At 66.5% G+C, this 111,179-nt stretch carries 109 protein-coding genes (2 of these 109 only partly in view); 53 read left to right on the top strand and 56 right to left on the bottom strand.

Annotated features, from left to right (window positions below; translation table 11 throughout):
• On the bottom strand, positions 1-537 hold the 5' portion of the coding sequence (locus tag AC1MH0_RS11115) for a Crp/Fnr family transcriptional regulator (RefSeq protein ID WP_056488277.1). Its footprint begins 147 nt before the window's first position; the window shows 537 of its 684 coding nt (coding positions 1-537); it begins with the start codon at positions 535-537; the stop codon falls past the left edge of the window.
• A 251-nt stretch (positions 538-788) separates the two neighbouring features.
• Here AC1MH0_RS11115 and murA point away from each other — a divergent pair, with 251 nt between their 5' ends.
• Positions 789-2,072, top strand: coding sequence for a UDP-N-acetylglucosamine 1-carboxyvinyltransferase (murA, locus tag AC1MH0_RS11110; RefSeq protein ID WP_093398375.1), 1,284 nt, complete (start codon positions 789-791; stop codon positions 2,070-2,072).
• Between the two features lie 372 nt (positions 2,073-2,444).
• Here murA and phbB read toward each other — a convergent pair whose 3' ends face one another.
• The 4 genes from phbB to AC1MH0_RS11090 form a co-directional block, all read right to left on the bottom strand.
• Positions 2,445-3,167 carry an acetoacetyl-CoA reductase gene (phbB, locus tag AC1MH0_RS11105; RefSeq protein ID WP_056066403.1) on the bottom strand — a complete coding sequence of 241 codons (723 nt, stop codon included), beginning with the start codon at positions 3,165-3,167 and terminating at the stop codon, positions 2,445-2,447.
• 30 nt (positions 3,168-3,197) lie between these two features.
• Positions 3,198-4,205, bottom strand: coding sequence for a ferrochelatase (gene hemH, locus AC1MH0_RS11100; protein ID WP_480962828.1), 1,008 nt, complete (start codon positions 4,203-4,205; stop codon positions 3,198-3,200).
• Positions 4,202-6,388, bottom strand: a complete 2,187-nt coding sequence (locus AC1MH0_RS11095; RefSeq protein WP_480962827.1) for a xanthine dehydrogenase family protein molybdopterin-binding subunit — start codon at positions 6,386-6,388, stop codon at positions 4,202-4,204. The genes hemH and AC1MH0_RS11095 overlap by 4 nt, the downstream gene beginning before the upstream one ends.
• A 157-nt stretch (positions 6,389-6,545) precedes the next feature.
• Entirely contained in the window at positions 6,546-8,234 is a 1,689-nt protein-coding gene (locus AC1MH0_RS11090) for a class I adenylate-forming enzyme family protein (RefSeq protein ID WP_480962826.1), read from the bottom strand.
• A gap of 53 nt (positions 8,235-8,287) precedes the next feature.
• Here AC1MH0_RS11090 and lgt point away from each other — a divergent pair, with 53 nt between their 5' ends.
• From lgt to AC1MH0_RS11060, 6 genes are all read left to right on the top strand, one after another.
• Complete coding sequence (gene lgt, locus AC1MH0_RS11085) at positions 8,288-9,223, top strand: prolipoprotein diacylglyceryl transferase (RefSeq protein ID WP_480955193.1); 936 nt, start codon at positions 8,288-8,290, stop codon at positions 9,221-9,223.
• Between the two features lie 139 nt (positions 9,224-9,362).
• Positions 9,363-10,436 carry a class I SAM-dependent methyltransferase gene (locus tag AC1MH0_RS11080; protein WP_480965730.1) on the top strand — a complete coding sequence of 358 codons (1,074 nt, stop codon included), beginning with the start codon at positions 9,363-9,365 and terminating at the stop codon, positions 10,434-10,436.
• Complete coding sequence (locus AC1MH0_RS11075) at positions 10,433-10,945, top strand: N-acetyltransferase family protein (RefSeq protein ID WP_480962825.1); 513 nt, start codon at positions 10,433-10,435, stop codon at positions 10,943-10,945. The genes AC1MH0_RS11080 and AC1MH0_RS11075 overlap by 4 nt, the downstream gene beginning before the upstream one ends.
• A gap of 169 nt (positions 10,946-11,114) precedes the next feature.
• Positions 11,115-11,888: a peptidoglycan editing factor PgeF gene (gene pgeF, locus AC1MH0_RS11070; protein ID WP_480962824.1), complete on the top strand. Its 774-nt coding sequence runs from the start codon at positions 11,115-11,117 to the stop codon at positions 11,886-11,888.
• A gap of 77 nt (positions 11,889-11,965) precedes the next feature.
• Positions 11,966-13,312: a cystathionine gamma-synthase family protein gene (locus tag AC1MH0_RS11065; RefSeq protein WP_056487393.1), complete on the top strand. Its 1,347-nt coding sequence runs from the start codon at positions 11,966-11,968 to the stop codon at positions 13,310-13,312.
• 140 nt (positions 13,313-13,452) lie between these two features.
• Entirely contained in the window at positions 13,453-13,971 is a 519-nt protein-coding gene (locus AC1MH0_RS11060) for a phosphoribosyltransferase (protein ID WP_480962823.1), read from the top strand.
• A gap of 381 nt (positions 13,972-14,352) precedes the next feature.
• Here AC1MH0_RS11060 and AC1MH0_RS11055 read toward each other — a convergent pair whose 3' ends face one another.
• Positions 14,353-14,748 (bottom strand): glycine zipper 2TM domain-containing protein, encoded by a 396-nt coding sequence (locus AC1MH0_RS11055; protein WP_093399026.1) that lies wholly within the window; start codon positions 14,746-14,748, stop codon positions 14,353-14,355.
• Positions 14,749-14,904: 156 nt separating this feature from the next.
• On the opposite strand from AC1MH0_RS11055, the gene AC1MH0_RS11050 reads away from it, so the two are divergent.
• Complete coding sequence (locus tag AC1MH0_RS11050; protein WP_480962822.1) at positions 14,905-15,918, top strand: esterase-like activity of phytase family protein; 1,014 nt, start codon at positions 14,905-14,907, stop codon at positions 15,916-15,918.
• 71 nt (positions 15,919-15,989) lie between these two features.
• Here AC1MH0_RS11050 and rpmB read toward each other — a convergent pair whose 3' ends face one another.
• Positions 15,990-16,289, bottom strand: a complete 300-nt coding sequence (gene rpmB / locus AC1MH0_RS11045; protein ID WP_056053386.1) for a 50S ribosomal protein L28 — start codon at positions 16,287-16,289, stop codon at positions 15,990-15,992.
• 183 nt (positions 16,290-16,472) lie between these two features.
• Between rpmB and AC1MH0_RS11040 the strand changes: the two genes are divergently transcribed.
• Both AC1MH0_RS11040 and AC1MH0_RS11035 read left to right on the top strand, forming a co-directional pair.
• Complete coding sequence (locus AC1MH0_RS11040) at positions 16,473-16,691, top strand: hypothetical protein (RefSeq protein WP_480962821.1); 219 nt, start codon at positions 16,473-16,475, stop codon at positions 16,689-16,691.
• A gap of 39 nt (positions 16,692-16,730) precedes the next feature.
• Positions 16,731-17,180: a nucleoside deaminase gene (locus AC1MH0_RS11035; protein ID WP_480962820.1), complete on the top strand. Its 450-nt coding sequence runs from the start codon at positions 16,731-16,733 to the stop codon at positions 17,178-17,180.
• Positions 17,181-17,332: 152 nt separating this feature from the next.
• Here AC1MH0_RS11035 and pepN read toward each other — a convergent pair whose 3' ends face one another.
• Positions 17,333-19,921 carry an aminopeptidase N gene (gene pepN / locus AC1MH0_RS11030; protein ID WP_480962819.1) on the bottom strand — a complete coding sequence of 863 codons (2,589 nt, stop codon included), beginning with the start codon at positions 19,919-19,921 and terminating at the stop codon, positions 17,333-17,335.
• Between the two features lie 106 nt (positions 19,922-20,027).
• Between pepN and AC1MH0_RS11025 the strand changes: the two genes are divergently transcribed.
• Entirely contained in the window at positions 20,028-21,734 is a 1,707-nt protein-coding gene (locus AC1MH0_RS11025) for a M28 family metallopeptidase (protein ID WP_480962818.1), read from the top strand.
• Positions 21,731-22,567: a Rossmann-fold NAD(P)-binding domain-containing protein gene (locus AC1MH0_RS11020; protein WP_480962817.1), complete on the top strand. Its 837-nt coding sequence runs from the start codon at positions 21,731-21,733 to the stop codon at positions 22,565-22,567. Before AC1MH0_RS11025 ends, AC1MH0_RS11020 begins: the two co-directional genes overlap by 4 nt.
• Here AC1MH0_RS11020 and AC1MH0_RS11015 read toward each other — a convergent pair.
• The 3 genes from AC1MH0_RS11015 to AC1MH0_RS11005 form a co-directional block, all read right to left on the bottom strand.
• Complete coding sequence (locus AC1MH0_RS11015) at positions 22,480-23,400, bottom strand: DMT family transporter (protein ID WP_480962816.1); 921 nt, start codon at positions 23,398-23,400, stop codon at positions 22,480-22,482. The genes AC1MH0_RS11020 and AC1MH0_RS11015 overlap by 88 nt on opposite strands.
• A complete protein-coding gene (locus AC1MH0_RS11010) occupies positions 23,397-24,398 on the bottom strand; it encodes a threonine aldolase family protein (RefSeq protein WP_480962815.1) in 1,002 nt (333 codons plus the stop codon). Before AC1MH0_RS11010 ends, AC1MH0_RS11015 begins: the two co-directional genes overlap by 4 nt.
• A 264-nt stretch (positions 24,399-24,662) precedes the next feature.
• Positions 24,663-26,816, bottom strand: a complete 2,154-nt coding sequence (locus AC1MH0_RS11005; RefSeq protein WP_480962814.1) for a transglycosylase domain-containing protein — start codon at positions 26,814-26,816, stop codon at positions 24,663-24,665.
• 207 nt (positions 26,817-27,023) lie between these two features.
• Here AC1MH0_RS11005 and AC1MH0_RS11000 point away from each other — a divergent pair, with 207 nt between their 5' ends.
• Positions 27,024-27,632: an NADPH-dependent FMN reductase gene (locus tag AC1MH0_RS11000; protein WP_480962813.1), complete on the top strand. Its 609-nt coding sequence runs from the start codon at positions 27,024-27,026 to the stop codon at positions 27,630-27,632.
• A gap of 95 nt (positions 27,633-27,727) precedes the next feature.
• On the opposite strand, the gene AC1MH0_RS10995 is transcribed toward AC1MH0_RS11000, so the two are convergent.
• The 3 genes from AC1MH0_RS10995 to AC1MH0_RS10985 are packed head-to-tail and all read right to left on the bottom strand — an operon-like array spanning position 27,728 to position 33,762.
• Positions 27,728-29,320, bottom strand: a complete 1,593-nt coding sequence (locus AC1MH0_RS10995) for an efflux transporter outer membrane subunit (RefSeq protein ID WP_480962812.1) — start codon at positions 29,318-29,320, stop codon at positions 27,728-27,730.
• A 5-nt stretch (positions 29,321-29,325) separates the two neighbouring features.
• Positions 29,326-32,538, bottom strand: a complete 3,213-nt coding sequence (locus AC1MH0_RS10990) for an efflux RND transporter permease subunit (protein WP_480962811.1) — start codon at positions 32,536-32,538, stop codon at positions 29,326-29,328.
• A gap of 6 nt (positions 32,539-32,544) precedes the next feature.
• Positions 32,545-33,762 carry an efflux RND transporter periplasmic adaptor subunit gene (locus AC1MH0_RS10985; protein WP_480962810.1) on the bottom strand — a complete coding sequence of 406 codons (1,218 nt, stop codon included), beginning with the start codon at positions 33,760-33,762 and terminating at the stop codon, positions 32,545-32,547.
• 213 nt (positions 33,763-33,975) lie between these two features.
• On the opposite strand from AC1MH0_RS10985, the gene AC1MH0_RS10980 reads away from it, so the two are divergent.
• Complete coding sequence (locus AC1MH0_RS10980) at positions 33,976-34,467, top strand: TetR family transcriptional regulator (RefSeq protein ID WP_243650215.1); 492 nt, start codon at positions 33,976-33,978, stop codon at positions 34,465-34,467.
• Between the two features lie 137 nt (positions 34,468-34,604).
• On the opposite strand, the gene AC1MH0_RS10975 is transcribed toward AC1MH0_RS10980, so the two are convergent.
• From AC1MH0_RS10975 to AC1MH0_RS10940, 8 genes are all read right to left on the bottom strand, one after another.
• Entirely contained in the window at positions 34,605-35,636 is a 1,032-nt protein-coding gene (locus tag AC1MH0_RS10975) for a sensor histidine kinase (protein ID WP_480962809.1), read from the bottom strand.
• On the bottom strand, positions 35,633-36,073 hold the full coding sequence (locus AC1MH0_RS10970) for a response regulator (protein WP_480962808.1): 441 nt from the start codon (positions 36,071-36,073) through the stop codon (positions 35,633-35,635). Before AC1MH0_RS10970 ends, AC1MH0_RS10975 begins: the two co-directional genes overlap by 4 nt.
• Positions 36,070-37,509, bottom strand: coding sequence for a sensor histidine kinase (locus AC1MH0_RS10965; protein ID WP_480962807.1), 1,440 nt, complete (start codon positions 37,507-37,509; stop codon positions 36,070-36,072). The genes AC1MH0_RS10970 and AC1MH0_RS10965 overlap by 4 nt, the downstream gene beginning before the upstream one ends.
• Before the next feature lie 140 nt (positions 37,510-37,649).
• Entirely contained in the window at positions 37,650-38,429 is a 780-nt protein-coding gene (locus tag AC1MH0_RS10960; RefSeq protein WP_480962806.1) for an exonuclease domain-containing protein, read from the bottom strand.
• A gap of 47 nt (positions 38,430-38,476) precedes the next feature.
• Complete coding sequence (locus AC1MH0_RS10955) at positions 38,477-38,926, bottom strand: PH domain-containing protein (protein WP_480962805.1); 450 nt, start codon at positions 38,924-38,926, stop codon at positions 38,477-38,479.
• Between the two features lie 383 nt (positions 38,927-39,309).
• On the bottom strand, positions 39,310-40,683 hold the full coding sequence (gene pgmG, locus AC1MH0_RS10950; RefSeq protein WP_480962804.1) for a phosphoglucomutase/phosphomannomutase PgmG: 1,374 nt from the start codon (positions 40,681-40,683) through the stop codon (positions 39,310-39,312).
• Positions 40,684-40,802: 119 nt separating this feature from the next.
• On the bottom strand, positions 40,803-41,069 hold the full coding sequence (locus AC1MH0_RS10945; RefSeq protein ID WP_480962803.1) for a J domain-containing protein: 267 nt from the start codon (positions 41,067-41,069) through the stop codon (positions 40,803-40,805).
• Positions 41,066-41,881, bottom strand: coding sequence for a division plane positioning ATPase MipZ (locus AC1MH0_RS10940; protein WP_480962802.1), 816 nt, complete (start codon positions 41,879-41,881; stop codon positions 41,066-41,068). Before AC1MH0_RS10940 ends, AC1MH0_RS10945 begins: the two co-directional genes overlap by 4 nt.
• 75 nt (positions 41,882-41,956) lie before the next feature.
• On the opposite strand from AC1MH0_RS10940, the gene panC reads away from it, so the two are divergent.
• Positions 41,957-42,808 (top strand): pantoate--beta-alanine ligase, encoded by an 852-nt coding sequence (panC, locus tag AC1MH0_RS10935; RefSeq protein WP_480962801.1) that lies wholly within the window; start codon positions 41,957-41,959, stop codon positions 42,806-42,808.
• 78 nt (positions 42,809-42,886) lie between these two features.
• A complete protein-coding gene (locus AC1MH0_RS10930; protein WP_107964213.1) occupies positions 42,887-43,183 on the top strand; it encodes an SEL1-like repeat protein in 297 nt (98 codons plus the stop codon).
• A 162-nt stretch (positions 43,184-43,345) separates the two neighbouring features.
• On the opposite strand, the gene topA is transcribed toward AC1MH0_RS10930, so the two are convergent.
• A complete protein-coding gene (topA, locus tag AC1MH0_RS10925) occupies positions 43,346-45,964 on the bottom strand; it encodes a type I DNA topoisomerase (protein WP_480962800.1) in 2,619 nt (872 codons plus the stop codon).
• 354 nt (positions 45,965-46,318) lie between these two features.
• On the opposite strand from topA, the gene AC1MH0_RS10920 reads away from it, so the two are divergent.
• Positions 46,319-46,717, top strand: coding sequence for a VOC family protein (locus AC1MH0_RS10920; protein ID WP_480962799.1), 399 nt, complete (start codon positions 46,319-46,321; stop codon positions 46,715-46,717).
• A gap of 73 nt (positions 46,718-46,790) precedes the next feature.
• On the opposite strand, the gene dprA is transcribed toward AC1MH0_RS10920, so the two are convergent.
• Positions 46,791-47,885, bottom strand: a complete 1,095-nt coding sequence (gene dprA / locus AC1MH0_RS10915) for a DNA-processing protein DprA (RefSeq protein ID WP_480962798.1) — start codon at positions 47,883-47,885, stop codon at positions 46,791-46,793.
• Entirely contained in the window at positions 47,878-48,492 is a 615-nt protein-coding gene (gene plsY, locus AC1MH0_RS10910) for a glycerol-3-phosphate 1-O-acyltransferase PlsY (RefSeq protein WP_480962797.1), read from the bottom strand. The genes dprA and plsY overlap by 8 nt, the downstream gene beginning before the upstream one ends.
• A 251-nt stretch (positions 48,493-48,743) precedes the next feature.
• Here plsY and murI point away from each other — a divergent pair, with 251 nt between their 5' ends.
• The gene (murI, locus tag AC1MH0_RS10905) at positions 48,744-49,532 is read left to right on the top strand and encodes a glutamate racemase (RefSeq protein ID WP_480962796.1); all 789 of its coding nucleotides are present in this window, start codon (positions 48,744-48,746) and stop codon (positions 49,530-49,532) included.
• Positions 49,533-49,668: 136 nt separating this feature from the next.
• Positions 49,669-50,931 (top strand): 5-aminolevulinate synthase, encoded by a 1,263-nt coding sequence (gene hemA, locus AC1MH0_RS10900; RefSeq protein WP_480965729.1) that lies wholly within the window; start codon positions 49,669-49,671, stop codon positions 50,929-50,931.
• Between the two features lie 32 nt (positions 50,932-50,963).
• Here the strand turns inward: hemA and AC1MH0_RS10895 are convergent, their stop codons facing one another.
• The 5 genes from AC1MH0_RS10895 to AC1MH0_RS10875 are packed head-to-tail and all read right to left on the bottom strand — an operon-like array spanning position 50,964 to position 53,757.
• A complete protein-coding gene (locus AC1MH0_RS10895) occupies positions 50,964-51,521 on the bottom strand; it encodes a Uma2 family endonuclease (RefSeq protein WP_480962795.1) in 558 nt (185 codons plus the stop codon).
• A gap of 51 nt (positions 51,522-51,572) precedes the next feature.
• Entirely contained in the window at positions 51,573-52,037 is a 465-nt protein-coding gene (locus AC1MH0_RS10890; protein ID WP_480962794.1) for a DUF3429 domain-containing protein, read from the bottom strand.
• Positions 52,037-52,747, bottom strand: coding sequence for an anti-sigma factor (locus tag AC1MH0_RS10885; RefSeq protein WP_480962793.1), 711 nt, complete (start codon positions 52,745-52,747; stop codon positions 52,037-52,039). Before AC1MH0_RS10885 ends, AC1MH0_RS10890 begins: the two co-directional genes overlap by 1 nt.
• Positions 52,740-53,303, bottom strand: coding sequence for a sigma-70 family RNA polymerase sigma factor (locus tag AC1MH0_RS10880; RefSeq protein WP_480965728.1), 564 nt, complete (start codon positions 53,301-53,303; stop codon positions 52,740-52,742). The genes AC1MH0_RS10885 and AC1MH0_RS10880 overlap by 8 nt, the downstream gene beginning before the upstream one ends.
• A gap of 16 nt (positions 53,304-53,319) precedes the next feature.
• On the bottom strand, positions 53,320-53,757 hold the full coding sequence (locus AC1MH0_RS10875; RefSeq protein ID WP_480962792.1) for a hypothetical protein: 438 nt from the start codon (positions 53,755-53,757) through the stop codon (positions 53,320-53,322).
• A gap of 215 nt (positions 53,758-53,972) precedes the next feature.
• Here AC1MH0_RS10875 and rpiB point away from each other — a divergent pair, with 215 nt between their 5' ends.
• The 6 genes from rpiB to AC1MH0_RS10845 all read left to right on the top strand — a co-directional run bounded on the left by rpiB (position 53,973) and on the right by AC1MH0_RS10845 (position 57,782).
• Positions 53,973-54,413 (top strand): ribose 5-phosphate isomerase B, encoded by a 441-nt coding sequence (rpiB, locus tag AC1MH0_RS10870; protein ID WP_480962791.1) that lies wholly within the window; start codon positions 53,973-53,975, stop codon positions 54,411-54,413.
• Entirely contained in the window at positions 54,410-55,732 is a 1,323-nt protein-coding gene (glyA, locus tag AC1MH0_RS10865) for a serine hydroxymethyltransferase (protein ID WP_480962790.1), read from the top strand. Before rpiB ends, glyA begins: the two co-directional genes overlap by 4 nt.
• Before the next feature lie 5 nt (positions 55,733-55,737).
• The gene (locus AC1MH0_RS10860) at positions 55,738-55,917 is read left to right on the top strand and encodes a hypothetical protein (protein ID WP_056066278.1); all 180 of its coding nucleotides are present in this window, start codon (positions 55,738-55,740) and stop codon (positions 55,915-55,917) included.
• A complete protein-coding gene (nrdR, locus tag AC1MH0_RS10855) occupies positions 55,918-56,382 on the top strand; it encodes a transcriptional regulator NrdR (RefSeq protein WP_056487307.1) in 465 nt (154 codons plus the stop codon). It abuts the gene before it with no gap.
• A 168-nt stretch (positions 56,383-56,550) separates the two neighbouring features.
• A complete protein-coding gene (locus tag AC1MH0_RS10850; protein WP_480962789.1) occupies positions 56,551-56,973 on the top strand; it encodes a GIY-YIG nuclease family protein in 423 nt (140 codons plus the stop codon).
• A 65-nt stretch (positions 56,974-57,038) separates the two neighbouring features.
• Positions 57,039-57,782 (top strand): RNA methyltransferase, encoded by a 744-nt coding sequence (locus AC1MH0_RS10845; RefSeq protein WP_480965727.1) that lies wholly within the window; start codon positions 57,039-57,041, stop codon positions 57,780-57,782.
• Positions 57,783-57,942: 160 nt separating this feature from the next.
• On the opposite strand, the gene AC1MH0_RS10840 is transcribed toward AC1MH0_RS10845, so the two are convergent.
• Complete coding sequence (locus AC1MH0_RS10840) at positions 57,943-58,209, bottom strand: chorismate mutase (RefSeq protein ID WP_480962788.1); 267 nt, start codon at positions 58,207-58,209, stop codon at positions 57,943-57,945.
• 279 nt (positions 58,210-58,488) lie between these two features.
• Between AC1MH0_RS10840 and rpsD the strand changes: the two genes are divergently transcribed.
• From rpsD to AC1MH0_RS10825, 3 genes are all read left to right on the top strand, one after another.
• Positions 58,489-59,103: a 30S ribosomal protein S4 gene (gene rpsD, locus AC1MH0_RS10835; RefSeq protein ID WP_055882130.1), complete on the top strand. Its 615-nt coding sequence runs from the start codon at positions 58,489-58,491 to the stop codon at positions 59,101-59,103.
• 185 nt (positions 59,104-59,288) lie between these two features.
• Positions 59,289-60,935, top strand: a complete 1,647-nt coding sequence (locus AC1MH0_RS10830; RefSeq protein WP_480962787.1) for a M28 family peptidase — start codon at positions 59,289-59,291, stop codon at positions 60,933-60,935.
• On the top strand, positions 60,936-61,907 hold the full coding sequence (locus AC1MH0_RS10825) for an agmatine deiminase family protein (RefSeq protein ID WP_480962786.1): 972 nt from the start codon (positions 60,936-60,938) through the stop codon (positions 61,905-61,907).
• Positions 61,908-62,030: 123 nt separating this feature from the next.
• Here AC1MH0_RS10825 and AC1MH0_RS10820 read toward each other — a convergent pair whose 3' ends face one another.
• The 11 genes from AC1MH0_RS10820 to coxB all read right to left on the bottom strand — a co-directional run bounded on the left by AC1MH0_RS10820 (position 62,031) and on the right by coxB (position 73,342).
• Positions 62,031-62,900, bottom strand: a complete 870-nt coding sequence (locus tag AC1MH0_RS10820; RefSeq protein WP_480962785.1) for a class I SAM-dependent methyltransferase — start codon at positions 62,898-62,900, stop codon at positions 62,031-62,033.
• A complete protein-coding gene (gene thrC, locus AC1MH0_RS10815) occupies positions 62,897-64,297 on the bottom strand; it encodes a threonine synthase (RefSeq protein ID WP_480962784.1) in 1,401 nt (466 codons plus the stop codon). Before thrC ends, AC1MH0_RS10820 begins: the two co-directional genes overlap by 4 nt.
• A 129-nt stretch (positions 64,298-64,426) precedes the next feature.
• Positions 64,427-65,038 carry an SURF1 family cytochrome oxidase biogenesis protein gene (locus AC1MH0_RS10810; protein WP_480962783.1) on the bottom strand — a complete coding sequence of 204 codons (612 nt, stop codon included), beginning with the start codon at positions 65,036-65,038 and terminating at the stop codon, positions 64,427-64,429.
• The gene (locus tag AC1MH0_RS10805; protein WP_480962782.1) at positions 65,035-65,418 is read right to left on the bottom strand and encodes a DUF983 domain-containing protein; all 384 of its coding nucleotides are present in this window, start codon (positions 65,416-65,418) and stop codon (positions 65,035-65,037) included. Before AC1MH0_RS10805 ends, AC1MH0_RS10810 begins: the two co-directional genes overlap by 4 nt.
• Before the next feature lie 258 nt (positions 65,419-65,676).
• Positions 65,677-66,603 (bottom strand): cytochrome c oxidase subunit 3, encoded by a 927-nt coding sequence (locus AC1MH0_RS10800; RefSeq protein WP_480962781.1) that lies wholly within the window; start codon positions 66,601-66,603, stop codon positions 65,677-65,679.
• Positions 66,604-66,634: 31 nt separating this feature from the next.
• Positions 66,635-67,186, bottom strand: a complete 552-nt coding sequence (locus AC1MH0_RS10795) for a cytochrome c oxidase assembly protein (RefSeq protein WP_480962780.1) — start codon at positions 67,184-67,186, stop codon at positions 66,635-66,637.
• Positions 67,186-67,335 carry a hypothetical protein gene (locus tag AC1MH0_RS10790; RefSeq protein ID WP_480962779.1) on the bottom strand — a complete coding sequence of 50 codons (150 nt, stop codon included), beginning with the start codon at positions 67,333-67,335 and terminating at the stop codon, positions 67,186-67,188. Before AC1MH0_RS10790 ends, AC1MH0_RS10795 begins: the two co-directional genes overlap by 1 nt.
• On the bottom strand, positions 67,332-68,231 hold the full coding sequence (locus AC1MH0_RS10785; protein WP_480962778.1) for a heme o synthase: 900 nt from the start codon (positions 68,229-68,231) through the stop codon (positions 67,332-67,334). Before AC1MH0_RS10785 ends, AC1MH0_RS10790 begins: the two co-directional genes overlap by 4 nt.
• Before the next feature lie 59 nt (positions 68,232-68,290).
• A complete protein-coding gene (locus tag AC1MH0_RS10780) occupies positions 68,291-69,760 on the bottom strand; it encodes a hypothetical protein (RefSeq protein ID WP_480962777.1) in 1,470 nt (489 codons plus the stop codon).
• 752 nt (positions 69,761-70,512) lie between these two features.
• The gene (ctaD, locus tag AC1MH0_RS10775) at positions 70,513-72,174 is read right to left on the bottom strand and encodes a cytochrome c oxidase subunit I (protein ID WP_480962776.1); all 1,662 of its coding nucleotides are present in this window, start codon (positions 72,172-72,174) and stop codon (positions 70,513-70,515) included.
• A gap of 1 nt (position 72,175) precedes the next feature.
• Positions 72,176-73,342, bottom strand: coding sequence for a cytochrome c oxidase subunit II (coxB, locus tag AC1MH0_RS10770; protein ID WP_480962775.1), 1,167 nt, complete (start codon positions 73,340-73,342; stop codon positions 72,176-72,178).
• Positions 73,343-73,573: 231 nt separating this feature from the next.
• On the opposite strand from coxB, the gene pyrE reads away from it, so the two are divergent.
• The 5 genes from pyrE (at position 73,574) to AC1MH0_RS10745 (ending at position 77,538) form a co-directional block, all read left to right on the top strand.
• Complete coding sequence (gene pyrE / locus AC1MH0_RS10765) at positions 73,574-74,158, top strand: orotate phosphoribosyltransferase (RefSeq protein WP_480962774.1); 585 nt, start codon at positions 73,574-73,576, stop codon at positions 74,156-74,158.
• Positions 74,155-74,883: a pyridoxine 5'-phosphate synthase gene (locus tag AC1MH0_RS10760; protein WP_480962773.1), complete on the top strand. Its 729-nt coding sequence runs from the start codon at positions 74,155-74,157 to the stop codon at positions 74,881-74,883. Before pyrE ends, AC1MH0_RS10760 begins: the two co-directional genes overlap by 4 nt.
• A 168-nt stretch (positions 74,884-75,051) precedes the next feature.
• Positions 75,052-75,486: a holo-ACP synthase gene (gene acpS, locus AC1MH0_RS10755; RefSeq protein WP_480962772.1), complete on the top strand. Its 435-nt coding sequence runs from the start codon at positions 75,052-75,054 to the stop codon at positions 75,484-75,486.
• On the top strand, positions 75,483-76,460 hold the full coding sequence (gene lepB / locus AC1MH0_RS10750) for a signal peptidase I (protein ID WP_480962771.1): 978 nt from the start codon (positions 75,483-75,485) through the stop codon (positions 76,458-76,460). Before acpS ends, lepB begins: the two co-directional genes overlap by 4 nt.
• Before the next feature lies 1 nt (position 76,461).
• Positions 76,462-77,538, top strand: coding sequence for an AI-2E family transporter (locus AC1MH0_RS10745; protein ID WP_480962770.1), 1,077 nt, complete (start codon positions 76,462-76,464; stop codon positions 77,536-77,538).
• 168 nt (positions 77,539-77,706) lie between these two features.
• On the opposite strand, the gene AC1MH0_RS10740 is transcribed toward AC1MH0_RS10745, so the two are convergent.
• Positions 77,707-78,771 (bottom strand): glycosyltransferase, encoded by a 1,065-nt coding sequence (locus AC1MH0_RS10740; RefSeq protein ID WP_480962769.1) that lies wholly within the window; start codon positions 78,769-78,771, stop codon positions 77,707-77,709.
• A gap of 150 nt (positions 78,772-78,921) precedes the next feature.
• On the opposite strand from AC1MH0_RS10740, the gene AC1MH0_RS10735 reads away from it, so the two are divergent.
• The 3 genes from AC1MH0_RS10735 to AC1MH0_RS10725 are packed head-to-tail and all read left to right on the top strand — an operon-like array spanning position 78,922 to position 81,547.
• Positions 78,922-79,854, top strand: coding sequence for a hypothetical protein (locus AC1MH0_RS10735; RefSeq protein WP_480962768.1), 933 nt, complete (start codon positions 78,922-78,924; stop codon positions 79,852-79,854).
• Entirely contained in the window at positions 79,851-80,366 is a 516-nt protein-coding gene (locus AC1MH0_RS10730) for a DUF2141 domain-containing protein (protein ID WP_480962767.1), read from the top strand. The genes AC1MH0_RS10735 and AC1MH0_RS10730 overlap by 4 nt, the downstream gene beginning before the upstream one ends.
• Positions 80,363-81,547: a glycosyltransferase gene (locus AC1MH0_RS10725; RefSeq protein WP_480962766.1), complete on the top strand. Its 1,185-nt coding sequence runs from the start codon at positions 80,363-80,365 to the stop codon at positions 81,545-81,547. Before AC1MH0_RS10730 ends, AC1MH0_RS10725 begins: the two co-directional genes overlap by 4 nt.
• On the opposite strand, the gene AC1MH0_RS10720 is transcribed toward AC1MH0_RS10725, so the two are convergent.
• Together AC1MH0_RS10720 and ubiG are read right to left on the bottom strand one after the other, a co-directional pair.
• Entirely contained in the window at positions 81,489-82,913 is a 1,425-nt protein-coding gene (locus tag AC1MH0_RS10720; RefSeq protein WP_480962765.1) for a DUF2029 domain-containing protein, read from the bottom strand. The genes AC1MH0_RS10725 and AC1MH0_RS10720 overlap by 59 nt on opposite strands.
• 226 nt (positions 82,914-83,139) lie before the next feature.
• Positions 83,140-83,880, bottom strand: coding sequence for a bifunctional 2-polyprenyl-6-hydroxyphenol methylase/3-demethylubiquinol 3-O-methyltransferase UbiG (ubiG, locus tag AC1MH0_RS10715; protein ID WP_480962764.1), 741 nt, complete (start codon positions 83,878-83,880; stop codon positions 83,140-83,142).
• Positions 83,881-83,932: 52 nt separating this feature from the next.
• Here ubiG and AC1MH0_RS10710 point away from each other — a divergent pair, with 52 nt between their 5' ends.
• The 3 genes from AC1MH0_RS10710 (at position 83,933) to AC1MH0_RS10700 (ending at position 87,537) form a co-directional block, all read left to right on the top strand.
• Complete coding sequence (locus AC1MH0_RS10710; RefSeq protein WP_426282929.1) at positions 83,933-85,201, top strand: aspartate kinase; 1,269 nt, start codon at positions 83,933-83,935, stop codon at positions 85,199-85,201.
• Positions 85,202-85,256: 55 nt separating this feature from the next.
• The gene (locus tag AC1MH0_RS10705; protein WP_235529769.1) at positions 85,257-86,276 is read left to right on the top strand and encodes an NAD(P)H-dependent flavin oxidoreductase; all 1,020 of its coding nucleotides are present in this window, start codon (positions 85,257-85,259) and stop codon (positions 86,274-86,276) included.
• 502 nt (positions 86,277-86,778) lie between these two features.
• Positions 86,779-87,537 (top strand): hypothetical protein, encoded by a 759-nt coding sequence (locus tag AC1MH0_RS10700; protein WP_480962763.1) that lies wholly within the window; start codon positions 86,779-86,781, stop codon positions 87,535-87,537.
• 5 nt (positions 87,538-87,542) lie between these two features.
• On the opposite strand, the gene AC1MH0_RS10695 is transcribed toward AC1MH0_RS10700, so the two are convergent.
• Positions 87,543-87,947, bottom strand: coding sequence for a VOC family protein (locus AC1MH0_RS10695; RefSeq protein WP_480962762.1), 405 nt, complete (start codon positions 87,945-87,947; stop codon positions 87,543-87,545).
• A gap of 117 nt (positions 87,948-88,064) precedes the next feature.
• Between AC1MH0_RS10695 and AC1MH0_RS10690 the strand changes: the two genes are divergently transcribed.
• The 6 genes from AC1MH0_RS10690 to pal all read left to right on the top strand — a co-directional run bounded on the left by AC1MH0_RS10690 (position 88,065) and on the right by pal (position 93,005).
• Positions 88,065-88,523: a YbgC/FadM family acyl-CoA thioesterase gene (locus tag AC1MH0_RS10690; protein ID WP_480962761.1), complete on the top strand. Its 459-nt coding sequence runs from the start codon at positions 88,065-88,067 to the stop codon at positions 88,521-88,523.
• The gene (tolQ, locus tag AC1MH0_RS10685; protein WP_056053223.1) at positions 88,520-89,212 is read left to right on the top strand and encodes a protein TolQ; all 693 of its coding nucleotides are present in this window, start codon (positions 88,520-88,522) and stop codon (positions 89,210-89,212) included. The genes AC1MH0_RS10690 and tolQ overlap by 4 nt, the downstream gene beginning before the upstream one ends.
• Positions 89,213-89,335: 123 nt before the next feature.
• Positions 89,336-89,773: a protein TolR gene (tolR, locus tag AC1MH0_RS10680; protein WP_056053220.1), complete on the top strand. Its 438-nt coding sequence runs from the start codon at positions 89,336-89,338 to the stop codon at positions 89,771-89,773.
• 10 nt (positions 89,774-89,783) lie between these two features.
• Positions 89,784-90,821, top strand: a complete 1,038-nt coding sequence (locus AC1MH0_RS10675; RefSeq protein ID WP_480962760.1) for a cell envelope biogenesis protein TolA — start codon at positions 89,784-89,786, stop codon at positions 90,819-90,821.
• Between the two features lie 227 nt (positions 90,822-91,048).
• Complete coding sequence (tolB, locus tag AC1MH0_RS10670; RefSeq protein WP_480962759.1) at positions 91,049-92,425, top strand: Tol-Pal system beta propeller repeat protein TolB; 1,377 nt, start codon at positions 91,049-91,051, stop codon at positions 92,423-92,425.
• Positions 92,426-92,477: 52 nt separating this feature from the next.
• Positions 92,478-93,005, top strand: coding sequence for a peptidoglycan-associated lipoprotein Pal (gene pal / locus AC1MH0_RS10665; RefSeq protein ID WP_480962758.1), 528 nt, complete (start codon positions 92,478-92,480; stop codon positions 93,003-93,005).
• 169 nt (positions 93,006-93,174) lie between these two features.
• On the opposite strand, the gene AC1MH0_RS10660 is transcribed toward pal, so the two are convergent.
• From AC1MH0_RS10660 to AC1MH0_RS10645, 4 genes are all read right to left on the bottom strand, one after another.
• Positions 93,175-94,026, bottom strand: a complete 852-nt coding sequence (locus AC1MH0_RS10660; RefSeq protein ID WP_480962757.1) for a S1/P1 nuclease — start codon at positions 94,024-94,026, stop codon at positions 93,175-93,177.
• Positions 94,023-94,943: an isoaspartyl peptidase/L-asparaginase family protein gene (locus tag AC1MH0_RS10655; RefSeq protein WP_480962756.1), complete on the bottom strand. Its 921-nt coding sequence runs from the start codon at positions 94,941-94,943 to the stop codon at positions 94,023-94,025. The genes AC1MH0_RS10660 and AC1MH0_RS10655 overlap by 4 nt, the downstream gene beginning before the upstream one ends.
• On the bottom strand, positions 94,940-96,079 hold the full coding sequence (locus AC1MH0_RS10650) for an acyltransferase family protein (protein ID WP_480962755.1): 1,140 nt from the start codon (positions 96,077-96,079) through the stop codon (positions 94,940-94,942). Before AC1MH0_RS10650 ends, AC1MH0_RS10655 begins: the two co-directional genes overlap by 4 nt.
• 350 nt (positions 96,080-96,429) lie before the next feature.
• A complete protein-coding gene (locus AC1MH0_RS10645; protein WP_480962754.1) occupies positions 96,430-96,951 on the bottom strand; it encodes a DUF1993 domain-containing protein in 522 nt (173 codons plus the stop codon).
• A 115-nt stretch (positions 96,952-97,066) separates the two neighbouring features.
• Here AC1MH0_RS10645 and ispG point away from each other — a divergent pair, with 115 nt between their 5' ends.
• The 3 genes from ispG (at position 97,067) to AC1MH0_RS10630 (ending at position 99,887) form a co-directional block, all read left to right on the top strand.
• Positions 97,067-98,206, top strand: a complete 1,140-nt coding sequence (ispG, locus tag AC1MH0_RS10640) for a flavodoxin-dependent (E)-4-hydroxy-3-methylbut-2-enyl-diphosphate synthase (RefSeq protein ID WP_136189002.1) — start codon at positions 97,067-97,069, stop codon at positions 98,204-98,206.
• A gap of 293 nt (positions 98,207-98,499) precedes the next feature.
• Positions 98,500-99,414 (top strand): DMT family transporter, encoded by a 915-nt coding sequence (locus AC1MH0_RS10635; RefSeq protein ID WP_480962753.1) that lies wholly within the window; start codon positions 98,500-98,502, stop codon positions 99,412-99,414.
• On the top strand, positions 99,411-99,887 hold the full coding sequence (locus AC1MH0_RS10630) for an N-acetyltransferase family protein (RefSeq protein WP_480962752.1): 477 nt from the start codon (positions 99,411-99,413) through the stop codon (positions 99,885-99,887). The genes AC1MH0_RS10635 and AC1MH0_RS10630 overlap by 4 nt, the downstream gene beginning before the upstream one ends.
• A gap of 162 nt (positions 99,888-100,049) precedes the next feature.
• On the opposite strand, the gene AC1MH0_RS10625 is transcribed toward AC1MH0_RS10630, so the two are convergent.
• The 4 genes from AC1MH0_RS10625 to AC1MH0_RS10610 all read right to left on the bottom strand — a co-directional run bounded on the left by AC1MH0_RS10625 (position 100,050) and on the right by AC1MH0_RS10610 (position 104,016).
• A complete protein-coding gene (locus AC1MH0_RS10625; RefSeq protein WP_480962751.1) occupies positions 100,050-100,712 on the bottom strand; it encodes a TIGR02466 family protein in 663 nt (220 codons plus the stop codon).
• Between the two features lie 4 nt (positions 100,713-100,716).
• A complete protein-coding gene (ppa, locus tag AC1MH0_RS10620; RefSeq protein WP_480962750.1) occupies positions 100,717-101,292 on the bottom strand; it encodes an inorganic diphosphatase in 576 nt (191 codons plus the stop codon).
• Positions 101,293-101,366: 74 nt separating this feature from the next.
• Entirely contained in the window at positions 101,367-103,280 is a 1,914-nt protein-coding gene (locus AC1MH0_RS10615; RefSeq protein ID WP_480962749.1) for a M61 family metallopeptidase, read from the bottom strand.
• An 82-nt stretch (positions 103,281-103,362) separates the two neighbouring features.
• Positions 103,363-104,016 (bottom strand): DUF1345 domain-containing protein, encoded by a 654-nt coding sequence (locus AC1MH0_RS10610; protein ID WP_480962748.1) that lies wholly within the window; start codon positions 104,014-104,016, stop codon positions 103,363-103,365.
• Between the two features lie 49 nt (positions 104,017-104,065).
• Between AC1MH0_RS10610 and hisS the strand changes: the two genes are divergently transcribed.
• From hisS to AC1MH0_RS10590, 4 genes are all read left to right on the top strand, one after another.
• Positions 104,066-105,316, top strand: coding sequence for a histidine--tRNA ligase (hisS, locus tag AC1MH0_RS10605; RefSeq protein WP_480962747.1), 1,251 nt, complete (start codon positions 104,066-104,068; stop codon positions 105,314-105,316).
• A complete protein-coding gene (gene prfA, locus AC1MH0_RS10600) occupies positions 105,313-106,386 on the top strand; it encodes a peptide chain release factor 1 (protein ID WP_480962746.1) in 1,074 nt (357 codons plus the stop codon). The genes hisS and prfA overlap by 4 nt, the downstream gene beginning before the upstream one ends.
• A 117-nt stretch (positions 106,387-106,503) precedes the next feature.
• Complete coding sequence (prmC, locus tag AC1MH0_RS10595; protein WP_480965726.1) at positions 106,504-107,370, top strand: peptide chain release factor N(5)-glutamine methyltransferase; 867 nt, start codon at positions 106,504-106,506, stop codon at positions 107,368-107,370.
• Between the two features lie 257 nt (positions 107,371-107,627).
• Positions 107,628-108,914, top strand: coding sequence for a DUF4167 domain-containing protein (locus AC1MH0_RS10590; RefSeq protein ID WP_480962745.1), 1,287 nt, complete (start codon positions 107,628-107,630; stop codon positions 108,912-108,914).
• Between the two features lie 108 nt (positions 108,915-109,022).
• On the opposite strand, the gene AC1MH0_RS10585 is transcribed toward AC1MH0_RS10590, so the two are convergent.
• A complete protein-coding gene (locus AC1MH0_RS10585) occupies positions 109,023-109,313 on the bottom strand; it encodes a hypothetical protein (protein WP_480962744.1) in 291 nt (96 codons plus the stop codon).
• A 71-nt stretch (positions 109,314-109,384) separates the two neighbouring features.
• Here AC1MH0_RS10585 and AC1MH0_RS10580 point away from each other — a divergent pair, with 71 nt between their 5' ends.
• Entirely contained in the window at positions 109,385-109,810 is a 426-nt protein-coding gene (locus AC1MH0_RS10580; RefSeq protein WP_480962743.1) for a CBS domain-containing protein, read from the top strand.
• Positions 109,811-109,825: 15 nt separating this feature from the next.
• On the opposite strand, the gene AC1MH0_RS10575 is transcribed toward AC1MH0_RS10580, so the two are convergent.
• Positions 109,826-111,179, bottom strand: partial view of a lipopolysaccharide biosynthesis protein gene (locus tag AC1MH0_RS10575; protein WP_480965725.1) — the 3' portion only. 146 nt of this gene lie beyond the right edge of the window; 1,354 of the gene's 1,500 nt are visible here — the last part of the coding sequence; the start codon falls outside the window, past its right edge — the gene reads right to left on this strand; the stop codon is at positions 109,826-109,828.

The raw sequence follows: 111,179 nt of genomic DNA, 5'->3' as shown, positions 1-111,179 counted from the left end.
GCGGTTGACGTGGACCGCGGTGAGCCCGGTAGCGTCGCCGATCTCTTCCTGTGTCAGACCGAGCGTGAAGCTGTTGCCCATAGCACGGTCGCGCATCCGCAGTCGGTTGCGCATCTCGAGCAGCAACGCCGCGATCCGCGCCTTGGCCGAGGTCCGGCCAAGCGCGGCGAGCCGGTCGGTCAGCGCGACCTTCTCCATCTGGTTCATGACCATGATGAGCGCCGACAGCCGGGGATGATCGGTGACGAGCCCGGTCATCGCCGAGCGATCGAACGAGCACACCGTGCAGTCGGTCAGCGCGACCACCGTCTCGGGCGAATCGCGGTACACGAGCGCCGAAACCGCCAGCATGTCGCCGGCGTATAGGAAGCGCAAAATCTGGCGGCTGCCGTCGTCGAGCAGCACATAGCTCATCGCCATGCCGCGCTGCAGGATGAAGAGTTCGGCCTGCGGATCATTCTCGCGCACGAGGACGGCACCGCGACGCAAGTCTCGCGGGCGCTCCTCCAACCGCGCTAACGCAGCCTTCTCGTTCATCGACAGGTCGATGAGATCGCCGACGCGGTCGGCGAAGCAGCTGTCCGGCACTCTGTAATGGTCCCCAATGTTCGAGAACCACAGAGCAAAGCTAGGATTTCCGCGCATTAAAGTCGATCAAGCGGGGTGTGTTAGCGCTTCGGAAGGCGCGCCCGGTCCCGACGCGGGACTCGACCCGCGGCCAGCATCCGCCCGTCGCCCGAACGGTGCGCGGGCCTTGCGTAGAACGCCAACCGCGATAGACACCCGGGATGGACCGTATTCTCATTCGCGGCGGCAATCGCCTGTCCGGGCGCCTGCCCATCTCCGGCGCGAAGAACGCCGCGCTCACGCTGATGCCGTGCGCGCTGCTGACCGAAGAGCCGCTGACGCTGCGCAATCTGCCGCGACTGGCGGACGTCGACGGCTTTGGCCATCTGCTCAACCAGCTTGGCGCGTCGACCGCGATCCAGGGCACGCGGCCCGAGGATTTCGGCCGGGTGATGACGATCCGCGCGGGTAACCTGACCTCGACCGAGGCGCCCTACGACATCGTGCGGAAGATGCGCGCGTCGATCCTGGTGCTCGGGCCGCTGCTCGGGCGTGGCGGCGAGGCGACGGTGTCGCTGCCGGGCGGCTGTGCGATCGGCAACCGCCCGATCGATCTCCACCTGCGCGCTTTGGAGGCGATCGGTGCGGAGCTGGAGATGGCGGCGGGCTATGTGAAGGCGATCGCGCCGGGCGGGCGCCTGCCCGGCGGACGCTTCCGCTTCCCGATCGTGTCTGTGGGTGCGACCGAGAACGTCGTGATGGCGGCGGTGCTCGCCAAGGGTACCTCGGTGATCGAGAACGCCGCGCGCGAGCCGGAGATCGTCGACCTGTGCAACTGCCTCGTCGCGATGGGCGCGTCGATCGACGGGATCGGCACCGAGACGCTGACGATCGAAGGCCGCGATCGGCTGCACGGCGCGACCTATGCGGTGATGCCCGACCGGATCGAGGCGGGCAGCTATGCATGCGCGGCGGCGATCACCGGTGGCGACCTGGAGCTGGTCGGCGTGGCGATCCCGGACATGGGCGCGACGATCGATGCGCTGGTCGAGGCGGGCGTGTCGGTGACGCCGACCAAGGACGGCGTGCGTGTCGCGTCGGATGGCGTGCTGAAGCCGCTGACGCTGTCGACCGCGCCGTACCCGGGTTTCGCGACCGACATGCAGGCGCAGTTCATGGCGATGCTGTGCAAGGCGGATGGTGCCAGCGTGCTGACCGAGACGATCTTCGAGAATCGCTACATGCACGTGCCGGAACTGGCGCGAATGGGGGCGGATATCCAGGTGCGCGGGCGAACCGCGGTGGTGCGCGGCGTGGACAAGCTGGTCGGCGCGCAGGTTATGGCGACCGATCTGCGGGCTTCGATGAGCTTGATTTTGGCGGGGCTTGCGGCGGACGGCGAGACGTCGGTTGGGCGGGTGTATCACCTTGACCGTGGGTATGAGCGGTTGGAGGAGAAGCTGAGCGCGGTTGGGGCAGATATCGAGCGTGCTAGCGACGGGTGATTATGGCTGGGTAGCCCTCTCCCCTCCGGGGAGAGGGTTGGGTGAGGGGCAGCCAAGCAATGCTGCGCCTGGAACTGCCCCTCACCCCGATCCTCTCCCCGGAGGGGAGAGGGAGTAGGATGCCAAGCTTTTGCGGTGGCATCCTTGTTCGCCGCGGACGCTGTGGGGTTCGGTCCAGGCGGCGCTACCTTCCTCGTTCCCCCGCGAAGGCGGGGGCCCAGGATCAAGCAAGACCGTCCTTGGTAATCCGGGAGACATCTACTCAGCGCCGCCGTCGGACGGTTCGGCCTAGCCGACCCGCCGACCGTGCCGGGCGCTGCCTGCTCGCTTCGCTTGCTGGCATCGGCGCGGACGTTGCCGCGCCTGCGCCCGTCAGTACATGTGCTGCCCGCCATTGATGCTTAACGTCGAGCCGGTGACGAACCCACCCTCCTCCGAGCACAGGAACGCCACCCCGCGAGCGATCTCGGTCGCCTGGCCCAGCCGCCCGACTGGGATCTTCGCGACGATCTTCTCCAGCACGTCGGCCGGCACCGCCGCGACCATGTCCGTATCGATATACCCCGGTGCGATCGCGTTGACCGTCACGCCGGCACGCGCGCCTTCCTGGGCCAAGGCCTTCGTAAAGCCGTGGATGCCTGACTTGGCCGCAGCATAGTTCACCTGGCCGTATTGCCCGGCCTGCCCGTTGATCGAGCCGATGTTGACGATCCGCCCCCATTTGCGCGTGCGCATGCCAGGGAAGACGGCCTTGGCCATGTTGAAACAGCCGCCGAGATTGGTGTCCATCACCTCTTTCCAATCCTGGTAGGTCATCTTCAGGATCGTGCCGTCGCGGGTGATACCGGCGTTGTTCACGACGATGTCGACATCGCCCAGATCGGCGGCGACCTGCGCGCAGCCGGCCTGACACGCATCATAGTCGGCGACGTCCCACTTGTACGCCTTGATCCCGGTGCGCTCGGTGAACTCGCGGGCGCGGTCGTCGTTGCCGGCATAGGTGGCAGCGACCGTCAGGCCCATGTCCTGCAATGCGAGACTGATCGCTTCGCCGATACCGCGCGTACCACCGGTTACAATTGCGACGCGTGCCATCAGTCTCTCTCCTCAGTGTTTTGCCGAAGGCTAGCCAGCCCGCACCCATCCTTCAAGCTCGCGCGCCAAAATGCTGCGCAACATTTCTACGCCGACCGGGCTGTCGTTTAGGCACGGCAGATACCCGAAGTGCGTCCCGCCAGCCTCTTCGAAGCTCTCGCGGCCGCGGATCGACAGTTCCTCCAGCGTTTCCAGGCAATCGGCGGAGAAGCCCGGCGCGAAGATCGCCACCTTGGTCTTCCCCGCCTTGGCGAGCGCGACGAGCGTCTCGTCGGTCGCCGGCCCCAGCCACTTCTGCGGTCCGAATCGCGACTGGAACGCGATCGTCAGCTCGCGCCCCATGCGCTCGCCGAGCAACCGCGCGGTTTTCTGGCAGTGGCAGTGATACGGATCGCCCTGCTGCAACGTCCGCTTCGGCATCCCGTGGAAGCTGGCGACGATCGCATCGGGGGTGAAGTCGAGCGCCGAAAGCCCCTCTTCGAGCGAGTCCTTCAGCGCGTCGATATAGAGCGTGTCGTCATAGTAAGGCGGCAGCGTGCGGATCGCCGGCTGCCAGCGCAGACCGGCGAGATGCTTGAACGCCTTGTCGTTCGCCGTCGCGGTCGTTGCTGCGCAATATTGCGGGTAGAGCGGCGCGAGCAGGATGCGCTCGCAGCCCGCCGCCTTCATCGCCGTCAGCCGGTCCGCGATCGACGGATTGCCGTAGCGCATCGCCCAGTCGACCAGCACTTCCGGTCCGAACGCATCCTTCAGCGCAACTGCCTGCAACCGCGTGATCGCGGCAAGCGGCGAGCCATCCTCGCGCCAGACTTGCGAATAGGCATGCGCGGACTTTTTCGGGCGCGTGTTGAGGATGATGCCGCGGAGGATCGGCTGCCACGCGATCTGCGGGATCTCGACGACGCGCGAATCGGACAGGAACTCGCCGAGATAGCGCTTCACCGATTTCGCATCGGGGCCATCGGGGGTGCCGAGGTTCATCAGCAGCACGCCGATCTTAGGTTTCGGAATCGGGGGGTGATCGGGGGGCAGGGTCATGGCGCTGGTCTTAAAGGCAAATTGCGGATGCGGAAGCCCGTTGACGCATAGAGCGCGTTGGCGATCGCCGGTGCGACCGCGGGGACGCCGAGTTCGCCGACGCCGCCAGGCGCTTCGTCGCTGCGGATGACCTCTACCGTGATATCGGGCGTGTCGGCGAGACGGGGCAGAGCGATCGTGTCGAACCCGCGCGCGTCGGCGAGGCCGCGGGTGAAACCGGTCGAAGCGCCGAGCGCGGCGGCCATGCCGAAGATCAGCCCACCCTCGATCTGTTGGCGAACGATGTCGGGATTGATCTGCGCACCGCAATCGACCGCGGCGACGAGGCGGTCGACCACCGGGCGCTGGTCGGGGCCGATGTGCGCCTCCGCCATGACGGCGATGTAGCTGCCGCGGAAGGCGTGGGCGGCGATCCCCTGGCCGCTGCCGACGACGCCGCCGTCCCAGCCGCCGAGCGCCGCGGCGGTCGAGAGGCAGCGTGCGAGTCGCGGTTCGCCGCCGAGCATGGCGATGCGGAACGACATCGGTTCGGACTGCGCGGTGCGCGCGAGTTCGTCGAGGAAGCATTCGGTGAAGAATGCGGTGTAGCCATGCGCGCCGCCGCGGAGGTGGCCGGTCGGGATGCCGATCTCGGCGGGGTGGTGTTTAATCGCATAGGCGGGGATGCGATAGATGGGCGTCGCGCCCGCGACGGCGTAGCGATCGCCTTTGACGCCGATCAGCGCGGCATCGGTCGCGAGGCCCGGCATCATCCGACGCGCCATCTCGGCGCCGGTCGAGGGGGCTGCGATGTTGGCCGACCAGCCCATGATCGCGCCGTTGGGGGCGAGCCGCGCGGCCATCTTCGCGACGGCGGGCGGGCGGTAGTGATCGTGGAGCGAATCTTCCCCGCGCGACCAGACGAGGCTGACCGGGCGTCTTAGCTTTACCGCCAGCACCGCCGCTTGTTCGGCGACGTCGTGTTCGAGGGCTGCGCCGAACGATCCGCCGATCAGCATCGGATGGACGACGACGGCATCCTCGCTGAGGTCCGCCGCGCGGGCCGCTGCCGACCGTGCGAGCCCCGGCGCTTGCGTTGCCAGCCAGAGTTCGAGGCGGCCGTTGGAGAAGGAGGCGGTCGCGCTGCGGGTTTCGATCGCCGCGTGCAGGCCGAGGCCGGCGCGATAGGTTGCGGTGACGAGCTTGGCACCCTGGAACGTTGCGGCGACGTCGCCTGCGGAAGCCATCTGCGTGCCGGGACGGGCTAGCGCGGCGTTGAGTGCTGCGTCGATCGACCTGGTATCGGGGAGGGGGGCGTCGTTCTCGAATCGCGGCGCGAGCGCGTCGAGCGCCTTTTGCGCGGCCCACCCTGTCGTAGCCACGGCCGCCACCCAGCGCGGGTTCTCGACCACCGACAGCACGCCGCGGATACGATCGGCGGCGGCGCGGTCGACCTTGGTCAGGCGACCGCCGACCGGGCTCTGGCGGATCGCAGCGTGGACCATGTCGGCGAGACGGACGTCGCCGGCGAAGTTCGCCGAGCCGTCGACTTTCGACGGGGTGTCGAGGCGGGGGACGGATTTGCCGACCAGCTTGCCCGCGCCCTGGATGCCGAGCGGGAGGGGATCGGGAAGGGTGAACTTCGCGGCCTCCTCGGCGAGTTCGGCGAAGCGGATGCGCTTGGTTTGGTAGGTGCAGAAGCCGGCGTCGACATTGACCTGCGTCCAGTCGGCGTCCCAGCGTTTGGCCGCCGCCATGCAGAGCAGCGCGCGGGCGCCCGCACCGGCCTCGCGACAGGCTTGCTCGAACATCCGGATCGAGCTTGATCCGGCGGTGAGCATCGGGGGTTGCGGGGTGCCAGCTGGGAGGCGGTCGAACAGGCCTTCGAACAGGTCGTGCGTGCCGATCGGGTTGGCGTAGAGCGGGTTGAGGGGGGCGGGCTCGACGCCGACGGTGCGCCAGTCCGCGCCGAGTTCGTCCGCGACGATCTGGGGGAGGGTGGTGTAGACGCCCTGGCCGTGCTCGACCTGCGGGATGGCGACGGTGACGTGGCCGTCGGTGCCGATCTTGAGCCACGCGCCGAACGGGGTTTCGCCGGGGTTGGCGACGAGGTTTGGGGCGTAGGTTCGCGGCCATAGACCCCAGGCTACGACAAGGCCGATCCCTGTGCCGCCGCCTATGAGTATGCTGCGCCTGTTGATCATCGGTGCGCTCTAATCCTTCTCCCCCACGGGGAGAAGGTGGCGCGGAGCGTCGGATGAGGGGGAGTGGGTCTCCGGGACTGCGCCGGGAGTCTCATGCCCCTCTCCCTTCCGTCGCCAAGCGGCTCCTCCCTCCCTCTCCCCGTAGGGGCGAGGGACTTTACGCCATCGCTCGATACGTGGCCTTGAGCGAGACCTTGTCGATCTTCTCCGTCCCCAGTCTTGGCAGCGGCTCTTCCGAAATCCAGATTCGCTGCGGTATCTTGAACGCGGCGATGTGCTGGTGGAGGAACGCGGTCAGGTCGTCGGAGGTCAGCGTCTCGCCGTCCTGCGGCACGACCACCGCACCGGGGACCTCGCCGAAGCGCTCGTCGGCGAGGCCGAACACCGCGGCTTCCGCGACCGAAGGATGTTCGTACAGTGCGGCCTCGACCTCCTGGCACGAGATGTTCTCGCCGCCGCGGATGATGATGTCCTTCTTGCGGTCGACGATGAACAGATAGCCGTCCTCGTCGAGATAGCCGATGTCGCCGGTGCGGAAATAGCCGTCCGCGGTGAACGCCGCGGCGGTCGCATCCGGGCGGTTCCAATATTCCTTGAAGTTGCAGATCGAGCGGATGCAGACTTCGCCGCGCTGGCCTTGGTCGACCGGGTGGCCGGTATCGTCGAGGATGGCCAGATCGACCAACGGTGCGCCGGGGCGGCCGGCGGAGTTGGGCTTGGCTAGATAATTGCCGCGCGAGTTGCCGGTGCCGACCGCGTTCGTCTCGGTGAGGCCGTAGCCGATCAACGGTGCGCTGCCGCCCATCTCCTCGTCGATGCGGCGGACGTGGTCGACCGGGCGCGGCGCGCCACCCGCGGCGAAATCGGTTACGGTCGAGAGATCGTAGTTCGTGCGATCGGGATGGTTGAGGATTTCGAAGCTCATCAGGGGCACGCCGACGAAATAGGTGACGCCCTCCGCCTCGATCAGCCGCATCGCCTCGCCCGCATCCCATTTCGGCATCAGCACGAGTTTCCGGCCCATTGCGAAGCTCTGGAGGAACACCGGCACCTCCCCGGTGATGTGAAACAGCGGGATCGTTAGCAGCGTGACCGGCTGGCCGACCGGCGGATTACCTTGCGCGGTGGCGATCCCGACCATCATCATCGCCTGGCCGAGATAGTTGAAGATCCCCTGCACGACCGCGCGGTGTTCGGAGAGCGCGCCCTTCGACTGGCCGGTCGATCCGCTCGTGAACAGGATCGTCGCATGATCCTCGGGCCCGAGCAGCGGCAGGTCGGCGGTGTGGTCGTCCTTTGCCAACACGGCGCCGAGCGCAGCGTTGAGCGGTCGCGAATCGTCGATCTCGACGACTGGCGCGCGCAGAGCCGCAATCTGCGCGAGGCGCTTCACGCGGGGCGGATCGGCGAACACGAGCGCGCAGTCGACCTCGCCGATCGCGGTCTCCAGCTCCTCCGACTGCCACCAGCCGTTGAGCAGCGTCGCGACGCCGCCGGCCATGACGATGCCCATGTAGAGCACGATCCACGATGGCGAATTGCGCATCGCGATGCCGACGCGGTCGCCCTTGGCGATCCCGTACCCGTCGACCAGCGCCCGCGCGGTGCGCTCGGCGGCGGCGTAGACCTCGCCGAACGTCAGGCGTTCATCGCCGGAGACGAGGAAGACGGCGTCGCGATGCTCGTTGGCATAATGCGTGAAATAATAGCTGAGCGCGGGCGGGGCGGCGGCGATCGTCGGCAGCGTGACACCGAACCGCTCGACCGATCCGAGCGCGAGCATCCCGTCGGGCGCGGTCAGCGCGGCCATCGTCGAATCCATAGCTAGGTCTAGCTCGGTCCGCATATCGCTCTCCTACTGTGGGCTTATCGCCCTTGGTCTTATCAAGTCCGGCCTTTATGCAGGGGCGAACGCGTGGGGAAAAGCCTTTGATCCTGTCGACCATCACCGCCGCTGCGGGCGCCGTAGCGCCTGCCGTCGGCAGTCACATCCGCTTCGAGGATCTCGGGCTGCATCCCGACGTCTTCTCGATCGGGTTCTTCACGCTGCGTTGGTACAGCCTTGCCTATATCGGCGGGATCCTGCTCGGCTGGTGGTATCTGCTGAAGCTGCTCGCCCAGCCCGGCGCACCGATGGCGCGGCGGCATGCCGACGACCTGGTGTTCTACGCGACGCTCGGGATCATCCTCGGCGGGCGGCTCGGCTATGTGATCTTCTACGCGCCCGAAATGTTCCTGCATCCGCTGCGGATCTTCCGGCTCTGGGACGGCGGCATGTCGTTCCACGGCGGGGTGATCGGCACGTCGATCGGGCTAATCCTGTTCGCGCGGAAGCACCAGCTCAACTGGTTGCGCGTACACGATTATATCGCGTGCTGCGTGCCGTTCGGGCTGTTCTTCGGGCGGCTGGCGAACTTCGTGAATGGCGAGCTGTGGGGCAAGCCGACCGATGTTGCGTGGGGGATCATCTTCGAGCGCACGGTGCCGTTCGGCATGGTCGAGCCGGCGCGGCATCCGAGCCAGCTGTACGAAGCGGGGCTGGAGGGCGTGCTGCTGTTTGCGTTGCTCTGGTTCGCGTTCTGGAAGACCAAGGCGCGCTATGATCCTGGCAAGCTCGTCGGGTTGTTCGTGCTTGGGTATGGCCTCGCGCGGTTCACCGTCGAATTCTTCCGGGAGCCGGATTCGCAGCTGCGGGCGTTTGCGGAGCATACCGGGCTGCACATGGGGCAGTGGCTGTGCGTGCCGATGATCGTCGGGGGGGCGTATCTGGTGGCGACGTCGGCCAAGCGCCGCGTGCGGGTGGAGTCGATCGCGGGGACGGCTAGCGTCGCCTGACCCTTCCTTCGAATAGAAGCACCACCCCGGCGGAGGCCGGGGCCCAGTTGGGAAGGTTGAGGTGACGACGCGCAACGCACGTCACTACGGACGTTCCGACTGGGCCCCGGCCTTCGCCGGGGTGGTAGAGATTTTTGAGATGGTCGACATGCCCGACACCCCCGTGACTGACACCGCCCTTCCCGAACGCCTCGCCCGAGCGATTGCGCTCGCGGGTCCGATCCCCGTGGCGCAGTATATGGCGGCGGCGAACGCGCACTATTATGCGACGCGCGATCCGCTTGGGGCGGGGGGCGACTTCACCACCGCGCCCGAGATCAGCCAGATGTTCGGCGAGCTTGTCGGGCTTTGGTGTGCCGATCTTTGGGACCGCGCGGGCCGGCCGGATGTGGCGTGGGTCGAGCTCGGGCCGGGCCGCGGGACGCTTGCTGCCGACGCCGCGCGCGCGATGGCGAAGGCTGGACTGGAGCCGCCGGTACATTTCGTCGAAACCAGTCCTGTGCTGCGTAAAGCTCAAGCCGAGCGCGTGCCCGCCGCGACGTGGCACGACGCGGTCGACACGCTGCCGACCGATCGTCCGCTGATCGTCGTCGCCAACGAGTTCTTCGATGCGCTGCCGATCCGGCAACTCGTCAAGCGCGAGCAGTGGCACGAACGCCTCGTCGCGGCACAGGACCTGCTGTTCTTGCCGATCGCCGGTAAGCCGCTCCCGGATGCCGTCATCCCCGAGCCGTTTCGCGACGCCCCCGCAGGCTCGATCCTCGAAACCTCGCCTGCTGCCGTGACGATCATTCGCGGTCTCGCCAAGCGGATCGCCGCGCAGGGCGGTGCGCTGATCGCGGTCGACTATGGCTATGAGGGGCCGGCGCTCGGCGACACGTTGCAGGCGGTGCGCGGGCATGCGTTCGCCAATCCGTTCGAGGCGCCCGGCGAGCATGACCTGACCGCGCATGTCGACTTCACCACGCTCGCTGCGGCCGCCCAAACGGAGGGCGCGGTCGCGTGGGGGCCGGTGACGCAGCGCGACCTGCTCGGTGCGCTCGGCATTGATTCGCGGACGTCGGCACTCGCCAAGGCGTCGCCTGCGCGGGCGGAAGCATTGGCAGCGGATCGGAGGAGGTTGATGGACGATATGGGTACGCTTTTCAAAGCGCTGGCGATCACCGCGCCGACTTGGCCGACCCCGGCGGCTTTTGCGGGCTTTGGTGCATGATCGCCTATCGCAATGCGGTGCCCGCCGACGGTGCAGAACTCGCTGCGATGGCGAAGCGGTCGTTTACCGACACGTTCGGTACGCTGTATCGGCCTGAAGACCTTGCCGCCTTCTTGGAACAGACGTTCGGTGAGACGGGGTTGCCGGCGCAACTGTCCGATCCTGCCTTCACGGTGCGGGTCGCGGTGGACGAGGCGGGTGAGATCGTAGGGTTTGCGAAGATCGGCCCGGTGGCGTTTCCGGGCGACTGGCCGGCGACGGCAATCGAACTTCACCAGCTTTATGTGCGCGGAGACCAGCATGGTGCGGGTGTCGGCCCTGCGTTGATGGACTGGGCGATCGATGTTGCGCGCGCCGATGGGCGGACGGAAATGATCCTGAGCGTGTATGTGGATAACCACCGGGCTCACCGGTTCTACCAGCGGTACGGCTTCGTCGAGATCGGGCGGTATGTGTTCATGGTCGGCGAGCAGCCTGATGATGATCGGATCATGCGGCTTGTGCTGTGATGCTTGATGCCTCCAGAGATATCGTAGCGAAAGGCCACCACCCCGGCGGAGGCCGGGGCCCAGTTGGAAAGGTCTTGGTAACGGCGCGATGCCTGCTGTTAGGAACGTCACCCAACTGGGCCCCGGCCTCCGCCGGGGTGGGGATGTGCTTGATGTTGGGTGACCTAAAATGACCATCGACCTCATCCGTGCGAAGGCGCTTGGCGACATTCCGCATGGCTTTCTCGGTCGGCGTGGCGGCGTCTCGACCGGCGCGTATGCGAGCCTCAATGTCGGCATCGGGTCCGACGACGACCCCGCCGCCATCGCCGAGAACCGTCGTCGCGCGACCGAAGCCGTTCTACCCGGTGCGAAACTCGTCAGTCTGTATCAGGTCCATTCCGCCGACGCGGTGACCGTGATCGAGCCGTTCGACGACGCGATCCGTCCGCATGCCGATGCGCTGGTCACTAACCGTCCCGGCCTAGCGCTCGGTATCCTGACCGCGGACTGTGCGCCGGTGCTGTTCGCCGACCGCGAGGCCGGCGTCGTTGCGGCAGCCCATGCCGGCTGGAAGGGCGCGCTCGGCGGCGTCACCGACTCCACGATCCTCGCGATGGAGGCGATCGGTGCGCACCGCGACCGGATCGTCGCCGCGGTCGGGCCGTGCATCGCGCGCGCCAGCTATGAGGTCGACGACGCCTTCATCCGGCGGTTCTGCGAGGCGGATCCGGAGAACGAGCGCTTCTTCGCGGACGGTCGCGCCGTCGAGAACAGGGGCGATCATTACCAGTTCGACCTGGAGGCCTATGTCGTCAGCCGTCTCGCGGTCGCCGGTATCGGCCGGATCGAGGCACTCGGGCTCGACACCTATACGGATGACGATCGCTTCTTCAGCTATCGGCGCGCGACCCATCGCGGCGAGCCCTCCTATGGGCGTCAGATCAGCATCATCGGCCTCTAACGGCTCCCAAAGCCCTCGCCGGTCGTTTAGGCTCCGCACATCGGCTCGCATAAGACGGGCCACGCAGGAGCATATTGATGTCCGATACCCCCGAAAACGCCGGCGCAGTCCCCGCCGAAACCGAAGCGGACCTGACCGGCGTCGCCGCGCGCGTCGCACCAAAGCCCGAGGTCGAGAAGATCGGCGGGCGGAAACTGAAGCCGTCGACGCTGATGATGGGCCACGGTTACGATCCCGCGCTATCGGAAGGCTCGCTGAAGCCGCCGATCTTCCTCACTTCGACGTTCGTGTTCCCCAATGCGGCGGCGGGCAAGCGCCACTTCGAAGGCGTTACCGGCAAGCGTCCGGGCGGGGCCGAGGGCCTCGTCTATTCGCGCTTCAACGGGCCGAACCAGGAGATCCTCGAAGATCGCCTCGGCGTCTGGGAAGAGGCGGAGGACGCGCTCGCCTTCTCGTCGGGCATGTCGGCGATTGCGACGCTGTTCCTGGCGATGGTCAAGCCGGGCGACACGATCGTCCATTCGGGGCCGTTGTACGCGGCGACCGAGACGCTGATCGGCCGCGTGCTCGGTAAGTTCGGCGTGAAGTGGCTCGACTTTCCGGCGGGTGCGACTCGTGAAGAGATCGATGCGGTGATGACCGAGGCGGCGACCGGCAACGTCGCGCTGATCTATCTCGAAAGCCCGGCGAACCCGACCAACGCGCTGGTCGACGTCGAGGCGGTCGCGGCCAGCCGTGACGCCATCTTCAAGGGTGAAAAGCCGCCGATCGCGATCGACAACACCTTCCTCGGGCCGCTGTGGTTCCAGCCGCTCAAGCATGGCGCGGACATCGTCGTGTATTCGCTGACGAAGTATGTCGGCGGGCATTCGGATCTGGTCGCGGGCGGCGTGCTCGGGTCGAAGGAGCATATCAACACGATCCGGACGATGCGGAACACGATCGGGACGATCACCGATCCGAATACCGCGTGGATGCTGCTGCGGTCGCTGGAAACTCTGGAACTGCGGATGAGCCGTGCGGGCGAGAATGCGGCGAAGGTCTGCGCTTTTCTCCGTCACCATCCGAAGGTCGAGCGGGTCGCGTATCTCGGCTTTCTCGAGGACGAGCCGGGTATGGAGCGGCAGGCGGATATCTATCGTCGCCATTGCACCGGTGGGGGCTCGACCTTCTCGCTGTACCTGAAGGGCGGTGAGCGCGAGAGCTTCGCGTTCCTCGATGCGCTCAAGATCGCCAAGCTGGCGGTGTCGCTGGGGGGGACCGAGACATTGGCTAGCCATCCTGCGGGGATGACGCATCTGTCGGTGCCGGATGCGCGCAAGCAAGCGCTGGGGATCACGGATAATCTCGTCCGAATCTCGATCGGGGTGGAGGATCCGGACGATCTGATCGCCGATTTCGAGCAGGCGCTGGATACGATCTAAATCTGAAAGGGCGTCTGCTACCTCTTGTTCTCCCGCGAAGGCGGGAGCCCAGTCTGGGTCCCCGCCTTCGCGGGAGAACAAGATAGCGATGCAGCGGGTTTAGGGTGAAGTCTTCGCCCTGACCCGCTAGCATCCAGCCAATGCCGATCTTTACCCCCATCCCGCAGCACGAGTTCGTCGCTGCGATCCACATCCTCGCCGCCAAGCTGGTCGAGGACGTTGACTGGAAACCCGATTATATCATCGGGATCGGCCGCGGTGGGCTCGTGCCGGCGGTATTCCTCAGCCATGCGATCGGGTTGCCGACGCTGTCGGTCGATTATTCGAGCCAGGTGAAGGACTTTGCCGACGAACCGCTGGTGAAGCTGGCCGCGCGGACGCGAGGGGGCGAGCGGCTGCTGTTTGTCGACGACATCAATGATTCCGGGCGGACGATCACGCACCTGCGCGGGGCGCTGGCGGCGGCTGGGGCGGTCGAGGGCGCGGTGCGGTTTGCGATGTTGATCGATAACGTCAGTTCGGCGGAGCGGATCGAGTATTGTGCGCGGACGATCGACCGGGCTGTGACGAAGGACTGGTTCGTGTTTCCGTGGGAAGCGGTGGCGCCCGATGCGGCGATTGCGCAGGATGCGGCCGAGGTCCCGGACCGGATCGCCTGACCGAGCCCACCACCGTGACCATGACGACCGACCGTCATCCTGACGTCCCACCGTCATCCTGACGAAAGTCAGGACCCAGAGCCAAGATCGACGGTGGTCAGTTACCCTGGGTCCTGACTTTCGTCAGGATGACGGCGTAGGGCGTGCTCCGGCACCATCGATGCGGAGAATGCTCTCGTGCAGACGAACAAAGGGCCGGCTCCCGTACGGGAAGCCGGCCCTCGCCCTCGATACGCTACGCGAGGGAACTGTTAAACTGGTGTGGCCTAAACGGGGCGCGACGTCGGCGAAGCCGTCGTCGGTCGGGTCAGGCTTGGCCTGCCCGCCGTCCGTGCCGGCGGTTGCTCGCTTTAGCGAGCACCGGCCCGGGCTTTGCCGGGCTTACCGCCGGCAATACCCGGGGTTATCCGACTTATCGATCGCGTTGCCGGCAAGGCCACCACCGGCTGCACCGAGAACCGCGCCGAGCGTCCGGTCACCACGACCGGCGATGGTGTGACCGAGCAGGCCGCCGGCGAGTGCGCCGATGATCGTGCCGCCGGTGTTGTCGCACCCGCGACGGCTGCGCGCGTTGTAGCGGCGGTCGTTGCCGCGATATTCGCGGTAGTCGCCGCGATAGCCACGATCGTAGCCACCGTCGCGATAGCCGCCACCCTGGTAGCCATCGTAGCCACGCTCGTAGCGCGAGCCCCAGCGCTGCGCATCGGCGGCGGCGGGAACGAGGGCGGTCGCACCCAATGCGAGGGCACTGGCGGCGAGTGTAAAAGTCTTGAACATCGTGCGTCTCCCGTTGGGGATTTCGGCGGCGGCGGGGGCCGTGCTTCCATCCTCGATGAGACGCTTATGGGTGATTCGCATTTAGCTAAGCCTGAATGCCTCCGTTATCCGCTGTTCATGCTTCCGCGGATCGCCGGACCCCCTATGAGAGACGCGATGCGGCGCCTGATCACTGTCCTGTTCGTCGCTGTGAGCGTCTGTGCGATCGTGCCGACCTGGTCGGGCGAGGCGCGGCTCGACCTGCTCGGCAGTCGTGCGCAGCTGACCGCGACGCGCGTGATGCTCGACCGCACCAACCCGCGGCATGTGCGCGTCGGCGGGCTCACCTATCTTGGCGGGGTGGCGCTCGACAGTCGCGATCCGGCGTTCGGGGGTTTCTCGTCGCTCGACGTTGCGCGAGACCGCTTCACGCTGTTGAGCGACGGCGGCAATATCGTCCAGTTCGACATGGGGCCGGACTGGCGGCCGCACCGCATCGCCTTCACCAACCTGCCCGCCGGGCCCGGCATCGGCTGGGAAAAGCGCGACCGCGACAGCGAATCGATGACGATCGATCCCGTCACCGGGCAGATCTGGGTGGGGTTCGAGGACCGCAATGCGATCTGGCGCTATGCGCCGGGATTCGCCCGATACGAAGCCCGCGTCACGCCAAAGGCGATGCACGACTGGCCGGCCAATGGCGGTCCCGAATCGATGACGCGACTCCCCGACGGCCGATTCGTCGCGATCAGCGAGGAAGCGCATGTCCGTCGACAGGATTGGGCCGGGACGCAGCAAGGCCGACTCCATACCCGGCAGGGGCTGATCTTTGCCGGCGATCCGACTCGGGCCGGGGCGCCGACGCGCTTCGCCTACGAACCCTATGGCCGCTACGATCCCGCCGACATCGCCGCGCTGCCGAATGGCGACCTGCTCGTGCTCGATCGAGGGTTTCGCCTGCCGTTCCGGTGGTCGAACCGGATATCGCGGATCGACCGGCGCGATATCGCGCAGGACCGAATCGCGCGTGGCCACCTGATCGCGACGATCGACGCGCCGCTGATTCACGATAATTTCGAGGGGATCGACACGACGGTCGAGAACGGCGCGACAATCGTGTGGATCGTGTCGGACGACAACCAGATGTTTCTCCAGCGCACGCTGCTGCTGAAGTTCCGGCTGGATCGCTAGCCTTACAAACGCCGACGGCCCGCCCTGCGAGGTGCAGGGCGGGCCGCGGTGATCGCACTACGACGTCGCTGTTAGGCGGCGACTGCCGAGGCTGCGATCTTCTTGACGACTTCGCGCTTCAGGCGACGAACGCGAAGCGACAGCTTGTCGTCCGAGACCTTCACCAGCCAGTTGTCGAGGCCACCGTTATGCTCGACGGTACGCAGGCCGTGCGTCGAAACGCGCAGCTTGACGCCCTTCTCGAGCGAATCGGAGAGAAGCGTGACGTTCTGCAGGTTCGGCAGGAACGTGCGCTTGGTCTTGTTGTTGGCGTGGGAGACGTTGTTCCCGACCATCCGGCCCTTGCCGGTCAGTTCGCAGATGCGCGACATGTGATTACCTATTCAAGTGTCGGGAGGAACCCCGGAAAGGCGCGCGGATAGCTGGCACGCCGGCTTTCGTCAACCGATTCACGTCAAAACGTGCCCTCGGTCGTCCGCAATGGGCATTGTGCAACCCACGGCGATCGACGACGTTGTTACGCTATCGAACTGTTCAATAAAAGGGGATGTCCCATGCGTACGCTCTTGTCTCTTGTCGCAATCGTCGTGCTGGTCGTGGTCGGCCTGATGTATTTCGGGATCATCAACATCGACCAGACCCGCCAGGGCATCGTCCAGGCGCCGAAGTTCCAGGCCGACGTCGCCAAGGTCACGCTCGGCACCGAGAACAAGACCGTGGCGGTGCCGACGATCAACGTCGAGAAGCCGGGCAACAGCCAGGCACCGAACTGATCTTTACGGAACGCGGGCGGCGGGGCAGGGCCTGAGGCCATGTTCCCCGTCCCCGAACCCATGCGCCGCGCGCTCGACGCGGCACGCGATGCGGCGCTGGCTGGGGAAGTCCCGGTCGGCGCCGTTGTCGTTAAGGACGGCGTGATTATCGCGACGGGGGCGAATGCGCCGCGGGCGTTGTGCGATCCGACTGCGCATGCGGAGATCCAGGCGATTCGCGCTGCTGCTCTGGCGTTGGGAAGCGACCGGCTTGAGGGATGCGATCTCTGGGTGACGCTGGAGCCTTGCGCGATGTGTGCCGGGGCGATCGCGCATGCCCGGATCGCGCGGCTCTATTATGGGGCGGCGGATGCGAAGGGCGGGGCGGTGGAGCATGGGCCGCGGTTTTTCGGCCAGCCGACGTGTCATCATCGGCCTGACATTTACGCGGGGATTGCGGAGACCGAGGCGGCGGGGATCCTGCGGGAGTTCTTTGCGAGCCGTCGGTAGGGGCAGTGCATTTCCGTGATCCTCCCCCGCAAGGGGGAGGTGGCGCCGAAGGCGACGGAGGGGGAGGACGCCGCAACAGCCGTAATCACTTTCCTCCCCCTCCGTCTGGCAAGTGCCAGACACCTCCCGCTGGCGGGGGAGGATTAATCGGTTCAGCCCTCGAGACTCTTCGACGCCTGCTCGAACACATCCTTCGAGAGCCCCGGTGTCCGCACGATCCGCTCCAGTTCCGCACGCATTAGCCCAGCGCGCGCAGCGTCGAACCGGCGCCAGCGACCCAGCGGCGGGAGGAGTTTGGCTGCGGTCTGCGGGTTCAGGCGGTCGAGCGCGATCAGTTGGTCGGCGAGGAACCGGTAGCCACTGCCGTCGGCAGTGTTGAACGCACGCTGGTTCGCGCCGAACGCGCCGATCAGCGAGCGCGCGCGGTTGGGGTTGGTCAGCGTGAAGTCAGCATGGTCGGCCAGCCTTGCGACGATGGCACCGGTATCGTCGCGCGACGACTGCGCTTGCGCCTGGAACCATTTGTCGAGCACCAGCGGATTGTCGCAATATTGGTTGTAGAAGATGTCGAGCGCGGTGGTGCGGATCTCGGACTCGCTGCTGACCAGCGTCGTCAGCGCGCCCATCCGGTCGGTCATGTTGTCCGCCGAATCGAACTGCGCAAACGCAAGGTCAGCCGCATCCGTCGCACCGCTCGCCGCTATATAGCCGAGCGATACCGTCCGTAGACGACGCAGACCCTTGCCCTCCGGCGTATAGGCGTAGGATTGGCCCTCACCCCGCGCATATGCCTGCCGCCATTGCATCTCCAGCCGCGTGCCGAGATCGCGACGTAGTGCCTCGCGGGCGCGGAAGATCGCGTCGGGATCGACGACGGCCATCTGGTCGCCGATGAAGCTCTCCGACGGCAGCAATACCGCCTCCGCGACGAACGCGAGATCGAGATTGGTATTGGCGAGCGTGTTGGCGACCGCGGCGATCACGGCCTCGTGATCCGCATGACCGCCGGCCGAGGCAACCAGCGTATCGAGCATCAGTTGCTGCATCGCCTCGTAGCGCGCGAACGGATCGTCGTCGTGCGCACTGAGGAAGGCGAGGTCGGCGGCGGTGCGGTCGCTCTCGACCACCACGGGCGCGGAGAAGCCGCGGTTGATCGATAGTACCGGGCGCTCGGCCAACCCTTCGAATTCGATCGTGTCGAGCGTGTCGTCGAACAGGACGAGGCGTTCGTCGGTCAACGCCTTACCCGATTCGGCACCGAACAGCTTCACGCGCAACGGCAGCACCATCGGCGACTTGACCGGCTGGCCGGGCGTCGCGGGCACCTGCTGCGCGAGCCGCAGCGTCGCGCGGTCACCGCTGTGCGAGAGGCTCGCCGAGACGCGCGGCGTGCCCGCCTGCGAATACCAGAGTCGGAACTGGGTAAGGTCGACCTTGCCGCCTTCCTCCATCGACGTGACGAAATCCTCGCAGGTCGCGGCCGTGCCGTCGTACCGGTCGAAATACAGGTCGGTGCCCGCGCGGAAGCCCTTCGGTCCGAGGATCGCGGCCATCATCCGGATCAGCTCGGCGCCCTTGTTATAGATCGTCGCGGTGTAGAAGTTCGAGATCTCCTGGTAGGATTCAGGCCGCACGGGGTGCGCGAGCGGGCCCGAATCCTCGGGGAATTGCGACGCACGCAGGCCGCGGACGTCCTCGATCCGCTTGACCGCGCGCGAGCCCTGGTCGGCGGAGAAGCCCTGGTCGCGGTAGACGGTGAAGCCTTCCTTGAGCGAGAGCTGGAACCAGTCGCGGCAAGTGATCCGGTTGCCCGACCAGTTGTGGAAATATTCGTGCGCGACGACCGCTGCGATCGCGTCGTAATCGTAGTCGGTCGCGGTATCCGGGTCGGCCAGGATGTAGCGCGAGTTGAAGATGTTGAGCCCCTTGTTCTCCATCGCGCCGAAATTGAAATCGTCGACCGCGACGATGTTGAACACGTCCAGGTCGTACTCGCGGCCATAGGTCGTCTCGTCCCACGCCATCGCGAGTTCGAGCGCTTTCAACGCGTGGTCGGTCTTGGGGAGGTCGGCCTCGCGCACCCAGATGCCGAGCGACACCTCGCGTCCCGACATCGTCGTGAAGCTGCTGCGGTTTACGGCGAGGTCGCCGGCGACCAGTGCGAAGAGGTAGGAGGGCTTCGGGAATGGATCGTGCCAGGTTGCCCAGTGGCGACCATCGTCGAGATCGCCCTGCGCGGCCAGGTCGCCGTTCGCGAGCAGCACGGGCAAGTGCTTCTTGTCGGCGGTCATCCGGACCGAATAGATGCTGAGCACGTCGGGGCGGTCGGGGAAATACGTGATGCGGCGGAAGCCTTCCGCCTCGCACTGGGTGCAGAGATTGCCGCCCGAGGCATAGAGCCCCATCAACTGCGTGTTGCGATCGGGGGCGATCTCGACCTGCGTCTCGACGACATGCGCGGCGCCGGTGAGGGGAATGACGAGCTGTTCGCCGTCGATCCGCCAGTCGTTGATCGTCACGCCGTCGACCGTGACCGAGAGCGGCTTCTGGCCCGCGCCGTCGAGCCGCAGCGGTGCGGCGTGATCGCCGTTGCGCGTCACCGACAGTGTTGCCGTTACGCGGGTGGTGGAGGGATCGAGGTCGAAATCCAGTTTCGTCTCGGGGACCAGCCACTCGGGCGGGGTATAGTCCTCGCGGCGAATGACGAGCGGGTGGGCGAGACTGTTCTGGATATCGAGCATATGTTTGCGAATATAGGGCCGCGCCCGCCTATCGCCAGCCAAAGCTTGCGCGGGTGACGGTGGGTGCTACGCCGCTGCAACACGTTCCCTTTGCAAGGATTTCCGGATGTATCGTCCTATCGGCGCGCTCGCGGTGCTCGCGATATCTACCTCTGCCCTTGCACAGACTGCGCCCCAAGCTGCCCCCGTGCCGGCACCGGTGACCGCCCCGAATACGGCCGAGGTGAACGCCAAGCTCGCCGCACCGCTGCCGGCGGATCAGGCGGCGATGAAGGCGCATGTGCTGTTCCTCGCGTCGGATGCGATGAAGGGGCGCGAGGCCGGCAGCCCCGAGTTCGATATCGCCGCGCAATATGTCGCTGCGCAATTCTATGCCGCGGGTCTGCGGCCGGGTGGCGATCAGGGCGGGTATCTCCAGACCGTGCCGCTGGTGTCGTACAAGGCGGCGAGCAAGGGCGATTTCGTCTGGACGGGGCGCGGGCCTGCGCAGCCGCTCGTTTTCGGAGAGGATTATGTGCCCGCCGCGAACGGCGCGAAGGCGGAGACCAGCGTTTCGGCGCCCGTCGTGTTCGTCGGCTACGGCATCGACGCGCCGCAATATGGCCAAGACGACTACAAGGGCGTCGACGTGCGCGGCAAGATCGTCGCCTATTTTGGCGGCTCGCCCGCGCGGTTCGGCGGCGAGGAGCGCGCGTTCTTCGGCTCGGGCGGGACCAAGGCGGCGATCGCGCAGGCCAAGGGCGCGGTCGGCGTGATCACGCTGGAAAGCCCGCGCTCGGCGAAGGTGCGGACGTTCGCCAAACTGGCCGACTCCTATGCGACGCCGCGGATGACATGGGCGAACCCCGACGGTACCGGCAAGGTCGATGCACCTGGCGCGCCGTCGCTCGGGACGGTCAGCATGGTCGGTGCGGCCAAGCTGTTCGCGGGTGCGAAGACGTCTTGGAGCCGGATCGCCAGGCAGGCGGCAGGCGACAACGCCAAGTTCAAGGCGGTGCCGCTGGTCGGTACGCTGACCGTCGCGACAAAGACGAGCTTCGTGCCCGGCGCGAGCAGCAATGTCGTCGGCGTAATCCCCGGCAGCGATCCGGTGGTCGGCAAGGAGGTCGTCGTGCTGTCGGCGCATCTCGATCACATCGGCATCACGAAACCCGTGAAGGGCGACGCGCTCAACAACGGCGCGCTCGACAACGCGATCGGCATCGCCAGCCTGATCGAAGAGGCCAAGCGCTTCAACGGCAGTGGGCAGGCGCCGAAGCGCACGATCATGTTCCTCGCGGTCACCGGCGAGGAGAAGGGGCTGGTTGGCAGTGATTACTTCACCAACCACCCGACCGTGCCGCTGAGCTCGATCGTCGCGGACGTGAACCTCGATATGCCGATCCTGACCTACAAGTTCGAGGACATGGTGGTGTTCGGTGCCGAGCGCTCGACGATCGGCCCGATCGTGCAGAAGGCGGTGGCGGCGATCGGCGTCGGCCTGTCGCCCGATCCGATGCCGGAGGAGGGGATCTTCGTCCGCTCGGATCACTTCCGTTTCGTTCAGAAGGGGATCCCGTCGGTCTTCCTGTGGCCGGGTCAGAAGGGGCCGGGCAAGGCTGCGGTCGCGTATTTCATGGCGAACAATTATCACAAGCCTTCGGACGACCTGACGCAGCCGATCCTCTGGGATCAGGGCGTGCGGTTCGTCGATGCGAACTACCGGATCGCGCGCGAGATCGCGGATGGCGCGCAGCGGCCGGTGTGGAATGCGGGCGATTATTTCGGGACTTTGTACAAGGGGCCGATGGCTGGCGCGGCGGTGGCACCATGAGCCGGTTGCTGGTCTTCGGTCTTGGCTACACCGCGTCGCGGCTGGCTGATCGGCTCGCGGCGGATGGCTGGCATGTCGTCGGTACGACGCGGGATGGACGCAATGGTACGCTCCGGTTCGACGATGTGGACGCGGTGACGGCGGAGATCGCGGCGGCGACGCACATCCTGTCGTCGGTGCCGCCCGAGCATGAGGCGGACCCCGTGCTTGGCCGCTACGGCTCGCTGTTGCTGCGGACGCGCGCTTGGATCGGGTATCTGTCGTCGACCGGCGTGTACGGCGATGCGCAGGGTGCGTGGGTGGACGAGACGGCGCCGATCGGTGGCGGTCGACGGAGCGCACGGGCGGCGGCGGATGCGGACTGGCTGGCCATTGGCGCGCGGACGTTTCGGTTGCCAGGGATCTATGGTCCGGGGCGCTCGCCGCTCGACCGGGTGCGGCAGGGCAAGGCGCACCGGATCGAGCAACCCGGCCAGGTGTTCAGCCGCGCGCATGTCGACGATATCGTCTCGGGTGTGATCGCCGGGTTCGATGCGCCGGCAGGGGCGTATAATCTCGCGGACGACGTGCCCGCGTCGCAGAACGACGTGGTGGCGTTTGCGGCGATGCTGCTCGGGATGCCCGCGCCGCCGTTCGTGACGCTCGAGGAGCTCTCGGCAATGGGGCGCGGATTTTATAACGAGAACCGGCGGGTGGCGAACGGGAAGGCCAAGCGCGTGCTCGGCTGGACGCCCGCCTGGCCCGACTACCGCGCGGGCCTGCGCGCGCTGAGTGCGATGACGAGGCCGATGCCGGACAGCACAGCGCCGGCGACGGCCAAGGTCGACCAGTGATAGCGCTCGAAGATCGTCGATAGCAGCATCGCGATCACCGGTACGATGACGCCCGAATAGGCCGCCTTGGCCGGCCCGATCGCGCGGATGACGTTGAAATACAGCGGGAAGGCGAGCGCCGACGCGAACACGCCGAGATAGAGGATGCCCGCGACATAGCCGAAGCGCGGCTCGAACACCGGTGGCCCGGTGGTGATCCAGGCGAACGCCGCATCGAGGCTCGCGCCGATCAGCATCGCCATCGCCAGCGTCGGGGCCATCGGATAGCGTTTGGCGAACGCGCTGCCCTGGATGACGTTGGCGACCGACGCGGCCATCACGCCGCACAGCGTCAGGACGATGCCGATCGTCGCCGAGCGCGGCCCGTGAGGATCGACCCGCGCCTCGTTGACGAACAGCAGCGCGACCCCCGCCATCGCGACCGCGCACCCGACCATCAGCTGCCGTCCGAGGCGCTGCTTGAGGAAGATGCGGCCGAAGATCGCGTTGGGAACGAGCAGCAGCGCGAATACCACGGCGACGAGGCCCGAGGTGACGTAATGCTCGGCGCGATAGACGAAGTTGAAGTTGAACGTGAACAGCGCGATGCCGATCACCGCCGCGAACGCGTAGCCGCGCGCGTCGAATTTGAAGCTCTCGCGCTTGATCCCTGCGTAGATCGCCATCGCGATGCCGGCGACGAGGAAGCGGTAGCTGATCGACCAGCTCGGCGGCACGACCGCGATCTGGTCGCGGATGACGAGCCAGGTCGAGCCCCAGATCAGCGTGACGATGCCGAACGGAATCAGTACCGCGGCCCGCGTGGACTGTGGTGGGTCGGTGGGGCCGGTCACAGCTCGCGGAGGGCGTCGGCGAGGAGGCCGACTGCGTCCGCAGGGCTGTCCCATGCGGTGACGAGGCGAATCTCCCCCGCCGCCCAGTCGTAGAAGTCGAAGCCCTTCGCGCGGAGGGCTGCGGCTTCTTCGGGGGTGGCGCGGAGGAAGACTTCGTTGGCTTCGACCGGGTGGACGAGGCGGTCGCCTGCAGCGGCGGCTAGCTTCGTCGCGCTGTCGTTGGCGGCCTTGGCGTTGGCGAGCCAGAGGTCGTCGTCGAGCATGGCGAGGATCTGCGCGGCGAGATACCGCCCCTTCGACAGCAGCAGGCCTGCGCGCTTGCGGCGGTATTGCGTGACGGCGGCGAGGTCGGGCTTGAAGAAAACCAGCGCCTCCGCGCTCATCGCGCCGTTCTTGACGAAGCCGAAGCTCAGCGCGTCGACACCGGCGCGCCACGTCATCTCGGCGGGCGAGCAGCCGACGCGTGCCATCGCGTTGGCGAAGCGTGCGCCGTCCATGTGGAAGCCGAGCCCGCGCTCCTTCGCCAGCGCGCCGATTTCGGCCACTTCGTGCGGCTGGTAGACGCGACCATATTCGGTGGCGTTGGTGATCGAGATCGCGTGCGGCTGGACGCGGTGGACGTCGTCGGGGATCGCGTCGAGGACGGTGCGGATCGTGTCCGGCGTCATCTTTGCGCCATCGCCGTCGGCGAGGAACAGCTTGGCGCCGTGCGTGTAGAATTCGGGCGCGCCGCCCTCGTCGTTCTGAATGTGCGCGTCGCGGTGGCAGACGATGCCGCCGTGCGGCGGGCAGAGTGCTGCGAGCGCGAGGCAGTTGGCGGCGGTGCCGGTGGGGACCCAGAGCACTGCGACGTCGGTCTCGAAAAGTTCGGACAGGCGGCCGTCGAGCTGCTGGCTCCACGCGTCGCCGGCATAGGCGGTATCGAGCGTGTCGGCGGCGGCGATCGCGGCCATGACCTGCGGGTGGATCCTGGCGGCGTTGTCAGAGAAGAAGCGCATGCGTGAGACATGCTGCGATGCGGTGGTGGCGTCAACGGGGGTGTCGGCTCACGTGAAGATCAAAGCTGCTCTTCCACCTCGGCGAACGCCGGGGCCCAATTGGGGGCGGTAGGTGGCGAAGGGCTGCGCGTCGTTACCGCGACCTTTCCAATTGGGCCCCGGCCTCCGCCGGGGTGGTGCCTGATAGCCGGGGTAGTGCCTAATAACCGGGATGTGCCTAATCGCTGAGGTGGTGCTGAGTGACGGATGGCGTCGATTAGCGAACTACTGCCCTTCGTCGAACCCCGGCTCTTCATCGGGCGGCCGGCGATCGTCGCGTGGGGGCGGGCCTTCCTGGCGGTCGCGGCGGGAGGGGCCGACCGAGATGGTGCCGTCCTCGCCCATCTTCAGGTTGAAGCCCATCCCCTCGATCTCCCCGCCTAGCGGCAGGATCGAATTGTCCTGATCGTCCGCCGGCAGTGCGTCCGGATCGACTTCCTCTACCGCCGGAGCCGGCGCGGCGATCGGGGCGATCCCCAGCGCGCTCTGCATGAAGTCGCGCCAGATCCGTGCGGGGATACCGCCGCCCGACAGGCCGGGGTTCGACGAATTGTCGTCGTTGCCGACCCATACGCCGACCACCAGATCGCGTGCGAAGCCGACGAACAGCGCGTCCTTGTTGTCGGACGTCGTGCCGGTCTTGCCGAACGCGTCGACCGTGAGGTTCGCACCGCGTCCGGTGCCGGTGCGGATCGAGGCCGCCAACAGATCGAGCATCTCGTCGTGGATCTTGCTCGGCATCTCGGTCGCCCCGCCGGTCAGCGACTGGTACCAGCCCTTCTCGCGGACGTCGGCAAGGCCGCGCGGCTGGACCGGATATTGCTCGCGCGCGATCGCGGCATAGGCGGCGGTCAGTTCGAGCAGCGACACCGTCGAGGTGCCGAGGCCGATCGTCGCCTCGCTGGGGATCGGCGTTGAAATGCCGAGGTCACGCGCCGCCTTGATCACCGCCTTGACACCGACCTGTTGCGTCAGCCGGGCTGCAGCGACGTTGGACGAGCGCGCGAACGCCTGGCGCAGCGTGATCGTCCCCTGATAGCGGCCGTCGCTGTTCTTCGGGGTCCAGTCGCCGATCGTCACCGGGCGGTCCTCGATCGTCGAATCGGGGGTCAGCCCTTGGCGCATCGCGGCGAGGTAGACGAACAGCTTGAAGGTCGAGCCGGGCTGGCGACGGGCCTGCGTCGCGCGGTTGAACGGGCTTTTCGCGTAGTTCTTGCCGCCGATCATCGCAACGACGCGGCCATCGGGACGCATCGCCACCAGCGCGACCTGTGCCTGACGAAGCCCGGCGCGCGCGACGGTGCGTTCGGCGGCGCGTTGCAGGCGAGGATCGAGCGTCGTCTGGACGGTCGCCTCGGTCTTGATCTCGCCGGCTTGGTCGCGCGCTTCGGGCAGGATCCAGTCGGCGAAATACGTGCCGTTGGGGAGCTGCGACGGGCGGCTGCCGAGCACGCGCTGCGGCTGGACCGCGTCGCCCTCCGCCTTGGTGAGGAAGCCCGCGTCGACCATCGCGCCGACCACGACGGCCTCCCGCTTGCGCGCGCCTTCGAGGTTGGAGGTGGGGGCTAGGCGGGAAGGCGCCTTTACCAGACCGGCTAGCATCGCGGCTTGGCCGACGTTGAGCTTGTCGGGGGTGCGGCCGAAATAATGCTTGGCGGCCGCGCTGATCCCGTAGGTGTTGTCGCCGAAATAGACGTTCGAGAGATAGCGTGAGAGGATCTCGTTCTTCGACAGCCACGCCTCGAGCCAGAAGGCGATCATCGCCTCGCGGATCTTCCGCGTCGCGGTGCGGTCCGAATCGAGGAAGGCGTTCTTCGCGAGCTGTTGCGTGATCGTCGAGCCGCCCTGGCGGACGCCGCCCGAGCCCATGTTCGCCCATGCCGCACGCGCGATTCCGCGTGGGTCGACGCCCCAGTGCGAATAGAAGCGCCGGTCCTCGATCGCGAGGAAGGCCTGCGTGACGTGGGCCGGGAGCTTGGAAGCATCGACCGACTTGCCGATGATCGCACCGCGCCGTGCGATCGGCGTGCCGTCGTCCGCGGTGAGCGTGATCGAAGGCGGGGTCGGCGGTTGCAGCGACTTCGACAAGGGGGCGGTGATCGCGAGCCAGATGATCGCGATGACGAGCAGGACGATGCCGATCCCAAAGCCGCGCAGAATCCAGCGTCCGATCGGGCGCTTGCGTCGTGGCGTGCTGGGGGTGGCGTAGGCCGCGCCGAAGTCGCGATCATAGGGCTGCGAGTCGCCACCGTCGCGCTCGGCTTCGTATTTCTGGCGCAGGCGTTCGCGTTCGGTGATCAGCCGTTCGCGTTCATACGCATAGGGCTCGCGGTCGCCGCTTGCGTTGGAACGGTTGGTGTCGAAGGGATCGGGGCGCATCGGGTCGTTCCAGCGGGTCGGCCAAGCGGCGGACACAAGGTGTATTATCGGTCTATTACAGTTCGGGCAAGGCTACGCGCATCCCTAACGTGTACGGGGGCTTAGCGACAGCGCCCGCGGAACCCTGCACGACAATCGCAGGACGATTGCACCGCGTTGCCGGAACGCCTGTTGTCATCGTGCGACGAAACGGGAAAGAGCGGAGGGATGACGTTCGAACAGGATGAACCCGTGACCGTTTCCGACACTCTCCCCCTGGTCGTAGGTATCGGCGGCACGATAGGCGGCGTCTCGTCGACCGAGCGCGCGCTGCGGATCGCGCTCGATGCGGTCGAGAAGCAGGGCTATCGCACCCAGATGTTCGGCGGTGCCGACATGGCGCGGCTGCCGCTGTACGATCCGAAGGCGACGACGCGCACTGCGGACGAGCAAGCGTTCGTCGAGGCCGTACGCGGTGCATCGGCGGTGATCATCGCCAGCCCCGGTTATCATGGCAGCATCTCGGGGGTGGTGAAGAACGCGCTCGACCTGCTGGAGGAGACGTCGCGCGACGAGCGGCCGTATCTGGCGGACATGCCGGTCGGGCTGATCGCGACGGCGTACGGCTGGCAGGCGACGGGCAGCACGATCGCGGCGTTGCGCTCGATCGTCCATGCGTTGCGCGGGTGGCCGACACCGTTCGCCGCCGCAATCAATACGCAGGTGACGAAGTTCGACGACGAGGGTGGCGCGAGCGATCCCGCGGTGGTCGAGCAACTGCGGCTGGTCGGGCGACAGGTGGCGCGGTTCGCACCGTTGTCGGAGCCTGCGAACTAGCGCCATCTTCTATCCTCCCCCGCCAGGGAAAGGTGTCGCCGGAGATGACGGAGGGGGAGGGCCAGCCACCTCCCCCTGGCGGGGGGGATCGTGGTTTAGTTTGGTTGGCGAGGGTTGGGTGACACGGTCGTCGTGACCCCGCCGCCCAAGGCTCGGTAGAGTTCGACCGAATTGCTGTCTCGGGTCAGGCGGGCCGCCAGCAGGGTCTGTTGAGCGCTGTAGAGCGCGCGCTGCGAGTCGAGCGTGTTCAGGAACGTGTCGATGCCCGCACGGAAGCGCAGTTCCGACAGCCGGAACGCGCCCGCTGCATTGTTCCGAAGCGACGTCTGCGCCTGCAACTGAGCACCGATCGTGCCGCGCCGCGCGAGTGCATCGGCGACTTCGCGGAAGCCGGTCTGGATGCTCTTCTCGTACGTCGCGACGGCGGCATCGCGCGTGGCCTGGGCATAGCGCAGATTGCCCTTGTTGCGGCCGAAGTCGAACAGCGTCTGGCTGACCGTTGGTGCGACCGACCAGGTCTGCGATCCGTTGCCGAACAGGTTCGACAGGCCGAGGCTGATGGTGCCGAACGCCGCGGTCAGCGAGATGTTCGGGAAGAACGCCGCGCGCGCCGCGCCGATGTTGGCGTTGGCGGCGATCAACTGATGCTCGGCCGAGGCGATATCGGGACGGCGCAACAGCACCTCCGACGGCAGGTTCGAGGGCAGGTTCTCGAGCGTCGGGCTGGTCTCTTCCAGCCGTGCGGGCAGCATGTCCGCGGTCAGCGTCGTGCCGGCGAGCAGGTTCAGCGCGTTCTGATCCTGCGCGATCAGCGTGGTCGCATCGGCGATGTCCGAGCGTGCCTGATCATAGCTCGTGCTGGCCTGGCGTACTTCGAGTTCGGAGGCGATGCCGATCCGGAAGCGATCCTGCGTCAGCTTGACGGTCTGGCCGAACGCACGCTCGGTATCGCGGGCGATCTTGAGGCGATCCTGGTCGGCGGCCATCGTCAGCCACTGAGTCGCGATCTCGGCGATCAGCGACACCTGCGCCGCGTTGCGGTTTTCCTCCGTCGCGAAATACTGTTCCTGTTGCGCCTGGGTCAGGTTGCGAACGCGGCCGAACAGGTCGATCTGCCACGCCGATATCCCGACATTCGCCGAATAGATGTCGGCACGTCCGCTGGACACGACGCTGGATCCTGTCCCGCCAGTGCCACCGCCGGTGCCGCCGGTGCCGCCGGTTCCAGTACCGGTGCCACCGGTTCCCGTGCCGCCCGTGCCGGTTCCGCCGGTACCCGTGCCACCCGTACCGCCCGCGAGCCCGCCGCCAACCGCACCGAACGGCGACTTCTGGTAGGTCGCGCTACCGCTTGCCGCGATCGTCGGGAACAGGTTCGAGCGCTGGACGGTGTATTGGGCGCGGGCCTGCGCCACGTTGGCGACCGCGACGCGGAGATCACGGTTGTTCTCCAGCGCGGTGCGGATCACGCGGCGCAGGCGGTCGTCGGTGAAGAACACCTCCCACGACGTGTCCGCCGGCATGATCGCGCCCGCCGCGTCGGTGGCGGCATAGGCGGGCCCTGAAGGCGTCGCCGACGGCACCGACAATTCGGGCCGGACGTATTTCGGGGCGAGATTACAGCCGGCGAGCGTGAGCCCGGCGGCGAACGTCAGCGCGGTGCGGCTGGAGATCTGGGTCGAGAACATCTGGATCAGGCCTCCTGCGGCCGCTGGTCGTGGGGGGGCGTCGTGGTGCCGTCACGGTTGTCGTCACGGGTACCGTCGCGGTCGGGCACCTGGTCGCGGTCCTGCCCCGAGCCTGCCTTATCCTGCTTGAAGACGCGCTTCACGAGCAGGAAGAACAGCGGCACGAAGAAGATCGCGAGAACGGTCGCGGACAGCATGCCGCCGACCACCGCCCAGCCGATCGCGTTCTGGCCGCCGGCGCCGGCGCCGCTCGACAAGGCGAGCGGCAACACGCCGAAGATGAACGCGAACGACGTCATCAGGATCGGGCGAAGGCGAAGCTTGGCCGCCTCGACCGCGGCATCGGCCGCATTCATCCCGTCGCCCATCTTCTCCTCGGCGAACTCGACGATCAGGATCGCGTTCTTCGCCGCCACGCCGATCGTCGTGATCAGCCCGACCTGGAGGTAGATGTCGTTGTTCAACCCGAAGATCATCGCCGCGCCGACCGCGCCGAGGACGCCGAGCGGCACCACCAGCAGGACGGCGATCGGGATCGACCAGCTCTCGTACAGTGCGGCGAGGCAGAGGAACACGATCAGCAGCGACAGCGCATAGACCGTGGTCGACTGGCCACCCGACAGGTTTTCCTCGTAGCTGAGGCCGGTCCATTCATAGCCGATGCCGGGGGGCAGCTTGGCCGCCATCTCCTCCATCGCCTTGATCGCGGTACCGCTGCTGACGCCCGGCGCCGGCGAACCCATGATCTCGAACGACGCCACACCGTTATAGCGTTCGAGGCGTGACGGGCCGTAGTTCCAGCTCGTCGTCGAGAAGGACGAGAACGGCGCCATCGCGTTGCTGGTCGTGCCGCGGACGTAGAAGTTGCCGAGATCGGCCGGCGTCGTGCGGAACGGTGCATCGGCCTGCACGAACACCTTCTTCACGCGACCGCGGTCGATGAAGTCGTTGATGTAAGCGCCGCCGAACGCGGTGCTGACGGTGGTGTTGATGTCTTGCTGGCTGAGGCCGAGTGCCCCCGCCTGCGCTTGGTCGACGTTCAGTTTCAGCTGTGGCGCGTCCTCCAGGCCGTTCGGGCGGACCTGCATCAGGCGCTTGTCCTGGCTGGCCATGCCGAGCAGCATGTTGCGCGCCTCGAGTAGTTTCTCGTGACCGACGCCGGCATTGTCCTTCAGCATGAAGTCGAAGCCGTTGGCGTTGCCCAGTTCCTGCACGGCGGGCGGCACGAAGCCGATCACCATGCCGGCTCGGATCCCGGCGAGCGCCTGGTTGGCGCGTGCCGCGACCGCCGCGACGCTGTTCTCCTTGCCGCTACGATCTTCCCAAGGCTTCAGCTGGATGAAGGCGATGCCGACATTCTGGCCCTGGCCGACGAAGCCGAAGCCGCTGATCGTGAAGATACCCGCGGTGTTGGCCTTCTCGTCGATCATGAAGTGATCGCGGACCTTGTCCATCGTCCGGGCGGTCTCCTCCATCGGCGTACCCGACGGCATCGAGACCTGCGCGAACATCACGCCCTGGTCTTCCTCGGGAAGGAAGCCCGACGGCAGGCGGACGAAGATGAAGGCCATCGCGACGACGATCACGGCATAGACCAGCATCGTGCGGACCCAGCCCTTCTCGACGCGGCGCAGGCCGTTGCCATACTTGCCGACGCCCTTGTCGAAGGTGCGGTTGAACCAGCCGAAGAAGCCCTTCTTCTCGCTATGACCTTCCTTGGCAGGCTTCAGGATCGTCGCGCAGAGCGCGGGCGTCAGGATCAACGCGACCAGCACCGAGAGCGCCATCGACGACACGATGGTGATCGAGAACTGGCGGAAGATCACGCCGGTCGAGCCGCTGAAGAACGCCATCGGCAGGAACACCGCCGACAGAACGAGGCCGATGCCGACCAACGCGCCGCTGATCTCGTCCATCGACTTCTTGGCGGCTTCCTTGGGACTGAGCCCTTCCTCCTGGATCAGGCGCTCGACGTTCTCGACGACGACGATCGCGTCATCGACGAGCAGGCCGATCGCCAGCACCATGCCGAACAAGGTCAGCGTGTTGATCGTGAACCCCGCGACCTGGAGCACGGCGAGCGAGCCGAGCAACACGACCGGGACCGCGATCGTCGGGATCAGCGTGGCGCGGAAATTCTGGAGGAACAGGAACATCACGAGGAAGACGAGGACGATCGCCTCGATCAGCGTGTGGATGACCTGCTCGACCGACAGCCGCACGAACGTCGAGTTGTCGATCGGGAACGCGACCTTGACGTCGGGCGGGAACTGCTTGGCGATCCGGTTGACCTCGGCCTTCACCAGCTTGACGGTATCGAGCGCGTTCGCGCCCGGTGCCAGCTTCACGCCGAAGCCTGCCGCCTGCTTGCCGTTATAGCGTGCCTGGAAGCTGTAGTTCTCCGAGCCCATCTCGACGCGCGCGACGTCCGACAGGCGCACGGTCGCGCCGCTGGTTGCCGAGCGGACGATGATCGCGCGGAACTGCTCCGGCGTCTGGAGGCGCGACTGTGCGGTCACGGTCGCGTTGAGCGACTGGCCCTTCACCGCGGGCAGACTGCCGACCTGGCCGGCTGAAACCTGTGCGTTCTGCGCGATCAGGGCGGAGGTGATGTCGGTGACGGTGACTCCAAGGTTCGACATCTTGAAGGGGTCGACCCAGATCCGCATCGAATATTGCGCGCCGAACACCTGCGTATCGCCGACGCCCTTGATGCGGCTGAGCGGATCCTGGAGCTTCGAGGCGATCATGTCGCCGAGATCGACCTGGTCGTGGTCGCCGTTTTCCGAATAGGCTGCGATGATCAGCAGGAAGTTGGCGGTCGCCTTGGTCACGCGGAGACCGGCCTGCTGCACTTCCTGCGGCAGGAGCGGAGTCGCCTGTTGCAGCTTGTTCTGCACCTGGACCTGCGCGATGTCGGGATCGGTGCCCTGCTCGAAGGTGAGCGTGATCGCGAGGTTGCCCGAGCCGTCCGAGGTCGAGGCGAAGTAGCGAAGGTTGTCGATGCCCTTCATCTGCTGCTCGATGATCTGCGTCGTCGTGTTCTCAAGCGTCTGCGCGTCGGCGCCCGGATAGGACGTCGCGACCGTCACCTTGGGGGCGGCGATCTCAGGGAACTGCGCGATCGGCAGCGACCGGATCGCGAGGATGCCGGCCAACATCAGGATGATGGCGATGACCCACGCGAAGATGGGTCGATCGATGAAATAGCGTGACATGGGCGGTTACTTCCCGGCCTGCGCGGAACTGTTGCTGGTCGCACCGGACGCGTCGCCGCCTCCGGGTGCAGCGCCGGGCGCGCCAGCGGGCTTGGCGACCTGCTGCGGGGCGGCAGGCTTGACGGTCGCGCCGGGACGCAGGTTGAGCAGGCCCTCGACGATCAGCTTGTCGCCGGGCTTCAGGCCGCTGGTGACGATCCACTTGTCGCCGATCACGCGGTCGGTGGTGACATTACGCTGCTCCACCTTGTTCTGCGCGTTGACGACCAGAGCGGTCGCACCGCCGCGCGGGTCGCGCGTGATGCCGGCGGTGGGCGCCATGATCGCCTGGCGACGCGTGCCCTCGACGAGCTTCGCACGGACGTACATGCCCGGCAGCAACAGGCCGTTGGGGTTCGGGAAGCTTGCACGTAGCGTCACCGCGCCAGTGGTCTGGTCGACCGTGACTTCGGCGAACTGCAGGCGGCCCTCGATCGGATAGGTCGTGCCGTTCGGCAGGATCAGCTGGACGCGCGCGCTGCCGTCGCCGCGGGTCACGCCGCCGCTTGCCATCGCCTGCTTGAGATCGAGCAGCTGCGCCGCCGACTGGACGACGTCGACGTACACCGTATTGGTGCGCTGGATCGTCGCAAGTGGATCGGTCTGTCCCATCTGGACCAGCGCACCGACGGTCACCAACGACCGGCCGATGCGGCCCGAGATCGGCGCCTTGATCCGCGTGAAGCCTAGGTTGACGCGCGCCGACTGGACCGCCGCCTGCTGCGCTGCAACATTCGCGCGAGCCTGTTGTGCGGACGCGGTGGCGTTGTCCGCCTCCTGCTTGCTGACCGCGTTCAGCTGTACGAGCTGGCCGTAGCGCTGCGCCTGGAGGCGGGTCGCGTTGATCTGCGACTGGGCTGCGCCGAGCTGGCCCTGCGCGCTGGCGAGCGCCGCGCGATAGGGGGCGTCCTCGATCGCGTAGAGGACCTGACCCTTGCTGACCATCGCGCCCTCGGTGAACAGGCGATCGCGGACCACGCCGCTGACCTGAGGACGGACTTCAGAGGTCTCTACCGCGGCGATACGGCCGGGGAGCTCGGAGGTGAGCACCACCGCTTCCTCGCCGACGGTGACGACGCCGACGGTCGGTGTGGGCGGAGGCGGCGGAGCCTGCTCCTTGCTGCAAGCCGACAGCAGGGCGAGCGCGAAGAGCGCCACCGATCCCTTGAGGTTCAATTGCTGCATGTTAAGCATCCCGACGTCCGTGCAGATTAGGTTCACCGGAATGAACGTTCATTCCGCTTGCTTGCCCGCTAGGATTGTGCGAGCGGCCGGTCAACCTAAAAACGCGTCGGGAACATGGTTTTGAGTGCAGTGCAGCATGAAATGGGAAGTCGGGAGCGTATCGTCTCGTCGGCCCGTCATCTGTTTGCGACACAAGGGTTTCATCAAACCCCGATGTCCGAACTGGCCGTGGCGGCGGGTGTTTCCGTCGGCCAGATCTATCGCCTGTTCACCGGCAAGAACGCGGTGATCCAGGCGATCGTAATGGAGGATGCAGCGGCCAAGATGGGCGAGCTGCAGACGATGAACGACTCGGTCAAATCGGAACGATTCTCGATCGAGGAAGGGTTCGTCGAACTGGCACGACGTGCCTTGTCCAAGGGTGACGAGGCGCTGTCGTTCGAGATCATGGCGGAGGCGCACCGCAACGCCGACGTCGCCGACACGATCGCCGACCTGTGCCGCGATTTCCGCCGGATGATCCGCGAACTCGCCTGCGTCGCCAATCCGGACTTGCAGGAGAACGAACTGGAGGGCGCAGAGGAGCTGATCCTCGCCTTCATGTTCGGGCTGGGCCACCGTACGCTGTCGCGGCCGCGGTTGTCGGAGGATGAGACGGCGCGATTGACCGGGCGGATGATCCTGGCGGCGGTGCGCGCGCTCTGAAATAATCCTCCCCCGCCAGGGGGAGGTGGCTGGCACTTGCCAGACGGAGGGGGAGGTAAGGGAAGACCCTTGTTGCGTGTGCCTCCCCCTCCGCCGCCTACGGCGCCACCTCCCCCTGGCGGGGGAGGATTAGAAGGTTACCGTACCGCGGCGCGGAGGGTGGCGCGGACGCCGGTGTGGGTCGGGTCGTATTCGACGATCGACTGCAGGCTCTGCGCCATTGCGCGGATGAGCTTGGTGCCGAGACCGGTGCCGCGCGGGACGGCGTCTTCGGGGATGCCGCAGCCATCGTCTTCGACCGCGAGCAGGAAGACGTCGTCGTCGATCCGGCGCAGCGCGACGCGGACTTCGCCGCCGCTGTTGGGGTAAGCGTATTTGAACGCGTTAGTGACCAGTTCGGTGACGATCACGCCGAGCGACACCGCGCGGTCGGTGGGCAGGCGGATCGGCTCGGCGGCGAGGCTCAAGGCGCGGGGGAGCGCTTCGGTCGACCAGGTCTCGGCGAGTTCGTCGACCAATGCGCCAAGATATTCCTGCATGTCGACGCTCTCGACGTCGTTGCTGGTGTAGAGCCGGCGGTGGACCTGCGCGATCGCCTGGATGCGGCGCTGCGTATCCTCCAGCGCCTCTCGCGCGGACGGGTCGGTCAGCGCGGTCGCCTGGAGGCGGACCATCGCCGAGACGAGTTGCAGCGAGTTGGCGACGCGGTGGTTGACCTCGCCGAGCAGCGCCTCGAGCCTTGCATTGCTGGCGCGGAGATCGGCCTCGGCGGACGCCTTGGCATGTTCCAATACCGAGCGGGCGCGGACCTGTTCGAACGACGCGGCGAGTAGGTCGAAGAAATCCTCGCCGATCGTCTTCACGACGTAATCGGCGGCGCCGGCCTTCAGCGCAGCGACCGCGATGCGGCCTTCCTCCGAGCCAGTGACGTATACCACGGGCGGTGGATCGGGCAGGCGGCGGAGCGCTTCCAAAGTTTCGAGGCCGTCCATGCCGGGCATGTAATGGTCGACCGCGATCAGGTCGAAGCGCTCGGCGGCGGCTTTCACGACGCCCTCGGCCCCCGTCTCGGCGACGGTCATCCGGTAGCCGCGGCGTTCGAGCGCACGCGCTGCCAGCCGTCGGATGCCGGCGTCGTCGTCGATGTAGAGGACGCTGGGCCCGGTCACTCGGTCTCGGGAACCTGGATCACCGACAGGAACAGGCCGAGCTGGCGGATCGCCTGCGCGAAACTCTCATAGTTCACCGGCTTGGTGATGTAGACGTTGCAGCCGAGGTCGTAACAACGCTGGATCTCGACCTTGTCGTCGGTGGTGGTCAGCACGACGACCGGCGTGCGCTTGAGCGGGCTGCCCTCCGCCTTGATCCTGGCAAGGATGTCCGTCCCGCTCATGTCTGGCAGGTTGAGGTCGAGCAGGATCATCGCCGGGCCGCTCTTGGCCGGGCCGTCGGCGGCGTTGAACAGGAAGTCGAGCGCGGTGGTGCCGTCGGTGAAGTGACGGATATCGTTCAGGATACCGGCGCGGCGGATATTCTTCTCGATGAGGCGGGCGTGGCCCTCGTCATCTTCGATCATTACGATCCCGACGGTCTTGTGATCGTTCATGCTGCGTCCTGGATGGTCATGTGGGCCGGCAGGTTGAGCCGGAAGGTCGCGCCGTCGCCGAGCGTCGACTGCACGTCGATCGTGCCGCCAAGTCGATAGGCGAGCGCACGGACATGCGCGAGTCCGATGCCTTCGCCGGGCTGATCCTGTGCGCCGGAGCGGCGGAACAGGTCGAACACGCGCTGGTGATCGCGCGGATCGATGCCGCGGCCATTGTCGACGACCGACAGGATGACTCGGCCACGCTCGGCCTCGCCCCTCACGACGATCTCGCCGGGGCGACCGGGTTTCAGATACTTGGTCGCGTTCTCGATCAGGTTCGACAGGATCTGTTCGAGCGCGAGGCGATCGGTGACGATCGCCGGCATCGGCCGCTCGACGCGCACAGTGGCACCGCGATCGTCGATGATGTGCTGGATCGAGCCGATGATGGCCTCGACCAGTTGCGCAGGGTCGATATGCTCGGGCGCGATGGTGCGGCGCCCTTCGCGCGACAGCTTGAGGATGGCGTTGATCAGCCGGTCCATCTTCTGCGTCGAGGTGCGGATGAAGCCGATCGCCTCGGGCAGGTCCTCGCGCGCGGCCAGCCGTGCGTCCTCGGTGAGGATGTGCGGCGCTTCGGCTTCGGCGCGGTCGACCAGTTCGGCGAGCGGCGTCGCCGCGGTGGCGAGCTCGGCTGTGAAGCCCATCACGTTGACCAGCGGCGAACGCAGATCGTGGCTGACGATATAAGCGAAGCGCTGGATCTCCTCGTTCGCGCGGCTGAGGTCGGCGGTGCGTTCCACGACCTGCTCCTCGAGCGTCTCGTTGAGGGTGCGCAGGCTGTTGCGCGAGCCGGCGAGGTCGGCGGTGTAGCGGCGGATCAGCAGGACCGCGAGGATCGCGACGAGCAACAGCAGCGCCACCGCGATCCCCGCCGCGGAGAGGAACAACATGCTCGACCGCTGCTGACGCCCGGTCCGGATCGCGAGCAGGCGGACCTCGTCGGCGGCCATCGCCTGCAACCGGTAGCGGATGCCGCGCATCAGCGGGACGCTGGCATCGACGGCGAAGCGGCGCTGCGCTTCGACGATCCGGCCCGCGGCGACGAGCGTCATCGACTGGGTCCGCAAGCCAAGCAACCGCGCGAACCGCGGCTGGATCAGGTCGAGGCGTGCGGTCTGCCGGGGGTTGTCGATCGTCAGGGTGCGCAGCGTCAGGATCGACGGCTCGAGATTGCCGGCGGTGCGCGCATAGGCAGTCGCGAACAGCGGTTGCCCAGTGAGGATGTAGCCGCGCCGCGCCGTCTCGGTCTGCTCCATCTGGATCTGCAGCGTGGCGATCGCCTGGCGGACATCCTGCGTGTGGAGAATTTCGGCGGTATAGGCCTGGTTGCGGATCGTGATCCAGCCGATCGCGACCGCCGCCGCGGCGAGCGCGATGAATCCGAGCGTCATGAAGACGACGAGCCAGCGCGCGACTCGCCCCTCAGACGATGGAAGTTTCAGACGCGCGCGGATCATGGCTGCGGGGTGTAGGTCAGCGACGATTGTTACGCCAGCGATACCGCCCGGGTGCAGGCCCGCAACACGCTGATCTAAAGCAGGAGATCCTGCACGCTGGCTTTGCCCACGCGGCCGCCACCGCTGCGCCGGTCCATCTCGTGATTGGCGGTGAAGCGGATGTCGGGATCGCGATCGGTCATGAACGCCATCAGCGTCTCGTGATCGAGCTCGGACCATTCCTTGCCGCGATCGGGGCCGTAGCGGACGCGCGGGATAAGCCCGGGGTCACGCGACCATTCGACGAGCTGTGCGAAACTCGCCTCGTTGAGCATGTCGCGCAGGTGGAACGCGGTGACATAGGCGTCTGGGAACGCGCGGTGCGCAGGCAGGCCGCGTTCGTGCTCCATGCCGTGGGGCTTGCGCCAGTAGCGCAGCACCTGGTTCGAGAAGCTCGGCGAGTCGGGCCAGAGCCGGAGCGCGCATTTCCACGTGCAGATCCACTCGGCGTCGCGGGTGAGCGCGGGGGTGCAGAATTTCTGCTCGAAATCGGCGCGGTGCGCGGCCAGCGCGAGGCGGCGCGGCCAGGGGTCGAGCACCTGGCGGGCGCAATCATGCCAGTAGGGCGCGTCGGCGACATGCTCGTCGAGGATGTGGTGGATCGCCTGTGTCACGGGCGGGATCAGCCGACCGGGATTGACGAGCAGGCTACCGCCTTCGCCGTAAATCTCCCAGCGGCCATCCTCGCCGAGCGCGACGTCCTGCCAGCCGATCTCGCAGACGCCGTGGGCGGGCGGGGCCGAGCCGGTGGTCTCGAGGTCGACGACCCGGATCATCTGGGGCTGGGGTTTGGGCTTGGGATAGGGGGGCGCCATGCCCGCCATGTGGGGATAAAAGCGCGGTTAATCCAGCGCGTATGCGCCTAATCCAACGCGTATGCGTCGTCGTGATCGAGTTCGCGGACGCCGTAGCGTTGGCGGGCGCGATCGACGAGCTTGCGTAGGCCTTCGCGGCGGTCGCGCGCCATCGGGATATCGCGGAGCGTGAACTCGCCGCCGGCGGTCGTGCGGTCGCTAGACGTCAGGCTGATCGTGCCGATGTCGGTCATCTGGTTGAGGAGAGAATAGCCGAGGCGGACGTCCTTGATCCGGTAGAGCTCGATCTCGTCGATCGTCTTGAACAGGATGCCGCGCTTGATGATCAGGCGCTGGTCGGTGATCTCGTAGGAGGCGCTGCGGTTCTTGAGCCAGCGGACGCCGATGATGACGAAGCCGATGCCGGCGAGACAGGCGAGCAGCGTGCCCCAACCGGCAAAGCTGCCGAGTAGCCAGCGCCGCGTGCTGGAGCGGAATTCGTCGACTGGGCGCTCCACTTTGCGACTCCTTGGGGTGAGGGGCGGGACGGTAGGCTGGGGCGGTGGCGTGTCAATCATGTGTCGCGGCGGTCCGTCTACTGCTACCGCTCGCCCCGTCGTCGTCATCCCCGCGAAGGCGGGGATCCATAGTCTCCGAACGGTTGCGATCCCTTGGAAGGCTAGCCAGTCTGGGTTCCCGCCTCCGCGGGAATGACGGGGGAGAGGGGCGGCACCGCACTGCTTGCCGCGCGATCCTCGTCTGAATCTGTGAACGCCCTCCCCACCAGCACCACCCCGGCGGAGGCCGGGGTCCAGTTGGGGGACGTTGCTAACGGAGGGCGGTGCTTCGTTATATCCACCTTTTCAACTGGGCCCCGGTCTTCGCCGGGGTGGCGGCCTTGTTACGGTACCGATCTCACAACGCCGCTTACCGCAAGGTGCGCGTCGACCTCCGCCAGTAGGGCGTCGAGCGCCGCCTGATCCCTCGCCTCAGCACGCACCGTCAGCATCGCCTGCGTGTTCGAGGCTCGCAGCAGCCACCACCCATTGGCGGTCGTCACCCGCGCGCCATCGGTCAGGTCCACCTCCGCACCCTCGGACTTCAACCGCGCGATCACTTCGTCCACGACCGCGAATTTCTGCGTGTCCTCGACTGGAAACCGCAGGTCCGGCGTCGCCACCACCGCGGGCATCGCATCGCGCAATTCGGTCAGCGACCGCCCCGACAGATGCACCGCGCGGATCAGCCGCACCGCCGCATAGTGCGCGTCGTCGAACCCGTAATATTCGCCCGCGAAGAACAGGTGTCCGCTCAGTTCCCCGCCGATCGGTGCGCCGGTGCGGGTCATCGCGGTCTTCATCAGGCTGTGGCCTGTGGCGGCCATCACCGGCTCGCCGCCCAGTTCCGCGATTCGGTCGAACAACGCCTGCGACGACTTAACGTCCGCGACGATCGGCGCGCCGGGGTGTTCCGCCAAGGCAGGCTCGACCAGAATGGAGAGAATCTGATCGCCCCAGATCACGCTCCCCAGCTCGTCGACCGCGCCGATCCGGTCGCCGTCGCCGTCGAACGCCAGTCCGAAATCGAGCTTCTTCTCCGCGACCAGGCGTTTGAGATCGGCGAGGTTCGACTCTTCGGTAGGATCGGGATGATGGTTGGGAAAATTGCCGTCGACTTCGGCGAAGATCACATGATGCTCACCCGGCAGCAATTGCACGAGCTTCTCGATCACCGGGCCGGCGGCACCGTTGCCGGTGTCCCAGCCGATCCGGTACGCGCCGCCCGCATAGCCCGTCATCAACCGGTCCACATAGGCGTCAAGGACTTCGGCGGACGTAACCTGGCCGGTTCCTTCGCTCCAGGCACCCGACGCGGCGAGCGCGGCGAGGTCCTGGATGTCGTCGCCGAAAAATGGCGCGTGGGCGTGCACCATCTTGAAGCCATTATACTCGGGGGGATTGTGGCTGCCGGTTACCTGGATGCCGCCGTCCACTTCTAGCGTCGCTTCGGCGTAATAGAGCATCGGGGTGGAGCTGAGGCCGATGCGGACGACGTCGACGCCGCCCGCGACGAGGCCGGAGACGAGCGCGGCTTCGAGTTCGGGCGAGGAGTTGCGGCCGTCATAACCGACCGCAACGCGTGTTCCGCCAGCGGCGCGGATGCGGTTGGCGAAGCCTCGGCCGATCGCGACGGCGTCGGCGGGGCCGAGCGCTTTGCCGACGATCCCGCGGATGTCGTATTCGCGGAGCGAGGTCGGGTCGAACTGGTGGGTCATTGGCCTCTCGCTGGTCTCGTTTCGATTTTGGGCTGTGGTTCCCCCGCGAAAGCGGGACCCCGGGAGCCGTAATCGATATCGTTCGTAACCCTGGACTCCTGCGTTCGCAGGAGAACGGTCTAGCGCGTGCGCTTCAAGAGAAGATCGCGCGCCGCATTCACTCGCCGGGTCAGGTCGGTCGAGCCACCGCGATCCGGGTGGACCGACGCGATCAGGCGGCGGTGCGCGCTGCGGATCGCGTCGGCGTCTGCGCTGCCGTCGATGCCGAGGATCGAGCGCGCTTCGGCTTCATCCGTCACTACGCGTTGTCCCGCCTTGGGCTTCGGCTTCGGGCGCAGGTAATGCCATGCCAGCCAGATGAAGACGGCGGCGACGATCCACTTCACGCAGCGACGCCCGGAACCTGCTCGACCACCTCGGGCAGTTGCAACGCGGCCATCATCTCGCGCAGTTCCTGGCGCGCGGCGACATGAGCGAGGCCCATGCTGCCGAACGCCTTCGAATCGATCATGGTCAGTCCGGCGGGGAACATCTCGCGGTAGATCACGCGCTCGCCGAGCCCCGGAATTATCCGGAAGCCGACGCGCTTGGCCAGTTGCGCGAGTGCATCCGACACGCGGCGCATGTTGCGCGCCTCGATATGCTGGAGGCGGTTGCGCAGGACGACCCAGTCGATCGTCGTGCCGTCGGCGCGCGCGCGCTGTTTCCGCGCGTCCCAGATGAGCTCGGAATAGAAGCTCGGGCGGGTGACCTGATACGTCTCGGGATCGACCTGGCCGATCAGGTCGAAGTCGACGAAGCTGTCGTTCATCGGCGTTACCAAGGTGTTCGCCAGAGCGGCGGCGGTGCGGGCGAACGGATCGTCGCGGCCCGGCGTGTCGACGACGAGGAAGTCAGAGCCTTCGCACAGCGAATGCCAAAGGTCCTCGAACTGGTCCTCGCTCTGGTCCGACAGGGTCGCGTGGCGCGGCATCGGCAGGACCGAGCCGTTGCGCTTCATCGTCTCGGCGCGGTTGTCGAGATAACGGCCGACGGTACGCTGGCGGTGATCCAAATCGAGACACGCGACGCGCGCACCCTTGGCGGCGAGCGCGATCGCGACGTGCACCGCGGTCGTCGACTTGCCGGTGCCGCCCTTCTCGTTGGCGAACACGATGACATGCGTCGAAGCTTGGGGTGAGTCGAGGCCCGTGGCCAACGCGCGTTTCCTTATTGATCGTAACAGTCACCCTTCATAGAAGCCGCGACCGCACTTATCGAGTAGGAGTTTCACGTGGACACCGTCCGGGACCTTAATGCGTTGCGCGACAGCGTCGCCGCCTTCCGTGCGGGCGGCCAGCGCGTCGCGCTCGTCCCGACGATGGGCGCGCTGCACGCCGGCCATGTCGCGCTGATCGAGGCGGCGAAGCGGCCGGGGACCAAGGTCGTCGCGTCGATCTTCGTCAACCCGACGCAGTTCGGCCCGAACGAGGACCTGTCGCGCTATCCGCGGCGCGAGATGGCCGATATCCGGATGCTCAACGAAGCCGGGTGCGACCTGCTCTGGCTGCCGTCGGTCGAGACGATGTATCCCGATGGGTTTGCGACCACGGTTCGCGTCTCCGGGGTCAGCGACGGGTTCGATGGCGCCTCGCGGCCCGGCCATTTCGACGGCGTGGCGACGGTCGTGTCGAAGCTGTTCAACCAGGTCGGCCCCGATGCGGCGTATTTCGGCGAGAAGGACTACCAGCAGCTGGCGGTCGTCCGGCGGTTCGTCGCCGATCTCGACTTCGCGATCGATATCGTCGGGGTGCCGACGCAGCGCGACGATGATGGCTTGGCGATGTCGTCGCGGAACATCTATCTCGACGACGAGCAGCGCAAGCAGGCGGTCGCCTTGCCGCGAGCGCTGGGTGTGGCGGCGCGGGCGATCGCGAAGGGCGAGGACGTCGACTCGGTTCTGGATGACGCGCGGACGACGTTGGTCGGGGCGGGGTTCACGATCGATTACGTCGCGCTGGCGGATGCCGAGACGCTGGCGGAGAACCCGGCGGCGGACCGTCCGCGGCGGTTGCTGGCGGCAGCGCGGATGGGCGCGACGCGGTTGATCGATAACATCGCCATCGAGGCGCCAGACGCGTTGTAAAAAATGACCGTTAACCCATTAACCATTTCGTAGCCCGAATCACGGCACTCTGTCCTCACGAACATTGGGGGCAAGACCATGGGCAGCAGTTTCAAGACCGCGAATATTACGATCGAACGTCGTCTGGCGGATGCCGCACGCGGCGACGACCGGGCGTGTTACGAACTCGGGATGGTGTATTCGACGGGGACTTCGGGTGTCGTGCTCGACCTGATCGAGGCGCATAAGTGGTTCAACCTGGCGGCGGTGTCGGGGAACATCGCGGCGCAGGAATGCCGGGCTGAGATCGCCGAGGACATGACTGCGCGGGAGATTTCGGTGGCGCAGCGTGCTGCGCGCGACTGGATGCAGCTGACGCAACGCCGGGCTGCTTAATCCTCCCCGGAACGGGGAGGGGGACAGTTCGCCGCTTGGTGAAGGGTGGAGGGGGATCACCGCGGGCGTAGCGTTCGTGGGGCTTACCTTACGCAGCGGTGCTTTTGGGGAAGCCCCCCTCCACCATCCTTTGGATGGTCCCCCTCCCCTTGCAGGGGAGGATTAGGCTTCGGCTTTCTTCTTTGGCGCGGCTTTCTTGGCCGGGGCCTTTTTCGCCGGGGCCTTCTTGGCTGGAGCTTTCGCCTCAGCCGCGTCCTTAGCCACTGCTGTCTTGGCTGGAGCCTTTTTAGCCGCCGGCTTCTTGGCTGGCGCTTTCTTCTTCTTCGTTGCCGGCGCCGCGGCGGCGCGGGCGTCGATCAGCGAGGCCGCTTCCTCGAGCGTCAGTTGATCCTTCTCGATCGACTTGGGCAGCGTGGCGTTGGTCGTGCCGTCGGTGACGTAGGCGCCGTAGCGGCCTTCCATCAGCTTGATCTCCGCCTCGGTGCGCGGATGGTTGCCGAGCACCTTGAGCGGTGCCTGCGCCCCACGCGCGGTGCGTCCGCCGCCCGCCGCGGCTTCGGCGAGCTTCACGACCGCCGCGTTCATGCCCGTCTCGAACACGTCCGCCGTCGTCGTCAGCCGCGCATATTTGCCCGCGTGCTTCAGGTACGGGCCGAACTTGCCGATCGTCGAGATGATCGGTTCGCCGGTCTCAGGATGGTTGCCGACCGTCCGCGGGAGCGACAGCAGCTTGACCGCCCATTCGAGGTTCAGCTCCCCAATGTCCTTCGGGATCGACGCCATCTTGCGATCCTCGCCTTCGCCGATCTGCAGATACGGGCCGAAGCGTCCCGACTTGCGCTCGATCGGTTGACCCGTGTCGGGATGCGTGCCGAGCGTCGACGGACCGGCATCCGCCTCGGCGTCGCCACCGGGCTGCGCGAACCGGCGCGTGTACTTGCATTCGGGGTAGTTCGAGCAGGCGATGAACGCACCGAACTTGCCGCCGCGAAGCGCGAGCTGGCCCTCGCCGCAGTTGGGGCAAAGACGCGGATCGCCGCCGTCCGCCTTTGCCGGGAACAGGTACGGCGCGAGGAAGGTGTCGAGTTCGGCGGTGATCGCCGACGGCTGCTGCTCCATTACCTCGTTGGTGCGCGGCTTGAAATCGCGCCAGAACGCATCGAGCACCGACTGCCACTGCGCGCGGCCGCCGGAAACGTCGTCGAGTTCCTCCTCGAGCTCGGCGGTGTAGTCGTAGCCGACATATTTCTCGAAGAAGCGTTCGAGGAACGCCGTCACCAGCCGCCCGGATTCCTCGGCGAAGAAGCGGTTCTTCTCGATCCGGACATAGGCGCGGTCCTTCAGCGTCTTGATGATCGAGGCGTAGGTGGACGGGCGGCCGATGCCGAGTTCTTCCATCCGCTTGACCAGCGAGGCTTCGGAGAAACGCGGCGGCGGCTGGGTGAAATGCTGCTCCGCGTCGACCTTCTTCTTGGCGGGCGCATCGCCCTCACGCATCCGCGGCAGGCGGCGCGCGTCCTCGTCGGCCGAGTCGTCCGACCCTTCCTCGTACAAGGCGAGGTAGCCGGGGAAGAGCACGACCTGGCCGGTGGCGCGCAGGATGTTGCGACCGGTGCCGTCGGCCATCTCGACGGTGGTGCGCTCCATCCGGGCGGACGCCATCTGGCTCGCCAGGGCGCGCTTGAAGATCAGGTCGTAGAGGCGCGCGTGATCGCCGCCACCAGCCTTGTCCTTGCCGAAGTCGGTCGGGCGGATCGCCTCGTGCGCTTCCTGTGCGTTCTTCGCCTTCGACTGGTACTGCCGCGGCTTGTCGGGGACATAGCTCGCGTCGAAGCGGTTCGCGACCGCCAGACGCGCGGCGCTGATCGCGCTGCCGTCCATCTGCACGCCGTCGGTACGCATGTACGTGATCGTGCCGTCCTCGTAGAGGCCCTGCGCGATCCGCATCGTGTGATCCGCCGAGAAACCGAGCTTGCGCGACGCTTCCTGTTGTAACGTCGACGTCGTGAACGGCGGCGGCGGGTTGCGACCGGCGGGCTTGGTCTCGACCGACTGGACCGAGAAATTACCGTCGAGCACCGCCTGCTTGGCGCGCAGGGCATCGCCTTCGTTGCCGATCGAGAGGCGGTCGAGCTTGTTGCCCTCGAACTGCGTCAGGCGCGAGGTGAAGGCGGTGCCGTCATGCTCCATTTCGGCGGTGACGGACCAGTATTCCTGCGGCTTGAAGACGTCGATCTCGCGCTCGCGCTGGACGATCAGGCGGAGCGACACCGACTGGACGCGGCCGGCCGACTTGGCGCCCGGCAGCTTGCGCCACAGCACCGGCGACAGCGTGAAGCCCACCAGATAGTCGAGCGCACGACGCGCCCGGTACGCGTCGATCAGGTCGTCGTCCAACTCGCGCGGGTTCTTCATCGCCTCGGTGACGGTGGCCTTGGTGATCGCGTTGAAGGTGACGCGCTCGACCTCCTTGGGCAGCGCCTTCCGCGCGCGCAGGACCTCGCGAACGTGCCACGAGATCGCCTCGCCCTCGCGATCCGGATCGGTCGCGAGGATCAGGCGGTCGGCGAGCTTGGCGAGATCGGTGATCGCCTTGAGCTGCTTCGACTTGTCCGCGTAATTCTCCCACGTCATCGCGAACGCATCGTCGGGATCGACCGAGCCGTCCTTGGGCGGCAGGTCGCGGACATGGCCGTAGCTGGCCAGGACGCGGTAATCGCTGCCCAGGTACTTCTCGATGGTTTTGGCCTTGGCAGGCGATTCGACGATGACAAGCTGCATGAGAAAACCGGGGTCCTTACGTGTACGCGTACGAGGGTGGGGACGAAGGGGCGGTGCCGTCAACCCGGGGTGGGTCCGGATGGAAGTTCACAAAGTGCAGACGCTGGCGCGCGTTTTCCAGAGGTCGATTTCGATAACCACAAGCCATCGAAGCTGTTCGCCAAAATCATGTTGGAGGGTTTCGGGTAAAGTCATGGGCGAGCCGTTGAACGCTCTGGACCACCAGGGCGATGTAGGACAGCATAGGCTTTCGCTCGAGCCATTGCCAATCGGCTGGAGCCTGCATTTGGTCTGGGCAATCGACAGGACCGGCAACCTGAACGCGGCAAGGCAAGTTTGCGAAGGAGGACCGCGATGCATGTTCCCTATGGCTTCGGTGTCGTCACGCCATACATTCTGGTCGACGGCACGGATCGGTATGTGCGTTTCCTCGAAACCGGGTTCGGCGCGCGCGAGATCGGGCGGAGCACCGATCCCGACGGCCGCGTCGCGAATTGCCAGGTCCGATTCGACGACATGACGATCATGGTGAGCGAGGCGTCCGCGCAATTTCCCGCCAGCGCGGCGGCCTTCTGCCTGTACGTCGCGGACGTCGATGCGGCGATGACGACCGCCGTGGCCGCCGGTGGCAAGACGATCATGGACGTTGCGGACATGCCCTATGGCGATCGGCAAGGCGGCGTTCGGGATCCAGCAGGCAATATCTGGTGGGTGTCGCAGCGGATGACACCGGAGCCCTATTACCCGGGGTAGCGCGCGTTCGCCCAACATTGACTTGCCGTCGCACTCGGCTGTCGGGAACATGGCGTGGTATTGCCCCTCCAGCCTAGTGCGTCAGGCTTGCCCGACCTCCGGCGTGGCGTTCCAAGCGGCCGCCGAGTTCGAGTTCAAGCAGGACGGCGTGGACGACGGCGGGGGCGAGGTGCGACTGGCGGACGAGTTCGTCGATCGCGACGGGGACGGGGCCGAGCAGGTCTGCGATCCTGCGGCGGTCGGTGTCGCTCGCATCCTCGGTCGGCGCGCCTGCGTAGGGGGCTATCGGCGAGCGGACGGATCGCGGGTCGAACGGGCGGATCTGTTCGAGGATATCGGCCGCGGACTGCACCAAGGTGGCGCCTTCGCGGATCAGCAGATTGCAGCCCTGGGCGCGGGGATCGAGCGGGCTGCCGGGAACGGCCATGACCTCGCGGCCGGACTCGTTCGCGAGCCGCGCGGTGATGAGCGAGCCGGATTTCGGGACAGCCTCGACCACCACCGTGCCGATCGCGAGGCCGGCGATGATGCGGTTGCGCGAGGGGAAGTTGCGCGCCTTGGGTTCGGTACCGGGGGGTTGTTCGGCGAGGAGCAGGCCTTCGGTGGCGATGCGTTCCTGCAACGCAGTGTTGTCGGGCGGGTAGGCGATGTCGATGCCGCTGGCGATGACGCCGATCGTGGCGCCGCCGGAGCCTCCGCCGAACGCGCCGATATGGGCGGCGGTGTCGATGCCGCGGGCTAGGCCGGAGACGATGGTCGTGCCCTCTTCTGCAAGTTGCAGCGCGAGCTGGCGGGCGAAGCGGCAGGCGGCGGCGGACGCGTTGCGGGCGCCGACCATCGCGATGCAGGGTCTGGCGGCGTGGGCGATGTCACCGCGCAGGATGAGGGCCGGGGGTGCGGTCTCGATCTCGGCGAGGAGGCGGGGATAGTCCGGGTCGTCGAGGAAGAGGTAGCGGGCGCCTAGCCTGGCGGTGGCGGCCATCTCGCGTTCGGCTAGCGCGGCGTCGGCGATTTTCGGCGCCCGCCCGCCGCCGCGCTGGGCGAGCATGGGAAGCGCCGCGATCGCGGCGTCCGCGCTGCCGAAGCGGGCGATGAGCTGGCGATAGGTGACCGGTCCGATCCCGGTCGTGCGGATGAGCCGAAGTCTCGAGACCGTCGGGTCAGTCACTCTTTTGCCGGTTGGAACCGATGCGCGGTTCGGTGCCCGAGAACAGGCGTTCGACGTTCTCGCGGTGCTTCCACAGCACGATCAGCGCGAGCGCGAGGAGGAGCAGGACGAGGTCGAAGCGACCGAACAGGGCCGCGGAAAACGGTGCGCTGAGGGCGGCGGCCATGCCCGCGACCGAGGAGATGCGCAGCCCGGCGAGCAGGCCCAGCCAGACGACGGCGTAGACGAGTCCCAGCGGCCAGTAGAGCGCGACGACGATCCCCATCAGCGTGGCGACGCCCTTGCCGCCCTTGAACTTGAGCCAGACGGGGTAGCAATGGCCGATGAATGCACCGGCCGCCGCCAGGAGTGCGTTGCCGGGGAACAGGTGCGTGACCAGCAGGACGGCAACCGCGCCCTTTGCCATGTCGAGCAGCAGCGTGGCGGCGGCGAGACCTTTTCGCCCGGTGCGCAGGACGTTGGTCGCGCCGATGTTGCCCGAGCCGATCGTGCGCAGATCGCCCGCGCCGCCGAGCCGCGTGAGGATGACGCCGAACGGAATCGAGCCGAGCAGATAGCTCAGCACGAGCGATAGCGTGGGCGCGACCCAGAGAATTTCCGTCTGCAAGTAGGTCCCCCGTTCTGGGGTGCTTATAGGCTACGCGGGGCTGACGGCAAATGGCCTGAGGTTGTAGATACTGACTGCGCCAGGCCCACGAGGCGCTCTCCTCTCTGGAAGGGAGGGGCTGGGGGTGGGTTGGCGGGCTTTGGCCACCGACGTCTGATCATGCGGAAACCGACCCACCTCCGACCCCTCCCTTCCAAAGGGGGGGCAGGTCGCTCTGGTTTACGGGGGGTGTTCCGGCCTAAGGACCGCGCATGGACACGCGCCCCATCCTGTTCTTCGACTCCGGCGTCGGTGGGTTGTCGATCGTCGGTCCGGCGCGCGCGGCACTGCCCGATGCGTCGTTCGTCTACGCCGCCGACTCGGCCGGCTTTCCGTACGGGACCAAGAGCGAGGCGGAGATCGCGGCGCGGGTGCCGGTGTTGCTGGGGCGATTGGCGGAGCGGTATCGGCCGCGGCTGATCGTGATCGCGTGCAATACGGCCTCGACGATCGCGCTGCCGGTGGTGCGCGCGGCGCTCGACCTGCCGGTGGTGGGGACGGTGCCGGCGATCAAGCCCGCCGCGCTGCTCTCGAAGACGCGGACGATCGGCGTGCTGGGGACCGAGGCCACCGTGCGGCAGGCGTATGTCGATGATCTGGCGGCAAAGTTCGCGGGCGATTGCACGGTGTTGCGGTACGGGTCGGCGGCTCTGGTCGAGATGGCGGAAGCCAAGCTGCACGGCCATGTGGTCGAGCCGGAACGCTATGCCGCCGTCCTGGATGGGCTGTTCTCGCAGGCCGACGGCGACGCGATCGACGTGATCGTCAACGCCTGCACACATTTTCCTCTGGTCGAGGCAGAGCTTGCGGCGGCGGCGCCCGGCATGCGGTTCGTCGACGGCGGTCCGGGGATCGCGCGGCGGATCGTCCACCTGATGCAGGGCGAAGCGTGGTCGGGAGCAGGGGAGGGCGTTGCCGTCTTCACCCGGCTCGGGGACGACGAGCGCGCACTGGCACCGGCTTTGGCGGCGCGAGGATTCGGCCGGATCGAGCAGCTTTGAGCAAGACCCTGGGACACTATGGCACCTTGCGTCGCCGGCGCATCGTGGCAATGTGCCCCCGGGATGAGGAAAGCGATCACCGTAAGAGCGGTATTGCGCTGGAACTGAGTGAAAGTGAGGCGTAGTGCCCAAGCCTATGATTATCGACGGCAAAGCGGCAACGGACGGCATCAGCGGTCCGCGAGTCGATTATTCGCGCGTTTTCACGCAGGCGATCGACCGGTTGCATGCCGAAGGGCGCTACCGCGTGTTCATCGACATTCTCCGCAACAAGGGTGCGTTTCCGAACGCGCGCTGCTTCGCCGGGCATAATGGTCCGAAGCCGATCACGGTGTGGTGCTCGAACGATTATCTCGCGATGGGCCAGCACCCGAAGGTCATTGCGGCTATGGAAGAGGCGCTGCACGACGTCGGCGCTGGTTCGGGCGGCACGCGCAATATCGGCGGCAACACGCATTACCATGTCGACCTGGAAGGCGAACTCGCCGACCTGCACGGCAAGGAAGCGGCGCTGCTGTTCACGAGTGGCTACGTCTCGAACGAGGCTACGCTGGCGACGTTGGCGAAGGTGCTGCCGGGCTGCATCATCTTTTCCGACGAGCTGAACCACGCGTCGATGATCGCGGGCATCCGTAATTCGGGCTGTGAAAAGCGCGTGTTCCGCCACAACGACCTTGTGCATCTCGAAGAGCTCCTCGCGGCCGAAGATCCAGCTGTGCCGAAGCTGATCGCTTTCGAGAGCGTGTATTCGATGGAGGGCGACATCGCGCCGATCTCCGCGGTGTGCGACCTCGCCGACCGGTACAACGCGCTGACCTATTGCGACGAAGTGCACGCGGTCGGGATGTACGGCGCGCGCGGCGGCGGCATCTCGGAGCGGGACGAGGTCGCACACCGGATCACGATCCTCGAGGGGACGCTGGGCAAGGCGTTCGGCGTGATGGGTGGCTATATCGCCGCCGATCGTACGATCGTCGACGTGATCCGCAGCTACGCACCTGGGTTCATCTTCACGACCTCGCTGTCGCCGGTGCTGGTCGCTGGTGTGCTCGCGAGCGTGCGGCATTTGAAGGCGTCGAGCGTCGAGCGTGAGGGGCAGCAGGCGTCTGCCGCGATGCTGAAGGCGATGCTGAAGGACGCCGGGCTGCCGGTGATGCTCGGCGATACGCATATCGTGCCGCTGATGGTCGGCGATCCGGTCAAGGCGAAGAAGATCAGCGACGTGCTGCTTGCCGAATACGGCGTGTACGTTCAGCCGATCAACTATCCGACCGTGCCGCGCGGCACCGAGCGACTGCGGTTCACGCCGGGTCCTGCGCATACCGAGGCGATGATGCGCGAACTGACCGACGCGCTGGTGGAGATCTGGAGCCGGTTGGATCTGCGCAAGGCGGCTTGAAGTTGGTCCCGCTCACTGCGGGGCAGGGCTGGTCAGTCGATAATGATCGAGCCGTCGGTGCCCGGCACGTTTAGCGTTTCGCCGAAACCTACCGAATGGAACCGCGTGTAATCGCCTTCCAGGGGGTTGGCGTAGACATGGACGACGGACCGGTTTCCATCGACCACCCAGTAGTGCGGAATGCTGCCGCGCGCGTAGGCGAAGCGCTTCATCGTGGTATCGCGCGCGACCGACGTTTCCGCGACTTCGATGACGAGTAGGAAAGCGTCAGCGGCCAGCAGGCGGTTACCCTCGGCTGGTTCGCGCAATACGGCAACGTCACAGCCGAGCACGGTGTCGTTGCCGAGATCGACGCCAATTTCGCCCATAATCCGAGCTTCGGATAACAGGCGCGAAAGACGGATGCCGATCTGCATCTGGCGTGCAGCATGTGCTGTCAAAGGTGGGTTCATCCGTTCGAGTTCCCCATCGACCAGTTCGACCTTGATGTCGTCGAACGCGCCGGTCTCACCCATGCGCAGGAACTCGGCGGTCGTAAAACGCGCCCTGGTCTGCTGATCGGTGCGGAGAATAACGGCGAATTTATTCATCGCCGAGTCGTACCACGAATCCGAGGTTCCGACGAGTCACGCGGCAAACCGTTAAAGCGCGGCGGCCAGCATCGTCAGGACGCCGAGACCGAGCGACAGGGGTATGCGCAAGGCCATCCAGCCGGGTGGTGCGATACCGGCGCGAACCAGCGCGCGGTCTACAAGCAGCGCGGCGATCAGGCTGATGCTGAGCACGACCAGCGAGGGACCGGGCCAGCGCAGGCCGACCATCCAGGGCCAGGCGGTCGCCAGTGCGATCAACGATGGCGCGACGCTCGCGAACCAGAGCCAGCGGGGCGGCGAGTCGGCGCGCGCGGCGAGGCCCCACCAGAGGCCGCCGAGGAAGCTCAGTATAATCGCGGCATAGGCGTAGGCGATCGCCAGCGCGGAGAACCGGCTTTGCGGATCTCCGCTCAGCAGCAGCGCGACCGCCGCAAGTTGCGGGAGGAGGCCGCTTAGCCCGAGCAGGCGCGCGATCGGCGGGATGCCGCCGGTCGCGGCGGGTTGCTCGGGCATCAGACGCGCGCGACCACGCCGGTAGCTACGACCGGGCCGGTCGGCAGGCCGGTCGGCGAGCCGCCGAGCGGCTCGACCGAGATCGCCAGCGTCGCGCCGGGGGTTATGCGACCGCGGTCGACGCCCTTGGGTGCCAGCGAGGTCGGACGGCCCGAAAGCAGGCCAAGCGAATGCGGCACGCCGTCGCCGCCGATCACCCAGAGCTGCGCGACGCGCGCGTTCGGAACGCCGGGGCCTGCCGCGACGCGGAGCGCGCCGTTCGCAGGATCGTAGACCGCGGCGACGGGCGACTTCGCATCGCCGAGCATCGCTACCAGCACGCTGGTCGGCCGCGCGACCGGGATCGGTTGCGAGACGGGCACGGTCGGCTCCGGGCGGACCATGACGAACAGCAACAGCGACGCGGCGATGGCGCTGGTGACGGCGGCGAGCGCCGGCCATGCGAAGCGGCTCGTTTGCGCGAGGACTGGCGTGCCATCCAGACTGGCTTCGATCCGGGCAGCAAGCTGCGGCGGCGCGGCGCGTTCGGGCCAGAGGTCGAACAAGGCAGCGAGGCGCGACCGCCACCATTCGACCTGTGCGGCGAAACCAGGCTCGGCGAGCACGCGGCGCAGCGCTGCCCCGCGCTCCTCGCCTTCGAGCAGACCGAGTGCGAGTTCGGCGGCGGCGACGTCCTCGGGCACGCCGGTATCCGTGGTCGGATCAACCATCGAGGCAATCCTTCAGGCGCGCGAGACCGCGGCGGACCCAGCTCTTCATCGTGCCCAGCGGCACGGCGCGCTTGATCGCGAGCTCGGCATAGGTGATGCCGTCGAAGAACGCGGTGCGGATCGCGTCGCGCTGCTGCGGTTCGAGACCGTTCAGGCACTCAATCAGTTCGCGCGACGATTCGCTCGCCAGCATGCCCGCCTCGGCGCCTTCGCCGGGATCGGCGATGTCGGGCGCGTCGTCGAGCGGACTCGTGCGGCGGACGCCCTGCGCGCGCTGCCAGTCGATGGCGCGGTTGCGCGCGATCGTCGCCAACCAGGTGATCGGGCTCGCGCGGCCGGGTTCCCAGGCACCGGCGCGTTTCCAGATCGTGAGATAGACCTCGTGCAGCACATCCTCCGCGGCTTGGGCGTTGCCACAGATACGGTGCGTGATGCCGAAAAGCTTCGCGCTGGTCAGCGAATAGAGTTCGCGAAACGCTTCGCGGTCCTCTTGCCCGGTGCGCAGGAGCACTTCGGAGAGATGCGCGCGCGCCGCGTCCGCATTTGAAAAGGCCATGGTCACGATCCGGAACCTAGCGGCTCAGCCCGTCGCGGCAATAGCCTTCGCCGGGCTTGACGGTGAGGCAGTCGGTTTTGCCTGCGAGATATTTTAGTCCGGTCGCGTCGCCGTTGGTCGGGCGCAGCGTTTCGCGGACGCCGTTTCGCTCGAAGGATATCGTGTCGCCGGTCGCGGTGCCGTCGAAAATACCCTTGTTGTCGAGGTCCCACTGCATCGTCAGCGCGTAACGGCCGGGGGCGTCCTTGGGCGCGATGTCGAGGACCATGCCTTCGACGCCGATCCACCGGCCGGTGTAGTCGGGCAGGGGATTTGGCGCGGGCTTCGGCGCGGGGGCGACGACCTTGCGCTCGACCGATCCGGCGGACGTCATGTTGCCGTCGCTGCTGGTATCCGGTGCGGGGCCGGAGCAGGCGGTGAGGGCAACGGTGGCGAGCAGGGTGAGGGCTTTCATGGATGTCTCCTTCACGGTCGGCGGTCGGCGCAGATCGCGACCTTAGCGCGTCATCCTGGCGAAAGTCAGGACCCAGAGCCGCCGCGGATGCGCTATGTTACCCTGAGTGCCGACTTTAGCCAGGATGACGGTGCACGCGCGAACAGGTGTGGCAAATTCCGGCTCGGGGGGGTAGGGGGCTGGGCACTCGATATCCCGTCACAGGAACACGCCAGGTGCGCATCGCCATCGCGTCCGATCACGCCGCCGTTTCGTTGAAAGCGGTGCTCGCCACGTGGCTGCGCGAGGCGGGGCATGACGTGCTCGATCTCGGGCCCGAAGGCACCGCCAGCGTCGATTATCCCGATTACGGGTTCAAGCTCGCGTCGGCGATTGCCGATGGTAGCGCCGAGCGCGGCATCGCACTCTGCGGCTCCGGGATCGGCATCTCGATCGCCGCCAATCGCAACCCCGCCTGCCGCTGTGCGCTCGTCTCCGAACCGCTGTCGGCTAGCCTTGCGCGCATCCACAACGACGCCAACGCCATCGCGATGGGCGCGCGCCTGATCGGTGAGGAAATGGCGAAGGCGTGCGTCGAAGCTTTCCTGTGCGCCGAATTCGCCGGCGGCCGTCATCAACTCCGTGTCGACAAACTTTCCACAAAGGTCCCCGCATGAGCACCCAGCCCGAAACCCTCCAGCGCGAACTCCACGACGTCCAGCCCGACGGCTTTTTCACGCGCGGCCTGGCCGATGCGGATGCTGCCGTCTTCGCCGGTGTCGCCGCCGAACTGGAACGTGAGCAGACGCAGATCGAACTGATCGCGTCGGAGAACATCGTCTCGAAGGCGGTGCTAGAGGCGCAAGGGTCGGTGTTCACGAACAAGTACGCCGAGGGCTATCCGGGCAAGCGTTACTACCAGGGCTGCGCGCCGTCGGACGTCGTCGAGACGCTCGCGATCGAGCGCGCCAAGCAGATCTTCGGCTGCGGGTTCGTCAACGTGCAGCCGCATTCGGGCGCGCAGGCGAACGGCGCGGTGATGCTGGCGCTGGTGAAGCCCGGCGACACGATCCTCGGCATGAGCCTCGATGCGGGCGGTCACCTGACGCATGGCGCGAAGCCGGCGATGTCGGGCAAGTGGTTCAACGCGGTCCAGTACGGCGTCGACGCGACCACGCATCTGATCGACTACGATCAGGTCGAGGCGCTGGCGGTCGAGCATCAGCCGAAACTGATCATCGCGGGCGGTTCGGCCTATCCGCGGACGATCGACTTCGCGCGCTTCCGGGCGATCGCGGACAAGGTCGGCGCGTATTTCATGGTCGACATGGCGCATTTCGCCGGCATCGTTGCAGCGGGCCTGCACCCGACGCCGTTCGGCCATGCGCATGTCGTGACGACCACCACGCACAAGACGCTGCGTGGGCCCCGCGGCGGCATGATCATGACCAACGACGAGGCGCTGGCGAAGAAGTTCAACTCGGCGGTGTTCCCGGGGCTTCAGGGTGGGCCGCTGATGCATGTAATTGCGGCGAAGGCGGTCGCGTTCGGCGAGGCGCTGCAGCCCGACTTCAAGAGCTACATCGCGGCGGTGGTCGAGAACGCCAAGGTGCTGGCGGCAACGCTCAAGGAGCGCGGCTCGGACGTCGTCTCGGGCGGGACCGACACGCATCTCGCGCTGATCGATCTCACCCCGCTGGGGATTACCGGGCGCGATGCGGACGAGGCGCTCGAGCGCGCGGGGATCACCTGCAACAAGAACGGCATTCCCAACGATCCGCTGCCGCCGGTGAAGACCAGCGGCATCCGCGTCGGCTCGCCCGCGGGTACGACGCGTGGCTTCGGTCCGGCGGAATTCCGCGAGATCGGCAACATGGTCGCCGATGTGCTGGACGGCCTCGCTAAAAAGGGCGAGCATGGGGACCCGGAAGTCGAGGCGGACGTTCGGACGCGTGTTCGTGCACTGTGCGCGCGCTTCCCGATCTATCAAGGATAAGTAGCATGTCGAAGTTCGACGACGTCCAGAACGACATCAAGGCGACCCCCGGCCTCGGCAAGAGCATGGCCAAGTGGAGCGCACTCGGCGCGGTCGTCGCGATCCCAGTGCCGATCGTCGGCCCGATCTTCGGTGCACTCGCGGGCGCGGGCTATGCGTACTACAAGGGCAAGAAGAAGGTCTGAATGCGCTGCCCCTTCTGCGGACATGAAGACAGCCAGGTAAAGGACAGCCGCCCCACCGAGGACGGGGCGGCGATCCGACGCCGGCGCCAGTGCGAGGGGTGCGCCGCGCGTTTCACGACGTTCGAGCGGATACAGTTGCGCGAGCTGTTCGTGTTGAAGAGTGAGGGGCGCAGAGAGCCTTTCGACCGGGAGAAGCTGCTCAGGTCGTTGTCGATCGCGACCAGGAAGCGGGCGATCGAGGCGGGGCGGATCGAGAAGCTGGTGAGCGGGATCCAGCGGCGGCTGGAGACGCTGGGCGAGAACGACGTCACGTCGAAGCGGATCGGCGAGATGGTGATGGACGGGCTCAAGGGGCTCGATTCGGTCGCGTATATCCGGTTTGCTAGTGTGTATCGGGACTTCAGCGAGGCCAAGGATTTCGAGGCTTTTGCCGGGAGTGTTGAAGAGGTTGGGCGGGCGGAGTGATCCGGGCTTGTCCGGCTTGTCCTCGTTCAGTCTTTTCCCTGTTCAGGCTCGCGTCCACGCCGCTGGCAGCATCGCAAACTTTACCTTATCGACGGTTCCTCACCCCTCTTCCGTTCGTCCTGAGTAGGAACTGAGCTCGGCGAAGGCCCGTATCGAAGGACAGGTTGCATGAGCTTTTACGCCTACATGCTTCGCTGTTCCGACGGCAGCTACTACATCGGCCACACGGACGCCCTCGAACGCCGCATCGCGCAGCACCAGCACGGTGAACTTCCTGGATACACGCACAATCGACGCCCGGTTACGCTGATATGGTCGCAGGATTTCCCGAGCCGGATCGAGGCGCTGGAGGCCGAGCGTCAGTTGAAAGGCTGGACGCGGGCGAAGAAAGAAGCGTTGGCGGCAGGGGATTGGGACGCGGTGCGCTTACTCTCTCGCAAATCCTTCGATACGGGTCTTCGGCTTCGCTCAGCCCTACTCAGGACGAACGGAATGAGGCGGGTGAGCGGGACGGTTTGGCCGAGCGGGATGGTTTGGCTGAGCCGGACGGCTTTGGTGAGCTTGACGAGATTGGTGGATTTGGCGACGTGATTGACAAAAATGCGATTGGTACGGACGTGGCTAGCGACATCGATGTGCTCTCGGATGGGGCAGGGGTGGTCGGCGCCTCGACCCCACCCCCCGTCATCGTCCTCGTCCGCCCGCAACTCGGCGAGAACATCGGCAAGGCGGCGCGCGCGATGCTCAATTTCGGCCTTACCGAAATGCGCCTCGTCTCCCCGCGCGATGGCTGGCCCAACCCCTCAGCTGGCCCCGCCGCCAGCGGCGCCGACATCGTGCTCCAGAACGCAAAAGTCTACGACAGCGTCGCCGCCGCGACCGCCGATTGCGCGCAGGTCTTCGCGACGACGGTGCGAAAACGTGGCGTAACCAAGCCTGTCGTCACCCCGGAACAGGCGTCGACCGAGATCCACGCTGCCCCCGGCCGCTCCGCCATCCTGTTCGGGCCAGAGCGCTCCGGCCTCGAAACCGACGACGTCGCGGTCGCGCGGACGATCATCACCGTGCCGATCAATCCGGAGTTCGGCTCGCTTAACCTCGCCCAGGCGGTGATCCTGGTCGCCTATGAATGGTCGAAGGGGCTGACCGCCGAGCGCGAGCTGTCGCAGCCGTCGATCAACCCGATCATGCCGCCCGCACCGCAGGAGGAGCTCGACGGGATGATCGGGCAGCTCGATGCGATGCTGATGGGGGCGGGGTTCTTCCACCTGCCCGACAAGATGCAGTCGACACGGCGGACGCTGCGGACGTTGCTGACGAAGCCCGGCTGGTCGAGCCAGGAGATTCGAACTCTTCGCGGGGTGCTGTCGTCGCTGGCGGGGAAGCGGCCGCGGGGCTGATTTCCCGACCGAGCGCCTCTTCGTCCGTCCGCCCCCTCCCGTTCGCCCTGAGCGAAGTCGAAGGGTGTGCCCAAGGCGAAGATGCTTCGACTTCGCTCAGCACGAACGGGATGGGGGCGGTGTGGCTCGCGGGGGGCGGGAACTATATTGGTGGGCGGGGCTAGCGCCTGTCGAACGCCGCCAGTTCGTACGCGATCGACCCTTCGACCAGCGCTTCCCAAAGGTCCTCGATCACCACGTCCGGTATGCCGAGCTTCACCGCTTCAGCCCGCGCATTCTCGATGACCTGCGTCTTGCGCGCCTCGTCGCGCACATGCCCGCGCTCGGGCTTGATCCGCGCGGCGGCATCCATGTACGCGAAACGCCTGGCGAGCAGCGCGACCAGCTCGCGGTCGAGCGCGTCGACGCCTGCGCGGACGTCGGTCATGGTCTTACAGTCTGGGCCGGATAGGATAGTCATCGCCGCCTCTTGCCGAGGCGCTCGCAGCCTGTCCAGCGCGACCGCCGAGCTTGACTCGGACGACGTCCCCGTCTAGGCGCCCGCCCTCGCAATGGCCCCGCACCCCGGTGAAGCGGTGGCCCTGCCCTGTCCCGTACAGCAAGCAGAGCGATACCGGGACAAACCCTGCCTTCCCCGCAAACGTGGGAACCGGTTCTCGGACCGGGAAGGCAGATCACGTTGTTAGCATTTGCCAAGGACTTACCTATGTCGAAGCGTCAAAGCGCGAAGTACAAACTCGATCGCCGTATGGGCGAGAACATCTGGGGTCGTCCCAAGTCGCCGGTCAACAAGCGTGAATACGGCCCGGGCCAGCACGGTCAGCGCCGCAAGGGCAAGGTCAGCGATTTCGGTATCCAGCTGCGTGCCAAGCAGAAGCTCAAGGGCTATTACGGCGACGTGACCGAGAAGCAGTTCCGTGCGTGCTACCACGAGGCATCGCGCATGAAGGGCGATACCTCGCAGAACCTGATCGGCCTGCTCGAGCAGCGCCTCGACATGATCGTCTACCGCGCCAAGTTCGCGCCGACGATCTTCGCGGCTCGCCAGATCGTCTCGCACGGCCACATCCGCGTCAACGGCGTGAAGTGCAACATCGCCTCGCGTCGCTGCTTCGTCGGCGACGAGATCACGCTGGGTTCGAAGGCGCAGGAAATGGCGCTGGTGATGGAAGCCCAGAGCCTCGCCGAGCGCGAGATCCCCGACTATGTCGCGCCCGACGGCGCCGCCAAGATCACATTCACGCGCGTTCCGACGCTCGACGAAGTGCCTTACCCGGTGAAGATGGAACCGAATCTGGTCGTCGAGTTCTACTCGCGCTAAGTCGAGTACAACGAGACCGGCCGGCGGTGCTCAGGCACCGTCCGACGACGTGGCTTTGCCACGGCGCGGTTTGGAACGGAAAAGGGCGGTCCTGCGGGGCCGCCCTTTTTCGTTGCCCATTGTCGCCTCGTGGACATGCACGCCCAGCTTTGCCAGAACGCGCGCAACATAACCGGGGAATGACCATGCGCGCTGCCATCCTGCCTCTCCTGCTGCTCGGGACCGCCGCGTCCGCGCAGACCACGCCTGCGATCTCGGTCGAAACGTTGAAGACCGTCACGCAGGTGTTGTCGTCGGACGCGTACGAAGGCCGCGCGCCGACCACGCCCGCGGAGGCCAAGACGGTCGCGTATATCGTCGAGCGGATGAAGGCGGCGGGGCTGAAGCCCGGTAACAAAGGGGCGTGGACGCAGGACGTGCCAATGGTCGAGATTACGGCCACGAACGTGCAACCATACGTGTTCACGGGCGGCAAGACGCCTGTCAGCCTCGCCTATCGCACTGACATGGTCGCGGGCACCTACCGCGTCGCGCCGAAATCGAGCGTGGCGAACAGCGACGTCGTGTTCGTCGGCTACGGCATCACCGCGCCCGAAAAGGGCTGGGACGATTATGCCGGCACCGACGTGAAGGGGAAGACCGTGGTCATCCTCATCAACGATGCCGACTGGCAGACGATGTCGCGCGAGGGGCCGTTCGAGGGCCGCGCGATGACGTGGTACGGGCGCTGGCCATACAAGTTCGAGAATGCGGCGAAGCACGGCGCGACGGCGGCGATCATCGTCCATGATACCGAGCCGGCGGCGTACCCTTGGGCGGTGGTGCAGTCGTCCTGGACCGGGCCGCAGCTCGAGTTGGATGAGAAGGGCGATCATCTTGACCAGTCGCAGATCGTCGGCTGGATGCAGAAGCCGGCGGCGGAGCGCGTGTTCGCGAGCGCGGGCAAGGATTACGCGACGCTGGCGGCGGCGGCGAAGGTGAAGGGGTTCAAGGCGGTACCGCTCGGACTGAAGTTCGGCGGTGGGTTCGACAACACGATCAAGCGGCAGGCGTCTAAGAACGTCATCGGCGTGCTGCCGGGGACGCCCATAACTCAAGGGGGGGCGCCCAACGATTACGTGATGTATTCGGCGCACTGGGACCATCTCGGGCGCTGCGATGCGGTCGATGGCGATGACATCTGCAACGGTGCCTTGGACAACGCTAGTGGCGTTGCCGGATTGGTTGCGTTGGCCGAGGCTCAGGTGAAGGCGGGGCCGGCCAAGCGCTCGATCGCGTTCCTGGCGGTGACGGCGGAGGAGTCGGGGCTGCTCGGGTCGCGCTATTATGCCGAGCATCCGATCTATCCGCTCGCGCATACCGTGGGCGGGGTGAACATGGACGTGCTGAACGTCGACGGCCGGGCGAAGGACTTCGTGCTGACCGGCGCGGGGAAGTCGGAGATCGAGGATTTGGTGAAGCCGTTCGTCGCTGCCGAGGGCCGCGTGATCGGTGTCGAGGCGAATCCGGAGCGCGGCGGCTATTACCGGTCGGATCACTTCAGTTTTGCGAAGCTCGGCGTGCCGATGCTTGATGGCGGGAGCGGTGAGGACCTCGTCGTTGGCGGTACCGCGGCGGGACATGCCGCGCGCGAGGATTATGTCGCGCATCGGTATCACAAGCCCGCGGACGAATATGACGCGAAGTGGGACTGGTCGGGCGCGGTCGAGGATTTGACGATCTATTACGGGCTCGGGCGCAAGCTTGCGGACGATACCAGTCTGTGGCCGAACTGGTATAAGACCGCCGAATTCCGCGGCATTCGTGACCGCGACCGCGCAGGAGCCAAGTAAGTGACCACGACCGTCTCGACACCCGCCGAATGGGCGCACCACAAGGCCGTCTGGATCGGCTTTCCAAGCCATGCGGACCTGTGGCTGGAGGATCTGGAGCCGGCGCGGGACGAGGTCGTCGCGTTTGCCAAGGCGGTGCATGCCGACGGCAAGGGCGAGACCGTGATCCTGGTCGCGGCCGATGTCGGGTCGGCGACCACCGCCAAGAAGCTGGCGCCGTTCGCGGACGTGGTGGTCGAGCCGTTCGGCGACATCTGGCTGCGCGATACCGCGCCGATCATCGTCGGCGACGGCAGCGCGCGGGACTTCCGGTTCAACGGCTGGGGCGGGAAGTACGACCTGCCCGGCGACGACACGATCGGGCAGCGGTTGGCTGAAAGCCGTCACAAGCCGGTCGAGGCGTGCGACTGGGTGCTCGAAGGCGGCGCAATCGATGGCGATGGTACTGGGACGGTCGTCACGACGCAGCAGTGCCTGCTCAACCGCAACCGCAATCCGTCGCTGACCAAGGCGGAGATCGAGGCGCGGCTGGCGTCCGATCTCGGCTATACCCGCGTGGTGTGGCTGGGCGACGGGTTGGTCAACGATCATACCGATGGCCATGTCGACAATCTCGCGCGGTTCGTCGGCGAGGGGCGCGTGGCGATCCCCAAGGCGACCGACAACGATCCGAACTGGCAGGTGTACCAGAACGCCACGCGGGACGCCCAGGCGGCCGGGCTAGAGGTCGTGACGATCCCGTCGCCGGGCCGCGTGCTGCGCGACGAGGAGGTGGTGCCGGCGAGCTATATGAACTTCTATATCGGCAATGCCGCGGTGGTGGTGCCGTTGTATGGTGCCGAGAACGATCAGGCGGCGGTCGTGGCGATCCAGGCGCTGTTCCCGGACCGTGAGGTGGTCGGGCAACGTGCGGATCATATCCTAACGGGCGGTGGGAGCTTTCACTGCATCTCGCAGCAGATTCCGGGCTGATCTTCTGCTCCCCTCCCTGGAAGGGAGGGGCCGAGGGTGGGGCGGCCTGGGGCGGGTGCCTACGTCAGCCAATGGGCCGACCCACCCCTAAACCCCTCCCTTCCAGGGAGGGGGATGCCTGTATCAGCGGCTCCAGCGGGCCCAGATCGCCGTCGGGAGGACTAGCCCCCGCGCTTCTTCGCGGACGCCGAGTTCTCCGACTTCGACCTTGCCGGGCAAGTCCGCGAACACCTGGTTCAGCAGTTCGCCGATCGCGAGCGCGGACATCCGGACCGCGTAGACCGTCAGGAACAGGAAGCGGGAGTTCTCGTCGAGGAGTTTCCGGCAATCGCCGATCAGCTTCGGAAGGTCCTCCTCTAGCCGCCAGACCTCGCCCTCAGGTCCACGCCCATATTTCGGCGGATCGAGCAGGATCCCGTCATACCGCCGCCCGCGCCGAACCTCGCGCGCGACGAACTTGGCCGCATCATCCGTCATCCAGCGGATCGGCGCGACGGCCATGCCCGACAGTTTCGCGTTGGCCTTGGCCGCCTCGACCGATTTCTTCGACGCATCGACGTGGACCATGCGGACGCCCTTGGTCGCCATCGCCAGCGTGCCGACGCCGGTATAGCCGAACAGGTTCATGCATTCGGGGCTGTCGAGTCCGGCGACGCGCTCGCGCATCCAGCTCCAGACCGGTGCCATGTCGGGGAAGAAGCCGAGGTGGCGGAACGGGGTGGTCTGCGCGGTGTACGACACCTCGTTCCACTTGAGCGTCCAACCCTCGCGCGGGATGGGCTCGGAGAATTCCCAGCGACCGCCGCCGTCTTCGTCGGAGCCGGGGACGAATTCGCCCTGCGCCTGCCAGTCGGTCGAGGCGGGCGCCCACATCGCCTGCGGCTCGGGGCGGATGAAACGGAAGCGGCCATAGCGTTCGAGCTTCTTGCCGTGGCCTGAGTCGATCAGGCCGTAGTCCGCCCAGGGTTCGCCGATGAGGGTATGCAGCTTCATGCCGAGGGCTTCGCGCGCTCGGTGATGTAGGCGGTGATCGCCTCGAAGGTCGCTGGCAGCGTGGCGTAGCGCTCCTTGCGGTCGAACAGGTCGCCGACACGCGCGGGAAGCGAGGGGCGGACGCCGGTTGCACGCTCCACCGCGTCGCCGAACTTGGCGGGGTGCGCGGTGGCGAGCGTGACGATCGGTACGCCGGCGGGGACTTCGGTGCGCAGCGCGGCGGCGAGGCCGATCGCGGTGTGCGGGTCGATCACCTGCCCCGCATGCTCGTGTGCCCAGCGCATCGCTAGCGTCATGTCGTCTAGGTCAATGCGCTCGCTTTGGAAGAGGGCGGAGGCACCTTGCGATTGCGCATTGGTGAGACGCATCGCGCCCGAGGATTCGAAGCCGGCCATCTGTGCGGCGAGCGCGGCGCCATTGCGGTCGCCGAGGTCGAACAACAGGCGTTCGAAGTTCGAGCTGACCTGGATGTCCATCGACGGGGTCGGGGTCTGCTGGACGCCGCCTTTCGAGTAATCGCCGGTGCTGAGCGCGCGGTGGAGGATGTCGTTGACGTTGGTCGCGACCACCAGCTTGGCCACCGGCAGCCCCATCTTCGCTGCGACATAGCCTGCGAACACGTCGCCGAAATTGCCAGTCGGGACCGCGAACGCGACCTCGCGATCCGGCGCGCCGAGGCGGACGGCGGCGTAGAAGAAGTACACCACCTGCGCCATCAGGCGGGCCCAGTTGATCGAATTGACCGCGGACAGCGCAAACTTGGTCGAGAAGGCGCGGTCGTTGAACATCGCCTTCACGAGCGCCTGCGCATCGTCGAAGCTGCCTTCGATCGCGATGTTGTAGACGTTGGGGCTGAGCACCGTGGTCATCTGGCGGCGCTGCACGTCGGAGATCCGGCCGACGGGGTGGAGCATGAAGATGTCGATGCCCTCGCGCCCCGCGACCGCGTCGATCGCGGCCGAGCCGGTGTCGCCGCTGGTCGCACCGACGATCGTCAGGCGCTTGTCCGTGCCGGCGAGGAAGCGCTCGAAGAAGAGGCCAAGCAGCTGGAGCGCGACGTCCTTGAATGCGAGCGTCGGGCCGTGGAAGAGTTCGAGCAGCCACTGGTCATGGTCAAGCTGCACGAGTGGGACGACTGCGGCGTGCGAGAACCGGCCATAGGCCTGTTCGCAGAGCGCCTTCAGTTCCTCGCGCGTCATCGCGTCGCCGATGAACGGCGCCATTACGGCAACCGCGGTGTCGACATAGGAAAGCCCGGCGAGCGCGGCGATCTCGTCGCGGGTCAGCGTCGGCCACGCGTCGGGGAGGTAGAGGCCGCCATCGGAGGCGAGGCCGGCGAGCGTTGCCGCTTCGAAATCGAGGATCGGCGCCGAGCCGCGGGTGCTGATGTAACGCATGGCCAAGCGGTTAGCGAATGGGGGGGAGGGCGACAAGCTGCGCGCTTTCCGTTTTCCTGCGAACGCAGGAATCCAGGATATGAAACGCTGTTCCCGGTACCCTGGGCTCCTGCGGGCGCAGGAGGTCGGTTAGCGCGGCCGGCGGCGCAGGGCGAGCGTGTAGATGATCGCGGCGATGGCGGCGAAGAAGAACCACTGTCCGGCATAGGCGAGGTGGTTGTTCGGGACCGACGCGAGGTCGGGCTTGCCGTTGGGGTTGAGCCCCGCTTGCGGGGTGTCGGCGACCAGCATCAGGCGTTGCGGGGTGTGGTCGAACAGCGATCCGATCAGCGAGCGGCCGTCGGGGGCGTGGCTGATGAAGCCCGACACGTCGCCGCCGGGCCAGGCAACCTTGGCCATCGGGTCGCGCGTGGTGCCGAGCTGGACGACCATGCCGGGGCCTTCGGCGCCCGTCTTGCATTCGGCGATCGCGCGGAAGCCGGATTTGCCGGCCCCGGCGAGCTTGATATCCGTCGGATGGAGGCAGAGGCCGGACGCACGGCGGAACAGGAGCGTCTCGTTGGGGAAGCGCGGGAAGGTCATCGTTGGCTTAGCGGGGTTGGCGGCGAGTTGCGCTAGGAACGCTTCCTTTTTCGGGAGGCGGTCGAGGAGTTGCCACAGGCCGAGGCCGATCATCGCCGCGATCGCGAGCGTGACGAGGATGGTCGGGATTATCGGAATGCGTCTTGGCGGTCGGGTCACGGGTCGATTCGGCCTTCGCGGGCTGCGTTACGGTATTCGGCGGACATGAGCGCGCCCTTGGCGGCCTTCAGGGAGAGCACGACCCCGCCGGCGGTGAACGGGATCCAGATCAGCATGTGGAGCCAGAGCGGGGGGTGGACCTTGAGTTCGAGCATGATCGCCAGCGCGACGACGAGCGCGCCGAGGATCAGGGTGAGGAAGGCGGCGGGGCCGTCGCCGACGTTGAACTTGCTGAAGTCCAGCCCGCAGTTGGGGCAACGGTCGGCGAAGTTGGACCATTTCGCGAAGAGCGTGGGCTTGCCGCAGCGTGGGCATAGGCCTTTGAGCGCGACCTGGGCGATCGTGGGGGCGTTGGCGAGCGGGTATGGGTCTTCGGTCATGCGGTCAGCGCTCCCCTTGTTTCCCCGCGAAGGCGGGGATCCAGACTTGGCTCCCGCCTTCGCGGGAGAACAAGGGAAGGGAAAAGGCTTGGATCAGTGCCGTGCCATTCGCCACCACCTCGGCGGAGGCCGGGGCCCAATTGGGGGACGTTGCCAACGGAGGACCGCGCTTCGTTACTGCAGCCTTCCCAATTGGGCCCCGGCCTTCGCCGGGGTGGTAGCTATCGGGGTGGTCGCAGTGGATGGGATTGAAAAAACTCAACCGCCGTGGACGGGGGCGCCCCAGCCGCCCCAGACATAGACGGTGACGAACAGGAACAGCCACACGACGTCGACGAAATGCCAGTACCACGCCGCCGCCTCGAAGCCGAAATGCTGGCGCGGGGTGAAGTCGCCGCGGTACGCGCGGACCAGGCAGACGATCAGAAAGATCGTGCCGATCAGCACGTGGAAACCGTGGAAGCCGGTCGCCATGAAGAACGCCGCGCCGTAGTTGATGCCCTTGAACGGGAACGGTGCGTGGACGTATTCATACGCCTGGATCGAGCTGAACAGCGCGCCGAGTATGACGGTGAGCCACAGGCCCTTCAAAACGCCGTCGCGGTTGCCGACGCCGATCATGCCCCAGAGCCCGGTCTTCTCGCCGCCGCGCTGGTTGTGGATCAGCGCATGGTGTGCCCAGGTCACGGTGGTGCCCGAGGTCAGCAGGATCAGCGTGTTGAGCAGCGGCAGTTCGAACGGGTTGATGACCGTCAGACCCTTTGGCGGCCATTGTGCCGCAACTGCAGCTGCGCCTTCGACGGCACGCGTGACGGTGCCATCGGCGAACGTCATCGCGGTCGGGAACAGCGAGAAGTCGAAGAACGCCCAGAACCAGCCGACGAAGAACATCACTTCGGAGGCGATGAACAGGATCATGCCGTAACGGAAATGAAGCTGCACGACCGGCGTGTGGTCGCCCGCGCGTGCCTCCTGAATGACCTGCGCCCACCAGCTGTAGAAGGTGAAGAGCAGCCCGGCGAGGCCGATGAAGAAGATCCAGCCGCCGCCGTTGGGCTTGTCGACATGGCCGCCGTGCATCCACATGATCCCGCCCGCCGCCATGATCAGTGCAGAAAACGAGCCGACCAGCGGCCAGATGCTCGGCGGCAGGATGTGGTAATCATGGTTCTTGGCGCCGGCCATCGGTACTCCCCTATTCTATTTGATACGGGTTCTAGCTCGCTGCCTTCGCAGAATCCACCGGGTAAAACGTGTAGCTGAGCGTGATCGTCTGGATATCGGCCGCGTCGGGGTCGGTCAGGATCTTCGGATCGACGAAGAAGATCACCGGCATCCGCGCGGTCTCGCCGGGCTTCAGCGTCTGCTGCGTGAAGCAGAAACACTGGATCTTGGTGAAATACTTGCCGGCCTGCGCGGGCTGGACGTTGAACGTGGCGGTGCCGGTCAGCGGCTTGTTCGACGTGTTGGTGGCCTTGAAGAACGCCATGTCGCGCGCTCCGACGTCGATCGTGTCGGAGCGATTCTCGGGCACGAACTTCCACGGCAGCTTGGGGCTGACGTTGGTGTCGAAGTCGACGGTGATCTTGTGGTCGACCGCGCCGGGCGCTGCGAGCCCGCGGTTGGTGGTGCCGTTGAGTCCGGTGGCGGCGCAGAACAGGCGGTAGAGCGGCACGCTGGCCCAGGCGAGCCCGGTCATGAAACAGATGAAGAGAACCGCGAGCGCCGCGGTGCGGTTGGTTCGCGACATTGCTCTCCAGCCGGCCATCAGTGCGGCATCCCCGCGCGGATCTTGGCGATCGAGATCGCGAAGACGAGGATGACGAACGCGCCGAGCAGCAGCGCCATGACCCGGGCGCGACCGCGTTGGCGGTTACGGATCAGGTCTTCCTCGCGGATGGGATCGGGAATGCTCATGCGAACCACCGGTCGACGACCAGCGCGCCGAACATCACGAACAGATACAGGATCGAATATTTGAACAAGGCCTTCTCCGGCTTCATCAGGTCGTCGGCATGCGTCGTGCGGCGCGCGATGCGGATAGCGAGCAGCGCGAACCACCCGGTCAGCAGCACGGCGGCGATCCCATAGATCGGGCCGGTCAGCCCGAGCGGCCAGGGCAGGATCGCGACCACGGCCATCGGGAGCGTGTAGAGCCCGATCTGCGTCCGCGTGGTGCGCTCGCCCGACACGACGGGAAGCATCGGCACGCCCGCGGCGGCGTAATCGCTCTTCATGAACAGCGCGAGCGCCCAGAAATGAGGGGGTGTCCAGAGGAACACGAACAGGAACAGCAGCACCGGCAGCAGCGCGATATCGCCGGTCGCCGCGGCCCAGCCGATCAGCGGCGGGAACGCACCCGCGGCACCGCCGATGACGATGTTCTGCGGCGTGCGGCGCTTGAGCCAGACGGTGTAGACGAGGACGTAGAACAGGATCGAGACGGTCAGGATCGCAGCGGCGACGATGTTCACCGCGACGCCCATGAACAGGACGGAGAATGCGCCGAGGCCGACACCGAAGTGCAGCGCGGCTTGCCGGTCCATCCGGCCATCGGGAAGTGGGCGCTTCTGCGTGCGGCGCATGACCGCGTCGATGTCCGACTCGTACCATTGGTTGAGCGCACCCGCCGCGCCTGCGCCGAGCGCGATGCACAGGATTGCGGTGAAGCCGATCACCGGGTGCACGCCGACGGGCGCCGCGAGCATACCGCAAAGCCCGGTGAAGACGACGAGAGTCATCACCCGCGGCTTGGTCAGCGCGAGGAAATCGCGCCAGTGCGCCGGAGGCAGAAGGGGTGTGGCAGGAGTCATGGTTGCGGTACGCTATACGCGTTGCGGCGGACCTCGGAAACCCTTCGCGTCGTGGCGGCTCAAGGGTTTGGCCGATGCGCGGGTACGGCCTGGTGGATGACGGCGGTATCGTCCGCATAGACTCGGCGCCACGCGGGATCTTGATCGAGCATGGCGATCAGCGGCGAGCGTGGCGCCAATATGGTCCAGCCGAAATGCCAATAGACGTTGGCCGCTCGCCAGCGTCCGGCGTCACCCGCTGCGATCCGGAAATAGTCCAGCGTGAACGGGTCGCCGTACATGTCCGAACGGCCGTCGATATAGGGTGCGATACCGGCCAGGATCAGCGACCCGCCAAAGCTATATTCGTTGAAGACGCGTTGGCCGCGCAGAGGTGGCGGGAGATGGCGGAGCGCGGTGGCGGGGATGCCGGCGCTGTCCGCGCGAACCACGGGAACGGCGATCCGGTAGGCGCCGAGACCGAGCGCGAGCACCAGTATCAGGACGCCGATAGGCATGACTGCGCGTGGCGTGGAGGGCATTGGGGAAGTTGCGGCCTCCCTGCTCCAGGCTTTCCCGATCGGTTCGGCCAAGACCAGGATGCCGACGACGACCAGAACGATTTCCTGCCGCGTGTGCTGCAAGGCCAGATGCAGGACGCCAAGCACCAGCAACAGGCGGACCGGCGGTATGCGCACCGGCCGGAAGAGCAGGCAGGCGAGCGTGGCGAGCAGGATCGCTTCGAATCCGGAAAAGGTAGCGAAGTCGGCGGGCTGCCATTCATTGAGATGGACGAGCAGTTTCAGTCGGTCGACATAAAACGGGAAGACGAGACCGTCCAAGCCTGCAGGCGTGGCGGTGGCGGCGACCCCGCAGGCCAGGCCGAACGCGCCCCAGCCTACGATGACGTGCCGGCGGTCGGACGCAGAGGCGGCGATCAGGGCTTCGAGCGCGAATACACCGACCAGTGCGAGCCCGAATACGAAGCTGCCATGCGCGTTTGCCCAGGTCAGCATCAGCAATGCGCAGTGTAACGGCGGCGGCCCGTCCCGCTCGCGGGCGTGCAGCAGGACGATCAGCCAACCGGCCAGCATCGGTAGTGCAAGGATGTGCGGGCGGGCCAGCAGCGATGGCAACAGGCCGGTAATAAGCAACAGCAGCGCGACGATACTGGCACGCGTGCCGAGCCAACGGCGGATTTCGTAGGCTGTGAGTGCGAAGAGCGCCGCCATCGCGGTGCCGATCAGGACGATCAGGCCACTCCAGCCGGCGGCGCGGTAACTCGCGTACATCGCCAGTTCCGACAACCACTCGTGCGCGACCCAGGCGCGGCCGGTCGCGGTGAACGAGAACGGATCGGTGGTGGGGACGCTCGCGTGGGCCACGATCCACGCGCCGGTCGCGAGGTGCCAGCCGGTGTCGCCGTCACGCAGCGCGGTGGGGACTATGATCGTGAACGCGAACGCGGCGAAGGCGGCGAGGAGCGCGAAGGTCGAGCGCGGGATACCGGTTGGCGCTGCAGGGCGGACTGGGGTTGGGGCGCTCGGCATGGAGGCAGGGTTAGCGCGATTGTCCTTTGGAATGGTGAATGGAGAGCTGACTCATCCTCGGCACTCCAGTCAAAGCTGGGCTCTCCCGTTTGGCGAGCGGCCGGAGTCGCATGGTGAGATCCCGGCTTTCACTGGGATGACAGGTTGTTAGCGGACCACCTGAAGCTCAGCTTGCAGAGTTCGCCAGCTTGTCAGTTGGCGCAGCCACGTTCGGAAATGGATGGGCGCCTGTACCACGAAACCCTTCCGTCATCCTGACGGAAGTCAGGATCCAGAGCCACGGAGGACGGCGCTTTTAACCCTGGGTCCTGACTTTCGTCAGGATGACGTAGGGGGCGGTTAGCAGCGGTTGACTGGCCACCGGCCCCGAGGGGTGGCAAAAAGAGAAAGCTCGCTAGGACGGATCGACATTCACATTGCGGGGGCGCTGAAGCTCGAAATTGCTCCGTCACCCCGGACCTGTTCCGGGGGCCACCGTTCCGCGAACCAAAGTCTATCGATTTTGCGGCACCGTGGATGCCGGAACCAGTCTGGCATGACATAAAATAGATCAGATTTGTCGACCCAAACTGAATGTCGATCCGTCTTAGCCTCTTTCGTTTGCCGGAGTTGGTATCCCACAACGAAAAACGCCCCGGGTTTCCCCGAGGCGTTCTTGTCTTTGGCGGGCCCCGACACGGGAGCAAGACCCGTGTCGTCGGACGCGGCCTCGCCGCGCCGGCCGGGCGGGGGCCTGATGGCCCTGATCCGCCTCAATCGATCCGCGGCAGCGTCTCGAACTGGTGATATGGCGGCGGCGAGGAGATCGTCCACTCCAGCGTCGTCGCGCCGTCGCCCCAGGGGTTGTCGCCCGCCGGCTTGCCCGCGACCAGCGACCAGATCAGGTTGACGAAGAACACCACCATGCCCGCGGCCATGATCATGTAGCCGACCGAGGCGACCGTGTTCCAATGCTCATACTGCGGCGTGTAGTCCGGGATGCGGCGCGGCATCCCCTGGAGGCCCAGGAAATGCATCGGGAAGAACATCACGTTCACGCCGACGAAGAACACCCAGAAATGCAGCTGGCCGAGGAACTCGTTGTACATCTTGCCCGACATCTTCGGGAACCAGTAGTAGAACCCGGCGAACAGCGAGAAGACGGCACCCAGCGACAGCACGTAGTGGAAATGCGCCACCACGTAATAGGTGTCCTGCATGTAATCATCGATGCCGCCGTTCGCGAGCACGACGCCGGTCACGCCGCCGACGGTGAACATGAAGATGAAGCCGATCGACCATACCATCGGTGTCTTGAAGGTCAGCGAGCCGCCCCACATCGTCGCGATCCACGAGAAGATCTTGATGCCGGTCGGGACCGCGATGACCATCGTCGCCGCGGTGAAGTACATCTTGGTGTTCACCGACAGACCCGTCGTGAACATGTGGTGCGCCCACACGACGAACCCGACCACGCCGATCGCGACCATCGCATACGCCATGCCGAGGTAACCGAAGACCGGCTTGCGGCTGAACGTGGAGATGATCTGGCTGACGATGCCGAAGCCCGGCAGGATCATGATGTAGACTTCGGGATGGCCGAAGAACCAGAACAGATGCTGGTACAGGACGGGATCGCCGCCGCCGGCCGGATCGAAGAAGGTCGTGCCGAAGTTGCGATCGGTCAGCAGCATCGTGATCGCCGCGGCGAGCACCGGCAGCGCCAACAGCAGCAGGAACGCGGTGACGAGCATCGACCACACGAACAGCGGCATCTTGTGCAGCGTCATGCCCGGCGCGCGCATGTTGAAGATCGTCGTGATGAAGTTGATCGCACCGAGGATCGACGATGCGCCGGCCAGATGCAGCGCGAGGATCGCCATGTCGGTCGACGGCCCGGGCTCGCCGTACGTCGAGAGCGGGGCGTAAAGCGTCCAGCCGTTACCCGCACCACCGAAGAACGGCGACGCCAGCAGCAGCGTGAAGGCCGGGATCAACAGCCAGAACGACACGTTGTTCATCCGCGGGAACGCCATGTCCGGCGCGCCGATCATGATCGGCACGAACCAGTTGCCGAAGCCACCGACCATCGCCGGCATGACCATGAAGAACACCATGATCAGGCCATGCGCGGTGATCAGCACGTTCCAGAGATGAAGCGATTCGTCGAGGCTGGCGCTGCCGCCGTGGAGCATCGATGCCCAGCCCTGGAGATACTGGATACCCGGATGCGCGAGCTCGGCCCGCATGAGCCCCGAGACCGAGCCGCCGATGATCCCCGCGACGATCGCGAAGATCAGGTACAGCGTGCCGATGTCCTTGTGGTTGGTCGACATGAACCAACGCGCGAAGAAGCCCGGCTTGTGATCGGTATCGTGATGGTCGTGCGCTTCGTGGCTTACGAACGCCGACGGGGTGAGGGCGGTGTCGGTCATCTTACAGTCCCGCGTTGCCGGCGCCGGCCGGGTTTGAGGTAGCGCCCTGCGATGTCGCAGGCGCCGTTGCGTTGGCGGGGGCGGTCACGTTCTCGACCGGGCCGGTGGCGTTGGCGGTTTCCGCCGCCTCCTCGACCTTCGCCGCGGAGCCGTCGGCGCCGGGCTGGGGAATGACCTTGTCGGACGCCTTGCCGGGGGTGGGCATCGTGCCGCCCTTGGCCTTCACCCAAGCGGCGAACTGGGCAGGGGGAACCGCCTCGACCGCGATCGGCATATAGCCGTGGCGCGCACCGCAAAGCTCCGAGCACTGGCCGAAATACAGGCCGGGCTTGTCGATCGTGAAGCTCGTCTCGTTCAGACGGCCCGGGATCGCGTCGAGCTTGATCCAGAACGCCGGGACTGCCCAGCTGTGGATCACGTCGTTCGCGGTCGTGATCAGGCGGATCGGCACGCCGACGGGAAGCACGATGCGGTTGTCGGTTGCGAGCAGCTTGGGGCCGTCCGCGTCGGTCCGGGCACGCTCGCCGGCGGCAACGTCGCCCTTTTCCTTCAGCATGTTGGCGGTGATCTCGAAGCCGCCATTGTCCGGATACTGGTACGTCCAATACCATTGGTTGCCGATCGCCTTGAGCGTCACGGCACCCGACGGGGCGGGCTTGAACTGGGCCTGCAGCAATCCGATCGAGGGGACCGCGATCAGCACCAGGATCACGACCGGCGCGAGCGTCCAGATGATCTCGATGAACGTGTTGTGGCTGGTCTTCGACGCGACCGGGTTGCGCGCCTTGCGGTAGCGGAACGACACCCAGAAGAGCAGCGCGAGGACGAACAGCGAAATGATCGTGATGGTCGGCACCAGGATCGAATTGTGCATCCAGTGCGCGAAGACGCCGTTCTTCGTCACCTGCGGCTGGAGACCGTAGAGCCCGTTGGTCGGCTGGCCGATCATCGGCTGGGCCGTCATCGCCGGCGCACCATCCATCGCGAGCTCAGGACTGGACGGGTTGGCGGTCGGCGTGGCCGCAGCCGTGGTCGGCGCGGTGTTCGACACGCCCGCCGGGCCCGCCGCTGCCTGCGGAGCGGGCGCCGCAGTCGCCGGTTTCGGTGCAGGCTGGGCCGCATGCCCGGCGACACCACCGAGACTCGCCAGTGCGAGCCCCGCTGCCATCGCAAATCCTCTCATCCCCATCTTGCGCATCGTTGTTCTTGACCCCGGTTTATAGCGAACCCGATATCACGGACGCGCGGATGTCTGCTTATGATTTGGGAAGAGCTATACCCAGCGGGGGGGCTCGCCTCAAGCCTTGTCTCGAACCGCTTATTAATGAACCGGTTCTCGTTGCACCGGGTTTCGCGCGCTCGTATCAGCGCGGCAGACCATTTGGAGCGATGACCCGCGATGACCGAAGACGACGTGCTCGCCGAATTCCGCGCTGCCGAAGCGTTGCTCGAAGGGCATTTCATCCTGTCCTCCGGCCTGCGCAGTTCGCGCTACCTGCAATGCGCGCGGGTGTTGATGGACCCCGCGCGCGGCGCTCGGCTGTCGGAAGCGCTGGTCGCGTCGATCCCGGCGGAGTTGCGGGCGCAGATCGATATCGTCGTCTCGCCGGCGATGGGCGGCGTGATCGCCGGCCACGAAATGGGCCGCGCGCTCGGTGTGGAGGCAATATTTCTCGAGCGGCCCGACGGCGTGTTCGAGCTGCGCCGCGGGTTCCGGCTCGCGCCCGGTCAGCGCGTGCTGATGATGGAGGACGTCGTCACCACCGGGCTGTCGTCGCGCGAGGCGATCGCGGCGATCGGGCGCGCGGGCGGCGTGACGGTCGCGGCGGCGGCCTTGGTCGATCGCTCGAATGGGGCGGCGGATCTGGGCGTGCCGTTCTTCCCGCTGATCCGGCTCGACGTGCCGACTTACCAAGCGGAGGCGTTACCGCCAGAGCTCGCGGCGATCCCGGCGATCAAGCCCGGAAGCAGGGCCGCGGCATGAGCCGGGATTTACGCCTCGGGGTGAACATCGACCACGTCGCGACCGTGCGGAACGCTAGAGGGGCGGGGTATCCCGACCCGGTGCGCGCGGCGTTGGTAGCGGCGCAGGCTGGCGCGGATGGGATCACCGCGCATCTTCGCGAGGACCGGCGCCACATCACCGACGACGACATCGCGCGCTTGTCTGCCGAGCTGATGATTCCCCTCAATCTCGAGATGGCCGCGACCGACGAGATGCTCGGCATCGCGCTGCGTCATAAGCCGCATGCGGCGTGTATCGTGCCGGAGAAGCGCGAGGAACTGACCACCGAAGGCGGGCTCGACGTCGCCGGGCATTACGACCGGATGGCGCGACTGGTCGACTCGCTGGCGGGCGCGGGTATCCGCGTTTCGCTGTTCATCGAGCCGGACGCGAGGCAGATCGAGGCGGCAGTTCGACTGAAGGTACCGGTCGTCGAACTGCACACGGGTTTGTACGCGGAACTGTCGGGCGAGGCGCGGACGGTGGAGTTGCGGCGGTTGACCGACGCGGCGGCGCTGGCGGCGAAGAACGGCATCGAGGTGCATGCGGGGCACGGCCTGACCTACGACAACGTCGCACCGATCGCGGCTATCCGCCAGGTGCGGGAGCTGAACATCGGACATTTCCTGGTTGGCGAGGCGCTGTTCGTCGGGCTTGGCGAGGCGGTTCGGCTGATGCGTGAGGCTATGGATGCGGCGCGATAAGTCAGAAGGTTTGTTCACGCGGAGACGCGGAGACGCGGAGCAGAAGGGGGTTGCCAGGAGCCGTCCTGCTTGCTTCTCATCTTCGCCGCGCTTGCGGCTCTCATACTCTCCGCGTCTCCGCGTCTCCGCGCGAACAAAACCTTATGTCTTCCGACTCCGGGCCGTGTCGTGATTATCGGGCTCGGGTCCGACCTGTGTAATATCGAGCGCATTGCCGCTTCGGTCGAGCGGTTCGGGGAGCGGTTCGAGCAGCGGGTGTTTACCGATGTCGAGCTGGCGAAGGCGGCTCGGCGGCCGTTCACCAAGGCCGGGACGCTGGCGAAGCGGTTTGCCGCGAAGGAGGCGTTTTCGAAGGCGGTCGGCACCGGGTTTCGCGCTGGCGTCTTCATGCGCGATATCGGCGTCGTGAACGCCCCCAGCGGCGCACCGACGCTGACGCTGACCGGGGGCGCCAAAGCGAGGCTTGACGCGTTGACCCCCGAAGGCCACGCCGCGCGCGTGCATCTGACGATGACGGATGATCATCCGTGGGCGCAGGCCTTCGTGATCATCGAAGCTATACCTCTGATATCCCCGGACATGCGCCAGGATACGAATCGATGAAGGACGCGGCGTTGGACGGCAACGAGTTCCAGGAAAAGCCCCTCGCGCAGACCGCGGCCGATACAGCGCCACCGGCCGGCACCACTCCAGAAACGACGCGCCGCCGCGGCACCGACTGGTGGGGCGAGGTGAAGGGCATCTTCTGGCTGATCCTGGTCGTGCTCGGCTTCCACAGCTTCATCGCCAAGCCCTTCTATATTCCTAGCGAATCGATGCTGCCGGGGTTGCGGATCGGCGACCGGCTGGTGGTCACCAAGTTCGCGTACGGCTGGTCGTTCGTCTCGCCGACGATCCCGAACCCGGTCGCGATCTTCAAGGGCGTGGTGCTGCGCCAGCAGGAAGACAGCTGGAGCGTGTCGCTGCCGTTCATTCACGGCCGCCTGTTCGGCTCGCTGCCGACGCGCGGCGACGTGGTGATCGTGACGCCGCCGGGGACGCACAACGACTATATCAAGCGCGTCATCGGCCTGCCGGGCGACAAACTGGCCGTGCGCGGCGGGATCGTGTTCCTCAACGGCGTCGCGGTGAAGCGCGGCCCGCTCCACGACACGCTGATCCCAATCGACACCAACAGCCCGTGCAGCGAGATCGACTATCCCGGCGCGCGCGAGACGCTGCCCGATGGGCGCGAGATGTGCCGCCTGCCGACCTATACCGAGACGTTGCCCAACGGCCGCCGCTACGAGACGATCGATCTCGAATCCGATAGCCAGGGCGACAATTTCGCGGAAGTCACGATCCCCGCGAACCACGTCTTCCTGATGGGCGACAACCGCGATCGCTCGGCCGACAGCCGGTTTGCGCTGAGCCAGCTCGGGCTCGGCGGTCCGGTGCCGTACGAGAATCTCGGTGGCCGTGCGGAGTTCATCACCTTCAGCCTCGACGGCGACGCGACGTTCAATCCGCTGAGCTGGTGGGGTTCGCTGCGCCCGGATCGCGCGGGCACTTCGCTCCATCCCGCCAAGGCGAACTGAGATGGCCGATAGCAAGACCGTCGACGAACTCAGCCCGGTCGAGATGCGCGATCCGTTCCTGCGCAAGGAACTGAAGCGCGCGATGATCTGGCTCGGGCTCGCCTGCGTGATCGCGCTGTTGATCGTGCTGGTGCAGCCGTTGCTGATCATCTTTGCCGGCGTCGTGTTCGCAGCCTTGCTCGATGGCGGCGTGCGGTTGCTCGGGCGGGTGCTGCCGATCGGACGTGGCTGGCGGTTGCTGATCGTCGTGCTGCTGACCTTCGCGTTCCTGGTCGGGACGTTCGTGCTGACCGGGGTACAGGTGACCGAACAGGTCACGCAATTGCGCTCGACGCTGGAATCGCAGGCCAATCGCTTCACGGGCTATCTGACCTCGCAGGGGCTGATGCCGGGCGCGTCGGACGTCAACGGGATTGTCAAGCAGGCGCTCGGCTCGGTCGGGCGCGTGACGTCGTGGGTGGGCAGCGCGATCGGCGCGATCACCAGCATGTTCATGATCCTTATCCTCGGGCTGTTCATCGCGATGGACCCGGGGACATACTCGCGCGGGCTTCAGTGGATGGTGCCACTAGATCTCCGCCCCGAGTTCGCCAGGACTTTGGTCAAGATGGGCGCGACATTGCGGCGGTTGCTCGCCGGGCGGTTGCTCGGGATGGCGGTCGAGGGTGTCGCGAGCGGCATCGCGCTGGCGGTCGGCGGCGTGCCGATGGCGATGCTGCTCGGCATCATCGCGGGAATCCTGGCGTTCATTCCGAACGTCGGCGCGATCGTGACCGGTGTGCTGATGGTCGCGGTCGGGTTCAGCGCGGGAGTCGATACGGGATATTGGGCGATCGGCACGTACCTCGTGGTGCAGACGATCGACGGGTATGTGATCGTGCCGATGGTCGCCAAGCGCACCGTCGATCTTCCGCCGGCGTTGACGCTTGGCGCGCAGATCCTGGCGAGTGCGCTGTTCGGGATCCTAGGGCTGGCGCTGGCCGACCCAATGACCGCGATGCTGAAGACCGCGCTCGAGCGGCGGTCGGAGCGGGAAGAGGAGAAGGCCGAGGCGGGCGAGGATGAGGCTACGGCCTGATCGAGTTTAGTGCCCCCTCTTAATCCGGGTTCATCGCACACCCCCGTCATCCCCGCGGACGCGGGGACCCATCTCCTTCGAGGTTAGCCAGTATGGGTCCCCGCGTCCGCGGGGATGACGGGGGGTGAGGGCCGGGGACATCAATGGGGCGGGTAATCGAGTGGGGAGTTACCGCCTTACCAGTTGGTCGAAGAGTGCGAGGTAGCGGTTGGCTGAGTCCGCACCCGGTTGGGGGATTGTTTCGGGTCGCTGCCGAGTTGGCTCTAGCCACGCATCCAGCGCTCCAACCAATGCAGCAGCGTCGTCCCTCGCAATCACCGTCCCAAGCTCCGGCCTATAAACAATCTCCACTACCGCCGCGCTCGAGTCGGTCGAGATTACCGGCGTCCCAACCGACAAAGCTTCTCGCAACACCCCCGGTACACCTTCGTAATCCGACGTCAGCGCCAGCACGGTCGCGCGGGCCATGACCGGGAGCGGATCGCTGCTGTGGCCGAGCAGGAGAACGCGCTTCCCTAAGCCCAGCCTTCCAACCTGCGCCTCGATCGCCCCCCGCTCACTTCCTTCGCCTAGAATGACGAGAGGTATCGTCTTGTCCCGCAACTCAGGCAGCGCGGCGATCAGGCGGTCCCAGCGTTTCTGCGACTCCAGCCGGCCGACGCCGAGAATGAAGCGCTGCGGCAGGTCGGGCAGCGCGCCGGGGATCGGCATAGCGGGCGGGTTCGGGATGACGCTCGTCCGCCCGATCATCCGGGTCGCCAACGCCGCCTCGTCCGCGGTCGCGGGCGTCATCGCGACGAGGTGATCGAGGAAGCTGCCGTGGCGTGCCAGCCAGACTTGGTGCGCGGCGTGCATCAGCCGGCCGTGATCGGCGCGAGCGGGGGCGTTGGACATCTTGGCGACGATCGGCGGACACGTCTTGCCCAGCCGCAGCTTGGTCCACGCCGCAATCCCCGTGTAGAAATTGCCTGGGCAGAAGATCACGTCCGGCGACAAACGCTGCACCACCCCCGGCAAGGCCAGCAGCCGAGACGGCGCGACGATCTCCAGTCCCTCCGGCAGTTCCGCCGCAAGTGGCCCGGAAATATCCGTGATCGCCAGCGTCACCCGCCGCCCCGCCGCCAGCCACGCGCGCACGAGGCGCAGTTGCGCGCGTTCGACCCCGCCGCCGCGTAGGTCCTCCGCATAGGTCAGGATGTGGCGAGCGGTCGGCGGTTCGTTCAGGACTGACATATGGGGGTCATCATAGTGCGCGATGGGTAAAGCGGAGATCGCGGCCGAATGAAACCGACTTTGCGTGCATGCGCAGCGGCGGGCGGGTAACGGGCGGCGGCGGGCTATTGCGGCGGAACGGCTTGAGGACAATGGTTTGAGGACCGGCGAGTGAACTTCCGTACCAAAACTGCCGATCGCGACGGCTATGCGGATATCGCGCGCGCCGGGCTCGAGCCGCTGAAGGCGCTCGGCAGCCGCTGGCCCGCGATCATCGGTGCGGTGCTGACGCTGGCGATGATTGTCGGATTGGGGCGCGAACTGCTCGGGCATGGCCTTGCCGGGCTGTCGCGCTCGGTGCCGCAGGATCCGCGCTTCTATGTGTGCTTCGGCCTGCTCTATATGTCGCCGCCGACCGGGGACTACGTCATTTTCCGCCGGCTCTGGGGCATTCCGCTCGGCGGGCTGGTCGCGCTGATCAAGAAGCGGATCGCGAACGAAGTCGTGTTCGGATACTCCGGCGACGCGTATTTCTACGCCTGGGCGCGGGCCAAGGCGCGGATGGTGACGTCGCCGTTCGGTGCGGTGAAGGACGTGTCGATCCTGTCGGCGATCGCGGGCAATGCGGTGACGCTGCTGCTGGTGGCGATCGCGTTGCCGCTCGGCCGGCATCTGCTGACGCACGACCAGTTCCGCACCGTGTTGGCGTCGGCAGGCGTGACGCTGGCGATCTCGCTGCCGTTCCTGATCTTCTCGCGCCGCGTGTTCTCGCTGCCGCGCGCGAAACTGTGTTGGGTGTTCGGGATCCACTGCATCCGGCTGCTGTGCGGATCGGTGCTGATCGCGTTCGCGTGGCATTTCGCGTTGCCGGGCGTGCCGGTGGGGATGTGGCTGTTCCTCGCAGCCGGGCGCCTGCTGGTGTCGCGCCTGCCGCTGGTGCCGAACAAGGACCTGCTGTTCGCCAACGCCGCGATCCTGTTGATCGGGCAGGACCAGGCGCTGTCGGAGTTGATCGCGTTTACCGCCGCGCTGACGTTGCTGGTGCATGTCGCGTTGATCATCCTGTTCGGCATCCACGCCGGGCTCACGCGGTTGCGGGCATGATCCGCGCCTGTATCGCGCTGGCCGCGATCGTTGCGCTTACAGGTCCGGCCGGGGCGCAGGTGCTCGGTAGCGATGCGGCGGCGTGTCGACCGGGCGAGGGGCCGGCGATCGCGGTCGAGGTCAGCGGGCTGAAGGATCGTACGGGCGAGTTAAAGCTTGAACTCTATCCCGATGACGAAGCGGGCTTTCTCAAGGACGACCACGTGCTGATAGCGGCCGGGAAGACGTTCCGGCGGGTGGTGGTGCCGACGCCGCCGAGCGGCGCGCCGATGCTGTGCATCCGGGTGCCGCGGCCGGGCCGCTATGCGCTGTTGCTGACGCATAATCGCGACGGGAAGAACAAGTTCAGTTTCTGGACCGATGGTGCCGGGTTCGCGAGCAACGTGAAGCTCGGGCGGTCGCGGCCGAAGGTCGAGCAGGCACTGGTCGAGGTCGGCGCGGGCGTGACGACGGTGCGGATCACCGTACAGTATCTGCGCGGGCTCGGTGGCTTTGGGCCTGTCGCGCGATGAGAGTGGTGGACGTCAACGAGTTCTACTCGCCGACTGGCGGCGGCGTGCGGACCTATGTCGACCGCAAGATGGGAATCATGGCGGACATGGGCCATGAGTTGATCGTCGTCGCGCCCGGCAAGGAAGACCGCGTCGAGGAGCGGCCGGGCGGCGGGCGGATCATCTACCTCAAGTCGCCGGGGATGCCGTTCGATCGCAACTACGGGCTGTTCTGGGACGAGGGCGCGATCCACCGTGTGCTCGACGATCTAGATCCGGACGTGGTCGAATGCTGCTCGCCGTGGCGGCCGGCGTGGTTCGTCGGCGACTGGCAGGGGCGCGCGGTGAAGGCGTTCTTCATGCACAACGACAACATCGCCGCCTATGCACAGCGCTGGTTTGCGGGCGTCGCTAGCCATGACCAGATCGAGCGCGGGTTCGCCTGGTACAGCCGGTACATGCGGCGCTTCCTCGAGAAATACGATGTCGTCGTTACCAACGGCCCGGCGCTGGAGAAGCGGTTGCGCGCGCGCGGGCTGCGGATCGATGCGGCGATGCCGCTGGGGATCGAGCGCGGGCATTTCTCGCCGGACCTGCGTGATACGCGGCTGCGCGCGGCGTTGCTGCGGCAGTGCGGCTTGCCCGAGGACGGCATGCTGCTGCTCGGGCTAGGGCGGCATCACGGCGAGAAGCGCTGGCCGCTGGTGGTCGATGCGGTGGCTCGGGCGGGGGCGACGCTGCCGGTCGGGTTGGTCCTGATCGGTGCGGGTGCGCAGACCAAGGCGATTCAGCGGCGGATCGGTGGCTCGCCGCACATCCGGATGTTCGCACCGGTGTATGACCGCGAGCGACTCGCGCGGATCATGGCGAGTTGCGACGCGCTGATCCACGGGTCGGAGGCGGAGCCGTTCGGTCTGGTCGCGTCGGAGGCGATGGCGTCGGGCCTGCCGCTGATCGTACCCGATACGGGCGGATGCGCCGAAGTCGCGGACCACCATGCGAGCGAGCTTTACGCGGCGCGCGATGCGGAGAGTGCGGCGGCGGCGATCGGACGGTTGTTCGTGCGCGATCCGGCGATGTTGCGGCAAGCGGCGGCGGTGGCGGCGCGGCATGTCCGCAGCGACCGTGAGCATGCGGTCGAGCTCATGGACTATTATGCGGGGCTGGTCGCGGCGAAGCACGGCGTGCGACGTATAGCGTGAAGCGGGTGCCGGGGACGGCGATCGCATCGTAGCCGGCGTCGAGCGCGACTTTCGAGAGTGTTCGGTCGAGGTTGACATCGCCGCTCGTTGCGGGGCCTTCGCCGCCGGTTAGGATCGTCGATCCGTCGAGATTTACGCGCGCTTGCGAGATCAGGTGGAGCGCGTGCTCCCGGCGCGCGTCGAGCAGGTTCGTGCTGCGGAAATAGAAGGGGCCGGTGGCGAAGGCGGCATCCGGCAGGCGATTCGCTGCGGGGAGCATTTGCGGGGATAGCGTTGCGATCGGGCCTTCGACTCCGTGTTCGTCGAGCGTGCGGCCGACCGCTTGGCCTTCGCGGAGGGCTACGGTGAGCGAGAGGCTGTCCGCATCCGCCAGGGCTGCGGCGGAGGGGGCTAGGCCGGCGGTGGCGAAGATCGCGACGGCGATCCGCCACGCGCGGCTCGGGGGCGGGATCAGCGACAGGCGGACGAACAGGGCTGGCAGGGCGGGGAGGAGATATTGCCGCCAGGTCGGGAACGGCAGGAGCGCGGCGATCAGGCCGGCTAGGATCAGCCATTCGAGGAGTCCGACCGTGCGGCGGCGCCAAGCGTCGCGGGCGACCAAGGCTAGCGCGGGCAGGGCTGCGCCGAGCGCGAGGAACTTGAGCGTGTCGATCGCCTTGGCGAGAAGCGACATCTTCCAGGGGCGCAGCGCGTAATATTCGGCCGGGCCGCGGGCCGGGAAGGTGAAGGTGCCGAACACGAACCCGGCCGGGCTGCTGGCATAGGTCCAGGCGACGAAGGCGATCACTGGGAGTGTGCCCAACAGGACCGCGACGGGGCGGTGGCGGCGGTTGACCAGCGTGTAGAGGCCATAGGCGAGCGCGGGGAATGCGTAGGAGATCTTCGCGGCGGCGGCGCTGGCGAGGAGGAGGCCGGCGAGCGCTGCGGTTTTGTGGGTGGTGGCGGGGCGGACGATTAGCGGGAGGGCTGCGGCGAGCAGGGCGGCGGGGAGTGCGTCGTTGCGGGCCGTGCCGATGCTGAAGAGGAGGATGTCGCAGGTCGCGAACAGCGCTGCGCAGGCGAGGGCGGCCTTGGGTTTGGCGCCTAGGGTGCGGGCGGCGGTGTGGACGCAGGCGATCGTCACGACGCCGAGGAGCGCGTTGAGGATGCGGAGGGCTGGCCAGATCCAGGTGCCGGCTAGAAGTGCGATTGGGGCGAAGAGGTAGGGCTGGAGCGGGGTCTGGAGGTAGGCGAAGTCGCGGTAGGGGAGGAGGCCGTGCGCGGTTAGCGCGGCCGCGGCGACGTATTGGCTCTCGTCGTGGTCTACAGGGCGAAGGAGCGCGAGGGTGACGAACAGGATTGCCAGCGCTGCCAGTATCAGAAGCATGTTCACCCGCGAAGGCGGGTGCCCAGTCTGGGCACCCGCCTTCGCGGGTGAACATGGTTGTTCTGGGAAGCGCTCCATTATTCAGCCCCACCCCGGCGGAGGCCGGGGCCCAGTTGGGGGACGATGATGATTAGCGATCGCGCTTCGTTACCACGACCTTTCCAACTGGGCCCCGGCCTCCGCCGGGGTGGTGGCGAAAACTGGGGTGGTGGCGTGTAGGGCAAGGTCAGGCTTTTACCGCGGTCAGGAAATAATCGAGGTTGGTCGAGTCACTCAGCGCGAACCCCGTCGCCGGCGAGAAGCTCAACCCCCGCGTATCCGTCACGCGAAGCCCCGCATCCTTCAGCAACGCGGTCAGTTCCTCGGGCGTCAGGAACTTGTTCCAGTCGTGCGTGCCCTTGGGGATTACCCCGGTACCCTCAGCCACGGTGATCATCGCCAGCCGCGACAACGGCGTCCGGTTGGGCGTCGACAGGATCAGCAACCCGCCGTCCGCCAGCGTCCGCGCCAAGCCCCGGACAAAACCTGCGGGGTCGCTGACATGCTCGATCACCTCCAGGCTGGTGACGAGATCATACTGGCCGACCAGTCCCTCGACTCCCCCCGCGCGGTAGTCGATCGCGAGGCCACTCTGCGCCGCATGGATCTCCGCCACCGCGATATTCTCCGGCGCCGCATCGATCCCCGTCACCGCCGCACCGAGGCGTGCCAGCGGTTCGCATAGCAGCCCAGCGCCGCAGCCGACGTCGAGCGCGGTCTTGCCCGCCAGCGGGGTGAAGGTCGCACCGTCGCCTCCCCAATGCGCATCGACCTGCTCGCGGATATAGCGCAACCGCGGCGGGTTGAGCTTGTGGAGCGGGGCGGACGAGCCCTTCGGGTCCCACCAGTCCTTTGCCATCGTGCCGAAATGCGCAGCCTCGCGCGGATCGATTGTTGCGCCGTTTACGGTGTCACTTGCCAGTATCATGCGCGCTACCTATCAGGGCCGCCGCTTCGACCCAAAGGGATTTGCGCTGCCAATGGCCCGTATCGTGATGAAATTCGGCGGGACGTCGATGGCTGGGATCGAGCGTATCCGCAACGTCGCCGCGCGCGTGAAGCGCGAAGTCGACGCCGGCAACCAGGTCGCCGTCGTCGTCTCCGCGATGGCGGGCGAGACCGACCGGCTGGTCGGCTTCTGCCGCGAGGCGTCGTCACTGTACGACGCGAAGGAATATGACGTCGTCGTCTCGGCCGGCGAGCAGATCACGAGTGGACTGCTCGCGATCGCGCTGCAGGCGGCGGGCTGCAAGGCGCGGAGCTGGCTCGGCTGGCAGTTGCCGATCAACACGTCCGACGCGCACGGATCGGCCCGCATTGGCGAGATCGACACGGCCGCGCTCGATGCGAGCCTTGCGGACGGAGTCGTCGCGGTGATCCCGGGTTTCCAGGGCGTCGCGGACGGCCAGCGCGTGACGACGCTCGGCCGCGGCGGCTCGGATACGTCGGCGGTGGCGATGGCGGCGGCGATGAAGGCCGACCGCTGCGACATCTATACCGACGTCGATGGCGTCTACACGACCGACCCCAGGATCGTGCCGCGTGCGCGCAAACTGAGCAAGGTCACGTACGAAGAGATGCTGGAACTCGCCAGCGTCGGTGCCAAGGTGTTGCAGACGCGGTCTGTCGGCCTGGCGATGAAAGAGAATGTGCGTGTGCGCGTTTTGTCCTCGTTCGAGGATGGCGACACCAATGATGGTCACCCCCTAAGCGGACAACGCGGCACGTTGATCGTGGGCGAAGAGGAAATCGACGATATGGAACGCCAGCTCATCACCGGCATCGCGCACGACAAGAACGAGGCGAAGATCACCCTGACGCAGGTCAGCGATAGGCCCGGCTCGGTCGCCGCGATCTTCGCGCCGCTCGCGGATGCGGGGATCAACGTCGACATGATCGTGCAGAACGTCGCGCATTCGACCGGCTCGACCGACGTGACGTTCACGGTGCCGGCGGCTGATCTCGCGCGCTCGCTCGACGTGCTCGACAAGGCGAAGGACGCGATCGGCTATGCGACGATCGTCCACGACACGCGCGTCGCCAAGGTGTCCGTCGTCGGCGTCGGGATGCGCAGCCATGCGGGCGTCGCCTCGACGATGTTCACGACGCTCGGCGAGCGTGGCATCAACATCCAGGCGATCGCGACGTCGGAGATCAAGGTCAGCGTGCTGATCGAAGAGGATTATACTGAGCTCGCCGTGCGCGTGCTGCATACGGCGTACGGGCTCGATGCCGAGGATGCGGCTTGAGCTTGATACATAACGACATGATCCCGGCAGGCGCCGGGACGACGGGGATGGATGCATGACGATCGGTACTGAGCGGCTGCAACGCCGGATGGCGCGCGGCGCCGCGTTCCTCGGGTCGGAGGTCGCCATTCTCGGCGGCGCGATGTCGTGGGTTAGCGAGCGTCACCTCGTCTCGGCAATCTCGAACGCGGGCGGGTTCGGCGTGATCGCGTGCGGCGCGATGACGCCCGCGCTGCTCGATACCGAGATCGCCGCGACCAAGGCGATGACGGACAAGCCGTTCGGCGTGAACCTGATCACGATGCACCCCGACCTGTTTGAGCTGATCGCGGTCTGCGCCAAGCACAAGGTCGGCCACGTCGTGCTCGCCGGTGGCCTGCCGCCCAAGGGAAGCATCGAGGCGATCAAGGAGACGGGCGCCAAGCTGATCGCGTTCTCGCCCGCGTTGGCGCTGGCGAAGAAGCTGATCCGCAGCGGCGTTGATGCGCTGGTGATCGAGGGGATGGAGGCCGGTGGCCATATCGGCCCGGTCTCGACCAGTGTGCTCGCGCAGGAGATGCTGCCCGAGATCGCGGAGCAGGTGCCGGTGTTCGTCGCTGGCGGGATCGGTCGTGGCGAAGCGATCGCGGGTTATCTCGACATGGGCGCGGCGGGCGTCCAGCTCGGCACGCTGTTCGTCTGCGCGACCGAATCGATCGCGCACGCCAATTTCAAAAAGGCGTTCATCCGGGCGTCGGCACGCGATGCGATCGCCAGCGTGCAGATCGATGCGCGGCTTCCGGTGATCCCGGTGCGTGCGTTGAAGAATGCGTCGAGCGAGCTGTTCACGGCGAAGCAGCGCGAGGTTGCCGGGCATCTGGACGGTGGCCGGGTCGAGATGGCCGAGGCGCAGTTGCAGATCGAGCATTACTGGGCGGGTGCGCTACGGCGTGCGGTGATCGACGGCGATGTCGAGCATGGTTCGGTGATGGCGGGCCAGTCGGTCGGCATGGTCAAGCGCGAGGAGCCGGTCGCGGACATCATCGGCGGGTTGATGGCGCAGGCCGCGGCTGCGCTGGAAGCGCGCGCGGTTTAACTTCCGATCCTCCCCCGCAAGGGGGAGGTGTCAGGCTCTTGCCTGACGGAGGGGGAAGTCAAGGAAACCTCGGTTCCGTGTCCTCCCCCCTCCGTCACCTGCGGCGCCACAGTGCGAGGTCGATCATGCTCCCAGCATGATCTTGGATTGCTGGGGGCAATCCACCCTCGCACTCCCTTGCGGGGGAGGACCGAGAGGGCGGCGTCGTCCCTATGCGGTGAGCCTGGGTCTTTTGGCCTGCTTCCAGCACCACCCCGGCGAAGGCCGGGGCCCAGTTGGGGGACGTCGCTGATTGAGGTCGCGCTCCGTTACTGCGACCTTTCCAACTGGGCCCCGGCCTCCGCCGGGGTGGTAAAGCGGCGGGTGAGGTTCACGCCGCATCATGTCCCTCCACGCTAACCCCACGCCCTCTCCACTCGCCGCAAACCGCGTACGGCTTACGTCTCGTTAACCTAACCCATGCATAGAGTGTCCCGTCGGGGGACGTTACGAGGTGGTTGCGATGAGTCGTCGGTTTGCTTTGCTGTCCGTTACCGCGCTGGGCCTGCTGGCCGGTTGCGCACAGAAACCACGGACCGTGGCTGCCGTTGCGCCGCCCGTGATCATGGTGCCGGTGCCTGCCCCGGTAATGCCGAAGGGCGCGTCGCCCACCATCGTCATCCCGGTCGCGTTGGCCGACGGCACCTATCCCACGCCGAATCGCAACCTGACGACGTCCGCCAAGGTCTGGCACCTCCGCGCCGCGCTCAACGTCGCCGCGCTGGCGTGCCGGGGGTCGCAGGAAGTCGTGATCGTCGCGGGCTACAACGCGCTACTGTCGGCGCAGAAGCCGGTGCTCGCCAAGGCCGAGGCGACCTATGCCAGCGAATACAAGTCGGGCGGCGGCGACTGGCAGGATCGCTACGATGATTCGATGACGCGCCTGTACAACTTCTTCTCGCAGTCGCCCGCGCGCGACGACTTCTGCGCCGCGGCGCAGACGGTTCTCGCGCAGAGCGCCGGGCTGACGGCCGAGGCATTGCCTGCCTTCGCTGCACAGAATCTCCCCGTGCTCGAGCGGCCGTTCACCGATTTCTACCGTGCGGTCGACGCGTGGCGCGGTCGCACCGTGCGTCCGGTCCAGCCGCAACTGGCCGTCTCGCGCCAATATGCGTCGAACATGCCGGTGCAGACGGTGACGCAGGCGCGGCTCCAGCCGATCTCGCAGCCGGTTCCGCCCGCACAACCCCGCCTGAAGCTGGATCCCAGCGTTTTTCAGTAAGCTGATCAGGTCTTGATGGGCGATCCGACCGACCAGCTATGGCCGAACGGATCGCGCACCTGGCCATAGCGATCGCCCCAGAACTGGTCCGCGACGGGCATCGTCACGACCGCTCCCGCCGCCACCGCGCGGTCGACCCAGGCGTCGGTATCGTCGACCTGCAGGTGCAGCGTGATACCGGCGGGCTCGGGCTCGGCATGACCACGCCATTCCGGGAACTCGTCGCACAGCATCAGCCAGCCGCCGTTGATTCGCAGGCTGGCCTGCATCAGCCGGACGCCGTCGTCGGCGACGTTCGTCTCGACGATCTCCGCGGCGAACGCGGTTTCATAGAACGCGAGCGCCTCGCGTCCGCGTTGTCCGCGGATGACGAGGAACGGTGTGATTCCGCTGGTAGGACGATCGGCCATGCGAGTCTCCTGCGTTGAACCCTGCCGGCGTACGCCGCTCGTCCGCCCCCGGCCAGTGCCGACATGGTGAAGGCAAAGCTTGGCTTACCCGCAAAGACTGGGTTAACAGCCGCGGGAATGGGTGAAGTTTCAGATCGTCCGGCGGAAGGCCGCTTCGAAGGGCGCGAGCACCGGTTTCCGGTGCGCGTCTATTTCGAGGACACCGATCTGTCGGGCGCGGTCTATCACGCCAATTACCTGCGCTACATGGAGCGCGCGCGGTCGGACATGCTGCGGGTCGGCGGGATCGACCAGCGCGCGACGTTCGAGGCGGGCGAGGGCTCCTACGCGATTGCCAGCGTCGCCATCCGCTATGCCGCGCCGGCAAAGCTCGACGACGCCTTGCTGGTCGTCTCGCGGATCAGCCGTGTCCGCTCGGCCGGGGTCACCATTCATCAAAGGGTCATACGCGACGGGCTTGTCTTGGCCGAGGCGGACGTGGTGGCGGCATTGGTCGCCCCCAATGGTCGCCCACGCCGCCAGCCGCGCGCCTGGATCGATATCTACGAACGCCTTGTCTGGCAGGGGGAAGCATGAATCCGGTGTTGACTATGGATAGCGCGACGCTGTCGCCGATCCACTTGTTCCTCCAGGCCGACTGGGTGGTGAAGGGCGTTATGATCGGGCTGCTGCTAGCCAGCATCTGGACCTGGGCGCTGATCGTCGCGTTCTGGCGGCGGATCGGCAAGACGCGTAAAGGAATGACCCGGTTCGAGCGCGACTTCTGGAAGGCCGAGGATATCGACGTCTTCTACAAGGCGGAGGGCGAGAACGACCTCCCGTCGGCACGCGTGTTCGCGGCCGGCGTGACCGAGTGGCGGCGCTCGACCGCGGGCGGCACGATCGACAAGAGCGGCACGCGCGAGCGGCTGGCGACGACGATGGGCGCCGCGGTCGCTGGCGAGATCGACAAGTTGTCGGATCGGCTCAACGTGCTGGCGACGGTCGGCTCGGTCGCGCCGTTCGTCGGGCTGTTCGGTACGGTGTGGGGCATCATGCGGAGCTTCACCAGCATCGCGGCGGCGCAGAACACGTCGCTCGCGGTGGTCGCTCCGGGGATCGCGGAGGCCTTGTTTGCGACCGCGATCGGCCTGTTCGCGGCCATCCCCGCGGTGATCGCGTACAACCGGTTCTCGCACGGCATCAATCGGATCGAGGCGAGCCTCAACCGCTTCGCCGACGGCTTCCACACGACCCTCTCGCGCCAGCTGGACGGCTCGCGATGAGTGCGCTTCTTATTCCCCTTCCGCTTGCGGGAGGGGTCAGGGGAGGGGCTTCTACCTCTTCCTCGAATGTCATTCGCGGCACTGCCCTCCCCCGACCCCTCCCGCGAGCGGGAGGGGAGTAAGGTGGCGATGAACCTTCCTTCGTCGCGCGGGCGTGGGCGGCGGGCGCCGATGGCGGACATCAACGTCACGCCGCTGGTCGACGTGATGCTGGTGCTGCTGATCATCTTCATGGTGACCGCGCCGTTGATGACCGCGGGCGTCCCGGTGAACCTCCCCGACGCGCGCGCGAAGGCGCTCGACCAGGAGCAGAAGCCCGTCGAGATCTCGATGGACGGGACCGGGGCGCTGTTCATCGACAAGGATCAGGTGACCGACGACGCGTTGCCGGTGCGGTTGGCCGCGATCGCCGCCAGCCGTGCGGTCGGCGACGAACCGCAGGTGCTGCTCCGCGCGGATCGGAAGCTCGATTACGGCCGCGTGATGCGCGTGATGGGCGAACTCAACCGCGCCGGGCTGAACCGCGTCGCGCTGGTGACCGTCGAGGGTAACCAGAACTGATGGCTGGCTGATGGACCGTTCGGAGAAGATCGGCTTAGGCGTCGCGGTCGTCGGGCACGTCCTGCTGTTCGGCGCGCTGTCGCTTGGCTTTCTCGGTGCGCCCGAACTGCCGAAGAAGGTCGAGCAGCAGCCGATCGATGTGAGCCTCGTGCCCGACGTCGCGCTCGAGGCGACCGCGCCGCAATCGGTGGAGACGCCGGCCGAGTCGGTCGCGCCGGACGAAGGTGCACCCGAGGATGCCGCGCCGCCTGCTCCGGAAGAAGCCGAGCCCGAGCCGCAGCCCGATCCCGTGCCGCCTGCGCCGCAGCCCAAGCCTGCGCCGCCGAAGCCTGCGCCCAAGCCGCAACCGGCGCCCGAGCCGAAGCCTCAACCCAAACCCAAGCCCGCGCCGCCGAAACCCGTCGCAAGGCCCGCGCCGGTCCCGAAGCCCGTCGTGAAGCCACAGCCCAAGGCCGAGAAGACGCCACCCACTAAGGCCGCGCCCGCGAAGTCCGCGCCGACCAAGGCTGCGGCGAAACCGAGCGCTACGCCCGCGAAGACGTCGCCTTCCGCGTCGTCGGCCAAGCCTGCCAAACCGTCCTCGACCAAGGGCAGCGGCTCGACCGCCGAGGCCAAGGCGTCGCGGCCACGCGGTTCGCGGCTCGGCGACAATTTCCTGAAAGGGCTGTCGGCCGATCCGTCGCCGAGCAAGTCGGAGGCCCCCAAGGCGGCCAAGCTCGGCGCGCAGGCGGCGGCGAACATCGGTTCGGCGATCCTGCGGCAGGTGCAGCCCTGCGCCAACCGCCAGGTCACGCCGGGGCCCGGCGCGGAGCGGATCCGCGTGACGATCAACCTGAAGCTAAACCGCGACGGGACGCTGAAGTCGCGGCCGACGATCAGCGGCCATGCGGGCGTCGACGACGACAACCGGCGCTATGTCGACCGCGTCGACGATCTGGCGATCGCGACCTTCGTCGGGTGTTCGCCGCTACGCGGTTTGCCCGACGACCTGTATGACGTGCAGAACGGCTGGAGCAATTTCAGCCTGCGCTACAAACTTCCCGGCTGAGGATGTCCGTTATGACTCGATCGATCCTGGGGTTTTTCCCTTCGCGCCCATCTTTGGCTGCGGGTGACCACCCATTGCACGGTAACCACCCCGGCGGAGGCCGGGGCCCAGTTGGAAAGGTCGATGTAACGATGCGCAACGCTCCTTCACCGGCGTCCCGCAACTGGGCCCCGGCCTTCGCCGGGGTGGTGTTAGGTGGGCGTAAGGCTCGATCGGTTCTGGCTTCGGTGGGATTGCTGGCGTTCGTATCCGGTACCGCCGGCGCGCAGGACGCGCCCGCTCCAGCGCCACAACAAGCCCCCGCCGATCCAGCCGCCCCAGCCCCGGCAGGCGATCAGTCCGGCGGACTCGTGGTCGACGTCACCGGCGGCATCTCCGCGCCGATGCCGATCGCGATTCCCGTCATGCCGGCGTCCGCCGTCGTCTCGACGCCCGCAGGGTCGACCGACGTGCTCGGCCGCCAGCTCGCCGATATCGTCACCAACGACCTCCGCAACTCTGGCCTGTTCACGCCGCTGTCGCCCGGCCAACTCCGCCCGATCACCTTCCCCGAAGTCACCGCACCCGGGTTCGATTACTGGGGCAGCACCGGCGCGCAGGCACTCGTGCAGGGCTTCATCCGCGCCAATGGCGACGGCAACCTGACGGTCGGCTGCTACCTCTACGACGTGTCGTCGAAGGCCGAGCTGACCCGCACTGGGTTCGTCGTGCCGCCGTCGGACTGGCGTCGCGCAGGGCACAAGTGCGCCGACATGGTCTACACGCGCCTCACCGGCGAGGGCGCGTATTTCGACAGTCGTGTCGTCTATGTCTCCGAAACCGGACCCAAGGGTCACCGGATCAAGCGGCTCGCGATCATGGATCAGGACGGTGCCAATCACCGCTTCCTGACCAACGGCCAGTCGATCGTGCTGACGCCGCGGTTCGCGCCGAACCAGCAGTCGATCGTTTATATGAGCTATCTCAACAATCGCCCGGCGATCTATGTCTACGACATCGGCTCGGGCAAGCAGCGCCTGGTAGTCGCGAACGCGAACCTGACGTTTGCGCCGCGCTTCTCACCGGACGGTCGCAACATCCTGTTCTCGATGGCGCAGGGCGGCAACACCGACGTCTACCGTGTGTCGGCGCAAGGAGGCAGCCCGCAACGCCTGACCAACTCGCCGGGGATCGACACCGGTGGCAGCTATTCGCCTGACGGCTCGCGGATCGTGTTCGAGAGCGATCGCTCGGGCGGGCAGCAGATCTACGTGATGAACGCGGACGGCTCGAACCAGCAGCGGATCAGCTTTGGCGGCGGGCGGTATGCGACGCCGGTGTGGAGCCCGCGCGGCGACCTGATCGCGTTCACCAAGCTCGGCGGCGGCTTCCGCATCGGCATCATGAGCCCGAGCGGCGGCGGCGAGAAATTGCTGACCAACGACTGGCAGGACGAGGGTCCGAGCTGGTCGCCGAACGGTCGCGTGATCAACTTCTATCGCTCGGGACGCGGCAGCGGCGGCAAGGCGGACCTCTGGTCGGTCGACCTGACCGGCGTCAACGAGCGCAAGATCCCGACGCCGCTCGACGGCTCCGATCCGGCATGGGGCCCCCTGCGGCCCTGAACCTGCTATGGGGGCATGAACGGGAAACGTGATTTTCTACGGGAGACTATCTATGTCGAAGCTTTCCAACATCTTGCTGGCCTGTACCGCGCTGATCGCCGTTTCGGGTTGCGCGAAGAAGCGTCCCGCGGTGCTGCCGCCCGCACCGGTCGATAACAACGCTGCGGTCGATCCCAATGCGGGGATGAACAACGGCAATGTCGGCGGCGCGATCGTGCCGGGGTCGGATGCCGACTTCCAGCGCTCGGTCAGCTCGAACACGGTGAACTTCGGGCTCGACATGTACGACATCGATCCGACCGCGCGCGCGATCCTCGACAGCCAGGCGCAGTGGCTGGCCAAGTTCCCGAACCAGCGGATCACGATCGAAGGCCATGCCGATGAGCGTGGCACGCGCGAGTATAATCTGGCGCTAGGCGATCGTCGTGCGAACGCGACCAAGAACTATCTGGCCGCCAAGGGCGTGTCGTCGGCGCGGATGACGACGATCAGCTACGGCAAGGAGCGCCCGGTGGCGATGGGTTCGGACGACCAGAGCTGGGCGGCGAACCGCCGCGCGGTCACGGTGGTGCTGAACTAGGATTTGTCGCGGCAGTCCCTCTCCCCTCCGGGGAGAGGGAAGGAGGAGCCACTTGGCGACGGAAGGGTGAGGGGGGCTGTTGGGACGGACCGTCCGAGCCTCAAGCCCCTCACCCTCCCACGTGCAAGAGTCCGCGGGGCTCTCCCTCTCCCCGGCGGGGAGAGGGGTTTTAGCCCAGCGCCTTGTCGAGCAGTTTCGCCAACCGAATACCCCCGCGGCGAACCTCTTCGCGCGACACCGGCACCATCTTGGCGATCGTGGCATCGTCCATTTTCACGCGCGCCGGAACCGTACCGCACGCGTCCCCGCCAAGCGCCGCCGCATACGCCTCATGCGAAGCTTCCCACGACTCCCGGCTCCAGTCGGTGACCGTCCCCGCCCCAATCTTCGCCCGCTCCGCCGCCGGATACCGCCTTACCAGCGACGGCGGCGTCGAGATCGCGCGCTCCGCCAGCGGCCCGTCCCAGATCGAATGCAGGTTGAACCGCGCGGGGCCGTAGATCCCATAGTCCGCCTTCACGTCGTTGCCGCCCTTGTCGTGGCGGTCGCCGGCGTGGAGCGGCTGGTGGAGATCGCCGACGAAGTGGATCAGGAACGCGAGCGCGACGACGCGGTCGCGGGGCAGCGTCGACTTGTCGCGGAGCATCTTCACGTCGCGATCGATCTGGTACGAGACGCAGTCGCCTTCCTTGCACGCCGGCGTCAGGTCGAACGGCGCGCAGATATCGACGTTCTGGTAATGCCAGCTGTACGCGAAACCGAAGCGCGTCGAGCCGTCGTTCAACTTCAGCGGCTTGATGCAGTCCGCCCAGACGCTGGCCTCCTCGATCGTGCCTGCGGGGCAGGTCGGGGTATCCAGCAATGCCTGTTGCGCGAGCAGTTTGCGGATCGCCGCCTTGGTCTTCGGCGTGACGTTGGCATAGGCGATCTGCGCGACGGTCTGGTGGCCGTACTCCCAGAACGCGGTGGCGGGGGAGGCGAGGCCGAGCGAGGCGATCGCGGCGAGGAGAGAGCGCTTCATGCCGGCTCGTTAGCGTAGATCGCGACCGTCCGGCTACCCTGGGACGACGCGCGTCCGCGGTACATGCCGACGGTGTTGAAACCCCACGCCATGTCGCCGTCCGGTCCCGCGACGATGACGCCGCCGGTGCCACCGAGCGCCTTCACCTCGGCAAGCACCGCGTCGGCTGCAACCTTCAACGATTCGCCCGACAGGCGGACGCGTGCGGCGATCTCGTGGCCGACGCCGACGCGAAGGAAGAACTCGCCCGAGCCGGTGCACGACACCGCGCACGCGCGATCGTCGGCGAAGGTCCCCGCACCGATCACCGGGGTGTCGCCGATCCGGCCCCAGCGCTTGCCGGTAACGCCGCCGGTCGAGGTGGCGGCGGCCACATGGCCGTGCGTGTCGCAGGCGACTGCGCCGACGGTGCCGTATTTCATGTCGACGTCGAACCCGCCGCCATCGGCCTGGAACTCCGCGAACTGCCGGCGGCGTTCGTCGGTCGCGAACCACGCGGCATCCGCCTGGGGAAGGTCGCGTTCGAGCGAGAACGCATCCGCCCCCTTGCCTGCGAGGAAGACGTGGCGGCCGTCGTCGAGGATCGCGCGGGCAAGACCTACCGGGTTGCGCGTCGCGGTCGCTGCGGCAACGGCCCCCGCCGCCCGCGTGCGTCCGTCCATGATCGCGGCGTCGAGCTCCAGCGTGCCGTCATGCGTGAACACCGCGCCGCGCCCTGAATTGAAGTGCGGGTCGTCCTCCAGCACGCGCACCGCGGCCTCGACCGCATCGAGTGCCCCGCCGCCGTCCGCCAGTACCTTCGACCCAGTGTCGAGCGCGCGCGACAGGCCGGCTCGCGCGCCCGCGTCATGCTCGGGCGAGACCATCTCGCTGTCGAGTTTTCCGGCGCCGCCGTGGATGACGAGGGTCCAGGTCATGCTGAGTCTTTCGAGGGTAGGGCGCGGAGGCCGATGAGGGGACGGAGCGGCGCGATGCTGCGGCCGATCCAGTAGAAGGCGATGCAGCCGATCGTCGTCGCGGCGAGCAGGCACGCGAACTCCGCCCAGCCCGGCAGGCCGGCGGGGAGCAGCGCGTACATGACGAGGACGATGATCGTCTGGTGGATCAGGTAGAACGGGAACACCGCCTCGGTCAGCGTGCGGCGCCAGCGATGGTCGCGGTTCCAGTGGCGCTCGGCGATCCCGATCAGCGCGACGATCGCACCCCATTGCTCGAGCGCATGCGCGACGCCGTAGGCGGGGTAGATCCAGCGCGGCGCGACGATATCACCGGGCCATGCCAGTTCGACGGCGAGGATCGCGCCATAGCCGAGCAGGGCGGCAATCGCCGCGACTTTCCACCAGCGTGTGATCGCCGCCATCGCCGTTTCGGAACGAGCAACGCCGAAGCCGAACAGGAAGGCGGGAAAATAGGTGACGTGTGCGACCCAGTCGCCGTAGAGTTCCTGGGTCTCGGCGGCCATCGGGAACCACCAGCCGTGGACGAACACGAGCCAGGCGATCGGCAGGACGAACACCGCCCAGCTACCAAAAATCCAGTCGAACGCGCGTTGTAGCCAATCGCCACGGACGACGACCAGTCCGAGCGTCAGTGCAGTAGTATAGGCCCAGAGATAGACCACGAACCAGAGGTGGTTCCAGGTCGGCAGCATGATTCCGGCGAGCTTGCGAAAATGGAAATAATCATGTGCCCAGAAGGTCAGATAGCTGCCGGCATAGGCATGCTTGGTGACCAGTTCGACCCAGGGTTGCGGGGGTACGATCACCGCCATGCCGAACAAGAGCGGCACGAGCAGGCGGTAGCAGCGATTGGCGAAGAATCCGCCTGTGCCGCTCGACCGGTTGAGCAGCGCGCGGCTCGCATAGCCCGAGACGACGAACAGCAGCGTCAGCCGCCACGCGTTGCTCGCCAGCATCGGCAGCCGCACCCAGTCCTCGACGTGGAGTGACTTCACATGGAAGTTCCACGGCACGAACACCATGCCGATATGGTAGAGGATCAACAGCGCGAACGCCCCGATCCGCAGCCAGTCCATGCCATAATGCCGCGTCATCGCGCGGCCCTACGGGGCGGGGGCCGGTGCCGCAAGCGTGCGACGGCTGAGGCGGTGTTCGGCACCGACCGGTGTCCCCCCGGAATCCTCCCCCGCAAGGGGGAGGTGTCTGGCGCTTGCCAGACGGAGGGGGAGGACACGGAACATAGGTTGCCCTTACCGCCCCCTCCGTCACCTTCGGTGCCACCTCCCCCTGGCGGGGGAGGATCGTTCAAGCATGACCGTTCTCCGCAATCCGCCCCTCCTTGTTCTCCCGCGAAGGCGGGAGCCCAGACTGGGTCCCCGCCTTCGCGGGGAAACAGGCTTTCTTTCGGGCGGGATATACGTGTTTAACGATCCACCTCAGGCGCTCACGCCTTCATGCGCGGCGTGCCCATGAAGTCGCGCTTGCCGATCGGGACGCCCTGCGCGCGCAGGATCGCGTAGGCGGTGCTGGCGTGGAAATAGAAGTTGGGCTGCGAGAACGAGAGCAGGAAGTTCGCGCCGGTGAACGGCATGACGAAAGTGCCGAACTCGAATGTCGTGTCGTTGTCGGCGAGCGCGTCGAACGTCTCCCGGTCGATCTCCTCCAGCGTGGCGATCGCATCGCGCATCACCTTGTGGAGACCCGCGAAATCCGTCGGCCAGGCCGAACAGTCGGGCGCGAAGGTCCCGCCGCGGACGCCTTCGATGCCGCCGACCGAATGCGTCGCACACGCCTTCACTTGGTAACCGAACGGCAGCATGTCGTCGGCGAGCTTGGCGTCGATCAGCGTCGCGGGGTCGATACCTTTCTCGACAGCGAACGCTTCCGCCTTGTCGAGCAGCGCGTCGACCGCGCGAAGAATCTGGAGATTCGAGGGAATCGTCGCATCGTACAGGGACAGGGTCATCGCGTTCGCTCCTAAAGCCGTGCGCCGCTATGGCCGACGATCGCTACTCCTGCCAGCGATGTTCCGTTCCAGCGCGCAAGTCGCTATATAGGCCTCGAACTCCCGAGGAATCCCCATGTCCCTTCGTCCCTGGCGCGATATCACCCGCCGCAAGAGCCGCCAGATCATGGTCGGCAACGTCCCCGTCGGCGGCGATGCGCCGGTCACGGTGCAGACGATGACCAACACGCCTACCGACGACGTGCGCGCGACCGTCGACCAGATCCGGCGCTGCGAAGACGCGGGCGTCGACATCATTCGCGTGAGCTGCCCCGACGTCGAATCGACCACCGCGCTCAAGCAGATCGTCCGCGCCAGCCGCGTGCCGATCGTCGCGGACATCCATTTCCACTACAAGCGCGCACTCGAAGCAGCGGACGCCGGCGCGGCGTGCCTGCGCATCAACCCGGGCAATATCGGCTCGGCGGCGCGCGTGAAGGAAGTCGTCGATGCGGCCAAGTCGAACGGCTGCGCGATCCGGATCGGCGTCAACGGCGGCTCGCTCGAGCGGCATCTGCTCGAGAAATACGGCGAGCCTTGCCCCGATGCGCTGGTCGAGTCGGCGCTCGATCATATCAAGCTGTTGCAGGACCATGATTTTCATGAGTTCAAGGTGGCCGTGAAGGCCTCCGACCTGTTCCTCGCGGTGGCGGCGTACCAGCAGCTTGCGGAGCAGGTCGATTGCCCGCTGCATCTCGGCATCACCGAGGCGGGCGGGTTCGTCGGCGGCACGGTCAAGTCGGCGATCGGGATGGGCAGCCTGCTCTGGTACGGCATCGGCGACACGATCCGCGTGTCGCTCTCGGCCGAGCCGGAAGAGGAGGTCCGCGTCGGCTTCGAGATCCTGAAGGCGCTCGGCATCCGCAACCGCGGCGTCCGCGTCGTGTCGTGCCCGTCGTGTGCGCGTCAGGGTTTCGACGTGATCCGCACGGTGCAGGCGCTGGAAGAGCGGTTGCAGCATATCCGCACGCCGATGTCCCTGTCGGTGCTGGGCTGCGTGGTGAACGGCCCGGGCGAAGCGCGCGAGACCGATATCGGCATTACCGGCGGCGGCAACGGCAAGCACATGGTGTATCTGTCGGGTGTGACCGACCATCATGTTCAGGACGCCGACATGGTCGATCACATCGTCCGACTGGTCGAGGCGAAGGCGGCAGAAATCGACGCGGCGGATGCGGCTATCGCGGCCTTGGTACCGGAGATGGCGGCGGAATAGGTTTCAGTGGTCAGCTGCTTACGCGCTCCTTTCACCAACTCTGATTTCTGTGAAGATGATGGCGTGACGCGCGCATCCTCCTGCCGTTCTCCCGCGAAAGCGGGGGTCCAGGGTTACCGGCGATAGCGTTCGTGGTCCTGGGCCCCCGCTTTCGCGGGCGAACAGCAACCTTGGACTTCGCTTTATCAAACCTTCGACGTCCGCAACGGCAATTCCGGCACCGGCGATGGCGTCGCGACAGGATGCAGGTTAAGCGGACCGCATGAGGATGATCCGAACATTGACCGTTCACGATGCGGTCTAGTCCGATTACATCCCGCACCGTTTCCCCAGCTCTAGCCTTTTCGATCGCCGCGCTCGGCATCGGGCTGTTTTCCATGATGGACGCAGTGATGAAGTCACTCGTGCTGGCGATTGGCGTCTATAACGCATTGCTATGGCGGCAGATGATCAGCGTCGGGCTCGGCGCGGTCGCGTGGAGGCTCGGGAAGAGCGGACGGCCGAGCGGGCGCGCGTTGAAGCTGCATCTGGCGCGCGGGCTGGTGACGACGGCGATGGCGGTGCTGTTCTTCTGGGGGCTCGCACGCGTGCCGATGGCGCAGGCGATATCGCTGACCTACATAGCGCCGATCCTCGCGCTGCTGCTCGCCGCGGTCACGCTGGGCGAGCGCGTGGGGTGGAAGACCTTCGTCGCGTCGATCGCCGCGCTAGGCGGCGTGCTGGTGGTGATGATTGGGCAGGGACGGGAGGTGCCGGGGCCCGAGACGTTCCATGGGACGCTCGCGATCCTCGGCTCGGCGGTGCTGTACGCGGTCAACCTCGTGATCGCGCGGATGCAGAGCCAGGCGGCGCGGCCGGGGGAGATCGCCTTTTTCCAGGCGCTCGTCATCACCACGACGCTTGCGCTCGCCGCGCCGTGGCTCGCGGTGGTGCCCGAAGCGGTGCAATGGCCCAAGCTCATACTCGCCGCCGGGCTCGCGACCGCGTCGCTGTGGCTGCTCGGCTGGGCGTATGCGCACGGCGATACCGGGTTCCTCGCGACCACCGAATATACCTCGTTCGTCTATGCGGCCGTGCTGGGTTTCCTGGTGTTCGGCGAGCGGGTATCGGCGTTCACGCTGGCCGGCGCGGCGATCATCGTCGTCGCGTGCCTGTACGCAGCGCGAAGGCGTGACATCGCGCAGACATCGATCGAGGCTAGTGCATGACCGTCATCCGTTCCGCCACCGCTGCCGATGTCGGCACGATCCTGCGCTTCGTCCGCGAACTCGCCGCGTTCGAGCGAGAACCGGATGCCGTAGAGGCGACCGAAGCGATGCTGGAAGAGGCGTTGTTCGGGGAGCGGCCTGCTGCGGAGGCCGTGATCGCGGAGACCGCGCAAGGCCCCCTCGGGTTCGCGCTGTTCTTCCACAATTTCTCGACCTGGACCGGCAGGCGGGGGCTGTATCTCGAGGATCTGTACGTCACGCCCGAAGCGCGCGGGCAGGGGGTCGGCGGCGCGCTGCTATCACATCTGGCAGGGATCGCGATTGATCGCGGCTGCGCGCGGTTCGAATGGTCGGTGCTCGACTGGAACGCCGACGCGATCGCGTTCTACCGGAAGGTCGGCGCGGTCGGGATGGAGGACTGGACGATCCAGCGGATGTCCGGGGATGCTTTGGTAAAGCTCGCTGGCCGGTAGATCGAAGCGTCGTCCCGCTCCCCTCCCTGGAAGGGAGGGGCTGGGGGTGGGTTGGCCGGTTTTAGCCACTCCCTCACCACTGCCGGGTATGCGGAAGCCGACCCACCCCCGGACCCCTCCCTTCCAGGGAGGGGGGCGGCCAGGGCGTCCCCTACGACGGTCCTACCCCTTCACGTCGATGTTCATCGCGATCGAGATGCGGTCGCCGGTGCCTAGGTGCGGCCGGACGCCGTGGCGGAGCCAGGCGGGAAACAGGATCAGGTCGCCCGCCTCGGTCGGCAGGCGGCGCTCGACCGGTTGCGGCTGCCCGTCGATCCCGACGAGCCTAAACCCCGGCAGCCGCATGAACGGTACCGGGAAGCGCGGGTCCTCGAAGAACAGCTCGCCGCCCGCCTCACCGGACACCGGCGCGACGCCCATGTCGATATAATAGACCGCGGCCCAGAGCACGCCGGGATGCGCGTGGCTCATGTTGAGCGCGCCGGGCGGCGACACGTTCGCCCACATCTTGACGGTCCACTCCACCGTCGCCGCATCCCGCCCATCGAAATGCGACGCGCGCTTTGCCATCTTCACCGCGGTATCGGCAAGCGCCGCCGCAGCCGGGCCGCCCCAGTCGAGCATGTCGGTGGCCGAATGCCAGCCCCCGACATTGGATCGGGCAAGGCTTGGCGCGGCGGCGTAGCGATCGAGGATCGCGGTGCGCAACGCCGCGGTCAGGGCTGCGGCATCGGCCAGCCGTCCGTGCAGGATCGGCGTCTCGTACAGTCCGATCTGCGCCGCGCGGACGCGGATACCATCGAACGTACGCGACGCCGTGGTCACGCGATCAGCGTCCGGCGACGTCGTGGTCGTGTGGTTCTTCACCCTGCGCCTTGGCGGCGTTGTAGCGCTCGATCGCCTCGACGGTCACGCGCTTGGCTTCGTCGGCATCGCCCCACTTGCCGACACGGACCCACTTCTTCTTCTCCAGGTCCTTGTAGTGCGTGAAGAAATGCTCGATCTGCTCGAACACGATCTCGGGCATGTCGCCGCGCTCGCCGATGTTGGCGTAATACGGGAACACCGCGTCGACCGGTACGCAGACCAGCTTCTCGTCACCGCCAGCTTCGTCTTCCAGGTTCAGCACCGCGATCGGCCGCGCGCGGACGACGCAGCCCGGAATGAACGGTGAGCGCGCGATCACGAGCGCGTCGAGCGGATCGCCATCGGGGCTGAGCGTGTGCGGTACGAAGCCGTAGTTCGCGGGATAGCGCATCGGCGTGTGCAGGATGCGATCGACGAACAGCGCGCCCGACGCCTTGTCGAACTCGTACTTCACGGGCTCGCCGCCGGTCGGCACCTCGATGATGACGTTGAGGTCTTCCGGGGGATTCTTGCCGGTCGGGATGAGGTCGATACGCATGGCGGTCCTTTCGAATATGACGGTGCCGGCGCTCCTCGTCAGGGGAGCGGCCGGCACCGGTAGATTTCAAAGGCTCAACGCGGCGTCAGCAGCTTGTCGAGCCCGCCGTCACCTGTACCCACCTTCTGCAGCCGCGGATAGCGCGGGCCGTCATGGTAATCGAGCGAGATATCCCGGAATCGGTCATTGTTCTTTACAGTCAGGCGGATCGGCACCTTGGTACCCTTAGCCGCGAGGATCGCCGCCTTGATCCGGTCGGACGAATAGGCCTCCGAATTGACCGCCTCGATCTCGGTGCCGACGTCGAGACCCGCCTTGAACGCCGGGCTGTCCCAGATCGACGAGGTGACCACGCCGTCCTTGTTGATCACCATGCCCAGCGAATAGCTGACATCGGTGCCGCGGCTCTTCTCCGCCTGCTTCAGATAGGGGCTCTGCTCGGGGCCGTAGACCAGCTTGTAGCCGTTCATCGCGAAGCCGTTGATCGGCGCGGGCTTGCCCGTCTCGGTCAGGCGCGTGTTCAGGAACGTCGCCCAGTCATAGGGGACGATGCCGTTCAGCGTCTTCGCGACGTCGGCGAAGGTGTAGGTGAGCTCGCCGTAATCGCCGTCACGGACGCCGAAGAACGCCTTGGCGAAATCGTCGATCGACTTGGTCCCGTTCGACTTCTGGCGAAGCATCGCGTCGACTTCCATCCAGACCATCAGGCCCTCGTTGTAGTAATCCTCCGAGCGCTGCCAGCTGGTCCAGCCCTTCGGCTTGCGTGCCGAGATCACCGGATCGTTGGTCGTGTCGATCAGCGGACGCCACTGGCGACCCGGCGCGGTATCGTAGATGCCGAGGATCGAGGCATAGCCATCGAGCGTGTCCTGCTTGCTGACCAGCCCCGAGCGCGCCTGGAGCACATAGCCCCAGAACTGCGTCTGGCCTTCGTACACCCACAGCAGCGAATCGCGCATCGGCGTGCGGAAGTCCGGGGTCCACAGGTCGGCGCCGCGGCGGAACTTGCCGTCCCAGCTATGCGTGAACTCGTGCGGCAACAGGTTGCGCGCCGCGGCGCCGGTTTCCCATTCGGTGAAATAGCCGGGGCGGACGCCGTTCTCGGAGCTGCGGTGATGCTCCAGCCCGATCCCGCCGAGCTGGTCGGTGATCGACAGCAGGAATTCGTAATGATCGTAATGCTGCGCGCCGAACGTCTTGGCGGCCTGGTCGACGAGGCGCTTGTGCGCGTCGATCTGCTCGGGCTTGGCGGCGAGCTGGTCGGGGCTGTCGGCGAAGACGTTCAGGTCGACGCGGGGGGAGAGCGGCCAGACCTTGCCGTACTTGCCCGCGAGCGTCGGCGAATCGACAAGGATCTCGTAGTTGGTCGTGTCGTAGCTGTAGGTCGAGCCCGATACTTTCGCCGGTACCGCACCAGCAGCAGTCCAGCCCGCCGGGTAGGTAACGGTCATCTTGATCGGGATCTGGCGGGTGAAATAGCCAGCCGGGTACAGGCTGACGAGGTTCGGCTGGAGGCTGATCATCGTCGGCGTCATGACGATACGGCCCTGGTCGCCCTTGGTCGCGGAGATGAACTGGAATTCGGCGACCACCGACTTCGCGCCGGTCGGCACGTCGATGTGGAACGCGAAGACATCGACCGGATCACGCGTCCAGGGGAGGATCTTGCCGTTCGCGCGGATCACGAGGCCCGCGAGTTTCTCGATCTCGCCGCGTGGGGAATGCGCGCCGGGGAGCCACTTCGGATAGAGCAGCGCCATCGGACCGGATTTGGCGACCGGGATGGTCTGCTTCACGCGGAAGATGCCGCGCTCGGTATCGGTCGCATCGACATCGAGCAGCAGCGTGCCGGGGTAGGGCGTGTCGACCGCGTCGGGGATGGTGTCGACGAACGGCACCGGCTGTGGTGCGGTGTTGCCTGCTGGAACCTGCGATACCGCAGGAATAGCGGACGCGAGCAGGGATGCGACGATAAGCTTGCGGATCAAGGAAGGGCCTTCCGGCTGAGAGACGATGACCCGAGGTGTAATCGCGATAAAGGGCAGCCGTCCAGTCCTTTACCCGGTACCCTCAGCCAGCACTCCCGAGCACGTTGATCGTGAACGCCAGCACGCCGATATTGAACACGAACGCCGCCATGCACTGGCCGAGCGCGGCTTTGCGCACCCGGCGCGAGGTGATCTCGACGTCGGAGGTCTGGAACGTCATCCCCAGCGTGAACGCGAAATAGGCGAAGTCCCAGTAGTCGGGCTCGTCGCAACTCGGGAAGTCGAGACCCTTCGCGTCTTTCCCGTCCGGATCGTCGACATAGTAGAGATGCGCATAGTGCAGCGTGTAGATCATGTTCGAGAACAGCCACGCGAGCGCCAGCGTCGAGATCGTCAGCGCAATTCCGACCGCGTCGTTCTTGCCCTGCAATTCCTTCGCCACCGCGACCAGGATGACGAGCATGATCGTCCCGCTGAACCCGAGCAGCACCGCGCGGTTGGCGTCGTTCTCTTCCGCCGCGCGACGCATCCGGGCGGCGGTGGCGTTGCGGAACAAGGTCGAGACCGCGATCAGGAACACGATCGCCGCGACGTCGAACGCCGCCATCGTGCCCCGCCCGAGCCCGAACCGCGGGATCAGCGCGGCGAGGCCTATCGCGAAGACCAGCACGAACAGGATGAAGCGCGGCGGGGCAACGCGTTGGCCGAGGCCCCAATATCTGGGTTTGTCGTTCATGCCACAGCGCTAGCGCTTAGCGGGGACGTCGCCTAGATACGCGCGCATCATGGCCAAGACAGAAACTCCGCGCCGCATCCGTGGCACCCAGGACATTTTCGGCGACGAGCAGCGCCGGTTCGCGCATGTCCTGTCGACGTTCGAGCGCGTGCGGGCGCTGTATTGCTTCCAGCGCGTCGATATCCCGGTGTTCGAGTCGACGGCGGTGTTCACGCGCTCGCTCGGCGAGACGACCGATGTCGTGTCGAAGGAGATGTACACGTTCGAGGATCGCGGCGGGGACTCGCTCACGCTCCGCCCGGAGTTCACCGCCGGCATCGCCCGCGCCTATCTGACCGAAGGCTGGCAGCAGTTCGCGCCGCTGAAGCTCACCACCAGCGGTCCGGTGTTCCGCTACGAGCGCCCGCAAAAGGGGCGCTTCCGCCAGTTCCACCAGATCGACGCCGAGGTGATCGGTGCGGCTGAACCAGCGGCGGACGTCGAGCTGCTCGTGCTCGCGGACCAGTTGCTGCGCGAACTCGGCATTTCCGAGGGCGTGACGTTGCAGCTCAACACGCTGGGCGACGCGGCGACGCGCGACGCCTGGCGCGAGGCGCTGGTCGCGCATTTCGAAGCGCATCGCGGGGAATTGTCCGAGGACAGCCTGACCCGGCTCGAGAAGAACCCGATGCGGATCCTCGATTCGAAGGACCCCCGCGACCGCCCGATCGCCGACAGCGCGCCGGACATCGACGCGTATCTGACGGACGAGGCACGCGCATTCTTCGAAGCAGTGACCGCCGGGCTCGATGCGGCGGGTGTCGCGTGGGAGCGCAACGCGCGGCTGGTCCGCGGCCTCGATTACTACCGCCACACCGCGTTCGAGTTCGTGACGGACCGGCTGGGCTCGCAGGGGACCGTGCTGGCCGGCGGGCGGTATGACGGGCTGATCGGGTCGCTCGGTGGGCCTGAGACGACTGGCGTTGGCTGGGCCGCGGGTGTCGAGCGATTGGCTATGCTGATTGATTTGCCGGCGGTGCCCGAGGTCGACGTCGCGGTTGTTGCCGAAGCTCAAGAGTTTGAGTCTGCGGCTACTAAGCTGACGGCAGCACTTCGGCGAGCAGGCTTTACCGTGGAAGTGAGTGTCACCGGAAACCCGAAAAAGCGGTACGAGAAGGCGCTTAGGACGAACCCGGCCTACGCGATCTCATTGTCCCGCAGAGACGGCTTCGTGAGCATTAACGAACGCGGCTTGAGGGCCAAATTTCACCCCGATCAGTTCAGGGCGATCATCGACTCGGCTACCGGCGGTCTTGAATGATCCAGATCTCCCCCGACCGCATCCGCGCGATCGAGGCGCGGCGTGACGAGCTGCAAGCGCTGATGTCGACCGGCGATCTCCCCTCCGATCGCTTCGTCGCGGTGTCGAAGGAATATGCCGAGCTCGAACCGGTTGCCCAGGCCGCCACCGAGGTGCGCCGGTTGCGGCAGGAGGCCGAAAGCCTCGCGTTCATGGCGGAGGACGCCGACGACGAACTCCGCGCGATGGCGTCGGACGAGCTGCACGAGAACCGCACGCTGCTCGAGACCGCGGACCGCAAACTCGCGCTCGCGCTGTTGCCGCGCGACTCCGCCGACGAGCGCTCGGCGATGCTCGAAGTCCGCGCCGGCACCGGTGGCGACGAGGCGGCGCTGTTCGCGGGCGACCTGTTCCGGATGTACCAGCGCTATGCCGAATCGCAGGGCTGGCGGGTAGAGATGATCTCCGGATCGTCGTCCGACGCGGGCGGCTTCAAGGAAGTCGTCGCCAGCGTCACCGGCCAGGGCGTGTTCGCCAAATTGAAGTTCGAAAGCGGCGTCCACCGCGTCCAGCGCGTGCCCACGACCGAGGCGGGCGGCCGGATCCACACCTCGGCGGCCACTGTCGCGGTGCTGCCCGAGGCGGAGGAGGTCGACGTCAAGATCGACGACAAAGACCTGCGCATCGACGTCTATCGCTCGTCGGGGCCGGGGGGGCAGTCGGTCAACACGACGGACTCGGCGGTGCGGATCGTCCACATCCCGACCGGGCTGACGGTGATCCAGCAGGACGAGAAGTCGCAGCACAAGAACAAGGCCAAGGCCCTCCGCGTGCTGCGGACGCGGCTGTACGAGGCGGAGCGCGACCGGCTGCATGCCGAGCGGGCGGGGGCGCGGAAATCGATGGTTGGCTCGGGCGATCGCTCGGAGCGGATCCGGACGTACAACTTCCCGCAAGGCCGCGTGACCGATCACCGCATCAATCTGACGCTGCACCGCCTGCCGGAAATCGTCGCAGGCGAGATGGACGAACTGATCGGCGCCCTGGTCGCGCAGGACGAAGCGGACCGCCTGGCCCAGCTGGATGGCTGAGCTTTCCTGCTTCCCCCCCTCCCGCAAGCGGGAGGGGGCCGGGGGGTGGGCTCGCGGCTGGTTCCAGGCGGGCGTTGAGCTCGGGTCTTGCGACTTATCGCAGCCCGAGCGTCCGCGGTGAACGCGTGCCCACCCCCCAACCCCCTCCCGCAAGCGGGCGGGGGGGTAAGGACGGCGCTCGCCACCGCCGCCGCACAGTTCGCGTTCTCCGCCACCCCGCGCCTCGACGCGGAACTCCTGATGGCGCACGCGCTCGGCGTCGAGCGCAACGCGATCCTCCTCGACCCGGATCGCTACACCGTCCCCGAGACCTTCCCCGCACTCGTCGACCGCCGTCTCGGCCACGAGCCAATCGCCTATATAACCGGCACCCGCGGCTTCTGGTCGATCGACCTCGCCGTCGGCCCCGGCGCACTCGTCCCCCGCGCCGACAGCGAAACCCTCCTGATCGCCGCCCAAGCGCACTTCGCCGGCCGCGCCCCCGCAACGATACTCGACCTCGGCACCGGCCCCGGCACATTGCTCCTCGCGGCTCTCGACGAATGGCCTGCACAAGGCCTCGGCGTCGACTATTCCCCCCAAGCGCTCGCCTACGCCTGCGCCAACGCCGCAACCCTCGGCATGGCCGACCGCGCGCAGTTCATCCGCGGCAGCTGGGCCAGCGCGATCGTCGGCCAGTTCGACCTGATCCTCGCCAACCCGCCCTACATCGCCACCGACGAACTCCTCCCAGCCGAAGTCCAGAACCACGAACCCCACGCCGCGCTCTTCGCCGGCAGCGACGGGCTCGACGACTACCGTATCCTCGCCAAACAACTCCCCGCGCTGATCGCCCCCGACGGCGCGGCGGTGATCGAGATCGGTTCGACGCAGGCTCCCCCCGTCACCGCGTTGCTCGAAGCGCAGGGTCTGCACGTCGCGCTCCACGACGACTATGGCGGCAACCCTCGTGCGCTGGTCGCGACCCACGCCCCAGCGACTTGAACAATATGGCGCTAAACCTCACATTTCGCTTGTAGTGGGTCCCTTGCGGACGCTATCACGCGGGCAGGGGCACGCAATCTCGACATCATGGTCGGTTTTGAGCGTTGACCCGCATCCTTCGCTTTGCGGTCGCTGCAGTCCGGCGGCCCTGGCAAGTTCGACGCACCGATCTCGTGTAGATCGTCGGTGCGCGACGGGGGTTTGCACCGCATTTCGGAGCACGACCAGATTTTGGTTCGACGACTGAGGACACAAGCTTGATCAACAACCGGCAAGCCGGCCGCCGTCGCGGTCGTGGCAACAATAATAATGGCGGCGGCGGTAGTGGTGGCGGTCAACGCCAGGGTGGCGGCGGCGGCGGCCAGGGTGGTCGCGATACCGGCAACCGTATCGACAGCCGCGCGCGTGGCAACGCGAGCCAGCTGTACGAGAAGTACAAGAACCTCGCGCGCGACGCGCAGCAGCAGGGCGACCGCGTCAACATCGAATATTACCTCCAGTTCGCGGATCATTATTTCCGCGTCCTGAGCGAAACCCGCGCCCGCTTCGAAGAGAGCCAGCCGCAGGCGCAGCAGCAGCCGCGCCGCCAGCAGCCGTTCGATCTCGACGGTGACGACGATTACGGCGACGAGGGCGAACCGATCCGCTCCGGCGAGCAGCAGGGTGCGCCCGAGCAGGCGCGTGGCGAGAATGGCGGCCAGCAGAATGGCCAGTACCAGAACGCGCCCCGCCAGAATCGTGAAGGCCAGAATCGCGAAGACCGCCCTCAGCGCGACGATCGACCGCAGCGCGAAGAGCGCCCGCGGTATGAGAACAACCGCTACGAGGGCCAGCGTAACGATGGCCCCCGTAACGAGGCTCAGCGCAACGAGAGTCAGCCGCGCAACGAAGGCCAGCGCGAAGACCGCGTCCGTGGCGAGAACTCGCGCAACCAGCGCAACGCCCAGCCACGTGATGCCCAGTCGCGCGACGACCGTAATGGCGAAGAGCAGGGTCAGGCTCGCGAAGCGCAGGCGCGTGAGGCGCAGTCGCTCGAGGCTCAGCCCCGTGAAACGCAGCCCCGTGAAACGCAGGCCCGTGATACGCAGACCCGCGACGAGCAGGTCCGCGAGCCCCGCAGCGAGTACCGTGACGCCCCACAGCGTGAGACGATCCGCCGCACGCCCCGCGTCAGCGCACCGGTCGCCAACGCAAACCAGGATTCGGAAGCCGACGCGGTCCGCTCGGTCACCGAAGCTGCGGAGCAGGCTGCCCAGCCGACCGAAACCGCCGAGACCACGGCACCCGTCGCCGCGACCGAGGAGCAGCCTCGCCGTCGCGGTCGCCCGCGCCGCGATCGCAGCCTCGACGCTCCTGCCGCGCAGGACGAAGGTGCGCCGACTGCATTCGACGCGGACCGCCTGCCGCCATCGCTCGGCATCTCGGCAATGACGCCGGCGCCAGCGCAGGCACCGGCAACGGCGGCCCCCGCCGCCGATGCCGCGCCCGAGGAGAAGCCCCGCCGTCGTCGCGTTCGCGCGGTACCGGACGAGGTCGCGGGCTGAACCTGGGGTCCCGGACCGCTTCGGGATCACGCTAAGATCTGAAAAAGGCCGGTGCCGCTTCACGCGACACCGGCCTTTTTCATGCCCGCCGTCATGCCCGTCGCGCGGTCAATCGATCCGCGTCACGTCCTCGTCATGCCCGCTTCCCGAACTGAGGAAGGCGAGCCCCATCAACAGTCCGGCCATCATCACCGATCCGCCGACACCGCCCATCACCGCGAGCATCGTCACGAGGTGCAGCGGCCCTTGCACATGCGCCATCGCCACGATGATTGCCGCGACACAGATCGCCGCCGCCAGCACCATCCACGCCATGATGCCCCGGAACCGTGCCCACGCGAATGCAGCATAGTGCGGGTCGTCCAACCCGGCCGGCGGTTCAGGCAGTCGATCGGTCATCGCTTCACATTGCCGCGCAAACATGGTTTCCTCAAGCCAGGCGCAATAGACGCAGTTGAGGAGAGGCGAAGATGACGATCGCGGCGATCCTGAAGGACAAGGGCGACATACAGTCGCTGAGCCCCGATTCTACCGTGGCCGAGGCGGTGGCGCTGCTCGCGGAAAAGCGGATCGGCGCGGCGCCGGTGCTCGATGGCGGCAAGGTCGTCGGGATATTTTCCGAACGCGATGTCATCCACTGCCTGCAATCGGATGGTGCGGCGGCGCTCGAACGGCGGATCGGCGACGTGATGACGACCGCGGTGAAGTCAATCGGGCCCGGCGAGTCGGCGATCGGCGCGCTGTCGCTGATGACCCAGCGCCGCATCCGCCACCTGCCGGTGATCGACGGCGAAACGCTGGTCGGGTTCGTCTCGATCGGCGATTTGGTCAAATACCGCATCGACCGGATCGAGGCCGACGCCGCGGCGATGCGCGAGTATATCCAGTCCGCCTAGGCTGATGGGGCTGGGTTAGGCGGCGACCGGCTGCTTCCGCGCAACCGCGATCAGTTCACGCACGGTCGCCCGCGCAAAGATCAGCATCCACGCAGCATAGACCGCTGCGCCGATCGCGACGAGCACCACCAGTCGCCAGTGCGCGTCGAGCGGTGGCAATGCGCGATCCACCAAGCCGACGATCAGCGCCATCGCGATCGCCGCCAAGGCCGGCGATGCGACCGCGCGGACCACGTCGCGCGCGCGAACGCCGATCACCGGCAGCGTCCGCCACGCGCTGATCCCCAGGTAGAAGGGATAGGCCGTGATCCACGCCACCCCCATGCCGGTCGGGCCCCATTGCACGCCGACCAGGAACGCGCTGGTCAGGATCAGCGCACCGACCGCGCCATTCTGGACGCCGATCCCCGGACGGCCGCGCGCATCGGATGCCGGCGTGAACAGAACCTGCAACGTCATGAACGGCATCGCCAGCGCGAGCAGGTGCACGATCGGCGCCGTCTCCCGCCATTTGTCGCCCAGCACGGTCAGTACCAGCGGCTCGGCGGTCGCGGCCAGCCCCATGTAGAACGGCATCGCGACGATCATCACCATCCGGACGCCCTTAACGAAGGCGCGCCCGATCGCGTCGGGATCGGCCTGCATCCGCGCATAGGCGGAGAAGGCGACCTCGTTCAGCGGCGGCACGAACTTCGACACGAAGATCTGTGTCAGGAACAGGCTCGTCGTATAGATTCCCAGCGTATGCGCGGAGAAGCTGCGTCCGGCGATGAAAACGTCGGTCTCGCTCTGCAGGAACCAGAACAGCTGCCCCGCCGCCATCACGCCGCCATAGCGCCCGATCGTCCCCGCGCCACGAAAGTCGAAACTCGGCCACACGAGCGACCGCGCGCTCCACGTCATCATCGCCCCGCGCACGCTGAACAGCACGATCGGCGCGATCACGAGCGTCCAGACGCCAAGTCCGTACAGCGCACCACCCAAAGCGACGCTGGCGGAGGCGATCGACGCGGTGATGTTCGCCTTCGCCTGATGGCGAAAGTCCATCGACCTGGAGAGCAGCGCGTACGGCAACGCGATGAAGGGCGTCGTCAGATACAGCAGCGCCTGTACCCGGAGCATGTCGCCGACGATCGGCTGCCGGTAATAGGCCGACGCAAGCGGCGCGAGCGACACCTGTATGATGGCCAGCGTGACGTTGAGAAGAATCAGCATGCCGAACAGCTGGCGAACTTCCCGCTCGGTAATCGTCTTCTGCTGGATCAGTCCGCTGGCAAGACCATAGCCGTTGAGCATCCCCATGAAGGTCAGGATGACCTGGCACATCGCGAACAGGCCGTAATCCGATGGCGCCAGGATACGGATGACG

It is taken from the genome of Sphingomonas sp. AP28 (assembly GCF_056680455.1).
The sequence above is the reverse complement of the archived record's forward strand: the minus strand, read 5'-3'. Positions and strand labels throughout refer to the sequence as shown.

What these genes read in the sequence shown, in the direction of transcription:
- AC1MH0_RS10645 (WP_480962754.1), bottom strand. Translation starts at nt 96,951, where the DNA reads ATGACCCTGTCCCTGTACGATGCGACGATTCCCTCGAATCTCCAGATT.
- AC1MH0_RS10695 (WP_480962762.1), bottom strand. Translation starts at nt 87,947, where the DNA reads ATGGCCGATCGTCCTACCAGCGGAATCACACCGTTCCTCGTCATCCGC.
- AC1MH0_RS10875 (WP_480962792.1), bottom strand. Translation starts at nt 53,757, where the DNA reads ATGAAAGCCCTCACCCTGCTCGCCACCGTTGCCCTCACCGCCTGCTCC.
- rpsD (WP_055882130.1), top strand. Translation starts at nt 58,489, where the DNA reads ATGTCGAAGCGTCAAAGCGCGAAGTACAAACTCGATCGCCGTATGGGC.
- AC1MH0_RS10895 (WP_480962795.1), bottom strand. Translation starts at nt 51,521, where the DNA reads ATGAATAAATTCGCCGTTATTCTCCGCACCGATCAGCAGACCAGGGCG.
- AC1MH0_RS10630 (WP_480962752.1), top strand. Translation starts at nt 99,411, where the DNA reads ATGACCGTCATCCGTTCCGCCACCGCTGCCGATGTCGGCACGATCCTG.
- pyrE (WP_480962774.1), top strand. Translation starts at nt 73,574, where the DNA reads ATGACCGAAGACGACGTGCTCGCCGAATTCCGCGCTGCCGAAGCGTTG.
- AC1MH0_RS10725 (WP_480962766.1), top strand. Translation starts at nt 80,363, where the DNA reads ATGAGAGTGGTGGACGTCAACGAGTTCTACTCGCCGACTGGCGGCGGC.
- AC1MH0_RS10930 (WP_107964213.1), top strand. Translation starts at nt 42,887, where the DNA reads ATGGGCAGCAGTTTCAAGACCGCGAATATTACGATCGAACGTCGTCTG.
- AC1MH0_RS11080 (WP_480965730.1), top strand. Translation starts at nt 9,363, where the DNA reads ATGGTCGACATGCCCGACACCCCCGTGACTGACACCGCCCTTCCCGAA.
- AC1MH0_RS10675 (WP_480962760.1), top strand. Translation starts at nt 89,784, where the DNA reads ATGGACCGTTCGGAGAAGATCGGCTTAGGCGTCGCGGTCGTCGGGCAC.
- nrdR (WP_056487307.1), top strand. Translation starts at nt 55,918, where the DNA reads ATGCGCTGCCCCTTCTGCGGACATGAAGACAGCCAGGTAAAGGACAGC.
- AC1MH0_RS11040 (WP_480962821.1), top strand. Translation starts at nt 16,473, where the DNA reads ATGCGTACGCTCTTGTCTCTTGTCGCAATCGTCGTGCTGGTCGTGGTC.
- prfA (WP_480962746.1), top strand. Translation starts at nt 105,313, where the DNA reads ATGATCCAGATCTCCCCCGACCGCATCCGCGCGATCGAGGCGCGGCGT.
- AC1MH0_RS10785 (WP_480962778.1), bottom strand. Translation starts at nt 68,231, where the DNA reads ATGACTCCTGCCACACCCCTTCTGCCTCCGGCGCACTGGCGCGATTTC.
- AC1MH0_RS10840 (WP_480962788.1), bottom strand. Translation starts at nt 58,209, where the DNA reads ATGACCGACGTCCGCGCAGGCGTCGACGCGCTCGACCGCGAGCTGGTC.
- coxB (WP_480962775.1), bottom strand. Translation starts at nt 73,342, where the DNA reads ATGGCAGCGGGGCTCGCACTGGCGAGTCTCGGTGGTGTCGCCGGGCAT.
- tolQ (WP_056053223.1), top strand. Translation starts at nt 88,520, where the DNA reads ATGAATCCGGTGTTGACTATGGATAGCGCGACGCTGTCGCCGATCCAC.
- AC1MH0_RS10690 (WP_480962761.1), top strand. Translation starts at nt 88,065, where the DNA reads ATGGGTGAAGTTTCAGATCGTCCGGCGGAAGGCCGCTTCGAAGGGCGC.
- AC1MH0_RS10820 (WP_480962785.1), bottom strand. Translation starts at nt 62,900, where the DNA reads ATGAAGCTGCATACCCTCATCGGCGAACCCTGGGCGGACTACGGCCTG.
- AC1MH0_RS11095 (WP_480962827.1), bottom strand. Translation starts at nt 6,388, where the DNA reads ATGATCAACAGGCGCAGCATACTCATAGGCGGCGGCACAGGGATCGGC.
- AC1MH0_RS10980 (WP_243650215.1), top strand. Translation starts at nt 33,976, where the DNA reads ATGTCCGAACTGGCCGTGGCGGCGGGTGTTTCCGTCGGCCAGATCTAT.
- AC1MH0_RS10885 (WP_480962793.1), bottom strand. Translation starts at nt 52,747, where the DNA reads ATGGTTGATCCGACCACGGATACCGGCGTGCCCGAGGACGTCGCCGCC.
- AC1MH0_RS10730 (WP_480962767.1), top strand. Translation starts at nt 79,851, where the DNA reads ATGATCCGCGCCTGTATCGCGCTGGCCGCGATCGTTGCGCTTACAGGT.
- AC1MH0_RS10960 (WP_480962806.1), bottom strand. Translation starts at nt 38,429, where the DNA reads ATGGCGCCCCCCTATCCCAAGCCCAAACCCCAGCCCCAGATGATCCGG.
- AC1MH0_RS10995 (WP_480962812.1), bottom strand. Translation starts at nt 29,320, where the DNA reads ATGTTCTCGACCCAGATCTCCAGCCGCACCGCGCTGACGTTCGCCGCC.
- ubiG (WP_480962764.1), bottom strand. Translation starts at nt 83,880, where the DNA reads ATGATACTGGCAAGTGACACCGTAAACGGCGCAACAATCGATCCGCGC.
- AC1MH0_RS10585 (WP_480962744.1), bottom strand. Translation starts at nt 109,313, where the DNA reads ATGACCGATCGACTGCCTGAACCGCCGGCCGGGTTGGACGACCCGCAC.
- pgeF (WP_480962824.1), top strand. Translation starts at nt 11,115, where the DNA reads ATGACCATCGACCTCATCCGTGCGAAGGCGCTTGGCGACATTCCGCAT.
- AC1MH0_RS10850 (WP_480962789.1), top strand. Translation starts at nt 56,551, where the DNA reads ATGAGCTTTTACGCCTACATGCTTCGCTGTTCCGACGGCAGCTACTAC.
- pgmG (WP_480962804.1), bottom strand. Translation starts at nt 40,683, where the DNA reads ATGACCCACCAGTTCGACCCGACCTCGCTCCGCGAATACGACATCCGC.
- AC1MH0_RS11065 (WP_056487393.1), top strand. Translation starts at nt 11,966, where the DNA reads ATGTCCGATACCCCCGAAAACGCCGGCGCAGTCCCCGCCGAAACCGAA.
- AC1MH0_RS10660 (WP_480962757.1), bottom strand. Translation starts at nt 94,026, where the DNA reads ATGAAGCGCTCTCTCCTCGCCGCGATCGCCTCGCTCGGCCTCGCCTCC.
- lepB (WP_480962771.1), top strand. Translation starts at nt 75,483, where the DNA reads ATGAAGGACGCGGCGTTGGACGGCAACGAGTTCCAGGAAAAGCCCCTC.
- phbB (WP_056066403.1), bottom strand. Translation starts at nt 3,167, where the DNA reads ATGGCACGCGTCGCAATTGTAACCGGTGGTACGCGCGGTATCGGCGAA.
- murI (WP_480962796.1), top strand. Translation starts at nt 48,744, where the DNA reads ATGGACACGCGCCCCATCCTGTTCTTCGACTCCGGCGTCGGTGGGTTG.
- AC1MH0_RS10780 (WP_480962777.1), bottom strand. Translation starts at nt 69,760, where the DNA reads ATGCCGAGCGCCCCAACCCCAGTCCGCCCTGCAGCGCCAACCGGTATC.
- AC1MH0_RS10760 (WP_480962773.1), top strand. Translation starts at nt 74,155, where the DNA reads ATGAGCCGGGATTTACGCCTCGGGGTGAACATCGACCACGTCGCGACC.
- AC1MH0_RS10705 (WP_235529769.1), top strand. Translation starts at nt 85,257, where the DNA reads ATGACGATCGGTACTGAGCGGCTGCAACGCCGGATGGCGCGCGGCGCC.
- AC1MH0_RS10965 (WP_480962807.1), bottom strand. Translation starts at nt 37,509, where the DNA reads ATGACGCTCGGATTCATCGCGCTCGCCGCGGCGGCGGTCGCGATCGGC.
- AC1MH0_RS10890 (WP_480962794.1), bottom strand. Translation starts at nt 52,037, where the DNA reads ATGCCCGAGCAACCCGCCGCGACCGGCGGCATCCCGCCGATCGCGCGC.
- AC1MH0_RS11025 (WP_480962818.1), top strand. Translation starts at nt 20,028, where the DNA reads ATGTATCGTCCTATCGGCGCGCTCGCGGTGCTCGCGATATCTACCTCT.
- AC1MH0_RS10700 (WP_480962763.1), top strand. Translation starts at nt 86,779, where the DNA reads ATGAGTCGTCGGTTTGCTTTGCTGTCCGTTACCGCGCTGGGCCTGCTG.
- AC1MH0_RS10860 (WP_056066278.1), top strand. Translation starts at nt 55,738, where the DNA reads ATGTCGAAGTTCGACGACGTCCAGAACGACATCAAGGCGACCCCCGGC.
- AC1MH0_RS10920 (WP_480962799.1), top strand. Translation starts at nt 46,319, where the DNA reads ATGCATGTTCCCTATGGCTTCGGTGTCGTCACGCCATACATTCTGGTC.
- ctaD (WP_480962776.1), bottom strand. Translation starts at nt 72,174, where the DNA reads ATGACCGACACCGCCCTCACCCCGTCGGCGTTCGTAAGCCACGAAGCG.
- topA (WP_480962800.1), bottom strand. Translation starts at nt 45,964, where the DNA reads ATGCAGCTTGTCATCGTCGAATCGCCTGCCAAGGCCAAAACCATCGAG.
- AC1MH0_RS10985 (WP_480962810.1), bottom strand. Translation starts at nt 33,762, where the DNA reads ATGCAGCAATTGAACCTCAAGGGATCGGTGGCGCTCTTCGCGCTCGCC.
- AC1MH0_RS10990 (WP_480962811.1), bottom strand. Translation starts at nt 32,538, where the DNA reads ATGTCACGCTATTTCATCGATCGACCCATCTTCGCGTGGGTCATCGCC.
- hisS (WP_480962747.1), top strand. Translation starts at nt 104,066, where the DNA reads ATGGCCAAGACAGAAACTCCGCGCCGCATCCGTGGCACCCAGGACATT.
- AC1MH0_RS11005 (WP_480962814.1), bottom strand. Translation starts at nt 26,816, where the DNA reads ATGCGCCCCGATCCCTTCGACACCAACCGTTCCAACGCAAGCGGCGAC.
- AC1MH0_RS11010 (WP_480962815.1), bottom strand. Translation starts at nt 24,398, where the DNA reads ATGCGCTTCTTCTCTGACAACGCCGCCAGGATCCACCCGCAGGTCATG.
- AC1MH0_RS10655 (WP_480962756.1), bottom strand. Translation starts at nt 94,943, where the DNA reads ATGACCTGGACCCTCGTCATCCACGGCGGCGCCGGAAAACTCGACAGC.
- hemA (WP_480965729.1), top strand. Translation starts at nt 49,669, where the DNA reads ATGATTATCGACGGCAAAGCGGCAACGGACGGCATCAGCGGTCCGCGA.
- thrC (WP_480962784.1), bottom strand. Translation starts at nt 64,297, where the DNA reads ATGCGTTACATCAGCACCCGCGGCTCGGCGCCGATCCTCGATTTCGAA.
- AC1MH0_RS11090 (WP_480962826.1), bottom strand. Translation starts at nt 8,234, where the DNA reads ATGCGGACCGAGCTAGACCTAGCTATGGATTCGACGATGGCCGCGCTG.
- ispG (WP_136189002.1), top strand. Translation starts at nt 97,067, where the DNA reads ATGTCCCTTCGTCCCTGGCGCGATATCACCCGCCGCAAGAGCCGCCAG.
- AC1MH0_RS10650 (WP_480962755.1), bottom strand. Translation starts at nt 96,079, where the DNA reads ATGACGCGGCATTATGGCATGGACTGGCTGCGGATCGGGGCGTTCGCG.
- hemH (WP_480962828.1), bottom strand. Translation starts at nt 4,205, where the DNA reads ATGACCCTGCCCCCCGATCACCCCCCGATTCCGAAACCTAAGATCGGC.
- ppa (WP_480962750.1), bottom strand. Translation starts at nt 101,292, where the DNA reads ATGCGTATCGACCTCATCCCGACCGGCAAGAATCCCCCGGAAGACCTC.
- AC1MH0_RS11075 (WP_480962825.1), top strand. Translation starts at nt 10,433, where the DNA reads ATGATCGCCTATCGCAATGCGGTGCCCGCCGACGGTGCAGAACTCGCT.
- pepN (WP_480962819.1), bottom strand. Translation starts at nt 19,921, where the DNA reads ATGCTCGATATCCAGAACAGTCTCGCCCACCCGCTCGTCATTCGCCGC.
- AC1MH0_RS10790 (WP_480962779.1), bottom strand. Translation starts at nt 67,335, where the DNA reads ATGAGCATTCCCGATCCCATCCGCGAGGAAGACCTGATCCGTAACCGC.
- rpmB (WP_056053386.1), bottom strand. Translation starts at nt 16,289, where the DNA reads ATGTCGCGCATCTGCGAACTGACCGGCAAGGGCCGGATGGTCGGGAAC.
- AC1MH0_RS10580 (WP_480962743.1), top strand. Translation starts at nt 109,385, where the DNA reads ATGACGATCGCGGCGATCCTGAAGGACAAGGGCGACATACAGTCGCTG.
- AC1MH0_RS11050 (WP_480962822.1), top strand. Translation starts at nt 14,905, where the DNA reads ATGCGGCGCCTGATCACTGTCCTGTTCGTCGCTGTGAGCGTCTGTGCG.
- AC1MH0_RS10880 (WP_480965728.1), bottom strand. Translation starts at nt 53,303, where the DNA reads ATGGCCTTTTCAAATGCGGACGCGGCGCGCGCGCATCTCTCCGAAGTG.
- AC1MH0_RS11000 (WP_480962813.1), top strand. Translation starts at nt 27,024, where the DNA reads ATGACGTTCGAACAGGATGAACCCGTGACCGTTTCCGACACTCTCCCC.
- AC1MH0_RS10795 (WP_480962780.1), bottom strand. Translation starts at nt 67,186, where the DNA reads ATGGCCGGCTGGAGAGCAATGTCGCGAACCAACCGCACCGCGGCGCTC.
- AC1MH0_RS11035 (WP_480962820.1), top strand. Translation starts at nt 16,731, where the DNA reads ATGTTCCCCGTCCCCGAACCCATGCGCCGCGCGCTCGACGCGGCACGC.
- AC1MH0_RS10800 (WP_480962781.1), bottom strand. Translation starts at nt 66,603, where the DNA reads ATGGCCGGCGCCAAGAACCATGATTACCACATCCTGCCGCCGAGCATC.
- AC1MH0_RS10710 (WP_426282929.1), top strand. Translation starts at nt 83,933, where the DNA reads ATGGCCCGTATCGTGATGAAATTCGGCGGGACGTCGATGGCTGGGATC.
- AC1MH0_RS10740 (WP_480962769.1), bottom strand. Translation starts at nt 78,771, where the DNA reads ATGTCAGTCCTGAACGAACCGCCGACCGCTCGCCACATCCTGACCTAT.
- AC1MH0_RS10970 (WP_480962808.1), bottom strand. Translation starts at nt 36,073, where the DNA reads ATGAACGATCACAAGACCGTCGGGATCGTAATGATCGAAGATGACGAG.
- AC1MH0_RS11055 (WP_093399026.1), bottom strand. Translation starts at nt 14,748, where the DNA reads ATGTTCAAGACTTTTACACTCGCCGCCAGTGCCCTCGCATTGGGTGCG.
- AC1MH0_RS10830 (WP_480962787.1), top strand. Translation starts at nt 59,289, where the DNA reads ATGCGCGCTGCCATCCTGCCTCTCCTGCTGCTCGGGACCGCCGCGTCC.
- AC1MH0_RS10635 (WP_480962753.1), top strand. Translation starts at nt 98,500, where the DNA reads ATGCGGTCTAGTCCGATTACATCCCGCACCGTTTCCCCAGCTCTAGCC.
- pal (WP_480962758.1), top strand. Translation starts at nt 92,478, where the DNA reads ATGTCGAAGCTTTCCAACATCTTGCTGGCCTGTACCGCGCTGATCGCC.
- glyA (WP_480962790.1), top strand. Translation starts at nt 54,410, where the DNA reads ATGAGCACCCAGCCCGAAACCCTCCAGCGCGAACTCCACGACGTCCAG.
- lgt (WP_480955193.1), top strand. Translation starts at nt 8,288, where the DNA reads ATGCAGGGGCGAACGCGTGGGGAAAAGCCTTTGATCCTGTCGACCATC.
- AC1MH0_RS10805 (WP_480962782.1), bottom strand. Translation starts at nt 65,418, where the DNA reads ATGACCGAAGACCCATACCCGCTCGCCAACGCCCCCACGATCGCCCAG.
- AC1MH0_RS10745 (WP_480962770.1), top strand. Translation starts at nt 76,462, where the DNA reads ATGGCCGATAGCAAGACCGTCGACGAACTCAGCCCGGTCGAGATGCGC.
- AC1MH0_RS10720 (WP_480962765.1), bottom strand. Translation starts at nt 82,913, where the DNA reads ATGCTTCTGATACTGGCAGCGCTGGCAATCCTGTTCGTCACCCTCGCG.
- AC1MH0_RS11020 (WP_480962817.1), top strand. Translation starts at nt 21,731, where the DNA reads ATGAGCCGGTTGCTGGTCTTCGGTCTTGGCTACACCGCGTCGCGGCTG.
- murA (WP_093398375.1), top strand. Translation starts at nt 789, where the DNA reads ATGGACCGTATTCTCATTCGCGGCGGCAATCGCCTGTCCGGGCGCCTG.
- AC1MH0_RS11060 (WP_480962823.1), top strand. Translation starts at nt 13,453, where the DNA reads ATGCCGATCTTTACCCCCATCCCGCAGCACGAGTTCGTCGCTGCGATC.
- AC1MH0_RS10610 (WP_480962748.1), bottom strand. Translation starts at nt 104,016, where the DNA reads ATGAACGACAAACCCAGATATTGGGGCCTCGGCCAACGCGTTGCCCCG.